Raw genomic sequence first — 115343 nt, forward strand, 5'->3', positions numbered from 1 at the left:
CTTGAAAACGCTACCAGTGCTACACAGATACCTAACGACAACAGGAAAAAAAACCATACCCAAAAGGTAGTGAATCGTTTGCTTTTAACTGGGGATTGTTCAGGTGGTGTTGCGGTGTTTTGAATGTTAAGACTTTGGGAGGGAGAATCTGTGTCAGGAACCGCCTCTGGTATAGGGGGAGGCGAAGATAGCATTATTTCCTCTCCCTCTTCTTCGCTGTACCAGATAACCGGCACCATTAATTTATAGCCGCGCTTTGGTACAGTAGCGATATAGACAGGACTATCTTCATCATTATCTTTTAATGACTTACGTAGTTCTGAGATACTCTGCGTCACAACGTGATTGGTGACAATACTTCTCTTCCAGACATTATCGATAAGTTCATCCCTGCTAAGTACTTCGCCACTGTGTTGAGCAAAGAAAACCAGAAGATCGATTAATCTCGGCTCAAGGGTAAGTTGACGCCCATTGCGGCTAATTTGGTTTATGGACGGAGTAACAAGCCATTCGCCAACGCGAACTACAGGTTGTTGCATAATAGAAACTCATTCGAAAAGGGAATGGTTCAATGATAATTGCCATGACCTATTTTTACCATCTATAGATGGGTTTATTTACATATTGTTGGTGAATGTAAGACGTTATTTTTACCCGCCATAAACTTCTTGATTACATAGTATTACGAAAGGAGTTTACTGAGAACCAGAAGTAATATTCCTTATCATCAAAATTCATCATCTTTGCCAAAGAAAAATGTTCAGAAAATAATCCATGGAAAATTTCTCAGAGCACTTACTATTTTCATGGATTATTAGTCTTTGCATGAGCAAACGAACTGAGACATTACTCTTTGTTCTCATTCAGAAAATCTCATCAGTCGGCGTTCTGCCCGAGGTTGTGCTTTATATATGTCATCGGCAACGATACCGTTAAGCTCTTGATGACATCATTTGATTTTCAACTGCATCACGCAGCCGCACGACATTTCGTGAGAGTCATTCATAGCTTAGGGATAAATTTCCCAGAGCTGGGGTATACCCGTAACATGCTGGCGATTAGGGAAAATTTGGTTGAGATTGTTAGAAATGATTTGAAGGCAGAACGCTTAAATCACATGGCGTCCTGAAACGAAAAACGGACCTCCGTGGAGGTCCGTTTATATGAATTTGGTGCCCGGACTCGGAATCGAACCAAGGACACGGGGATTTTCAATCCCCTGCTCTACCGACTGAGCTATCCGGGCAACGGGGCGCATTAAACCGTAATCTGCACATCTCGTCAACCTAATTTCAGTAAAAGCGATTCAACTGCTTAAGATTGCGGCAAATCGCTTCTTTTCTGTGTTTCTGTCAGGTCAGTGCGCCACCCTGGCGGCAGCGAGCGAAGCGCAGGATATCTTCTGCCAGCCGATGTGCGGTGTCGACATCCGCGTGGCTACGATTCACCAGCATTCGGCTTAAACAGCCTTCCAGCACCAGTTCCATCTGCTTTGCTACCATCGCCGGATCGTCAACTTCCAGCGTGGTTAACAGTTCGTGGGTGAAATCGTAGGCCGCGCTTTTTTGCTGATCGGCCAGTTGATGAATAGGGTGGCCAGGATCGGGATAAAACGTACAGGCAGCGATAAACAGACAGCCCGGATAGCGGTTGTTTTTAACGCACTCCGATAGCGCCTGATAACGCGCCAGCAGCTTTTGTTCGGCGGTTTGCGTTTCGTCCAGCATCAGCTGACGACGCCAGACATCTATCTGTTGGCTAAGATAGCGCAGCGCATCATAGAGGATTGCCTCTTTGTCTGGCCAGAAGCGGCGTAGCTCGTCCAGTGGATAATCCACACGTTCAGCAACCATCTCCAGCGTGGTGTTGGCAATCCCTTGTAATTCTAATAATTTCAGGGCTTCTCCCAGTACATCTTCACGTTGCACGCTATTTTCCTCCGTCTTTCCCACTGCAAGTGTCGTTCACGGTTGGCGATCGCGCAAATGTGCGCTGAAGGTTTCAGCATCCATAAAGCCCGTGACGCGTGCTTGTGGATGCTCCTGGCCTTGTCCGTCAAAAAAGAGAATTGTCGGTAGGCCAAGGACATTGAGATGTTTTAACAGCGCCACATCTTGGGCGTCGTTGGCAGTGACGTTGGCTTGAAGTAAGACCGTGTCTGCTAACGCTTTTTGCACCTGAGGGTCGCTGAAGGTGTATTTCTCGAACTCTTTACAGGCGACGCACCAGTCAGCATAGAGATCTAACATCACTGGTTTACCTTTGGCTTCGGCGAGTGCCTGATTTAATTCATCCACCGTTTTGATTTGCGTAAAGTTGAGATGCGCCTGAGTTTGCGCAATGTTAGTTGCACCAAATGCCCAATCCTGTAATGGGCGCACGCTAACCAGCGCCGCCGCCAGCAGTATAATTTGTACAATGCGCATCCAGCTACGTTTGGCCTGTAAGCTGGTGATAAAGGCCCAGCCAAAGAACGCGACGCCAAGCGCCGACCACAAGCGTAATCCCCATATATCACCAATCACTCGCTCCAGCAGGAAGACCGGCAGTGCGAGGATCACAAAACCAAACGCGGTTTTGACTTGTTCCATCCACGGGCCGCTTTTCGGCAGCAAGCGGTTACCAAAGACGGTAATTAGCATCAGCGGCAGGCCCATGCCCAACGCATAGAGATAAAGCGTGCCGCCGCCCAGCCACATGTTCCCGCTTTGGGCGATATACAGCAGAATCGCGCTAAGCGGTGCGGTGGTGCATGGTGAACAGATCAGTCCGGCAATCGCCCCCATAACAAACACACCGCCAGGTGAGCCGCCCTGTTGGCGATTGCTCATCAGCGTGAGGCGCGTTTGCAGCGAAGAGGGGAGTTGCAGGGTAAACAAGCCAAACATTGACATCGCCAGCAAGGTAAAGACGATAGCGAGGCCAATGAGCACGTATGGGTGCTGTAGCGCCGCCTGGAACTGTAACCCTGCGGCGGCAACCACCAGACCCAGTGCCGTATAGGTCAGTGCCATCCCCTGCACATAAATAAAGGTCAGCAACAATGCTCTGGCAGTGGAGAGCCGCTGTTTACCGCCCAGCACGATGCCAGAAATCAGTGGGTACATTGGCAGCACGCATGGCGTAAAGGCGATACCAATACCGATCAACAACGCCCAGAGCGCGGAAAAGGGCAATTGCGCGGTGGGCTGCTCTTGCTGCGGAACAGACACAAGCTGTGACGCTGCGTTGTTGGCGACCACTTCGCTTAACGGAACGGTTTTGGTTTCTGGCGGATAACAGAAACCAGCATCAGCACAGCCCTGGTAGGTGACAGTTAACGTCGCTCCCGCACTCGCCTGGTTGATGGTTACGGGAAGCGTCAGCCGATCGCGGTAAATCTCGCTTTTGCCGTAAAACTCATCTTCATGCCAGACGCCTTGCGGCAGCTGCACGTCGGCAATTTTCGCGTGTTCCGGCGTAATACGGACCTGTTTACGGTAGAGGTAGTAACCGTCTTTGATCTGCCAGGTCAGATTAAGATCATGTTGGTTTTGCTGAAAATCAAAAGCAAAGGCTTGATCCGCGGGGACAAATTGTGAACGTCCCGGCGCGTCGAATAATCCGGCAAAAACGGAAGTGCTGCAAAGTAGCAGGATCAGCGTAAAGATGCGTTGAGCCATGAGAGGTAATCTGTGTCTCCGTGTGTAACAGGTAAAACCAGAAGTTCCGGGGTTTGATATGGATGATGAGACTTCAGGCATTCCAGCAGTGCCTGCTGGTGAGATACGGTAGTTTTTAAAATCATCTGTACTTCGTATTCTTGCTCCAGCTTACCTTCCCAGTAATAGAGAGAGGTCGCGCCGGGGATCAAGGTCGCGCAGGCTGCCAGTTTTTCCGCCAGCACTTTGGCGGCTAAATCCTGGGCTGTCGCTTCATCCGGTGCGGTACATAGCACCACGACAGACACGGTATTCGAACTTTTTTCATCAAGCATAAACACCTCGCAAGAACAGATGGAACCGCAAGAGAGAGGTCACTATACAACGGACGGGGGAAGGATGTTAGTCGGCGGGAAAGAAAGCGGGGCCTGAAGCCCCGCGATTGGTCATTACAGCATGAAGCTACCCAGCAAGAAGCCGAAGCAAACAGCCAGGGCAACACCCAGAGTACCCGGGATGAAGAACGGATGGTTGAAGACGAATTTACCGATACGGGTAGTACCCGTGTCATCCATCTGTACCGCAGCAACCAGCGTCGGGTAGGTCGGCAGAATGAACAGACCAGACACCGCAGCGAAAGAAGCAACAGCGGTCAGCGGAGAAACGTTCAGTGCCAGAGCCATCGGCATCAGTGCTTTTGCGGTTGCAGCCTGAGAGTACAGCAGAGCAGAAGCAAAGAAGAAGATGACGGCCAGCAGCCACGGATGACCCTGAATCACTTCACCAGCGGTATCTTTGATCCAGTCGATGTTGTTGGAAACGAAAGTATCGCCCAGCCACGCAACACCCAGGATACAAATACAGGCGCTCATACCTGCTTTGAAGGTGCTGGAGTTGAGGATGTTGTCGGTATCGACTTTACAGATAACGGTGGTCAGAGTTGCAACGCTGAGCATGATGATCAGGATTGCGTTGGTGGTGTTCATCAGCGGTTTTTCAACCAGACCCATGCTTGGGCTGTTGATGATTGCATAGATAACAACGCCAACTACGCCCAGCAGGAACAGCCAGACGGACGTTTTTGCACCGGATTTGATTTCAATCTGCTTTTCACCGCGCAGTTCAACCAGGCCCTCTTCCAGACGCTTGCGATAAATCGGATCGTCAGAGAGTTTGGAGTTGAACAGCATAGTGACCAGGAAGGACATCACCAGAACCGCCAGCAGGGTGGACGGGATGACCACGGAGAGCAGATGGAGGTAGCTGATGCCATGACCTTCCATCACGGAAGACATGTAAACCACTGCTGCTGAGATTGGCGATGCGGTGATCGCAATCTGCGCGGATACCACTGCAGTAGACAGCGGACGGCAAGGTTTAACGCCTTGTTCCTTCGCAACTTCAGCGATAACTGGCAGTGTCGCCAGAGAGATGTTGCCAGTACCAGCAAAGATAGTCAGGAAATAGGTCACGATCGGTGCGAGGATCGTGATGTATTTCGGGTTACGGCGCAGCAGCTTTTCTGTCTGATGAACCAGATAGTCCAGACCGCCAGCAACCTGCATGGCAGAAATAGCGGCGATAACCGCCATGATAATGGAAATGACATCGAACGGGATGTTACCGGGTTTAACGCCAATAGCGGCAAGAACCAGCACCCCCAATCCGCCTGCAAAACCAATACCTATTCCCCCCAATCTGGCGCCCAAGAAGATCGCCAGCAAAACTATGATGAGTTCTACAACTAGCATATTAGCCTTCCTTGTTTTTTAACAAGTTGATATTAGATTGTTATTTTTAAGTTACTGCTCACAAGAAAAAAGGCACGTCATCTGACGTGCCTTCTTTATTTGTACTACCCTGTACGATTACTGTTCGCTTTCATCAGTATAGCGTTTTGCTTTGTAAGCCGGGTGCATCAGATTCTGTACGGAGAAAATATCGTCAAGTTCCGCTTCAGTCAACAGACCGCGTTCCAGAACGACTTCACGTACACTCTTACCGGTTTCGGCACAGATTTTACCCACGATGTCACCGTTGTGGTGACCGATGAACGGGTTCAAGTAAGTAACGATACCGATAGAGTTGTAAACGTAACCTTCGCACACTTCTTTGTTAGCAGTGATGCCGTTAATGCATTTTTCCAGCAGGTTGTAGCAAGCGTTGGTCAGAATGTGAACGGATTCGAACATAGCCTGGCCAATGACCGGCTCCATAACGTTCAATTGCAGCTGACCTGCTTCTGCTGCCATGGTAACAGTGGTGTCGTTACCGATGACTTTGAAGCATACCTGGTTAACCACTTCCGGAACAACCGGGTTTACTTTAGCTGGCATGATGGAAGAGCCCGCCTGCAGTTCCGGCAGGTTGATCTCGTTCAGGCCGGCACGTGGGCCAGAAGAGAGCAAGCGCAGGTCGTTACAGATTTTGGACATCTTCACAGCCAGGCGTTTCAGCGCGCCGTGAACCATAACATAAGCGCCGCAGTCAGAGGTCGCTTCGATCAGGTCTTCAGCCGGTACGCATGGGAAGCCAGTGACTTCAGCCAGTTTTTTCACTGCCAGCGGAGAGTACTCTTTCGGCGTGTTCAGACCAGTACCGATTGCTGTTGCGCCAAGGTTAACTTCCAGCAGCAGTTCAGCGGTACGTTGGATATTTTTCACTTCTTCTTTCAGCAGGATGCTGAAAGCGCGGAATTCCTGACCGAGGGTCATCGGTACTGCGTCCTGCAGCTGGGTACGACCCATTTTCAGGATGTCCTGGAATTCGACAGCTTTACGTTCAAAGCCTTCACGCAGTTGGTTAATCGCATCTACCAGCTTAATCAGGGAAGAGTAAACTGCGATACGGAAACCGGTCGGGTAGGCGTCGTTAGTGGACTGACATTTGTTAACATGGTCGTTCGGGTTCAGGTACTGATATTCACCTTTCTGGTGACCCATCAGTTCCAGACCGATATTGGCCAGCACTTCGTTGGTGTTCATGTTTACGGAAGTACCTGCGCCGCCCTGGTAGACGTCTACCGGGAACTGATCCATGCATTTTCCGTTGTTCAGGACTTCATCACATGCGGCAATGATGGCATTCGCTACACTTTTAGGAATGGTTTGCAGCTCTTTGTTTGCCATAGCTGCGGCTTTTTTAACCATTACCATACCGCGAACAAATTCAGGAATATCACTGATTTTGTTGTTGCTGATATAGAAGTTTTCAATCGCTCTCAGAGTGTGAACACCATAGTAGGCATCAGCTGGAACTTCCCTGGTACCCAACAGATCTTCTTCGATACGAATGTTGTTTGACATGTGAACCTTCTTTTTCAAGCTGCCAATGATTTGCTTTAAACACACAGAATATATGTGGTTTCGAATGTTTTTCGACCGACGATTATCCCCTGCATCGACCGAATACCCGAGATCATATGCTGCTTGAGGATTTCTACCGTAATCTGGATCACTTTAAGTGTCGGTTTTTACCCCTTAATTATTAATTTGTGAAATAGATCACCGCTTTGGGATTACTACCAAAAATAGTTGCGCAAACATCTTGAAATTTTGCTAATGACCACAATATAAGCTGAACGCGATTCGCAACCCATTCAGGTAGCCGGGTTTAACCGGCTGCTATTACAGGAGAAACCTTTGCGCTGGTTACCTTTTATTGCCATTTTCCTTTATGTCTATATTGAGATTTCAATCTTTATTCAGGTTGCCCATGTATTGGGGGTATTGCTGACCCTCGTACTGGTTATATTCACGTCAGTTATTGGTATGTCACTGGTACGTAACCAGGGCTTTAAGAATTTCGTGCTGATGCAGCAAAAAATGGCGGCAGGTGAAAACCCAGCGGCGGAGATGATTAAAAGTGTTTCGCTGATCATTGCCGGTTTGCTGCTTTTATTACCGGGCTTTTTCACCGACTTCCTCGGTCTTCTGCTTTTATTACCGCCGGTGCAAAAGCATCTGACAGTGAAGTTGATGCCGCATTTGCGCTTTTCTCGCATGCCAGGCGGCGGTTTTAGCGCAGGGACCGGTGGCGGTAATACTTTTGATGGTGAGTACCAGCGAAAGGATGATGAGCGCGACCGCCTTGATCATAAAGACGATCGCCAGGATTAATGCCGAAACGCCGGATTATGTGGTTATGCCATTTTCCGGCGTTTTTCGTTTTGGCAGAAACAGCCATAACCCCGCCAGCATGATCAGCGCATAGAGACTTTTCCAGCCGACCATTGCTAGTAACAGAACGCATAACAGCCCGCCAACCACCGCCAGTAGTCGATAACGTCCTTGCAATAATTTACAGCCTGCCAGCATGCATAACAGATAAATCATAATAAAGATGCCATTGGCATAGATGATAAGTGCGTCCAGATTGATCTCTAAAGCATGAATCACCAACGTGCTCACCACGCAGCAGCCGAGCACCGCATTGAGGGCATTATTCGGGATATGACGAGAAGAGAGGCGTGCCAGGTAGTGGTCAGGATTATGTTGCGCCTGCGACCAGACCAGGCGGGCGAAGCTCTGTATATAAATGTTGAGACTGGCAAAGCAGGCCAGATAGCCAATCACGCAGGCAATCCATAACGCTCCTACACCGAACAGTTGCACTACAATTTTTGGAAGCGATGCTGCTGCCGCCATTTGTTCACCATAGGCGTCGAAGTGTAAGACGACTACCGTACAGCCCCAGTAGACTAATCCTGCCAGCAGCAGACCAATCATCAAAGCACGAGGAAAATCACGCTCTGGATTTTTAAATTCCGAGGCAAGATGGGCAAATGCTTCCAGACCGACAAAGCACCAGAACATCACTGATAACGCAGCAAATAACCCGGTAAGTTCGATATTACCAGGTGCAGGGAAGGGGATATTCGCAGGTTTGATATCGCCCGCCCACCAGATAGCGACAATCAGCGCGACGATAAGTCCGGCAATAACTGTTTGTAGATTAGCACTGGAACTGGCACCGCGAGTACCGATATACCACACCAACGCCAGCGTACCGAGTTCTGCTAACAACAGTTGCCAGCTATGCCAGCCAAACATCGCCTGGCCGAACCCGGCAGCAATTTGTAGCGCGGCAGGCAAACCCACGGGAATGACCGATAAAAATAACCAGCCGGTGACTCGCTCAAGCCGCGAACCAAACGCCATACCGACGAAGTGTGCGACGCCGCCTGCACTGGGATAGTGGCGACCCAGAATCGCAAACACAATTGCAATCGGGAACACTAAGATAATCAAAACGGGCCACGCCCACAGGCTGGTATTGCCTGCTACCAGTGCAGCTAACGCAGGAACGGCAAACACGCCAGTGCCTAATAATGACGTCGATAGCAGGCCGATGCCCTGGGCCAGCCCCAGTTCTTGTTTGAGTCCACTCATGGGTTGATGTCCGATTGCGCCCAAATTTTGGGCAACTGCGTAGATTTTCGATGGTAGCACAATCAGATTCGCTTATGACGGCGATGAAGAAATTGCGATGAAATGTGAGGTGAATCAGTGTTTTCACCCGATTTTGTGCTGATCAGAATTTTTTTTCATTTTCCCCCTTGAAGGGGCGAAGCCTCACCCCCATTTCTCTGGTCACCAGCCGGGAAACCACGTAAGGTCCGGCGTCACCCATAACAGATACGGACTTTCTCAAAGGAGAGTTATCAATGAATATTCGTCCATTGCATGATCGCGTGATCGTCAAGCGTAAAGAAGTTGAAACTAAATCTGCTGGCGGCATCGTTCTGACCGGCTCTGCAGCGGCTAAATCTACCCGTGGCGAAGTGCTGGCTGTCGGCAATGGCCGTATCCTTGAAAATGGCGAAGTGAAGCCGCTGGATGTGAAAGTTGGCGACATCGTTATTTTCAACGATGGCTACGGTGTGAAATCTGAGAAGATCGACAATGAAGAAGTGTTGATCATGTCCGAAAGCGACATTCTGGCAATTGTTGAAGCGTAATCCGCGCACGACACTGAACATACGAATTTAAGGAATAAAGATAATGGCAGCTAAAGACGTAAAATTCGGTAACGACGCTCGTGTGAAAATGCTGCGCGGCGTAAACGTACTGGCAGATGCAGTGAAAGTTACCCTCGGTCCGAAAGGCCGTAACGTAGTTCTGGATAAATCTTTCGGTGCACCGACCATCACCAAAGATGGTGTTTCCGTTGCTCGTGAAATCGAACTGGAAGACAAGTTCGAAAACATGGGTGCGCAGATGGTGAAAGAAGTTGCCTCTAAAGCGAACGACGCTGCAGGCGACGGTACCACCACCGCAACCGTACTGGCTCAGGCTATCATCACTGAAGGCCTGAAAGCTGTTGCTGCGGGCATGAACCCGATGGACCTGAAACGTGGTATCGACAAAGCCGTTACCGCTGCAGTTGAAGAACTGAAAGCCCTGTCCGTACCGTGCTCTGACTCTAAAGCGATTGCTCAGGTTGGTACCATCTCCGCTAACTCCGACGAAACCGTAGGTAAACTGATCGCTGAAGCGATGGACAAAGTCGGTAAAGAAGGCGTTATCACCGTTGAAGACGGTACTGGTCTGCAGGACGAACTGGACGTGGTTGAAGGTATGCAGTTCGACCGTGGTTACCTGTCTCCTTACTTCATCAACAAGCCGGAAACTGGCGCAGTAGAACTGGAAAGCCCGTTCATCCTGCTGGCTGACAAGAAAATCTCCAACATCCGTGAAATGCTGCCGGTTCTGGAAGCCGTTGCAAAAGCAGGCAAACCGCTGCTGATCATCGCTGAAGATGTAGAAGGCGAAGCGCTGGCAACTCTGGTTGTTAACACCATGCGTGGCATCGTGAAAGTCGCTGCGGTTAAAGCACCGGGCTTCGGCGATCGTCGTAAAGCTATGCTGCAGGATATCGCAACCCTGACTGGCGGTACCGTGATCTCTGAAGAGATTGGTATGGAGCTGGAAAAAGCAACCCTGGAAGACTTGGGTCAGGCTAAACGTGTTGTGATCAACAAAGACACCACCACTATCATCGATGGCGTGGGTGAAGAAGCTGCAATCCAGGGCCGTGTTGCTCAGATCCGTCAGCAGATTGAAGAAGCAACTTCTGACTACGACCGTGAAAAACTGCAGGAGCGCGTAGCGAAACTGGCAGGCGGCGTTGCAGTTATCAAAGTTGGTGCTGCTACCGAAGTTGAAATGAAAGAGAAAAAAGCACGCGTTGAAGACGCCCTGCACGCGACCCGTGCTGCGGTAGAAGAAGGCGTGGTTGCTGGTGGTGGTGTTGCGCTGATCCGCGTAGCGTCTAAGCTGGCAGACCTGCGTGGTCAGAACGAAGACCAGAACGTAGGTATCAAAGTTGCACTGCGTGCAATGGAAGCTCCGCTGCGTCAGATCGTCCTGAACTGCGGCGAAGAACCGTCTGTTGTTGCTAACACCGTTAAAGGCGGCGACGGCAACTACGGTTACAACGCAGCAACCGAAGAATACGGCAACATGATCGACATGGGTATCCTGGACCCAACCAAAGTAACCCGCTCTGCTCTGCAGTACGCGGCTTCTGTGGCTGGCCTGATGATCACCACCGAGTGCATGGTTACCGACCTGCCGAAAAACGATGCAGCTGACTTAGGCGCTGCTGGCGGTATGGGCGGCATGGGTGGCATGGGCGGCATGATGTAATTGCCCTGCACCTCGCAGAAATAAACAAACCCCCGGGCAGAAATGTCTGGGGGTTTTTCTTTTGGTCATCTTTCTAGTATAAGATTCAGACACGGACGACGCGAGTGGCGTCCAGCTCATTGATTATGGGGAATAACATGCACGTAAAATACTTAGCAGGGATTGTCGGTGCCGCGCTACTGATGGCGGGTTGTAGCTCCAGCAACGAATTGAGTGCTGCCGGTCAGAGTGTACGCATTGTGGACGAGCAGCCAGGCGCAGAGTGCCAGCTGATTGGTACTGCGACAGGTAAGCAAAGCAACTGGCTTTCCGGGCAACACGGTGAAGAGGGCGGTTCTATGCGCGGCGCAGCAAACGATCTGCGCAACCAGGCGGCAGCAATGGGCGGTAACGTGATTTATGGTATCAGCAGCCCGTCGCAGGGGATGTTGTCCAGTTTTGTCCCGACGGATAGCCAGATTATCGGCCAGGTATATAAGTGCCCGAATTGATGTGATTCAGAGGCTGGATGACTCCAGCCTCGCATTAGCAAAGATGAGATTATTTCGCTTGTGGTGCACTTTTGCTGATGGACTGAACACGTAAGTGATGCAGCGCGCGTAAGCATTGATCCTGGGTTAGCGGTTGGGTGTTATTTGCCGCTACGGTGCGAACATAGACCTGACATGGCACACCCACGAGTTTTTTCAGTCTAGGGCTGAAATCAAGCATTCGGCGAGTGATCGCCTCCACTTCTTTACCCGGCGTTGCTTCACGCGTTTTCACCACCGCGCCGCTAAATTGCTCTTTGCCATTTTCATCTTTAAAGCGATAAAGCACTGCCAGATAATGGTTGAACAAGTTATGTTTCCATTCCGGTTGGGAATAGGTGTCATATTCCAGATTGCCATTGTCCTGGCAGTCAACGTCGTATAACGGCAGGAAATCTAAGAGTGATGTAATACGTAATGCCAGTTCGCGCATTTCCGCATTATTAATTGCATGAATGATTGCTCGCGCCAGCATTTCAATCTGCAACTCATTGACGACTAACTCACATTTGCTACCGTCATGTAACGTTAATACGAAGCTAAGATTTTCGCCCTGATTATCGGTAAGTTCCAGCGTGTTAACTCGACGATTAATATCGGCATTTTTAAGCTCATCAACCAGAATTTCTGGGATATTTTCTGCCATTTTCTTAATGACTTTATCGCGAGCTTGCTCATACTGAAGGCGTGCTGCAGCATCCAGTTTATGCTTTTGATGCAGACGGCTTTCCAGCGCAATCAGCAGGTCGCGCAGTTCCATGACAGACAGAAAGAACAACGATTCTTTATTGCGAGGCTCTTTAATTTTCAGCGCCAGTGCAATGAAATTATTACTCTTGCGAATAACACCGGTATTAACTCCCTTGATGCTTATGGCCATGTAGGTTCTCCCTAACCATTTCTCAATTAAATAATTAATTTTAATTTATAAGCCAGATAAATGGGCTTGGTAGTAATAGTTGTTAAAATAACATAAATAGCCGTACTCACTCTATATAAACAGAAAAGAAAGGTTAATTATTGGTGTTGGTTATATAAAAAGTAATAACAGCAATGTATATGAATAATTAAAGGTTATGCAACGTGCAAAGATTAAACTTCCCTGTTTAATCAGTTACTGCTGGGGTAGCTGGAGATCCAGTGGCGTTTTACTGGGTTCGCCGCCAATCTCGCGCGCCAGTTTCGGCACCATATATCCAGATACTAGCGTCAGCAACTCACGCATAATCTGCCGGGCTTCGTCATCACTCACCATAAAATGCGCCGCGCCCTGCACTTTATCGAGCACATGCAGGTAATACGGCATCACGCCCGCATCGAACAACGCATTACTCAGGTTTGCCAGCGTTTGTGCGTTATCGTTCACACCACGTAACAGAACGCTCTGGTTCAGCAAAGTAACGCCTACCCGGCGCAACTTAGCCATCGCCTGGCGGAATGTTTCATCTACCTCATTGGCATGGTTGATGTGATTCACCAGCAAGATTTGCAGCGTAGAATGTGAAAAGCGTTCAACCAGCGCATCTGTGATGCGTGCCGGGATCACAATCGGCAGACGGCTGTGAATCCGCAGACGTTTGATATGCGGGATGGCTTCCAGTTGTGTAAGCAACCAGTCCAGCTCGTGATCTTTCGCCATCAATGGATCGCCGCCGGAGAAAATCATCTCGTCCAGTTCCGGATGCGCAGCAACATACTCTAGTGCAGTCTGCCAGTTACGCTTGTTGCCCTGATTTTCGGCATACGGGAAATGGCGACGGAAGCAATAGCGGCAATTTACCGCACAGCCGCCTTTGACCAGCAATAGCGCCCGGTTGTGGTATTTATGCAACAAACCTGGCACTACGCTGTGCTGTTCTTCCAGCGGGTCGGTGGAGAATCCGGGCGCGACGACAAACTCATCTTGCGAGGTAAGTACCTGACGCAAAAGTGGATCGTCCGGATTGCCTTTCTCCATGCGATCGATAAATGAGCGGGGCACACGCAGGGCAAACAGCTTTTTGGCGCTGCGTCCGGCCAACAGTTTTTCGTCCGCGTCTATATTCAAAAGACGCAGAAGTTCATCAGGATCGGTCACAACATCGGCAAGTTGCGTTAACCAATCTTCTCTGGATGGGGTATTTAGGGTTACAATATGCGCCATTTTGTGGCTTAGCTACCAATTAACAAATTTCAGAGGGCCTTATGGCAACGTACTATAGCAACGATTTTCGTGCTGGTCTTAAAATCATGTTAGACGGCGAACCTTACGCGGTTGAAGCGAGTGAATTCGTAAAACCGGGTAAAGGCCAGGCATTTGCTCGCGTTAAACTGCGTCGTCTGCTGACCGGTACTCGCGTAGAAAAAACCTTCAAATCTACTGATTCCGCTGAAGGCGCTGATGTTGTCGATATGAACCTGACTTACCTGTACAACGACGGTGAGTTCTGGCACTTCATGAACAACGAAACTTTCGAGCAACTGTCTGCTGATGCAAAAGCAATTGGCGACAACGCTAAATGGTTGCTGGATCAGGCAGAGTGTATCGTAACTCTGTGGAATGGTCAGCCGATCTCCGTTACTCCGCCGAACTTTGTTGAACTGGAAATCGTTGATACCGATCCAGGCCTGAAAGGGGATACCGCAGGTACTGGCGGCAAACCGGCTACCCTGTCTACTGGCGCTGTGGTTAAAGTTCCGCTGTTCGTGCAGATCGGCGAAGTCATCAAAGTGGATACCCGCTCTGGTGAATACGTCTCTCGCGTGAAGTAATGCGGTTTTGGTGCGGCCTGTTGGCTGCACCATCACTTATTCTGGTCAGAGATGATGAAACGCCTTATCGTTCTTGTTTTGCTTGCCAGCACGCTGCTCACGGGCTGTAACACCGCTCGCGGTTTCGGCGAAGATATCAAACATCTCGGCAACTCCATCTCCCGCGCTGCCAGCTAATTTTTCTTCTCTTCCGAAAAATCATCAGATTTCCATCATTTTTGGCGATGTTGTCTATTATTAATTTGCTATAGGCAAACATAAATAACATTACCTAAAAGGAAGACGTTATGGTGAAGAAGACAATTGCAGCGATCTTTTCTGTTCTGGTGCTTTCAACAGTATTAACTGCCTGCAACACCACGCGTGGCGTTGGTGAAGATATCTCTGATGGCGGTAACGCGATTTCTGGTGCAGCAACAAAAGCACAGCAATAAGCAATAACGGTACGACAGCTGTGTCGTGCCGTTTGTTTTTTTGCGATAGTCACTAAGGTAATAGTTGAAATTCCCCTGCCACCTGGCAAAATACCCGTTCAACCATCAGCTTTGCAGGACGACCTGCAAACGCCTCTTTTCACCGGGGACGGCCCCAATTCTCCGGAGCCTGATATGTCCTGGATTATCTTAGTTATTGCTGGCCTGCTGGAAGTGGTATGGGCCGTTGGCCTGAAATATACCCACGGCTTTAGTCGTTTGACGCCAAGTGTTATTACCGTGACGGCGATGATTGTCAGTATGGCGCTACTTGCCTGGGCGATGAAATCGCTACCGGTAGGGACGGCTTATGCCGTGTGGACGGGTATTGGCGCAGTCGGCGCGGCCATCACCGGCATTGTGCTGCTCGGTGAGTCCGCTAATCCGATGCGCCTGGCGAGTCTGGCGTTAATCGTATTGGGGATTATTGGTCTGAAACTCAGCACTCATTAACTACCGGGCTGCTGTACCCAAATAAACTTACTGACATCAAACCCTTCCCGGGTCGCGACTGCCAGCATCTCCTGTTTCACTTCGTCAGAAATGGTTGGCGTGCGGGAGAGTATCCACAGGTAGTCGCGGTCCGGGCCGCAAACCAGCGCATGGCGGTATTCCCGATCGAGTGCAATAACGTTATAACCGCCATAGAAAGGGCCAAAGAATGACACTTTCAGCGCAGCGCGAGTTGGTGCGCCGGTAAAGTACGCTTTCCCTTCACTCTGCTGCCACATTTCTCTGTCAGGATTATAGCCTTTATTAATGACATTCAGGCCGCCATCATCCCGCAGACTGTATGTTGCGGTGACTTTTTCCAGTCCACGTTCAAAGCGGTGATCAAAACGGGCAATCTCATACCAGGTACCGAGATAACGTTTGGCGTCGAAATTATTCACTACTGTCACGCCACGCGGCGGCGTAGGAGAACTGCAGGCAACGACCAGAAATGCAGCTGTCGCTGCGGCAACGAGAGGGAGCAGGCGCATAAATGTTTCCTTACTGGTTTTTTTCTAAGTGTAGATGACAGCAAGGAAAAGCGGAGAAAAGGTCCGAAAATTCGGACCCGATGAAATTTTACTGTAGAGCGTTGAGAATCTGCCAGGCGGCGGTAACTCTCGCTGGATTGGGATAATTTTTGTTAGCCAGCATCACGATACCCAGCTCTTTTTCTGGAATAAACGCGACATAGCTACCAAATCCGCCGGTCGCCCCCGTTTTATGTACCCATGATGCGCGTACTGCAGGAGTTGGGGGCGTAATCGCTTTTACGGGGCGTGCTGCCAGTGCAATTTTATTGTCACTGCCGTTAATGATAATGTCAGGATTTACCGGCCAGTCCAGCATTTCCCAGCCCAGGCCCTGATACATATCGCCGGTTTGCCAGTAGCGAGATTGTGCCAGTTGTATCCCTTGTTGAAGTGTTTTCTCATTGATATCACGGGGGGTTAAATTGCTTTGCACCCAGCGGGCCATATCTTCAATGGTCGACTTCACACCATAAGCTTCAGCATCTAATGCTCCTGGCGAAACATGCACTGCCTTACCTTCGCGATATCCCCAGGCGTAATGCTTTTCTTCTGCGGGCGGCACATTAATCCACGTATGGTTGAGTTTGAGAGGCTGGAAGACACGAGTTTGCATCGCCTGCTCAAAACTTAAACCAGACGGCTTCACAGCCAGTGCGCCGAACAAACCGATACTGGCGTTGGCATACAAACGTTGTGTTCCTGGAGCCCATTCAGGCTGCCAGTTTTGATAGAAGCGCAGCAAGTCGCTTGAGGATTTAACATCATCCGGCACCTGTAACGGCAGGCCGCCAGCGGTGTAGGTCGCAAGATGTAATAGTGTGATCCCATTCCATTGTTTAGCGGTAAGTTCAGGCCAGTATTTTGTTGCGGGATCGCTTAGGTTGATTTCCCCTCGCGCAATAGCGTCGCCACCAAGCACGCCCGTAAATGTTTTGCTGACCGAGCCTAACTCAAACAGCGTTTGCTGCGTGACGGGCTGCTTTTTATCTACGTCCGCATAGCCCCAGGTAAAGTAATAAGGTTTGCCCTGATAAATCACCGCCACCGCCATACCGGGGATCTTTTGTTGCTCTATAAGCGGGGTAATTGTGCGATGCACAATCTCGTTGAGCTGTTGCGGGGCGGAAAGTGCGGAGCAAGAGGCGGTAATTAATAAGGCGCAGAGTGTCGTTTTGAACATAGCGTCTGGTTTCCATACAAAACGGCCCGCCATAGGCGGGCCGGATTTACATTGGCGATGCGTTAGATTGTAACGACACCAATCAGTGTGACAACTGTCAGGATAGCAGCCAGACCGTAGAAAACCCATTTGCCCGCAGGTACGTGGATTTTCAGATCGTGCATCGCGTGGTGCATACGGTGTAAACCACACCACAGTGGCAGAACGATCATCAGGAACAGGAATACGCGACCAATGAAGCTTTGCGCGAACGCCAGAACGCGCTCGTAGCTCAGCGCATCACCCGGAAACAGCCCCAGCGGCAGCAGAATACCCACCAGCAGGATCATCACCGGCGCAATGATGGCGCTCCACATACCACCGGCCCCGAAGAGGCCCCAGAATACCGGTTCGTCAGAACGCTTTGGATTTGGATTAATCATCTCAGGCTCCTTACCAGTACAGGGCAACAAACAGGATTACGATGGTGGCAACCACGGTTACCGCCCAGAGACTTTTGATAATTGGCTCTGGTCCCATTTTTTCGTCTTTTACAATGATATTGGCCGCTTTCGGTGCCAGCTCAAACCAGGTTTTGGTGTGCAGCAGAGCTGCTGCCAGAGTGATCAAGTTAATGATCATGATAACCGGGTTTTGTAAAAAGTCGACGAATCCTGCCCAGGCTTCCGGGCCATTTTTCAGGGCAAACAGCCCGAAAATCAGTTCAATGCTGAACCACACAGCCGGAACTGCCGTGCCTTCGCGCAGCATGTAAAAGCGATAAAACGGCAACTTTTTCCACCAGGTGGACGTCATTGGCCGTACATACGGTTTACGTTTAGTCGTCATGTTGCACTCCTTAGCGTGGTTTCAGGGTCGCGATAAGAAAGTCTTTCGAACTTTCTACTTTGCCCTGCTGAATGGCCGCAGCCGGATCGACGTGTTTCGGGCAGACTTCGGAGCAGTAGCCCACGAAAGTACAGCTCCATACGCCATTCTGGCTGTTCAACTGCGCCATACGCTCCTTCTTACCGTGGTCGCGGCTATCTTCGTTATAACGATGCGCCAGCGTAATGGCAGCCGGACCGATGAACTCTGGGTTCAGGCCAAACTGCGGGCACGCGGCGTAGCACAGACCACAGTTGATGCAACCGGAGAACTGGTGATACTTCGCCATCTGCGCCGGGGTCTGGATGTTAGTACCCTGATCCGCAGTGCGGGAGTTGCCGATGATGTACGGTTTGATCGCTTCCAGACTTTCGATAAAGTGAGTCATATCGACCACCAGATCGCGTTCAATCGGGAAGTTAGCTAACGCTTCAACCTTCATACCGTCGGTGTAGTCACGCAGGAAGGTTTTGCATGCCAGTTTTGGCACGTTGTTAACCATCATGCCGCAGGAACCACAAATCGCCATACGGCAGGACCAGCGGTAGCTCAGGTCCGGTGCCAGGTTGTCTTTGATATAGCCCAGCGCATCCAGTAATGAGGTAGTTGCGTCATAAGGCACTTCATAGAATGCGCTATGCGGTGCGGTATCGACTTCCGGGTTATAGCGCACCACCTCAATTTTCAGGTTTTTCATCTCAGCCATTCGCCTTCTCCTTCTTATTGGCTGCTTCCGCCTTATCGGCTGCATCCGCTTCGCCACCGTAAACGCGTTTAGCTGGCGGCAGCGTAGTAATCTTCACGTCGCTGTACTCCAGGCGAGTAGTGCCATCAGCATCGCGGAAGGCGAGGGTGTGTTTGAGGAAGTTGACGTCGTCACGCTCGGTGCAACCTTCGTCCAGACGCTGGTGCGCGCCGCGGGACTCTTTACGTGCCATTGCGGAGTGCGCCATACATTCAGCAACGTTCAGACCGTGACCCAGTTCAATGGTGTAGAGCAGGTCGGTGTTGAACACGCTGGAGGTGTCGGTGATGCGCACGCGCTTGAAGCGTTCCTGCAGCTCAGCCAGCTTGTCGATGGTTTTCTGCATCAGTTCCGGCGTACGGTAGATACCGCAACCTTCTTCCATTGCCAGGCCCATTTCGTCGCGGATCTTCGCCCAGTTTTCGCCGCCATCCTGGTTAACCAGATCTTTCAGACGTTGTTCAACGCCAGCAGCCTGCGCTTCAATTGCCGCTTCGTTGCCATTACCGGCAGTTGCTGCACGTTCTGTCGCTTGTTCACCGGCCAGACGACCGAAGACCACCAGTTCCGCCAGCGAGTTGGAGCCCAGACGGTTTGCACCGTGCAGACCAACAGAGGAACATTCACCCACGGCGAACAGACCTTTAATGCGGGTTTCACAGTTCTGATCGGTTTCGATACCGCCCATGGTGTAGTGTGCGGTCGGACGTACTGGAATCGGTTCTTTAACCGGATCGACGCCAACGTACGCTTTCGCCAGTTCGCAGATGAACGGCAGACGTTCATGCAGTTTTTTCTCGCCGAGGTGACGCAGGTCGAGATAAACCACATCGCCACGCGGCGTGGAGATGGTGTTGCCTTTACGCCATTCGTGCCAGAAGGCCTGAGAAACTTTGTCGCGTGGACCCAGTTCCATATATTTGTTTTTCGGCTCGCCCAGCGGAGTTTCCGGGCCCATGCCGTAATCTTGCAGATAACGGTAGCCATTTTTGTTGACCAGAATACCGCCTTCACCGCGGCAGCCTTCGGTCATCAAGATACCGGAACCTGGCAGACCGGTTGGGTGATACTGAACGAATTCCATGTCACGCAGCGGAACGCCGTGGCTTAGCGCCATACCCATACCGTCACCGGTAACGATACCGCCGTTGGTGTTGTAACGATAAACGCGACCCGCACCGCCGGTAGCCATAACGACCGCGTTAGCGCGGATCTGCACCAGCGTGCCTTCCATCATGTTCATTGCCACCAGGCCGCGAACATGACCATCATCAACCAGAATATCCAGTACGAAGTGCTCGTCAAAACGCTGGATCTGCGGGAATTGCAGAGAGGTCTGGAACAGCGTGTGCAGCATATGGAAGCCGGTCTTATCGGCGGCGAACCAGGTACGCTCGATTTTCATGCCGCCGAAGCGACGTACGTTGACGCTACCATCCGGGCGACGGCTCCATGGGCATCCCCACAGTTCCAGTTGGGTCATTTCGGTTGGGCAGTGGTGGACGAAATAATCCACGACATCCTGCTCACACAACCAGTCGCCACCCGCTACTGTATCGTGAAAGTGATATTCGAAGCTGTCATGATCCTGCGCGACAGCGGCGGAGCCCCCTTCTGCAGCAACGGTATGGCTACGCATAGGGTATACTTTTGAGATTAGTGCGATTTTTGCATTTGGATTTGCCTGCGCGGCAGCAATTGCAGCACGTAATCCCGCGCCACCGGCGCCTACAATGGCAAGATCGGCTTGAAAGGTTTGCACGACATTCCTCCAGATTGTTTTTATCCCACAGCCCCGTACTTCAGGGTAAGTGCCTGAAAGTTACGGTCTGCGAACGCTATTCCACTGCTCCTTTATAGGTACAACAGTATAGTCTGATGGATAAGTCTGAAATTTGACGAGATCGATTTTTTTAGTGCGCAAGAGGGCTAAATTATCACTGAAGATGATTAATTTAATTACTAAACCATCAGATCGTGCTTTTTTTAGTCACCGCCCACCGTTGATTGATACCTGCGTAAAATTTGTCTCGCCGCCGCGTTGCGAGTAGACTTCGTGCCCTTGTCAAAAAATGGAGATTTAACTATGAGCGAAACGGCATCCTGGCAGCCGAGCGCATCCATTCCTAACTTATTAAAACGCGCGGCGATTATGGCGGAGATCCGTCGTTTCTTTGCCGATCGTGGAGTGCTGGAGGTGGAGACGCCTTGTATGAGCCAGGCGACGGTAACCGATATTCATTTGGTCCCGTTTGAGACGCGTTTCGTTGGCCCCGGGCATTCGCAGGGGATGAATCTCTGGTTAATGACCAGCCCGGAATACCATATGAAACGCCTGCTGGTTGCCGGTTGTGGGCCGGTTTTCCAGCTGTGTCGCAGCTTCCGTAATGAAGAGATGGGGCGTTATCACAACCCTGAATTCACTATGCTGGAGTGGTATCGACCGCACTATGATATGTACCGGTTGATGAACGAGGTGGACGATCTCTTGCAACAGGTGCTGGACTGCCCGGCAGCAGAAAGTCTTTCTTATCAACAAGCTTTCTTGCGTTATCTGGAAATTGACCCGCTCTCTGCCGACAAAACGCAACTGCGGGAAGTGGCAGCGAAACTGGATTTGAGCAACGTTGCCGATACCGAAGAAGACCGCGACACGCTGCTACAACTGCTGTTTACCTTTGGCGTAGAGCCAAATATTGGCAAAGAAAAACCGACCTTTGTGTACCACTTTCCGGCCAGCCAGGCATCACTGGCGCAAATCAGTACCGAAGATCATCGGGTCGCTGAACGCTTTGAGGTTTATTATAAAGGTATTGAGCTGGCGAATGGTTTCCATGAATTGACGGATGCCCGTGAGCAGCAACAACGTTTTGAACAAGATAACCGTAAGCGCGCGGCGCGCGGTTTGCCGCAGCACCCCATTGACCAGAATCTTATTGAAGCCTTGAAAGTCGGTATGCCTGACTGTTCCGGCGTGGCATTAGGCGTTGATCGTCTGGTGATGTTGGCGCTGGGCGCGGAGACACTGGCTGAAGTCATCGCCTTTAGCGTTGACCGGGCATAATTCTGAAAAATTACTGAATTAACAGCGAAGAATGGCGTGATGAGCGCCATTCTGTAGCATATGTTTTCATTTTTCCGCTAAAGGCCACAATTTAAGACTGGATATTTGATATCATCCAGGTATCAATTCTGTATTGGTTTTTACGCTGCCCGCTCAATGTTGGGCGGTGCAGTTCAGTGGGCGCGTTTTATACACGCGCTGAAATGAAGGATGGTTTCATGCCTCACACGATAAAAAAGATGAGTCTGATAGGACTCATATTGATGATCTTTACTTCCGTATTTGGATTTGCCAATAGCCCATCGGCTTATTACTTAATGGGTTATAGTGCGATTCCCTTTTATATATTTTCTGCATTGTTATTCTTTATTCCATTCGCCTTAATGATGGCTGAAATGGGCGCTGCGTATCGCAAAGAAGAAGGCGGTATCTATTCCTGGATGAATAATAGTGTCGGACCCCGTTTTGCCTTCATTGGTACGTTTATGTGGTTTTCCTCTTATATCATCTGGATGGTGAGCACCTCCGCGAAAGTTTGGGTACCGTTCTCAACATTTCTCTACGGTAGCGACATGACCCAGCACTGGCGTATTGCCGGACTGGAACCTACGCAGGTGGTTGGTCTGCTGGCAGTGGCATGGATGATTCTGGTCACCGTCGTTGCTTCAAAAGGGATTAATAAAATTGCCCGCATTACTGCGGTGGGCGGTATTGCAGTAATGTGCCTGAATTTAGTATTACTGTTAGTAAGCATTACTATTTTGTTATTAAATGGTGGGCATTTCGCGCAGGATATTAATTTCCTGACATCACCGAACCCTGGATATCAATCCGGTCTGGCGATGCTATCGTTTGTGGTATTTGCCATTTTTGCCTATGGCGGAATTGAAGCGGTGGGTGGTCTGGTCGATAAAACGGAAAATCCAGAAAAGAACTTTGCCAAAGGTATTGTTTTTGCCGCTATTGTTATTTCAATCGGTTATTCGCTGGCAATATTTTTATGGGGCGTCAGCACAAACTGGCAGCAGGTATTAAGTAATGGTTCCGTTAACCTTGGCAATATTACCTATGTGCTGATGAAGAGCCTCGGGATGACGCTGGGTAACGCACTGCATTTGTCACCTGAAGCGTCATTGTCGCTGGGCGTATGGTTTGCGCGTATTACCGGACTTTCGATGTTCCTCGCTTATACCGGTGCGTTCTTTACGCTTTGCTATTCACCGCTGAAAGCCATCATCCAGGGGACGCCGAAAGCGTTGTGGCCAGAACCGATGACGCGCCTGAATGCGATGGGGATGCCGTCTATCGCCATGTGGATGCAGTGTGGGCTGGTTACTATCTTCATCCTGCTGGTTTCGTTTGGTGGCGGTACCGCATCGGCGTTCTTTAACAAGCTGACGCTGATGGCGAACGTGTCTATGACGCTTCCTTACTTGTTCCTCGCGCTGGCTTTCCCATTCTTTAAAGCACGTCAGGATCTCGACAGACCGTTTGTGATTTTCAAAACGCGTATGTCGGCAATGATTGCGACGGTGGTTGTCGTACTGGTGGTGACATTTGCGAACGTCTTCACCATCATTCAACCTGTGGTTGAAGCCGGAGACTGGGACAGCACATTGTGGATGATTGGCGGCCCTGTCTTCTTCTCGCTGTTAGCGATGGCGATTTACCAGAACTATTGCAGCAGAGTGGCAAAAAATCCGCAGTGGGCGGTGGAATAACCCGATGCCCTATCGTCTGCCTGACGATAGGGCGCAATGACAGGGAATTAGCGGGATTTCGTATGCGCTATAGCGAAATTAAGCGACCGATTATCTCATGAGTGCGCGCATGTTTGTCTTGTGCTGCATCTGGTTCATTGTGGCGTTCCTCTGGATAACCATTACCTCCGCGCTGGACAAAGAGTGGATGATTGATGGACGCGGGATTAACAACGTCTGTGATGTTTTGATGTATCTCGAAGATGACGATACTCGCGATGTCGGTGTGATAATGACGTTACCGCTCTTTTTCCCTTTTCTCTGGTTCGCTTTGTGGCGAAAAAAACGCGGCTGGTTTATGTACGCCACCGCGCTGGCTATTTTCGGCTACTGGTTGTGGCAGTTTTTTCTGCGCTATCAGTTTTGCTTGTGAGCCGGATGGGTTCATCCGGCCACAAAGACCTTACAAACTTCCCGCCTGACGACCTTTGCCCGCAGAAGTTAATGTTCTCCCCGTTTGTTTACCGTTGAGGCTTTCCAGACGCATCTGGAAGGGCGGGAATGGCATATCAATACCGTGGGCATGGAATCCTGCCAGAATCAGCTGGTGAATCTCATGGCGTAGTGGCATGCGGTGACCCATCTCAGCGGCGTAAATACGCAGCTCGAAAATCTGAATCCCCTGTTGTAGATCCACCAGGAAGACTTCCGGTGCTGGGTTATCGATCACCAGCGAGCAGCGACGCGCTGCGGTTAGCAGGATTTCCGTCACTTCTTCACTGTTGGCATCGGCTGGGGCCGGAATCGTCAACACCACGCGCGTGACCGAGTCAGAGAGCGACCAGTTGATAAACTGCTCGGTAATAAACGCCTTGTTTGGCACGATTATCTCTTTACGGTCCCAGTCGCTGATGGTGGTGGCGCGGGTGTTAATTTTCGTCACGCTACCGGTGAGATCGCGGATCGTCACCGTATCGCCAATACGAATCGGTTTTTCGAACAGGATGATCAGGCCAGAGATAAAGTTGGCGAAAATTTCCTGCAAACCAAAGCCCAGACCAACACCGAGCGCGGCGACCAGCCACTGCAATTTCGACCACTCAATACCAATCATTGAGAAGCCGACCAGCCCGCCAATCAGCATCAGCAGATATTTGGTGATGGTGGTGATGGCGTAACCAGTGCCCGGCGTTAAATCGAGGTGCTGCAAAATCGCCAGTTCCAGCAGCGCGGGCAGGTTGCGCACCAGCTGCGTGGTGATGATAAACACCAGAATGGCAATTAGCACCGCACCGAGGGTAATCGGCTCCAGGCTTTCCACGCCCTGTACCGTGGAAGTGACATCCCACAGCGAAATATTTTCGAGGAAGCCGAAAGCGGAATGGATTTCTGACCACAGCACAATGACTGAAAGTAGGGCGATCAACATCAGGATTGAGCGCACCAGCCGCAAGGATTGTGCACTGATAGCATCGAGATCGACTTCACTTTCATCGACTTCAATTGCCCCTTCCGGGCTACTGTGATGATGCGCTTCCTCTTCGCCACGCGCACGCTGCGCTAACATCTCTGCCCGGCGATGCTTCGCCCGGTCAAACGCCAGCCTGCGGCGTTGGATCAGCATCCAGCGGCGGATAACGTGATAAACCACTAATAGTAGGAACCAGATGGCAACTGAGGTTTCAAGCCTTGCTAACAGTGCCTGCGCCGTTGCCAGATAACCCACCGCCGACGCCAGAATGGCTACCAACGGCGCGCCAATCATCATGTTCCACAGCATATGGTTGGTAATGTTGTCGCCGCTGCCTTCTTTGTTGAGATACAACGGAATCCCGGCCTTTTTCAGGCTGAGGGTGACCACCGCCAGTGCACCGCAAATGAGGATAAAACAAAGCCGTCCCAGCGAACCGGAGAATTCACGGTCGTCGAGGTTATCGAACATCATCAGCGCCATAATCAGCGGCACAATAAGCCCGATGCTCATCAGGTAGTAACGCATCCCACGGGAAACCCGTTCGCGTGGCCAGCCGAAATGAGCGATAAACAAGCCGTTCGGACGGGCAAAGGTGGCGCAAATCATCACTACCCACAGCAGCGGTACGGTGGCCGTTACGCCATCACCAATTGCGACCGCCAGCGGATAAGGCCACGCCTCGCGCAAGCCGTAACCCAGCGTCATCCACAGCACCGGTAGCGGCGAGGCGACGAGAATCGACCAGAAAAGGGTGCGCAACGTCAGCCAGAAGTGATCCTGAGTCACTTTGCCGACTTTCGCCGCCGAACGTTCAAGAAAACGGGTGAAATAGCGGCGTGAGTAAATACTGCAACCGACCAGAATCAACGCGCCAAACAGCGGCAAAATCGTCTCTTTGCTGGTCAGCATCATTACGCTGGCTTTGCCCAACTGACTGAAGGTGTCCAGCGAAATGAGACGACGCAGATCCTGAGCGATCTCCAGCGGCCAGGCGATGGTCATCGGGCGCACGTCAGAAGTCCAGAACAGGTAGCGGTGCGTCGCTTCATTCACTTCTTTCAGCGCATCTTCCAGTTGCCCGTTGGAGACTTTCAGCTTGGTCAGCTCCAGCAGTAACGTGTCGCCACCCTGCAACAATGAGTTCAGCAACTCACGCTGAGTGCGCAGCTGTGCTTCCAGAATACGGTTTTGCTCGGCGGTCAGCGGCTGACCGTCTGCCTGATGGATTTGCCGTAGCAGCGGCTGTTTATTGAGCAGATCCTCATAACGTAACCGTTGCACACGCAACTGCGCCATTTCGGTATCAAGCTGTTGTGGTTTTGGCATTTCCGGCAGCCGTGCCACCTGCGCCCGCAACGCTTCACCGAGTAGGTTGGACGATCCCAGCCATTGTGATTGTTCACGCAGCGTATTCAACGCCTGCCGGACCTGTAACGTCTGGCTGGCAGCCTGACGCTGTTGCGAGGCAACGAGATCCATCCGCTGCGCCTGTTGATTCAACGCCGCCGACAGCTCGCGGTTAATTTTGAATTGCGCGACGATATCTTTCGGCAAATCGGCACTGTTTTCCGCCAGAAGTTCGGTGCTTTCCAGCGCCCGCTCCGCCTCAAGCTGACGTTGGCTGTTCAACTGATTACGCAAGGCCTGCAAATATGCATCCAGCTGCTGGCTCTCTTTTTCCGCCAGCTCTGAGCGTAAACGCGCTAATTCTTGCCTGTTATTGGCAGACAGCTGTGCCAGTTCCAGTTCATCAACGAGCGCCTTCAGTCGCGCAGAGTCAGACTGCAAAGCAAAATTTTGCGCCTGATTAAGCGGGGTATTGCCGGTAAGCGTTCCAAGGCGGCGCTCGATTTCATTCAACTGGCGGCGGGCGTCAGTTTGCTGTTGCGGCAGTTGATTCAGCGAATCGGCAATCTCGCGGGCGCGCTCCTGCTCTTGCTGGGCCTGACGGCTCTTATCCAGTAACTGACTGCTGACCTGGAGAATTTCCTGATTCAGCGCGTCGGTAGACATTCCCGGCGATACGCTGCGCGGCTCGTCACGCATGTTGTTTAATTGCGCGCGCAGAGTAGCGGAAAGTTTCGGGTAATTATCAATGACTTCTTGATATTGCTTGATGCGCTCAAGGGAACCTTTTCGTTCCTCAAGCGCATTTAAGGCGGACTGGAGTGCCTCTACGACTTCCGGCTGCGCGGGTTTCGCCGCTTTTGCCTGCTCCAGTTCCTGGGTGATTTGTTTACTATCGGGGGCCGTCGCGGCGTACGCCCCCCAACTGAGGCACCAGGCCATCAGAAAAGTGATAATCAGGCGCACGTCAGCGTTTCCTTTGATGGATTAGACCTGGTCTTTTTTGTCGTCAACCAATGGGCTGGCGTCGTGTTCTGCCTCGATCTCTTCGGCAGGAAGCGGGGCAGGTTCTGCGTCTGGCGCAACAAAGGTTTCGGTAGATACTGCCAGCGGCTGACCAATTTTCGTGACAGACAGGCTTTCCAGTTGCTCAACCAGATTAACTTTACCCGGTGCAAACAGGTTGATAACGGTAGAGCCGAGTTTAAAGCGACCCATTTCCTGGCCTTTCAGCAGCGCCACAGAACCGTCGTTTTCTCCGGCAGGCCAGGTCCAGCGCTTGATGATGCCTTCGCGCGGCGGCGTAATGGTGCCCGCCCAGACAGTTTCAATGCTGCCAACAATCGTCGCCCCGACCAGAATCTGTGCCATCGGGCCAAATTCGGTATCGAACAGGCAGATCACGCGTTCGTTACGGGCAAACAGATTCGGCACGTTCTGAGCGGTGAGATGGTTAACGGAGAAGAGATCGCCCGGCACATAGATCATCTCACGCAGAATACCGTTGCACGGCATGTGTACGCGGTGGTAGTCACGCGGGGAGAGGTAAGTGGTCACAAACGTACCGTTACGGAAAAGATCCGCCATCAGATAGTTACCTGCCAGCAGAGCTTCGAGGCTGTAGTTGTGGCCTTTAGCTTGCAGGATTTTATCTTCTTCGATTTTACCTAACTGGCTGATAACGCCATCGGCAGGCATGACCAGTACATTCGGATCGGTATCGATTGGGCGTACTTCGTCACGCAGCGGACGGACAAAGAATTCGTTAAAGGTGCGGTAGCTGGCGGTGTCCGGCTTTTGCGCCTCTTTCATGTCGACCTTGTAGTATTTAACGAACAGATCGATAACCAGTTTTGTCAGCCATCCTGCCCGCTTGCTTGCGCCCCAACCCGCCAGGCGAGTAAGCCATAATTTCGGCAGAATGTACTGTAGCGAAAGTTTAAATGAATTTAACAAGGTAGCCTCCAGGCCATTGTTTTGTCGTTCCTGATCCGGCCTACATGCCGGATCCTGAAAAAAAGGGGACGATTCTAACGACGGTTAGCTTAATTGTCAGTCATCCGTATCAGAAAAGTTTTTACGCGTTTTTACCTGCGCCATGCTTTCCAGAATACGGTGATAGTTTTCGAAACGGGTTTCCGCGATTTTCCCTTCCTCAACTGCTTCCCGGATAGCGCAGCCCGGATCGGTATCGTGTTTGCAATCGCGATATTTACACAGACCTAAGTAGTCATGGAATTCGACAAAACCCCGAGTAATTTGTTCCGGATCCAGATGCCAGAGACCAAACTCACGCACACCTGGGGAATCAATCACATCACCGCCGTGCGGGAAGTGATACAGCCGCGCGGCAGTCGTGGTGTGCTGACCAAGCCCCGAGTTATCCGAGACGTCGTTGGTCAGGATCTCTTTTTGCAGCCCCAGCAACGCGTTCAGCAGGCTGGATTTGCCGACGCCAGACTGCCCGGCAAAAATACTGATGCGCCCGGTCAACGCCTCTTCCAGCGGTTTCAGTCCATCCTGAGTATGACTGGAAACCATCAATACGCGATAACCGATATTGCGGTAGATATCCATCTGCTCGTTGACGAATTCCATGCCTTCGTCGTCCAGCAGGTCTATCTTGTTGAGCACAATAATCGGCTCAATCTGCAAGGTTTCGCAGGCCACCAGGTAACGGTCGATAATATTGAGCGACAGCTCCGGCAAAATGGCGGAGACAATAACAATCTGGTCGATGTTGGCAGCAATGGGTTTCACACCGTCGTAGAAATCCGGGCGCGTCAACACTGAGGTGCGCTCATGCACCGCTTCCACGATCCCTTTGACATTTACGCCTTCCGCCGCCGGTTTACCCGGACGCCAGACTACGCGATCGCCGGTCACCAGCGAACGGATGGTACGGCGAATATTGCAGCGGTGAACGTCGCCATCGGCGGATTCCACATCAGCGTGCATACCAAAGCGGCTGATGACGATACCTTCATCAGGCTCGCCAAACAGATTGTCGTCGTAGTCGGGCTTCTCCTTAGACGTTTTAAGACGACGCTGGTGATTGGCGTTCACGCGGCGCTGCTGGCCTTTGGAGAGTTTATTTTTACTCAATCGTACTGACTCCTGGTCGCCCCTGATGGGCAAAACATCTATGATACACGCAATTGTGGATCAATATAGTCACTGTGAATGGGTGGAAAATAGCATGAGTGCCAATGAAAACAACCTGATTTGGATCGATCTTGAGATGACCGGTCTGGATCCCGAGCGCGATCGCATTATTGAGATTGCCACGCTGGTGACCGATGCCAACCTGAATATTCTGGCAGAAGGGCCGACCATTGCAGTACACCAGTCTGATGAACAGCTGGCGCTGATGGATGACTGGAACGTGCGCACCCATACCGCCAGCGGGCTGGTGGAGCGCGTGAAAGCGAGCACAATGGGCGATCGTGAAGCTGAACTGGCAACGCTCGAATTCTTAAAACAGTGGGTGCCTGCGGGAAAATCGCCGATTTGCGGTAACAGCATCGGCCAGGATCGTCGCTTCCTGTTTAAATACATGCCGGAGCTGGAAGCCTACTTCCACTACCGTTATCTGGATGTCAGCACACTGAAAGAGCTGGCGCGCCGCTGGAAGCCGGAAATTCTTGATGGTTTTACCAAGCAGGGGACGCATCAGGCGATGGATGATATCCGTGAGTCGGTGGCAGAACTGGCTTACTACCGCGAGCATTTTATCAAGCTGTAAAATTTTTCCTGGTCACGTAAGCGCCGGAATCCACTTGCGGCGGCGTGATTTTGACGCTAAATTGAACGTCTTGCTGATAATTTCAGCACTTGAGATAAAAACTCAAAAAAAAATTTTTAGGGGGGTTGCAGAGGAAAAGATTTCTCGTATAATGCGCCTCCCGTAACGACGCAGAAATGCGAAAATTACGAAAGCAAAATTAAGTAGTACGCGGGAATAGCTCAGTTGGTAGAGCACGACCTTGCCAAGGTCGGGGTCGCGAGTTCGAGTCTCGTTTCCCGCTCCAAAATTTGAAAAGTGCTGCAAAGCACAGACCACCCAATCGCAGTATTTCGAATTGTGACAAGGCGGCAACTGAACGAATCCTTGGGAGCTTACAAAAGTAAGTGACTAAGGTGAGTGAAGGCAGCCAAGGCAGTAGCGGTTCGAAAGACGAAGATTAAGCGGGAATAGCTCAGTTGGTAGAGCACGACCTTGCCAAGGTCGGGGTCGCGAGTTCGAGTCTCGTTTCCCGCTCCAAAATTTGAAAGTGCTGCAAAGCACAGACCACCCAAGCGGGAATAGCTCAGTTGGTAGAGCACGACCTTGCCAAGGTCGGGGTCGCGAGTTCGAGTCTCGTTTCCCGCTCCAAATTCTTCTCTCAATAAAATATCCACAGCGACGCGATGCGTTATTGCTGGTTTTTGTTGTCTCTGACAAACTCTTGTAAACAGAGTTATCCACAGCCTCATGTCGTAATCTTAATTTCAAAGAAACTTCGCACGGTGAATAGTATTTTTTTAACTTATTGATATATAGGTTGAAAATTAAGATCTCGTTTTGTCGAGTCGATCACTTGACGATTTTATTCGCCTTGAATTGCAATGCGTTTTTATTTTTATTCACAAGCTGTGGATGAATCAGGCGTCACGCGGTAACCCTTTTTCAATCACCCGAACCAGACGCTGTTTTTTCGGTAGTTGTACCTCTACGACGCACGCATTTCGCCTCTCGATTTGCTGCGCAATCGCCCACGCTATGTGCTCATCAAGAAGTGGGTGCTCACCTTTACGACTTTCCAGCGCTGTCAAAATCGTTTTATCCCAGGGGGCATTGCCTAATGCCACGGCGATATTACGCAGCCAACGCAGGTGACCTATACGGCGAATCGCCGAACCTTCCGTGACTTTTAAAAACTTCTCTTCACTCCAGGCGAATAACTCAATGAGTTCCGGTGCGTGTAGTGGTTTGCGCGGGCTGAAATCGTCTTCTGTAGTGAGTTGCGAATAGCGATTCCATGGGCAGATAAGCTGGCAGTCATCGCAACCGTAAATACGGTTTCCCATCAATGGACGCAGCTCTTCCGGGATCGCCCCTTCCAGTTCAATGGTGAGATAAGAGATACAGCGGCGAGCATCGACGGTATATGGCTCGACGATGGCGCCGGTCGGGCAAATCGTCATACAGGCCACGCATTTACCACATCCTTCCTCGACCGGTTGATCCACGGGCAGCGGAATATCGACCAGTAATTCACCTAAAAAGAAGAACGAACCGGCCTCGCGATTGAGGATAAGTGAGTGCTTACCTGTCCAGCCAAGACCTGCTTTTTCAGCTAACGGGCGCTCGAGAATAGGCGCAGAATCGACAAACGGTCTAAAATTCAGCGAAACACAATGTTGCTGAATCATCTCGCCAAGCTTTTTGAGTCGGTTGCGCAGAAGTTTGTGATAGTCACGGCCCAACGCATAACGACTTACATAGCCGAGTTTGGGGTTTTTCAGCGTGCTGGCAAATGCAGCGTTAGCAGGAAGGTAATTCATCCGCACGCTGATGACGCGCAGCGTACCGGGCAATAACTCATGGGGGCGGGCGCGCAGCATACCGTGACGCGCCATCCAGTCCATTTCGCCGTGGTATTGTTTGTCCAGCCATGCTTGCAGTTTGGGCTCGGACGCGCTGAGATCGGTATCGGTAATACCTACCTGCTGAAAGCCCAGTTCCAGCCCCCACTGTTTAATTTTTTGCGCTAACTGATTGAGATCGAGGGGCTCTGACATGACGGACCATACAATGAAGAAAAACCCCGTAAGTATACCACACACCGTCTGGCACGCCGACGATATCCGCCGCGGCGAACGCGAGGCGGCAGATTCGTTGGGGCTTACACTCTATGAACTGATGCTTCGCGCTGGTGAAGCCGCATTTCAGGTGTGTCGTTCGGCTTATCCTGATGCCTTCCACTGGCTGGTGCTGTGCGGTCATGGCAATAACGGCGGCGATGGTTATGTGATTGCGCGGCTGGCAAAAGCGGTCGGCATTGAGGTCACGCTGCTGGCCCAGGAAAGTGACAAATCGTTACCGGAAGAGGCCGCGCAGGCACGCGATGCATGGTTAAACGCGGGAGGCGAGATCCATGCTTCGAATATTGTCTGGCCTGAGTCGGTAGATCTGATTGTTGATGCGCTGCTCGGTACCGGATTGCAGCACGCGCCCCGCGTATCCATTAGCCAGTTAATCGACCACGCTAATACTCACCCTGCGCCGATTGTGGCGGTTGATATCCCTTCCGGCCTGCTGGCTGAAACCGGCGCTACGCCAGGCGCGGTAATCAACGCCGATCACACCATCACTTTTATTGCGCTGAAACCTGGCTTGCTCACCGGGAAAGCACGGGATGTTACCGGAAAACTGCATTTTGACTCGCTGGGGCTGGACAATTGGTTGGCAGGTCAGGAGACGAAAATTCAGCGGTTTTCGGCAGAACAACTTTCTCACTGGCTGAAACCGCGTCGCCCGACTTCGCATAAAGGCGATCACGGGCGGCTGGTGATTGTTGGTGGCGATCACGGCACGGCGGGGGCTATTCGTATGACGGGGGAAGCGGCACTGCGTGCTGGTGCTGGTTTAGTCCGAGTACTGACCCGCAGTGAGAACATTGCGCCGCTGCTGACTGCACGACCGGAATTGATGGTGCATGAACTGACTATGGACTCTCTTACCGAAAGCCTGGAATGGGCCGATGTGGTGGTGATTGGTCCCGGTCTGGGCCAGCAAGAGTGGGGGAAAAAAGCCCTGCAAAAAGTTGAGAATTTTCGCAAACCGATGTTATGGGATGCCGATGCATTGAACCTGCTGGCAATCAATCCTGATAAGCGTCACAATCGCGTGATCACGCCGCATCCTGGCGAGGCCGCACGGTTGTTAGGCTGTTCCGTCGCTGAAATTGAAAGTGACCGCTTACATTGCGCCCAACGTCTGGTACAACGTTATGGCGGCGTAGCGGTGCTGAAAGGTGCCGGAACCGTGGTCGCCGCCCATCCTGACGCTTTAGGCATTATTGATGCCGGAAATGCAGGCATGGCGAGCGGCGGCATGGGCGATGTGCTCTCTGGTATTATTGGCGCATTGCTTGGGCAAAAACTGTCGCCGTATGATGCAGCGTGCGCGGGCTGTGTCGCCCACGGTACGGCAGCTGACGTACTGGCGGCGCGTTTTGGAACGCGCGGAATGCTGGCGACCGATCTCTTTTCCACGCTACAGCGTATTGTTAACCCGGAAGTGACTGATAAAAACCATGATGAATCGAGTAATTCCGCTCCCTGATGAGCAGGCAACATTAGACCTGGGCGAGCGGGTAGCGAAAGCCTGCGATGGTGCAACCGTAATCTATCTGTATGGCGATTTAGGCGCAGGTAAAACCACCTTTAGCCGGGGCTTTTTACAGGCTCTGGGTCATCAGGGTAATGTCAAAAGCCCCACTTATACGCTGGTCGAACCCTATACGCTCGACAATTTAATGGTGTATCACTTTGATTTATACCGCCTTGCCGATCCCGAGGAGCTGGAGTTTATGGGGATCCGCGATTATTTTGCCAACGATGCCATCTGCCTGGTGGAGTGGCCACAACAAGGTACAGGTGTTCTTCCTGACCCGGATGTCGAAATACACATTGATTATCAGGCACAAGGCCGTGAGGCGCGCGTGAGTGCGGTTTCCTCTGCGGGTGAATTGTTGCTGGCGCGTTTAGCCGGTTAACCTTTGAAAGGTGGCGGGATGATGTATCGCATCAGAAATTGGTTGGTAGCGACGTTGCTGCTGCTGTGCGCGCAGGCTGGCGCCGCTACGCTCTCTGATATTCAGGTTTCTAACGGTAATCAACAGGCGCGAATAACATTGAGTTTTACTGGCGATCCTGATTACGCGTTTAGCCATCAAAACAAACGCACCGTGGCGCTCGATATCAAACAAACGGGCGTGATTCAGGGGCTACCGTTGTTGTTCAGCGGTAATAATCTGGTGAAGGCGATTCGCTCTGGAACGCCTAAAGATGCACAAACGCTACGGCTAGTGGTCGATCTCACCGAAAACGGTAAAACCGAAGCGGTGAAGCGGCAGAATGGTAGCAATTACACTGTCGTCTTTACGATTAACGCCGATGTGCCGCCCCCGCCTCCTCCGCCGCCTGTGGTTGCGAAGCGCGTTGAAACGCCTACGGTTGTAGCACCGCGCGTCAGCGAACCGGCGCGCAATCCGTTTAAAACGGAAAGTAACCGCACTACGGGTGTTATCAGCAGTAATACGGTAACGCGTCCGGCAGCGCGCGCGACGGCTAACACAGGCGATAAAATTATCATCGCTATTGATGCCGGACACGGCGGTCAGGATCCTGGCGCTATCGGCCCTGGTGGCACGCGGGAGAAAAATGTCACCATCGCCATCGCGCGTAAATTGCGTACTTTACTCAATGACGATCCAATGTTTAAAGGCGTTTTAACCCGTGACGGGGATTACTTTATCTCGGTAATGGGGCGCAGCGATGTGGCACGTAAGCAAAACGCCAATTTCCTCGTGTCGATTCACGCTGATGCCGCACCGAACCGCAGTGCGACTGGCGCTTCCGTATGGGTGCTCTCTAACCGTCGCGCCAACAGCGAAATGGCCAGCTGGCTGGAGCAGCATGAGAAACAGTCGGAGCTGCTGGGTGGGGCGGGCGATGTGCTGGCGAACAGTCAGTCTGACCCGTATTTAAGCCAGGCGGTGCTGGATTTACAGTTCGGTCATTCCCAGCGGGTAGGGTATGATGTAGCGACCAGTATGATCAGTCAGTTGCAACGCATTGGCGAAATACATAAACGTCGACCAGAACATGCCAGCCTTGGCGTTCTGCGTTCGCCGGATATCCCATCAGTACTGGTCGAAACCGGTTTTATCAGCAACAACAGCGAAGAACGTTTGCTGGCGAGCGACGATTACCAACAACAGCTGGCAGAAGCCATTTACAAAGGCCTGCGCAATTATTTCCTTGCGCATCCGATGCAATCTGCGCCGCAGGGGGCAACGGCACAAACGGCCAGCACGGTGACGACGCCAGATCGCACGCTGCCAAACTAAGGATGATTGATGCCAATTCAGGTCTTACCGCCACAACTGGCGAACCAGATTGCCGCAGGTGAGGTGGTCGAGCGACCTGCGTCGGTAGTCAAAGAACTGGTGGAAAACAGCCTCGATGCGGGTGCGACGCGTATTGATATTGATATCGAACGCGGTGGGGCGAAACTTATCCGCATTCGTGATAACGGCTGCGGTATCAAAAAAGATGAACTGGCGCTGGCGCTGGCGCGTCATGCTACCAGTAAAATCGCCTCTCTGGACGATCTCGAAGCTATTATCAGCCTGGGGTTCCGCGGTGAGGCGCTGGCGAGTATCAGTTCAGTTTCCCGTCTAACGCTCACTTCGCGCACCGTAGATCAGCAGGAAGCCTGGCAGGCGTATGCCGAAGGGCGCGATATGGACGTGACGGTTAAACCGGCGGCGCATCCGGTGGGAACGACGCTGGAAGTGCTGGATCTGTTCTACAACACCCCGGCGCGGCGGAAATTCCTGCGTACCGAGAAAACCGAATTTAACCATATTGATGAAATCATCCGCCGCATTGCGCTGGCGCGTTTCGACGTCACTATCAATCTGTCGCATAACGGCAAAATAGTTCGCCAGTACCGCGCAGTGCCGGAAGGCGGGCAAAAAGAACGGCGTTTAGGCGCGATTTGCGGCACCGCTTTTCTCGAACATGCGCTGGCGATTGAATGGCAGCACGGCGATCTCACGCTGCGCGGTTGGGTGGCAGATCCAAACCACACCACGCCCACACTGGCAGAAATTCAGTATTGCTACGTGAATGGTCGCATGATGCGCGATCGCTTGATCAATCATGCGATCCGTCAGGCCTGTGAAGACAAACTGGGGGCCGATCAGCAACCGGCATTTGTGTTGTATCTGGAGATCGACCCACATCAAGTGGACGTCAACGTGCACCCCGCCAAACACGAAGTGCGTTTCCATCAGTCGCGTCTGGTGCACGACTTTATCTATCAGGGCGTGCTGAGTGTGCTACAACAACAGCTGGAAACGCCGCTGCCACTGGACGATGAACCTCAACCTGCACCGCGCACCATTCCGGAGAACCGCGTGGCCGCCGGGCGTAATCATTTTGCTGAACCGGCAGTTCGTGAACCGGTAGCCCCCCGCTACTCTCCTGCGCCCGCCTCTGGTGGTCGTCCAGCAGCTTCCTGGCCGAATGCGCAGCCAGGCTACCAGAAACAGCAAGGTGAAGTGTATCGCCAGCTTTTGCAAACGCCTGCGCCGATGCAAAAACCAAAAGCACCTGAACCGCAGGAGCCAGCGCTTGCGGCGAACAGTCAGAGTTTTGGTCGGGTACTGACTATCGTCCATTCCGACTGTGCGTTGCTGGAGCGCGACGGCAACATTTCACTTTTAGCCCTGCCAGTGGCAGAACGTTGGCTGCGTCAGGCGCAGTTGACGCCGGGTGAAACGCCAGTTTGCGCTCAGCCGTTGCTTATTCCGTTGCGGCTAAAAGTTTCTGGCGAAGAAAAATCGGCATTAGAAAAAGCGCAGTCTGCCCTGGCGGAATTGGGTATTGATTTCCAGTCCGATGCACAGTATGTGACCATCAGGGCCGTGCCTTTACCCTTACGCCAACAAAATTTACAAATCTTGATTCCTGAACTGATAGGCTACCTGGCGAAGCAGTCCGTATTCGAACCTGGCAATATTGCGCAGTGGATTGCACGAAATCTGATGAGCGAACATGCGCAGTGGTCAATGGCACAGGCCATCACCCTGCTGGCGGACGTGGAACGGTTATGTCCGCAACTTGTGAAAACGCCGCCGGGTGGTCTGTTACAATCTGTTGATTTACATCCGGCGATAAAAGCCCTGAAAGATGAGTGATATCAGTAAGGCGAGCCTGCCTAAGGCGATTTTTTTGATGGGGCCGACGGCCTCCGGTAAAACGGCGTTAGCCATTGAGCTGCGTAAAATTTTACCAGTAGAGTTGATAAGCGTTGATTCTGCCCTTATTTACAAAGGGATGGATATCGGGACGGCGAAGCCGAACGCTGAAGAGTTACTCGCCGCGCCGCACCGATTGCTGGATATTCGCGATCCGTCGCAGGCTTATTCGGCCGCTGATTTTCGCCGCGATGCGCTGGCGGAAATAGCCGATATCACCGCGGCGGGGCGGATCCCACTATTAGTGGGCGGTACGATGTTGTATTTCAAGGCATTGCTGGAAGGGTTGTCTCCGCTACCGTCGGCGGACTCCGAAGTGCGGGCCAGAATTGAGCAACAGGCGGCAGAGCAAGGTTGGGAGTCATTGCATCGTCAACTTCAGGAGATCGATCCGGTTGCGGCAGCAAGGATTCATCCAAATGATCCACAAAGGCTTTCCCGGGCACTGGAAGTTTTTTTCATTTCGGGTAAAACTTTAACGGAACTGACGCAAACGTCAGGAGACGCTCTACCGTATCAGGTGCATCAGTTCGCCATCGCCCCGGCGAGCCGTGAACTGCTCCATCAACGAATTGAGCAGCGTTTTCATCAGATGTTGGCTTCAGGTTTTGAAGCAGAAGTCCGGGCGCTTTTTGCCCGAGGAGATTTGCATACGGACTTGCCTTCCATTCGTTGCGTGGGTTATCGCCAGATGTGGTCTTACCTTGAAGGCGAAATCTCATACGATGAAATGGTTTATCGAGGTGTTTGCGCCACGAGACAGTTGGCGAAGCGGCAGATAACCTGGCTGCGTGGTTGGGAAGGGGTTCACTGGCTTGACAGTGAAAAACCAGAACAGGCGCGTGACGAAGTATTACAGGTTGTTGGTGCTATCGCAGGCTGAATGTGTACAATTGAGACGTATCGTGCGCAATTTTTTCAGAATCGAAAGGTTCAAAGTACAAATAAGCATATAAGGAAAAGAGAGAATGGCTAAGGGGCAATCTTTACAAGATCCGTTCCTGAACGCACTGCGTCGGGAACGTGTTCCAGTTTCTATTTATTTGGTGAATGGTATTAAGCTGCAAGGACAAATCGAGTCTTTTGATCAGTTCGTGATCCTGTTGAAAAACACGGTCAGCCAGATGGTTTACAAGCACGCGATTTCTACTGTTGTCCCGTCTCGCCCGGTTTCTCATCACAGTAACAACGCCGGTGGCGGTACCAGCAGTAACTATCATCATGGTAGCAGCGCGCAGAATACTTCCGCGCAACAGGACAGCGAAGAAACCGAATAAGGTTTCATGCTGTTTTTTTTACACGGGGAGCCAGCGATCCTGCGTTCCCCGCTGATCTATTTAGAGGGTTATACGCTTGTTTGACCGTTATGATGCTGGTGAGCAGGCGGTACTGGTACACATCTATTTTACGCAAGACAAAGATATGGAAGACCTCCAGGAGTTTGAATCTCTGGTTTCTTCCGCCGGTGTCGAAGCATTGCAGGTGATTACCGGTAGCCGTAAAGCGCCGCACCCAAAGTATTTTGTAGGTGAAGGTAAAGCAGTTGAAATTGCGGAAGCTGTCAAAGCGACGGGTGCTTCGGTCGTTCTTTTTGACCATGCCCTGAGCCCGGCGCAAGAGCGTAACCTGGAGCGTTTGTGCGAGTGTCGTGTTATCGACCGCACCGGCCTTATTTTAGATATTTTCGCCCAACGTGCGCGTACCCATGAGGGTAAGTTGCAGGTTGAGCTGGCGCAGTTGCGCCATCTGGCTACGCGCCTGGTGCGTGGCTGGACCCACCTTGAAAGACAGAAAGGCGGGATCGGTTTGCGTGGTCCGGGTGAAACCCAGCTCGAAACCGACCGTCGTTTGTTGCGTAATCGCATCGTGCAGATACAGTCGCGCCTGGAAAGAGTTGAAAAACAGCGTGAGCAGGGGCGGCAATCGCGTATCAAAGCCGACGTTCCTACTGTTTCGCTGGTGGGATATACCAACGCCGGTAAATCTACCCTTTTCAATCGCATCACCGAAGCGCGGGTCTATGCGGCAGACCAGTTGTTTGCCACCCTCGACCCGACGTTGCGGCGTATTGACGTCGCGGATGTCGGTGAAACCGTGCTGGCAGATACCGTAGGGTTTATTCGCCACCTGCCGCACGATCTGGTGGCGGCATTTAAAGCCACGTTACAAGAGACGCGGCAAGCCACATTGCTGCTGCACGTCATTGACGCGGCAGATGTGCGAGTACAAGAAAACATCGAAGCGGTGAATACGGTTCTTGAAGAGATCGATGCTCACGAGATCCCAACCCTGCTGGTGATGAACAAGATCGATATGCTGGAAGATTTTGAACCGCGTATTGATCGGGACGAAGAGAACAAACCGATCCGTGTCTGGCTTTCTGCGCAGACCGGAGCGGGGATACCACAGCTTTTTCAGGCTTTGACGGAGCGGCTTTCCGGCGAGGTGGCGCAGCATACATTGCGTCTGCCGCCGCAGGAAGGGCGTCTGAGAAGTCGTTTTTATCAGCTTCAGGCAATAGAAAAAGAGTGGATGGAGGAGGACGGCAGCGTAAGTCTGCAAGTTCGTATGCCGATCGTTGACTGGCGTCGCCTCTGCAAACAAGAACCGGCGTTGATCGATTACTTGATCTAACGGCGTAGCGTCTGAAGCGTGGAGTCATATCCTCTGGCGTCGAAAGACAACAGGGATCACCGCATAACAAATATGGAGCACAAACATGGCGTGGAATCAGCCCGGTAATAACGGACAAGACCGCGACCCGTGGGGAAGCAGCAAACCTGGCGGCAACTCTGAGGGAAATGGAAACAAAGGCGGTCGCGATCAAGGGCCACCTGATTTAGATGATATCTTCCGCAAACTGAGCAAAAAGCTCGGTGGTCTGGGCGGCGGTAAAGGCACCGGATCTGGCGGTGGTAATTCATCGCAAGGCCCGCGCCCGCAGCTTGGCGGTCGTGTCGTTACCATCGCAGCGGCAGCGATTGTCATTATTTGGGCGGCCAGTGGTTTCTACACCATTAAAGAAGCCGAACGCGGCGTGGTAACACGCTTTGGTAAATTCAGCCATCTGGTTGAGCCGGGTCTGAACTGGAAACCGACGTTTATCGACGAAGTCAAACCGGTGAACGTGGAAGCCGTGCGTGAACTGGCTGCTTCCGGTGTGATGCTGACGTCGGACGAAAACGTGGTGCGCGTTGAGATGAACGTACAGTACCGCGTCACCAATCCGGAAAAATATCTGTATAGCGTGACCAGCCCGGATGACAGCCTGCGTCAGGCTACCGACAGCGCCCTGCGTGGGGTTATCGGTAAATACACCATGGACCGCATTCTGACGGAAGGTCGTACCGTGATTCGTAGCGATACTCAGCGCGAACTGGAAGAGACGATTCGTCCGTATGACATGGGTATCACTCTGCTGGACGTCAACTTCCAGGCAGCTCGTCCGCCGGAAGAAGTAAAAGCGGCGTTTGACGATGCGATTGCCGCGCGTGAAAACGAACAGCAATACATTCGTGAAGCAGAAGCGTATACCAACGAAGTTCAGCCGCGTGCGAACGGTCAGGCGCAACGTATCCTCGAAGAGGCGCGTGCGTACAAGGCTCAGACTATCCTGGAAGCCCAGGGTGAAGTGGCACGCTTTGCTAAACTTCTGCCGGAATATAAAGCTGCGCCGGAAATTACCCGCGAGCGTCTGTATATCGAGACGATGGAAAAAGTGTTGGGCAACACCCGCAAAGTGCTGGTTAACGATAAAGGTGGCAACCTGATGGTTCTGCCGTTAGACCAGATGCTGAAAGGTGGTAACGCCCCTGCGGCGAAGAGCGATAACGGTGCCAGCAATCTGCTGCGTCTGCCGCCAGCCTCTTCCTCCACAACCAGTGGAGCAAGCAACACGTCGTCCACCAGTCAGGGCGATATTATGGACCAACGCCGCGCTAACGCGCAGCGTAACGACTACCAGCGTCAGGGGGAATAACGATGCGTAAGTCAGTTATCGCGATTATCATCATCGTGCTGGTAGTGCTTTACATGTCTGTCTTTGTCGTCAAAGAAGGTGAGCGCGGTATTACGCTGCGTTTTGGTAAGGTACTGCGTGACGATGACAACAAACCTCTGGTTTATGAGCCGGGTCTGCATTTCAAGATACCGTTCATTGAAACGGTGAAAATGCTCGACGCACGTATTCAGACCATGGACAACCAGGCCGACCGCTTTGTGACCAAAGAGAAGAAAGACCTGATCGTCGACTCTTACATCAAATGGCGCATCAGCGATTTCAGCCGTTACTACCTGGCAACGGGTGGTGGCGACATTTCGCAAGCGGAAGTGCTATTGAAACGTAAGTTCTCTGACCGTCTGCGTTCTGAAATTGGTCGTCTGGATGTTAAAGATATCGTCACCGATTCCCGTGGTCGTCTGACCCTGGAAGTGCGTGACGCGCTAAACTCCGGTTCTGCGGGTACAGAAGATGAAGTTACTACCCCGGCAGCGGATAACGCCATTGCCGAAGCGGCAGAGCGCGTAACGGCTGAGACGAAGGGCAAAGTTCCGGTCATCAACCCGAACAGTATGGCGGCGCTGGGTATTGAAGTTGTCGATGTGCGTATCAAGCAGATTAACCTGCCGACCGAAGTGTCTGAAGCGATCTACAACCGTATGCGCGCCGAGCGTGAAGCGGTAGCACGTCGTCACCGTTCACAAGGTCAGGAAGAAGCGGAAAAACTGCGCGCGACTGCCGACTATGAAGTGACCAGAACGCTGGCAGAAGCTGAGCGTCAGGGCCGCATCATGCGTGGTGAAGGCGATGCAGAAGCAGCCAAACTGTTTGCTGATGCATTCAGTAAAGATCCGGACTTCTACGCATTCATCCGTAGCCTGCGTGCTTATGAGAACAGCTTCTCTGGCAATCAGGACGTGATGGTCATGAGCCCGGACAGCGATTTCTTCCGCTACATGAAGACGCCGACTTCCGCAACGCGTTAATATAACGACTGCGGTACAGGTCAATAAAGCCACCGCATCCTCAGGGATGTCGGTGGTTTTCTTTTTCTATAAGGATAATGAATGAATTCGACAATCTGGCTGGCGCTTGCCCTGGTTTTGGTGCTGGAAGGTTTAGGGCCGATGCTTTACCCGAAGGCATGGAAGAAGATGATCGCTGCGATGACCAATTTGCCCGATAATATTTTACGTCGTTTTGGCGGTGGACTTGTGGTTGCGGGCGTTGTGGTCTACTACATGTTGAGGAAAACGATTGGCTGAACAAAAAACAGACTGATCGAGGTCATTTTTGAGTGCAAAAAGTGCTGTAACTCTGAAAAAGCGATGGTAGAATCCATTTTTAAGCAAACGGTGATTTTGAAAAATGGGTAACAACGTCGTCGTACTGGGCACCCAATGGGGTGACGAAGGTAAAGGTAAGATCGTCGATCTTCTGACTGAACGGGCTAAATATGTTGTACGCTACCAGGGCGGTCACAACGCAGGCCATACTCTCGTAATCAACGGTGAAAAAACCGTTCTCCATCTTATTCCATCAGGTATTCTCCGCGAGAATGTAACCAGCATCATCGGTAACGGTGTTGTGCTGTCTCCGGCCGCGCTGATGAAAGAGATGAAAGAACTGGAAGACCGTGGCATCCCCGTTCGTGAGCGTCTGCTGCTGTCTGAAGCATGTCCGCTGATCCTTGATTATCACGTTGCGCTGGATAACGCGCGTGAGAAAGCGCGCGGCGCGAAAGCGATCGGCACCACGGGTCGTGGTATCGGGCCTGCTTATGAAGATAAAGTGGCACGTCGTGGTCTGCGTGTTGGCGACCTTTTCGACAAAGAAACCTTCGCTGAAAAACTGAAAGAAGTGATGGAATATCACAACTTCCAGTTGGTTAACTACTACAAAGCTGAAGCGGTTGATTACCAGAAAGTTCTGGATGATACGATGGCTGTTGCCGACATCCTGACTTCTATGGTGGTTGACGTTTCTGACCTGCTCGACCAGGCGCGTCAGCGTGGCGATTTCGTCATGTTCGAAGGTGCGCAGGGTACGCTGCTGGATATCGACCACGGTACTTATCCGTACGTAACTTCTTCCAACACCACTGCAGGTGGCGTGGCGACCGGTTCCGGCCTGGGCCCGCGTTATGTTGATTACGTTCTGGGTATCCTCAAAGCTTACTCCACTCGTGTAGGTGCAGGTCCGTTCCCGACCGAACTGTTTGATGAAACTGGTGAGTTCCTCTGCAAGCAGGGTAACGAATTCGGCGCAACTACGGGTCGTCGTCGTCGTACCGGCTGGCTGGACACCGTTGCCGTTCGTCGTGCGGTACAGCTGAACTCCCTGTCTGGCTTCTGCCTGACCAAACTGGACGTTCTGGATGGCCTGAAAGAGGTGAAACTCTGCGTGGCTTACCGTATGCCGGATGGTCGCGAAGTGACTACCACTCCGCTGGCAGCAGACGATTGGAAAGGTGTAGAGCCGATTTACGAAACCATGCCGGGCTGGTCTGAATCCACCTTCGGCGTGAAAGATCGTAGCGGTCTGCCGCAGGCGGCACTGAACTACATCAAGCGTATTGAAGAACTGACCGGTGTGCCGATCGATATCATCTCTACCGGCCCGGATCGTACTGAAACCATGATTCTGCGCGACCCGTTCGACGCGTAATTCTGGTACGCCTGGCAGATATTTTGCCTGCCGGGCTAACAGTGTGATACATTGCTGTGTCGGGTAAGCCATTACGCTATCCGACACAGTGTTAAATCCTCGCTTTTTTCCTTCCCCGAACTGAAATAAATTAGCGACACAGCTTGTGGCTGGTTTATCATCAATATAAATGTATTTTTTCCCGCTTTCCCTTTTGAGGTTGATGTGCAGTTAACGAGTTTCACTGATTACGGATTACGTGCGCTGATCTACATGGCGTCATTGCCAGAAGGGCGGATGACCAGTATTTCTGAAGTGACTGACGTCTACGGCGTCTCCCGTAATCATATGGTCAAAATAATCAATCAACTTAGTCGTGCCGGCTACGTGACTGCTGTTCGTGGAAAAAATGGCGGCATTCGCCTGGGTAAACCGGCGAGTGCGATACGTATTGGTGATGTGGTGCGCGAGCTGGAGCCCTTATCGCTGGTGAATTGCAGCAGTGAGTTTTGCCACATTACACCTGCCTGTCGGTTGAAACAGGCGCTTTCTAAGGCCGTGCAAAGTTTTCTTATGGAACTGGATAACTACACGCTTGCCGATTTGGTTGAAGAGAATCAACCGCTTTATAAATTATTGCTGGTGGAGTGACGAAAATCTTCATCAGAGATGACAACGGAGGAACCGAGATGTCACAAGATCCTTTCCAGGAACGCGAAGCTGAAAAATACGCGAATCCCATCCCTAGTCGGGAATTTATCCTCGAACATTTAACCAAACGTGAAAAACCGGCCAGCCGTGATGAGCTGGCGGTAGAACTGCACATTGAAGGCGAAGAGCAGCTTGAAGGCCTGCGTCGCCGCCTGCGCGCGATGGAGCGCGATGGTCAACTGGTCTTCACTCGCCGTCAGTGCTATGCGCTGCCGGAACGCCTCGACCTGGTGAAAGGTACCGTTATTGGCCACCGTGATGGCTACGGCTTTCTGCGGGTTGAAGGACGTAAAGATGATTTGTATCTCTCCAGCGAGCAGATGAAAACATGCATTCATGGCGATCAGGTGCTGGCACAGCCGCTGGGCGCTGACCGTAAAGGCCGCCGTGAAGCGCGTATTGTCCGCGTACTGGTACCAAAAACCAGCCAGATTGTTGGTCGCTACTTTACCGAAGCGGGTGTCGGCTTTGTGGTTCCTGACGACAGTCGTTTGAGCTTCGATATCTTAATCCCGCCCGATCAGATCATGGGCGCGCGGATGGGCTTTGTGGTGGTGGTTGAACTGACCCAACGCCCGACTCGCCGTACCAAAGCGGTGGGTAAAATCGTCGAAGTGCTGGGCGATAATATGGGGACTGGCATGGCGGTTGATATCGCTCTGCGCACCCATGAAATTCCGTACATCTGGCCGCAGGCTGTTGAGCAACAGGTTGCCGGGCTGAAAGAAGAAGTACCGGAAGAGGCGAAAGCTGGCCGTGTCGATCTGCGCGATTTACCGCTGGTCACCATTGATGGCGAAGACGCCCGTGACTTTGACGATGCAGTTTACTGCGAGAAAAAACGCGGCGGCGGCTGGCGTTTGTGGGTCGCAATTGCCGATGTCAGCTACTATGTGCGTCCGCCAACACCGCTGGACAGAGAAGCGCGTAACCGTGGTACGTCGGTGTACTTCCCTTCGCAGGTTATCCCGATGCTGCCGGAAGTGCTCTCTAACGGCCTGTGCTCGCTCAACCCGCAGGTAGACCGCTTGTGTATGGTTTGCGAGATGACCATTTCGTCGAAAGGCCGCCTGACGGGCTACAAATTCTACGAAGCGGTGATGAGCTCTCACGCGCGTCTGACCTACACCAAAGTCTGGCATATTCTGCAGGGCGATCAGGATCTGCGCGAGCAGTACTCCCCGCTGGTTAAGCATCTCGAAGAGCTGCATAACCTCTATAAAGTGCTGGATAAAGCCCGTGAAGAACGCGGCGGGATCTCGTTTGAGAGCGAAGAAGCGAAGTTCATTTTCAACGCTGAACGCCGTATTGAGCGTATCGAACAGACCCAGCGTAACGACGCACACAAGTTAATTGAAGAGTGCATGATTCTGGCGAATATCTCGGCGGCGCGTTTCGTTGAGAAGGCCAAAGAACCGGCACTGTTCCGTATTCACGACAAGCCGAGCACTGAAGCAATAACCTCTTTCCGTTCAGTGCTGGCGGAGCTGGGGCTGGAATTGCCTGGCGGTAACAAGCCGGAACCGCGTGACTACGCGGAACTGTTGGAATCGGTTGCTGACCGTCCTGACGCAGAAATGCTGCAAACCATGCTGTTGCGCTCGATGAAACAAGCGATTTACGATCCGGAAAACCGCGGTCACTTCGGTCTGGCATTGCAGTCCTATGCGCACTTTACTTCGCCGATTCGTCGTTATCCTGATCTGACGCTCCACCGCGCCATTAAGTATCTGCTGGCGAAAGAGCAAGGGCATCAGGGCAACACCACTGAAACCGGCGGCTACCATTATTCGATGGAAGAAATGCTGCAACTGGGTCAGCACTGTTCGATGGCGGAACGTCGTGCCGACGAAGCAACGCGCGATGTGGCTGACTGGCTGAAGTGTGACTTCATGCTCGACCAGGTAGGTAACGTCTTTAAAGGCGTGATTTCCAGTGTCACTGGCTTTGGCTTCTTTGTTCGCCTGGATGACTTGTTCATCGATGGTCTGGTCCACGTCTCTTCGCTGGACAATGACTACTATCGCTTTGACCAGGTGGGACAACGCCTGATGGGTGAATCCAGCGGCCAGACTTATCGCCTGGGCGATCGCGTGGAAGTTCGCGTCGAAGCGGTTAATATGGACGAGCGCAAAATCGACTTTAGCCTGATCTCCAGCGAACGCGCACCGCGCAACGTCGGTAAAACCGCGCGCGAGAAAGCGAAAAAAGGCGATGCAGGCAAAAAAGGCGGCAAGCGTCGTCAGGTTGGTAAAAAGGTAAACTTTGAGCCAGACAGCGCTTTCCGCGGCGAGAAAAAAACGAAGCCGAAAGCGGCGAAGAAAGACGCGAGAAAAGCGAAAAAGCCATCGGCGAAAACGCAGAAAATAGCCGCAGCGACCAAAGCGAAGCGTGCGGCGAAGAAAAAAGTGGCAGAGTGATCATTACCCTCTTCAAACAGAAGAGGGTCAGATTGCTGACAAAATGCGCTTTGTTCATGCCGGATGCGGCGTGAACGCCTTATCCGGCCTACATAATCAGGCAAATTCAATACATTGCAGGGATCATGTAGGCCTGATAAGCGTAGCGCATCAGGCAAAACGTAAACAACGAGTACATTAATGAGCGAAATGATTTACGGCATCCACGCAGTGCAGGCCCTGCTGGAGCGCGCCCCTGAACGTTTTCAGGAAGTCTTTATTTTAAAAGGCCGTGAAGATAAACGTCTGTTGCCGCTGATTCACGCCCTTGAGTCCCAGGGCGTGGTTATCCAGCTGGCAAACCGCCAATATCTCGACGAGAAAAGCGACGGTGCCGTGCATCAGGGCATTATCGCCCGTGTGAAGCCTGGACGTCAGTATCAGGAAAATGATCTGCCGGATCTGCTCGCTTCGCTCGATCAGCCGTTCCTGCTGATCCTCGACGGTGTAACCGATCCGCATAACCTGGGTGCATGTATGCGTAGCGCGGACGCCGCAGGTGTTCATGCGGTGATTGTGCCGAAAGATCGCTCCGCACAGCTCAACGCCACGGCGAAAAAAGTAGCCTGCGGCGCGGCAGAAAGCGTTCCGCTGATTCGGGTGACTAACCTTGCGCGCACCATGCGTATGTTGCAGGAAGAGAATATCTGGATCGTCGGTACGGCAGGTGAGGCGGATCATACGCTCTATCAGAGCAAAATGACCGGACGGCTGGCACTGGTGATGGGCGCAGAAGGTGAAGGCATGCGTCGCCTGACCCGTGAACATTGCGATGAGTTGATCAGCATCCCAATGGCAGGAAGTGTTTCTTCGCTGAACGTTTCTGTGGCGACAGGCATTTGCTTATTTGAAGCGGTACGCCAGCGTAGCTAATTTCTCGGAATTATGAAAAGCCATCCAGATTTGGATGGTTTTTTTTTGTCTATAGCTGGTAAGATAATTACGTACTACAAATATTCATTTTATTAATATTTAAACTTAATTTATATGGAATAATATATGACATGGAATCCGTTGGCGCTGGCGACGGCGCTGCAAACTGTACCTGAACAAAATATTGATGTAACAAATAATGAAAACGCATTAATTATTAAAATGAATGATTATGGCGATTTGCAAATCAATATTCTTTTTACTTCCCGCCAAATGATCATCGAAACCTTTATTTGCCCGGTAAGTAGTATCAGCAATCCAGATGAATTTCATACCTTCTTATTAAGAAATCAGAAGATGATGCCGTTGTCATCGGTAGGGATCTCCAGCGTGCAACAGGAAGAGTATTACATTGTTTTCGGGGCGTTATCGCTTAAATCTTCTCTTGAAGATATCCTGCTGGAAATAACCACGCTGGTAGATAACGCTTTGGATCTTGCTGAAATTACAGAAGAATATTCACATTAATTACAAGGACAGGTATTTATGGGAATTTTAAAAACTTTATTTACGCTGGGTAAATCGGTGATCTCGCAAGCGGAAGAATCCATTGAAGAAGCACAGGGCGTTAGAATGCTTGAACAGCATATACGCGATGCCAAAGCAGAACTGGATAAGGCCGGTAAATCACGTGTCGATCTACTGGCAAGAGTGAAATTGAGCAACGATAAACTGAAAGATTTGCGTGAGCGTAAAGCCAGTCTGGAAGCTCGCGCGCTGGAAGCGTTAAGCAAGAATGTTAATCCGTCGTTGATTAACGAAGTTGCTGAAGAAATCGCCCGTCTTGAGAATGTCATTACCGCTGAAGAGCAAGTGTTGTCGAATCTGGAAGTCTCTCGCGATGGTGTGGAAAAAGCGGTTACAGCGACAGCACAGCGTATCGCTCAATTTGAGCAACAAATGGAAGTCGTTAAAGCTACTGAAGCCATGCAGCGTGCACAACAGGCCGTAACGACCTCTACTGTTGGCGCATCTTCCAGCGTTTCGACAGCGGCAGAATCCTTAAAGCGTCTGCAAACGCGTCAGGCCGAACGTCAAGCTCGCCTGGATGCTGCCGCACAGCTGGAAAAAGTGGCAGATGGTCGCGATCTTGATGAAAAACTGGCGGAAGCCGGAATTGGCGGTAGCAACAAAAGTAGCGCCCAGGATGTATTAGCAAGACTGCAACGCCAACAGGGCGAGTAATGTTCTTCTCATGGATCATTAAAACCTGCCGACGTCACCTTTCCAGGCTTACCTGGCCGGCATTGACTGGATTATTTACAGGACAGTATCTGTTTTGTTATCTGGTGTTAACTGCGTTGCATGAAGAGGCGTTGGTAGGTCAACTGAGTAATTTTATTTATTACTGCTCGGTTGTGGGATCAACGCTGGGGTTTGGTGATATCACACCCCAAACGGTGGGGGGACGTCTGTTCACAGCGCTCTGGCAGATTCCTGTGAGTGTTGGTTTATTTGGCGCTTTAATGGGAAAAGTCATTGCATTATATGAAACTTCATCATGATGCCACCGTCCTGGGAATAAGCAGTTGTAAAAATGGTAGGGGAATGGAACTGAATCCAGTCATTGCAACGGAAGTTAAAGGCGGTATGTGGCTGCATCTTATTGGCAATAACCGTATTTTGGCTGAAGAAGTGGCATGGCAGGACATTGAGGGAAGCATATGACAAGTTTTTTCAAGCGTCTGTTTGGTAAGGATGATAAACCTGCAATCGCACGTGGCCCACTGGGACTTCATCTCAATAGCGGCTTTACGCTCGACACGTTAGCGTTTCGTTTGCTGGAAGATGAATTGCTGATTGCGCTGCCGGGTGAAGAATTTACGGTAGCCGCTGTCAGCCACATCGATCTGGGCGGCGGTAGTCAGATTTTCCGCTACTACACTTCGGGCGATGAATTTCTGCAAATCAATACCACCGGCGGCGAAGATATTGATGACATTGATGATATCAAGCTCTTTGTCTATGAAGAGAGCTACGGTATCAGTAAAGAGAGCCACTGGCGCGAGGCGATCAATGCCAAAGCGATGGGGGCAATGACTTTAAACTGGCAGGAAAAACGCTGGCAGCGATTTTTTAACAGCGAAGAACCGGGGAATATCGAACCCGTCTATATGCTGGAAAAAGTTGAAAATCAAAACCACGCCAAATGGGAAGTGCATAATTTTACCATGGGCTATGAACGGCAGGTGACCGAAGATACCTGTGAATATTTGCTGTTAAATGGTGAGGAATCTTTTAACGATCTCGGCGAGCCGGAGTGGTTATTTTCGCGCGCACTGGGTGTTGATATCCCACTGACATCACTTCATATTATTGGTTAATTACAAGGACGTTTACGATGCATATACTGGATTCACTTCTTGCCTTTAGCGCCTATTTTTTTATTGGCGTGGCTATGGTGATTATTTTTCTGTTTATCTACTCCAAAATTACACCGCACAACGAATGGCAGTTAATTAAAAACAATAATACCGCGGCGGCACTGGCGTTCAGTGGTACATTGTTGGGTTACGTGATCCCATTATCTAGTGCGGCAATCAATGCGGTGAGTATTCCGGATTATTTTGCCTGGGGCGGGATCGCACTGGTGATTCAGTTACTCGTTTTTGCTGGCGTCAGACTTTATATGCCAGCATTAAGCGAAAAAATTATTAATCACAATACCGCAGCAGGAATGTTTATGGGAACCGCCGCGCTGGCTGGCGGTATTTTTAACGCAGCTTGTATGACATGGTAATGGACGATCATGGCCAGAAAACGCAAATCAAGAAATAACAGTAAAATTGGTCACGGAGCGATCAGTCGCATTGGAAGACCTAATAATCCTTTTGAGCCGCGACGCAATCGCTACGCACAAAAATACTTAACGTTGGCGCTAATGGGCGGTGCAGCTTTTTTTGTATTGAAAGGTTGTGGCGATAGTGGTGATGTCGATAACGACGGTGACGGAACGTTTTACTCGACAGTGCAGGATTGTATTGATGACGGTAATAATTCAGATATCTGTGCTCATGGCTGGAACAATGCCAAAGCGGCATTTTATGCCGATGTTCCGAAGAATATGACTCAGCAGAATTGTCAGTCTAAGTACGAAAATTGCTACTACGACAATGTTGAACAGAGTTGGATCCCGGTCATTTCTGGATTTTTATTAAGCCGGGTTATTCGTAAAGATCGCGATGAGCCGTTCGTTTATAACAGCGGTGGATCCTCATTTGCTTCCCGCCCCGTCTGGCGCAATACTTCCGGTGATTACTCCTGGCGCTCCGGTTCTGGCAAAAAAGAGTCTTACTCCTCGGGCGGCTTTACCACCAGAAAAGCGTCAACTGTTTCTCGCGGCGGCTATGGTCGTTCTTCCAGCGCCCGTGGGCACTGGGGAGGCTAATCATGCTGAGACACAACGTTCCTGTACGACGGGATCTGGACCAGATCGCCGCCGACAACGGTTTCGACTTTCATATCATCGATAATGAAATTTATTGGGATGAGAGTCGGGCTTACCGCTTTACTCTGCGGCAGATAGAAGAGCAGATCGAAAAACCAACTGCGGAACTGCATCAGATGTGCCTTGAGGTGGTGGATCGTGCGGTTCAAGACGAAGAGATCCTGACGCAACTGGCGATCCCCCCGCTGTACTGGGATGTGATCGCTGAAAGCTGGCGCGCACGCGATCCTTCGCTGTATGGTCGGATGGATTTTGCCTGGTGTGGTAATGCGCCGGTGAAGCTGCTGGAGTACAACGCCGATACGCCGACCTCATTGTATGAGTCGGCTTATTTCCAGTGGCTGTGGCTGGAAGATGCGCGGCGTAGCGGCAGTATTCCGCGTGATGCCGATCAGTACAATGCCATTCAGGAACGCCTGATTTCGCGTTTTAGCGAGCTTTACAGTCGGGAACCGTTTTATTTCTGCTGTTGTCAGGATACCGACGAAGACAGGAGTACTGTGCTGTACTTGCAGGACTGCGCTCAGCAGGCTGGGCAGGAGTCACGGTTTATCTACATTGAAGATCTCGGTTTAGGCGTCGGCGGTGTACTGACCGATCTTGATGATAATGTCATCCAGCGTGCATTTAAGCTGTATCCGCTGGAATGGATGATGCGTGACGATAACGGTCCGCTGCTGCGCAAGCGCCGCGAGCAATGGGTGGAGCCGTTATGGAAAAGTATCTTGAGCAACAAAGGGTTAATGCCGCTGCTTTGGCGCTTCTTTCCTGGTCATCCTAACCTACTTGCATCCTGGTTTGATGGCGAAAAACCGCAGATTGCCGCTGGCGAAAGCTATGTGCGTAAACCGATCTACTCACGCGAGGGCGGTAACGTCACCATTTTCGATGGTCAGAATAACGTCGTTGACCACGCTGAGGGTGATTATGCCGATGAACCGATGATCTACCAGGCATTTCAACCTCTGCCACGATTTGGCGATAGCTACACACTCATTGGTAGCTGGATTGTTGATGATGAAGCGTGCGGAATGGGGATCCGTGAAGATAACACGCTGATCACCAAAGACACCTCACGTTTCGTTCCGCATTATATTGCTGGCTAAGAATGTTTTAGCAATCTCTTTCTGTCAGGAATCCGTGGCAGTGACCATACTAATGGTAACTGCCATTGATGGAGGGAGACACAGTGCACTGGCAAACTCACACCGTTTTTAATCAACCTATACCATTAAATAACAGCAACTTATACCTGTCTGATGGCGCGCTCTGCGAAGCGGTAACGCGTGAAGGTGCTGGCTGGGATAGCGATTTTCTCGCCAGTATTGGTCAGCAGTTAGGAACGGCTGAATCCCTTGAACTGGGGCGACTGGCGAATGTGAATCCGCCCGAATTATTGCGCTACGATGCGCAAGGACGCCGTCTGGACGATGTGCGTTTTCACCCCGCCTGGCACCTGCTGATGCAGGCGTTATGTACCAATCGGGTACACAATCTGGCCTGGGAAGAAGACGCTCGCTCCGGCGCATTTGTGGCGCGAGCGGCGCGTTTTATGTTGCACGCACAGGTTGAGGCTGGGTCGTTATGCCCGATAACGATGACCTTTGCCGCCACGCCATTGTTATTACAGATGTTACCCGCACTGTTTCAGGACTGGACCACGCCGCTGTTGAGCGATCGCTACGATTCCCACTTATTGCCAGGTGGGCAAAAACGCGGTTTGTTGATTGGCATGGGCATGACGGAAAAGCAGGGCGGTTCCGATGTGATGAGCAACACTACCCGCGCAGAGCGTCTGGACGATGGCTCTTATCGGCTGGTGGGGCATAAATGGTTTTTCTCGGTGCCGCAAAGCGATGCGCATCTGGTACTGGCGCAGACCACTGGCGGTTTGTCCTGCTTTTTTGTGCCGCGCTTTTTGCCTGACGGGCAACGCAACGCGATTCGCCTGGAGCGGCTGAAAGATAAGCTGGGCAATCGCTCCAACGCCAGCGGCGAGGTGGAGTTTCAGGATGCCATAGGCTGGTTATTGGGGCAGGAAGGGGAAGGAATTCACCTGATCCTGAAAATGGGCGGGATGACACGTTTTGATTGTGCTCTGGGCAGCCATGCCATGATGCGCCGTGCATTCTCACTGGCGATTTATCATGCACATCAACGCCATGTTTTTGGTAATCCATTGATCCAACAGCCTCTGATGCGTCATGTCTTAAGCCGCATGGCTCTCCAGCTTGAAGGGCAAACGGCGTTGCTGTTTCGTCTTGCGCGAGCGTGGGATCGGCGTGCCGATGCCAAAGAAGCCTTGTGGGCGCGTTTATTTACGCCTGCGGCGAAATTTGTTATCTGCAAACGTGGTATGCCGTTTGTGGCCGAAGCGATGGAGGTGCTGGGCGGTATTGGTTATTGCGAGGAGAGCGAGCTGCCGCGGCTTTACAGGGAAATGCCGGTGAACAGCATCTGGGAAGGTTCTGGCAATATTATGTGCCTGGATGTATTGCGCGTTCTTAATAAGCAGGCGGGTGTATACGACTTACTGTCGGAAGCGTTTATGGAAGTGAAAGGGCAGGATCGCTATTTTGATCGCGCGGTTCGTCGTTTGCAGCAGCAACTGCGTAAGCCAGCTGAAGAAATGGGGCGAGAGATTACTCGTCAGCTATTCCTGCTGGGTTGCGGCGCGCAAATGTTGAAATATGCCTCTCCGCCAATGGCGCAGGCGTGGTGTCAGATGATGTTTGATACGCGCGGCGGCGTGCGGTTGTCAGAGCAGATCCAGAATGATTTATTGCTGCGGGCGACGGGGGGAGTATGTTTATAAACGAGTCAGCCAGATGTGATGCTAGCGCGTCTTATAATGGCAACAGCAGCATTACGTGTTATCAACTAACACAATGAAATTTCAGGAACTGTTGGCCGGATAAGGCACAGGTGCCGCATCCGGCATTGTTCATTTGCTGTAGATGACACTCACGCATACAGGATCGCCTGTACGCGCCAGTTATCAGGCTGCTGGTCTTCGTACATGGTAATAATGCGGTACCATGATGCACCTTGTTCATCGGCCTTTAACGCCACGATACGTTCCACGTCCTGCGGATCCCCTGAAATATTGCTAACCGAGATCTGACCTATTTCATTCAGGCCCGTCACGCAGTCAGCACTGGCGAATTCTGCAGACTGTGCCGTGGTGCTCGCAGGATAAGTCACTAATTGCAGCGAGGGTGAGGCAAGTAATTGTTTCATCGTCAGCTCCATTTTTCGTTTCCCCACATGTTGCAGGGCATTCCATCGCGGTAATAAACGCCCGAGCTTCCAGCTGGTAATTTATTGTGCACAGGTAAACGCATAGGGACGCAAAGCAATGTAAAGCTGGCTGTATAAGTTGTCTGATTTATTTACGGTATAAAATAGCTTGTGAATACCACTGTCCTGTCACAATGGTTTCGTCCACCATGACGACAACGTAATAATCAGCTTTTGCAGCGACAGCTTTCGCTCTGATTTCTGCTAATGCGTCATCCGGAGAACCCCGAACCATCGTGCTTACGCTACCTATTCGCTGTAACCCTTGCGTCTGGTCGCGGCGAATCTCTTGCGGATGGTCCGTTACTGGCGGTGCTGGCTGTGGCGTACCTTGCAGTGCGCTACAGGCACTTAACATCAACACCAATAATAAACTGGCAAACCGGTAAATAACGCTATTACGTTTCCTGCTAACCATAGTGTAGTGCCTTATTAATTTAACTTTGGGGGAATGTTCCCGAATTGTTACCTGGTACGCGATTTTCGAATGAAAACGTGATGAAAGCGTAACCCACATCTCAACATTATGAACTAATACCGCCAGCAGAAACTTGTGCTAAGGATTTCTTCATGTCATACCAGACAAAAAGGAGAGACAGATGATTGAAATAGACTCGCGCGTGCTGGCAGATATTCCCGTTCTTCATGCTTATCCTGTCGGGCAAAAAGATACCCCGTTACCGTGCGTGATTTTTTATCACGGCTTTACTTCGTCCAGTCTGGTGTATAGCTATTTTGCCGTTGCGCTGGCGCAGGCTGGTTTGCGGGTGATCATGCCGGATGCGCCCGATCACGGTAGCCGTTTTAGGGGCGACGCAGCGCGGCGGTTAAATCAATTTTGGCAAATTTTGCTACAAAGTATGCAGGAATTCACTACCTTACGTGCGGCAATAGCCGAAGAAAACTGGCTGCTTGCTGACCGTCTGGCAGTCGGTGGCGCGTCGATGGGCGCGATGACGGCACTGGGAATTACCGCTCGCCACCCCACGGTGAAATGTACCGCCAGCATGATGGGATCGGGCTATTTTACATCGCTCGCCCGTTCACTGTTTCCACCGCTGATACCTGAAACGGCAGCACAGCAGAATGAATTCAATAACATTGTCGCGCCGCTGGCAGAGTGGGAAGCGACAAACCACCTGGAACAACTTGGTGACAGACCTCTACTGCTGTGGCATGGCCTTGACGATGACGTCGTGCCTGCCGACGAATCACTACGTTTGCAGCAGGCCTTAAGCGAGACGGGACGGGATAAACTGCTAACCTGTTCATGGCAGCCAGGCGTGCGTCACCGCATTACGCCTGAGGCATTAGATGCTGCCGTGACATTTTTCCAGCAGCATCTTTAAACACGCAGAATGCTGACCCCTTGCGCTTCCAGTTGTTGCAGGATTTCCGGGTTAGCATTTTTGCCGGTGATCAGCATATCGATTTGATCTGCACGACTAAAGAGCATCCCCGCACGTTCGCCGATCTTACTGCTATCAACCAGTACCACCAGTTTCCCTACCACGCTCAACATCTTCTGCTCTGCCATTGCCGTCAGCATATCGGTTTTATACAACCCTTCTGCGGTCAGTCCTTTGCCACTGGTAAACATCCAGTGCCCGGCATAGAGACTGTTTTCGCTGCCCTGTGGACTTAAGGTGATGGACTGGCTTTTGTTGTATTGGCCGCCCATGATAATCACGCTGTCATGCTCCTGATCGATCAGGTAATTCGCCAGCGGTAGATAATTAGTAATGATTTGCACTGGCTTGCCACACATTTCCCGCCCAAGCAGAAACGCGGTGGAACCGCAGTTGATGACGACGCTTTCGCCGGGATTCACCAGCTGCGAGGCTGCTTTAGCGATACGTACTTTTTCATCATGGTTCTGCGCCTGATGCAGATTCATCGGCGTCCAGCGTGGGCGCTGCTGGGTGATGGCTTCTGCGCCATTGCGCACTTTTTTCAGTTTGCCGCTTTCGTCAAGTTTATTGATATCGCGTCGAGCGGTAGCAGGCGAAATTCCCAGACGCTCAACGACTTTCTCAACGGTCACAAAGCCCAATTGTGCGAGCATTTCCAGGAGAATTTGATGTCTTTGTGCTTCAGTCATGAGCTATTCCGATAAAATTTGATTTTTTTAGATGATATTTGAAATAGCCAGGAAATACTACGCCGGATAGCGCGAACTTCTCCACGCCATCCGGTATAAACGACAGATTACAGGAACGACTTGAACGGCAGATCCGGTTCAATGGTGAAGCAATCGTCAAAACCACGTGGATAGTGGTACTCGAAGTTGTCTTTATCCAGCGGCCAGGTAAATTTGCCACCGACCTGCCAGATAAACGGCTTGAAGCCATACTTCAGGCGATCTTTTTTCATCTCCCACAGTACGCGGATCTCTTGCGGATCGGCCTGGAAGTTTGACCAGATATCATGGTGGAACGGGATAACCACTTTTGTATTCAGCGCTTCTGCCATACGCAAGATATCAGCACTGGTCATTTTGTCGGTGATACCACGAGGGTTTTCACCGTATGAACCTAATGCCACGTCGATCTGATGCTCGTTACCGTGCTTCGCATAGTAGTTAGAGTAGTGGGAATCGCCACTGTGATACAGGGTACCGCCCGGCGTTTTGAACAGGTAGTTTACCGCGCGATCGTCCATGCCGTCTGGCAGTACGCCAGCCGCTTTTTGATCGGCAGGCAAAGTGATCAGTGCAGTACGGTCAAACGCGTCAAGGGCATGAATTTCAATGTCTTTCACTTTAACGACATCGCCCGGTTTGACCACGATGCAACGTTCTTTCGGCACACCCCAGCCAATCCACAAATCCACGCAGGTTTTCGGCCCGATAAATGGCACGTCATCAGCGCAGTTCTGCATCACGGCAGCAGCGACGTTGACGTCGATATGATCGTTGTGATCGTGAGTTGCCAGTACCGCGTCGATCTGGCGAATCGCAAACGGATCAAGAACAAATGGGGTGGTACGCAGGTTCGGTTGCAGTTTTTTCACGCCAGCCATGCGCTGCATCTGGTGACCCTGTTTCATTAGTGGGTTACCGTGACTTTGTTTGCCAGTACCACACCAGAAATCGACGCAAACGTTGGTGCCTCCTTCAGATTTCAGCCAGATCCCGGTGCAGCCTAGCCACCACATCGCGAATGTGCCAGGAGCTACCTGTTCTTGTTCAATTTCTTCATTCAACCAGCTACCCCACTCCGGGAAAGTGCTCAGGATCCAGGATTCACGGGTGATACTTTTCACTTTACTCATCGCCATTTACCTTCATGATAGTTCAATTTGAATCAATATTTGATTGGTTTTGATTAATCCTGACACTATTTTTTCAGGAAGGCAATGACCATTTTTTGACTTTTTGCCTGATGAGTAGTTGTTGATTTTAAGGCATTAAAGATGAAAAGGATTGCGATATTTAATTAACTACATGAATTTTAATTAATAAATTTTGCATTGTGTGAATTCCACGCTTTCTATGTGGAATTATTTGCGTGTCGCGTCACATTTAATCATAAATAATCTTGTTGTGATTACTTTTGAAAATTAGAGTGAGTGCACAACATTCCGGGTGTGCGGAATACCCGGTTACCTCTTCTTCAGGAGATCGTTATGGAGATCCTCTACAACATCTTTACCGTGTTTTTTAACCAGGTCATGACTAATGCCCCGTTACTGCTGGGTATTGTGACCTGTCTGGGCTACATCCTGCTGCGCAAAAGTGTCAGCGTGATTATCAAAGGTACGATTAAAACCATTATTGGTTTCATGTTGTTGCAGGCCGGGTCCGGCATCCTGACCAGCACCTTCAAACCGGTGGTGGCGAAAATGTCGGAGGTTTATGGCATTAATGGTGCGATTTCCGATACTTACGCTTCCATGATGGCTACCATCGAACGTATGGGCGATGCCTATAGCTGGGTGGGCTACGCGGTGTTGCTGGCACTGGCGCTGAACATCTGTTACGTGCTGCTACGTCGCATTACCGGTATTCGCACCATCATGCTGACGGGTCACATCATGTTCCAGCAGGCCGGGTTGATTGCCGTTACGCTGTTTATCTTCGGTTACTCCATGTGGACCACCATTATCTGCACCGCGATTCTGGTTTCGCTCTACTGGGGTATTACCTCCAACATGATGTATAAGCCGACTCAGGAAGTCACCGACGGCTGTGGTTTCTCCATCGGTCACCAGCAGCAGTTTGCATCATGGATTGCTTATAAAGTTGCGCCGTTCCTCGGCAAAAAAGAGGAAAGCGTTGAAGACCTCAAACTGCCAGGCTGGCTGAACATTTTCCACGACAACATCGTCTCCACGGCGATTGTCATGACCATCTTCTTTGGTGCCATTCTGCTCTCCTTCGGTATCGACACCGTGCAGGCGATGGCGGGCAAAGTGCACTGGACGGTGTACATCCTGCAAACCGGTTTCTCCTTTGCGGTGGCGATCTTCATCATCACTCAGGGCGTGCGCATGTTTGTGGCGGAACTCTCTGAAGCGTTTAACGGTATCTCCCAGCGCCTGATCCCCGGTGCGGTTCTGGCGATTGACTGTGCGGCCATCTATAGCTTCGCGCCGAACGCTGTGGTCTGGGGCTTTATGTGGGGCACCATCGGTCAACTGATTGCAGTTGGCATCCTGGTCGCCTGCGGCTCTTCCATTCTGATTATCCCTGGCTTTATCCCGATGTTCTTCTCTAACGCCACTATTGGCGTGTTTGCTAACCACTTCGGTGGCTGGCGCGCGGCGCTGAAGATTTGTCTGGTGATGGGGATGATTGAAATCTTTGGTTGCGTCTGGGCGGTGAAACTCACCGGTATGAGCGCCTGGATGGGCATGGCGGACTGGTCGATTCTGGCACCACCGATGATGCAGGGCTTCTTCTCCATCGGCATCGCCTTTATGGCCGTCATCATTGTCATTGCACTGGCTTATATGTTCTTCGCTGGCCGCGCGCTGCGCGCAGAAGAAGATGCAGAAAAACAACTGGCAGAACAGTCTGCTTAATAAGGAGTTTTGATTATGACCGTACGTATTCTGGCTGTGTGTGGTAACGGACAAGGCAGTTCCATGATCATGAAGATGAAAGTGGACCAGTTTTTAACCCAGTCGAACATCGACCACACGGTAAACAGCTGCGCGGTTGGTGAATACAAAAGCGAGTTGAGCGGCGCGGATATCATCATCGCTTCTACGCACATCGCGGGCGAGATCACCGTGACCGGCAACAAATATGTCGTTGGCGTGCGCAACATGCTCTCTCCTGCTGACTTTGGCCCGAAACTGCTGGAAGTGATCAAAGAACATTTCCCGCAGGACGTGAAGTAAGGGCGCGCTATGAAATTACGTGATTCGCTGGCGGAGAATAAATCTATCCGTCTGCAGGCTGAAGCTGAGACATGGCAGGACGCAGTGAAAATCGGCGTTGACCTGCTGGTGGCGGCGGATGTTGTCGAGCCGCGTTACTACCAGGCGATTCTGGATGCGGTTGAACAACACGGCCCGTACTTTGTGCTCGCACCGGGCCTGGCAATGCCGCATGGTCGCCCGGAAGAGGGCGTCAAGAAAACCGGTTTTGCACTGGTGACGCTGAAAAAGCCGCTGGAGTTCAACCACGAAGATAACGACCCGGTGGATATCCTCATCACGATGGCGGCAGTCGATGCCAACACGCATCAGGAAGTGGGCATCATGCAGATCGTCAACCTGTTTGAAGATGAAGAGAATTTCGACCGTTTACGCGCCTGCCGTACCGAGCAGGAAGTCCTGGATCTCATTGACCGCACCAACGCGGCTGCTTAAGAAGGAATTGAAAATGTCATTACCGATGTTGCAAGTCGCGCTGGACAACCAGACTATGGCTAGCGCCTACGAAACTACTCGCCTGATTGCCGAAGAAGTCGACATTATCGAAGTGGGCACCATTCTGTGCGTGGGCGAAGGCGTGCGTGCGGTTCGCGATCTGAAAGCGCTTTATTCGCACAAAATCGTGCTGGCAGACGCCAAAATCGCCGATGCCGGAAAAATCCTTTCTCGTATGTGCTTTGAAGCCAACGCTGACTGGGTGACCGTAATTTGCTGTGCAGATATCAACACAGCCAAAGGCGCGCTGGACGTGGCAAAAGAGTTTAATGGCGACGTGCAGATCGAACTGACCGGTTACTGGACCTGGGAACAGGCGCAGCAGTGGCGCGACGCAGGCATTCAACAGGTTGTTTATCACCGCAGCCGTGACGCGCAGGCCGCAGGCGTGGCGTGGGGCGAAGCGGATATCACCGCGATCAAACGTCTTTCCGATATGGGCTTCAAAGTCACCGTCACCGGTGGCCTGGCGCTGGAAGACCTGCCGCTGTTCAAAGGCATTCCGATTCATGTGTTTATCGCTGGGCGTAGTATCCGTGATGCCGCCTCTCCGGTTGAAGCCGCGCGTCAGTTCAAACGTTCCATCGCCGAACTGTGGGGCTAAGGAGCGGATATGTTGTCCAAACAAATCCCGCTTGGCATCTACGAAAAAGCGCTCCCCGCCGGGGAGTGCTGGCTGGAACGGCTGCAACTGGCAAAAACGTTAGGCTTCGATTTTGTCGAGATGTCGGTAGATGAAACGGACGATCGCCTCTCGCGCCTTGACTGGAGCCGCGAGCAGCGTCTGGCGCTGGTGAACGCGATTGTTGAAACCGGCGTGCGCGTACCATCCATGTGCCTTTCTGCTCATCGTCGTTTCCCGCTGGGCAGCGAAGATGACGCAGTGCGGGCGCAGGGGCTGGAGATTATGCGCAAAGCTATCCAGTTCGCCCAGGATGTCGGTATTCGCGTGATCCAACTGGCGGGCTACGACGTTTACTATCAGGAAGCCAATAACGAAACGCGTCGTCGTTTCCGTGACGGCCTGAAAGAGAGCGTTGAGATGGCGAGCCGCGCGCAGGTGACGCTGGCAATGGAGATCATGGATTACCCGTTGATGAACTCCATCAGCAAGGCGCTGGGTTACGCGCACTATCTCAACAACCCGTGGTTCCAGCTCTACCCGGATATCGGCAACTTATCGGCGTGGGATAACGACGTGCAGATGGAGTTGCAGGCCGGGATCGGGCATATCGTCGCGGTGCATGTGAAAGACACCAAACCAGGCGTCTTCAAAAACGTGCCGTTTGGCGAAGGCGTAGTGGATTTCGAACGTTGCTTTGAAACGCTCAAACAGAGTGGCTATTGCGGGCCGTACCTGATTGAGATGTGGAGCGAAACGGCGGAAGACCCGGCGGCAGAAGTGGCGAAAGCGCGTGATTGGGTGAAAGCGCGCATGGCTAAAGCCGGCATGGTGGAGGCGGCATAATGCAAAAGCTAAAACAGCAGGTGTTTGAAGCCAATATGGATCTGCCGCATTACGGGCTGGTGACCTTTACCTGGGGCAACGTCAGCGCCATTGACCGCGAACGCGGGCTGGTGGTGATCAAGCCCAGCGGCGTCGCCTACGAAAGCATGAAAGCGAACGATATGGTGGTGGTTGATATGAGCGGCAAGGTGGTGGAAGGGGAGTATCGTCCGTCTTCCGACACTGCGACGCATCTTGAACTCTACCGTCGTTATCCGTCGCTTGGCGGCATTGTCCATACCCATTCCACGCATGCCACCGCATGGGCGCAAGCGGGGCTGGCGATCCCGGCATTAGGCACCACGCATGCTGACTACTTCTTTGGCGATATCCCCTGTACGCGCGGGTTAAGCGAAGAAGAAGTGCAGGGGGAATACGAGCTAAACACTGGCAAAGTGATTATCGAAACGCTGGGTGACGCCGAGCCGCTGCATACGCCGGGAATTGTGGTGTATCAGCACGGGCCATTCGCCTGGGGGAAAGATGCTCACGATGCGGTGCATAACGCGGTGGTGATGGAAGAAGTGGCGAAAATGGCGTGGATTGCCCGCGGCATTAACCCACAACTGAATCACATCGACAGCTATCTCATGAATAAACACTTCATGCGTAAGCACGGTCCTAACGCCTATTACGGGCAGAAGTAAGCAGTGCGCCCCGGAATTATTACCTCCTGCGGGATGTAATTGGTCTGATTCCGGGGCCGTTTCAGTTAAAAAATCGTATAAACAACAGGTGTTTTTATGGCTATCAACGGATTGTTTGTCAGAACGGATCCGCAGCGTCGCCGTTATGGCGTTGCGTTACTTGTGGGTGTACTTTCAGGAATTATTTCAGCATTTGTTAAATGGGGAGCGGAAGTTCCCTTGCCACCGCGCACATTTTCCGGTGGTCGCGATGAGTTTAATCCGCCGTATATCTTTCTACGGGATTATTTAGGGATCGACCCAACCCAAACTGTGTATACATTCTCGGAACATATTATCAACCCGGTGATGGTGACGCATATCATCTTCTCACTGGTTTTTGCGATAGGGTATTGTGTGGTCGCGGAAATTTTCCCGAAAGTGAAATTATGGCAGGGGATATTAGCAGGGCTTATTGTGACAGTGGCAGTCCACGGTATATTTTGCCCGGCGCTGAATTTAACGCCGCCGCTCACTCAATTGCCTTTTGACGAATATGCATCTGAAATCCTTGGGCACATTTTCTGGTTCTGGATAATAGAAATTATGCGCCGCGACTTACGTAATCGCATTACTCATGAGCCGGATCCGGAAGTCGTTATTCGTTGAATGGCGCATAAAAAAGCCCCCTGAGAAGGGGGCAAAGCAAACTATGGCAATGTTTCGTTGGTTATACCTGGTGCTAGCGATAAATATCCGCGCTGGCGTGCATATTGCCGTTACTCCCCGGTTCCCGCATCAGAATCACGTGGTAGTACGTTGCGCCCTGCGCATTTGTCTCTTCATTTAATGCCTGACGCGCTTCGCTTTCAGTGGCGAAATTATGATTGATATAAATCACGCCTAAGCTTTGCACATCGTCCATATTTCTGGCCTGGTGGTTATTAATTTCAATGGCTGCCCATGTATTTGCACTTAGCAAAAGCACAGCCAGAAGGGCTAAAACACGGCTGAACATAGATACCTCCTCGACGGCTGACTTTGTGTGCTCTCCTCTTGTGGTGATCTTCTGATTTAATTTTAATCAATGATAAAGAAGTGGATGGTGACCATTTCTGATGCAGTTGTTCAAAAAAACACCATGATGAAGTGTGATGAACTTCAAATCAGCGTGTTAGTACGATTTGGTGAAAGATGAGATTTATTTGTCGGCTGGCCTTGAGTTTAGCGGGGTATGTCAGTACTATAACGCGTCATTTTTCAGCCGACCTTTAACACGTTCCTTGCCTCCCCGGGATTCGGCTGACCCAGACAGGAGGCTGAATAATCCGTAAGGAGCAATTCGATGCGTCATTACGAAATCGTTTTTATGGTCCATCCTGACCAGAGCGAACAGGTTCCGGGCATGATCGAGCGCTACACTGCTGCCATCACTGGTGCAGAAGGCAAGATCCACCGTCTGGAAGACTGGGGCCGCCGTCAGCTGGCTTACCCGATCAACAAACTGCACAAAGCACACTACGTTCTGATGAACGTTGAAGCTCCGCAGGAAGTGATCGATGAGCTGGAAACTACCTTCCGCTTCAACGATGCCGTTATCCGCAGCATGGTTATGCGTACCAAGCACGCTGTTACCGAAGCATCTCCGATGGTTAAAGCGAAAGACGAGCGCCGTGAGCGTCGCGATGATTTCGCAAACGAAACCGCTGATGATGCTGAAGCTGGGGATTCTGAAGAGTAATTTCTGATGACCAACCGTCTGGTGTTGTCCGGCACCGTGTGCAGGACTCCCCTTCGAAAGGTCAGTCCATCAGGAATTCCTCACTGCCAGTTCGTGCTTGAGCATCGTTCTGTGCAGGAGGAAGCCGGCTTTCACCGGCAGGCGTGGTGTCAAATGCCCGTTATTGTTAGCGGACACGAAAACCAGGCCATTACTCACAGTATAACGGTCGGCAGTCGCATAACCGTTCAGGGGTTCATTTCATGCCACAAGGCAAAGAACGGTCTGAGCAAAATGGTTTTGCATGCCGAGCAGATTGAATTGATAGATTCTGGAGACTAGCCATATGGCACGTTATTTCCGTCGTCGCAAGTTCTGCCGTTTCACCGCGGAAGGCGTTCAAGAGATCGACTATAAAGATATCGCTACGCTGAAAAACTACATCACCGAAAGCGGTAAGATTGTCCCAAGCCGTATCACCGGTACCCGTGCAAAATACCAGCGTCAGCTGGCTCGCGCTATCAAACGCGCTCGCTACCTGTCCCTGCTGCCGTACACTGATCGCCATCAGTAATCGGTCACGGTCCATTAATACGACTTTGAGAGGATAAGGTAATGCAAGTTATTCTGCTTGATAAAGTAGCAAACCTGGGTAGCCTGGGTGATCAGGTAAACGTTAAAGCGGGCTATGCTCGTAACTTCCTGGTACCGCAGGGTAAAGCTGTTCCAGCTACCAAGAAAAACATTGAATTCTTCGAAGCACGTCGCGCTGAACTGGAAGCTAAACTGGCTGAAGTTCTGGCAGCTGCTAATGCTCGCGCTGAGAAAATCAATGCACTGGAAACTGTTACCATCGCGTCTAAAGCTGGCGACGAAGGTAAACTGTTCGGTTCCATCGGTACTCGCGACATCGCTGACGCTGTAACTGCAGCTGGCGTTGAAGTGGCTAAGAGCGAAGTTCGTCTGCCGAACGGCGTTCTGCGTACCACTGGCGAACACGAAGTGAGCTTCCAGGTTCACAGCGAAGTATTCGCGAAAGTGATCGTAAACGTAGTAGCTGAATAATTCGTTATTCAACGAGACGTAAAAACGCCGACCATTGGTCGGCGTTTTGCTTTCTATTTTTCGTCAGGCATTAATTTCGCAAGTAGATCCATTCACCATTCTCTTGTGTCCATAAGTCAGGATGGTTTGCTGGCGTTAGATGCATACGATCACTCCTTATGTCTCGGTCCTGCGGCACTCGCTCGAAACCTAAACCCGAGTAGATTGCGGCTGAATTTGATAAGGAACGTAGACCAATTTTCAAATCATGGGGTAAATCAGAATACGCGTTTAGCAATGCAGCAATGATGAATCCGAGGGCATTAGAAACGCCTGTAACAGTGCGAAGTTGGTCGATATAAAGATCGATTGTTGGTAGTTCAGATGACCAGCAATTAGGCATTTGGGCAGGAAGGGTTACAACGTATCCTATCGTTTGGCCGGTATAGTCTGGAGTACCATAACCAGGTCCCAAAACCACTTCGTGTATTGTGTATTTACTGTTGGGTTCGAAGGATTCGACATCTTGCAATAAATATTTCAGTTCTGCGGTTAACCGCGCACCCGCGTAAGCTTTATTGTATTTCTGGGCGTGAATATTATCTAATGTAGCTTCATGGTTCCATCCAAAAGAATTATCACCATTCATTGTTATTCCATCGTAAGTATTACACCTCGTCGCTAGCTTATTGAATGCTTGCCAGTCTGAGAGATCTAGTTTGTGGATCTCAACAGTACGTCTGCCATCGCAATTATGATCTCTTCCATGATTTGACAGTAATGTAGCGCGTGCGTATTGATGAAATTTTAGTTTTGCTGGTTTGTCGGTGGACGAAAAACGAGGTAAATATGCGGGGAATGAATAAATAGTTGTTGGTAATGTCATTTTATTGTTGCCTGTTTAATATTTTTACAAATATCGCAGTTGAATGTTCAAAGAAAAAGAATTGATATTAATAAAAATAAGTTTGTTTTCTGAAGTGGTGAAAATAGCGGATGGTGAAAGATATTAATATCAAAAATCGCTCATCACGGATATAACGATGCACCAGGGAGGGGGGAGATGACTGACAACGCGTTGGTAAGCTAGGTTCGATAACTCAAGCTTCTTTAAAAACGCCATAACCTCAATTATAGCGTTTTTATTTAAAATAATTAGTGGGTAGCTAACTGTACTTGTGGTTCTTCATCTTTAACTTTGATAAGCGTCCACAACGCAATAGCACCAATAATGTCAAAGAAAGCCAGGGCAATAAAGAACGGCGCGAAGCCAATAATGTGAACGAATGCCCCGATAAACAGGTTGAAAATCAACTGACCGCTCCATGCACAGGCTCCTGCCATACCCACAGCGGTAGCTACTTCGTCTTTTTTGAATAGGTCACCGCCCAGAGTTGCTGCAACAGTAGAAAGACATTGATGCGAGAATGCGCCAATGCTAATCAGTAATACGGCGATGTAGGGATTTTCGACAATACTCACCAGACCAATCGTCATCATAATGACGGCTGCAATAGTGAAGGTAATTCTTCGTGAGTTAATTAAACTCACGCCGCGATCGTGGAAGAACTTCGCGACAAAACCACTGGCTAAACAGCCGAGATCGCCCAGCAGGAAAGGCAGCCAGACGAACATGGCAATTTCTTTCAGGCTAAAATGCAGCGTTTCGACGAAGAAAATCGGTACCCAGAAGTTAATGGTTCCCCATGCCGGGTCAGCGAGAAAACGCGCGATGCCAATCCCCCAGAAATTACGTTGGCTGAGGATATGCTTGATTGACGTTTTTTCTTTCTTATCTGTTTTAAGATGCTGTTCTTGCCCAGACTCAATATAGTGGCGCTCTTCATCAGAAAGGCGTTTAGCATCTTTTGGATCTTTATAACAAAAGAACCAAAATAAAGCCGCGAGTAAAGCAAGGCTACCTGAGACAATAAACGCAAATTGCCAGCTATGAAACATAATGCACCAGGCAATCAACGGTGGAGCAAGCATCGCGCCGAGTGAGGTGCCCATATTGAAAACACCTGTCGCCACGCCACGCTCTTTTGCCGGGAACCATGTTGATGCGGTTTTTACACCCGCAGGAATTGCCGATGCTTCGCTGAAACCCATCAGGGCGCGCATAAATGCCAGACCTGACCATGTTCCTGTCAAGGCATGCCCCATTGTCGCCAGGCCCCAGATTGCGGCACATATCGCAAAACTTAACTTCAGACCCACGGTATCAATAAAGAAGCCCATTACCGGTTGCCCCAATGTATAGGCCAACTGGAATGCACTGACAATCCATGAATATTGTTCTTTGGTTATTCCGGTTGTCTCCATAATCGTTGGAGCCGCAATACCTAACGCCGTTCTGTCCAGATAATTGATTACAGTGATAAAGCATACGAGGGCAATCATATGCCATCGATAATTCTTTATTTTATTCATTTTTAAACCTTTTAATTATATTAATAAACCCTGGTTGTTGGTATTTCCATGTAATAGGCAATAAAAATCAGGTACAGAGTAAATATTGAAAATTACTGTGTGTAAATGTCTCCCTTTAAAAAGTCTGGCCAGTTTTTTTCAAAGTAAATACCGTTAATACACGGTTGCATACGTAAAGACTTTACTTCGGTAATAAAAGAACCTTGCGAATATTGAATTGTTAATTTGTGATTTTTGTCTTCAGCGAGTTCAGAGCGAAAACGCCATTCTTCTTTTGCGCCGCGACGAGTTTGTGGTAGGCATTTGCCTTGTGGATCAATAACCATACGCGCCCCACGGCTACCACCACCAGCATCAATATAATGCGTTAATTGTGTTAATACCGCGGCAGAAGTCAGCGCCATATGCCGCCACATAAACAGCTCGGCAACTTCACCCACATGTTTGATTGCCAATCCATGCCGTTGCACAAATTCGTTCAATAGCAGGGCATCACGAGTGGCGCGTCGGACTTTATCGGCATGACAAATAAATCCCGCATGGTCAGACATTCGTGCCTGAATTTTTTCCCTCACAACCGACAACGGCATCCCGGTCCCGTTATCGTGCGCCTGAGTAATGATCTCTCTTATAGAAGCCAGTGCCGGAGCTACCAGCTGTGCTATATCTCCATCAATATTACGTTTTTGCGTGCAACCAATAAAACGTGCCAGACGAACAGCAAAAACCTGCCCGGCATTCAATGCCGCACCACCAGGGCGAGTGACGCCGTGTGTGCCAGCAACTTCCCCCACGGCGAAACAGCCGGACAGGGAGGTTTGCCCCCAGATATCCACTTCAATGCCGCCATTCATATGCTGATTATTCATGGCAAACTGCAATGGCTGCGTGGTGAGATCGTAACCGTGCATCTTATACAGCGAGATAGACAGCGGATTCATTCGTTGCAGTCGTTCGATGGGCGATGGTGCCAGAGCGTCGTTATTTTCCAGATACGCGCGAACGTCGTCGTCCAGTCGATCTAATGAGAACGGCAGGTCACCCGGCACAGGTTCAGGATTGCGATTGAAATCCATAAATACCTGACGTCCTGATTGCTGCTCTTGCGCTACTGCCATATCTAACAAGCTGGAGCCAAAATCCATCACTCGTGTGGCGTGAAACGGCCACTGATAGCCTTTACGGAAGATGTTTGAAGCCAGCTCCTGGGTGGTGCGATAGTAATCTGCGAGGAAGTTATACTCGTTGCCCCCGGCATCCACCGAATAGATGTATGGGATCACCTGTACATAAGTCCCGGATAAATTCCACGGAAAGGTGCTGCGCGGCGTGCCTATACCAAACTGGCTTTCGGTCAGATTCGTTAACGTCAGACCTTCTTCCAGCGCCAGCCCCAGCGAGCCGAAACATTTGTGTGGGTACACACTGTCACGATAAAGCTCGCCAGGCCCTCCTGTTGCCAGTACCACATTGGGCGCAGTCACAATTGCCAGCCCCCATGGGTTATGGGCACGATGACCGGTCGCGAGGATTGCCCCCGCCACGCGGTCTTCACCGTTTTCGTCACGCTGATGCAGCAGTTTAATTACTGTTGCACTGGTCAACACTGGAATGGCGAGACGCTGTACTTCTTCCAGCAGTACTTTCACCATTAACCTTGAGGTCCGCGGCCCACACGAGGTTGCTCGCCCGGCTTCGTCATGGTCGGTTTGATAACGAAGAATTGCGCCATAGCGATCTTCCGGTAATTCCAGACCAAGATATTGCAACCCGCCAAGAGTGTGCAGGGAACCAACCGCTTCAACATAAGCGGTATCGTGATCCATTGCGCCGCCGCTCGCCAGTGCCTCTGCCAGTTTGGCGAAGTTATCGCCGTTGCCCGCGGTAGCGGCGGTAAACAGCGTCTGTTTATCGGAACCAGAACATGCCGATGTCCCCATATATAACCCGGCGGTGGCGATCAGCACATTTTGCTGGCGGCGCTTAAGTTCCACAGCTGCACGCAGCCCGGCTGCACCACTGCCGACTACCAGGGCATCTGTTTGCCAGAGTGGGTAATCAACACCGTCTACCGTGACAACCCATGCGGGTTCTGCCTGTGCAAAACCCTTCGGGAAAGTGACGTGCGTCAGCGCATCAAGGAGGGTGTCATCAAGCTGACTCATGCATCCTCCATCGGCGTAAACAGGCTACTTTCCATCAGGCGTGGCTGATTGATAATTGGACGGAAGGCCATATGCGGCAGAATGTCGCGCTCAATCTCCACACCTGGTGCGATTTCAATTAATTCAACGCCTTCTGCTGTTAACTGGAATACTGCACGTTCAGTGATATACAACACTTCCTGACCGCTTTGCTGTGCGTAGGCGGCGCTAAAAGTGATTTTTTCCACCTGGGTAACCAGTTTAGGGATTTGACCTGACTGGGCGATATGCAAGCCATCTGGTGTTACATCAATCGTGCTACCTTTGGCGTCGAACGTGCCGCAGAACACCACTTTACGGGCGTTTTGCGCAATTTCGAGAAATCCGCCGGGGCCAATGAGATTGCCATTGAGATGGGAGACGTTGACGTTACCGTACTGATCCATCTCTCCCATGCCGAGGAAGGTGATATCGATCCCTCCGCCACTGTAGAATTCGAATTGATCGAGTGATGGAATAATGGCATCGGCGTTGCGGGCGCAGCCGAACAGAGCATCATCCAGCATCATGCCGTTATGTACACCCTGTTCTACGCTCAGCCATAAACTTTGATAAGGCACGCCTTCGCGCAGTGCAACCCCAGGAATGCCGCCGGGAATGCCAAAGCCAAAGTTGGTTGAAGCGCCAGCCACCAGTTCGCGTGCTGCCCGACGGGCAATCAGGCGGCGCACCGGATGACTAACCAGTTCAATTGCGTCGTTAGAACTTAGACGGCGATGCTGACCGCTGATGGTCAGGTCGTAACCGCCAAGATAGGTTTGCGGTTGTTCGCGGTGTTCAACGATGCCATCAACCAGAATGCCCGGTAATTTGACCCGGCGTGGTTCAATGGCACCAGCTTCCAGCACATCGCGCACCTGTACGAACACTTTGCCGCCGCTGTTGTGTGCTGCCAGCGCCATGGAATAGCTATCCATATCAATCGCCTCTTCTTCGAGGCTGACGTTGCCACGCGGATCGGCATAAGTGCCACGCAAAATCGCGTAGTCCACTTTGAAGGGGCGATAACGAAGTTTGGTTTCACCGTCGATTTCAATCAGTTCTACCAGATCCTCAGTGCTGCTAGCGTTCGACTTACCGCCGCCGTTGCGCGGATCAACAAACGATCCCAGCCCAACGTGGGTAAAAAGCCCTGGACGTCCGGCACCGATCTCCCGCAGCAGTGCCTGAATTACGCCACCAGGGAAGCAGTAGGCTTCAATAGCATTGTTTTTCACCAGATCCTGCATCTTGGGCGACCAGGTAAAATGTCCGGCAATGATGCGTTTGAGCATCTCTGCATGAGCGAAGCGGTTAGTGCCTTTGCAGTCGCGATCGCCAATGCCCAGTGAGTGGATTAATGTCAGATCGCGCGGGTGTCCGGTTTGCAGGAAACGCGCTTCAATAGCAGCCAGAATATGGTCCGCTTCCACCATGCCGCCGCCATTACCGCTAATGGCAATGGTTGCGCCGTCCTGAATTTGCGCCGCCAGTGTCTCGGCGGTTGTTATCTTACGCATACAATTTCCTTATTGATTTTGGAAGCTCACGCTACTTTTTTCGGCAAATGCGCGCGTCGCCTGCTGGCAATCCTGAGTGGCGGACATTAATCCAGCCAGTAACTGGTGCGGGTAATCAGCATGTTTATTTTCTAGAGCCAGAATCAGTTGCTTGATATGTGCGAGCGCCACCGGACCGCATTTTTCCAGCTGCGCTAACTGATTCGCCATCCAGCTTTCCACCTGTTCTTTTTCTACCACTTCATCAATTAAATTCGCCGCCTGAGCTTCCTGCGCCGTCAGGCGTTTACCCAGCATCAGCATCTGGCGACCGACCACCGGACCGACCTGATTAAGCACGCGTTCAATGCCCATCCAGCCAGGCACCATGCCGAGCATTACTTCCGGATTAGAGAATTTCGCACTGGGGCGGGCAATACGAATATCGCAGCACAAGGCAAGTTCAATACCGCCGCCGATGGTATGACCGTTGAGATTCGCAACCGTTAATTGGGGTAAGTTGCGCAGGCGATTAAAAACGTCATTGCCGCGTTTAATCCATTTTCTGCCCATATCTAATGGCGAATAGGCCGACCACGATTTAATATCGCCGCCCGCACAAAAGAATTTATCGCCGGTTGCCGTTAATTCGACTAATCGTAATGTGGTGTCGTTTTCAATTTCATTTAAATAATGGTCGAGAGATTCGATCATTTCTTCATTAATAGCATGACATTTATCTTCACGGTTCAATGTCAGGCGGCAGGAAGCCGCCGCTCTGCTGAACAGAACGGGTTGGTCACTCATGATCATTCCTTAGCAATAATGCGCGATGCGATCGACGCTAATATCCAACGTGCTGTTAATATCTTGCTGCCACCAGTACGGTGAGAAAATTTCCAGTTCCACAGCACCGTTAAATCCGGCATTTTCTACCTGGCGACGAATAGACGGAATATTGATTACGCCATCTCCCGGCATTCCCCGGTCATTGACTAAATCGGTGGTTGGCACCAGCCAGTCGGAAACATGAAACGCGAGGATGCGTTTTCCGGCACGCAGGATCTGACTGGCGAGATCCGGATCCCACCAAACGTGGTAGACATCTACCGCCACGCCGAGGCCAAACTCCCCATCGGGATCGAGTTCATCACACCAGTCCAGCGCCTGACGTAACGTGCACAGGCAAGAGCGATCGGCAGCTGTCATCGGGTGCAGCGGCTCCAGCGCAATTGGCACGCCGACATCTTTCGAATGTGGCAGCAACTGGCGAATCCCTTGTTTCACTTGTTCCCGCGCTTCGTACAGATCTTTTGTTCCCATTGGCAGACCGCCAACCACCTGCATATAACAGGCGGCGTTTAGTACAGCGGCGTCGTCCAGCGCCCGGCGGTTATCATCAATCGCCAGTTTGCGTTCCGTCAGCGTCGGCGCGGTGTAATAGGTGCTACGGCACAAACCGGAAACGCTCATGTTACTGGCAGCAAGCTGGCGGGCGATTTGTTGGAGATCTTCACCCTGTAACTCCCTGCGCCAGGGGGCAATCGCGCCAATACCGCGTGCGGCGCAGGCATCAATAATGGCAGGTAGCGGTGTTTTATAGCCCAGTGTCGCAGTATTGATACTGAATAAATCCGGGCGTTGTAACAGATCTCTCATGATTCAGCCTCAGAAGCGCGGCATACTTAAGCCGCCGTCGATGGCGACCGCCTGACCACAGGTGTAAATCAGTTTGCCTTCCGCCATCGCGCGGACCGTTGAGGCAATATCAGCCGGATAACCCCAACGTCCCCACGGCACTAACCCCTTAGCAATCAGTTCGTCGTAATAAGCCGTTGCCGGAATGGTCATATCGGTTTTGATTAGGCCAGGGCGCACTTCATAAACGCCAATTTGTTCATTGCAAAGGCGAGCGGCAAACAGGCGAGCTGCGGCGGAGACGGCAGTTTTGGCAATGGTATATTCGCCGCGATTCATCGCCAGCATGATGGCGTTTATGGAACTGACAAAAATAATCGAGCGGTGCGGCAGTTCTGCTTCCGGTTTCGGCTGTGCCAGTAATCGCTTACTGAATGCCTGAGCAAGGAAGAACGGCGCACGGGTGTTAATGGCAATGTTTTGGTCGAAGCTGTCTGGTTCGAGGTCGAGGAGGTCACCGCGTTTTTTCACTGAAATGCCTGCGTTGTTGAGTAGACAGTCCAGACGTCCCCACTGGTTTTGCGCCGCGTCGAGCATCTCTTCATGAAGGGAGAGATCGCCAACATCAGCAGGGAAGCAAATCACTTCCACGCCTTCCGCCAGACATTCTTGTTGTGTGGCATGTAATTTTTCTACGCTGTCGGCATCCGGACGATCATTAATCAGCAGATTAAATCCGCCACGCGCAAGTTCCAGTGCACAGCCCTTTCCAATACCACGTGCGGCTCCAGTGATGACAGCAACAGGACGTGTTGACTTCATACAATAACCCTCTTTTTGAATATTATTTCCTTAAGTGACGATTAGCTTGCAATGTGTGGCAAGAAAGATCAACCATCTAGTTGGTTGATATGCGATAATGATCACAGAGCATTTGATAACCCGATGAAATTGCGAGTTTTTAGCCATTTTAGTGGAGCTTCTAACAAATCGGGTTAAGATAGTCATCACGAAGAAGACGTGGGGAAGCGGAATGTATCTTGATACCAGCAACGTACAAAGCCTGAAGGAAAAGCTGTTGTTATGTGCGGTTAATGAATTTGCCGAATATGGTTACGAAGGGGCCAGAGTCGATAATATCGTCAAGGCCGCGGAGTGCAGTAAACAGACGGTTTATCATCACTTTGGTAATAAAGAAAATTTATTTATCGAAGTGCTGGAATATACCTGGAATGATATTCGGCAAAAAGAAAAATCCCTTGATTTCTCAGGTCTTCCGCCACAAAAAGCCATTGAGAAAATTATCGATTTCACCTGGGATTATTACATTGCTAACCCCTGGTTTTTAAAAATTGTGCATAGTGAAAACCAGAGTAAAGGGGTGCATTATGCAAAATCACAGCGCCTTTTAGAAATTAACCACGCACACTTACAGTTAATGGAGTCATTATTAGCTGAAGGCAAACGGCGCAATATTTTTAAGCCAGATATCGACCCGTTGCAGGTGAATATTAATATTGCTGCTCTTGGAGGATATTATTTGATCAACCAACATACGCTTGGCCTGGTTTATCACATCAGTATGGTTTCACCGCAGGCACTGGAAGCCAGGCGTAAGGTCATCAAAGAGACGATCCTTAGCTGGCTTCTGGTTGACCCTTCATCTACCGCGCGCGAATAAAACTGCCATCCGGCTGGCGGGTAAACAGGACCTGTTGATTATTTCCCGTATCAATGGTTAAGCCCGTCACCACGCCGCTGGCGTTCTGGCGGATTTTCACCATCTGCCCATTTTGCAAATTACTCAGTGGCTTATCTGCGCCTTCTACCTGCGCCATTGCATAGACATCGGTAGCGGGCAGTCCGTGGTCGCGGAACAGCTGCGCCATTGTTTTACCGGGTTCGACACGATAAGAGCGCCATTGATTGTCAATTCCGCTATCTGGCTGGAAAGGTTGCACTTGCGAGGTTTGCGGCTGCTCTTCCGGTTGGCCTTCCTGTATCGGTTCTGGAGCGACCGGAGCCACCTGATCAGGATCATTTTGTGGTGTGACTAATTGCGCCCGCAGCTGTTCTTCTGTCGGCGGTTGTGATTGCGACTGAATATCTAACTGTGCTTCACGCGTCACCACCGGCGCGTTTGGCGTATCATCAGACGGGAGTAGAAATCCGACCACCAATACAATAGCGGCAATAATGATCCCCCGACGATGCATCGGCGGTAGCGGGTCCATGAAGCGAAAATTGTCCGGCGCGTGCCAGACTTTCTCCAGGGTTGGTTTTAGTTCAAAGCGCCCGGGCATGGTTTCCTCCTGCTCCGCGTCTTGTTCCTCAATCATAGCCTATGAATAAGCTAACGCTATGATGTCCGTGGTAAACCCGCCTTTATTATATTCATACGGGATATTGCTATTGTTTCTTTTTCCCCGGGATTTGTCATCATTCCCGCGACAAAGTTTTACCCAAAGAAGTGTGGCTGATATGCTGCCCGCTACTTTATACCCTAAGAAAGGAAATACGATGACCACCCCAACTTTTGACACCATCGAAGCGCAAGCAAGCTACGGCATTGGTTTGCAGGTAGGGCAACAACTGAGTGAATCAGGCCTGGAAGGGCTGCTGCCAGAAGCACTGGTTGCAGGCATTGCCGATGCGCTGGAAGGCAAACATCCGGCTGTTCCGGTTGATGTGGTGCACCGCGCGCTGCGTGAAATCCACGAACGCGCCGATGCCGTTCGTCGTCAGCGTTTCCAGGCGATGGCTGCTGAAGGTGTGAAATACCTGGAAGAAAACGCCAAAAAAGAAGGTGTGAATAGCACCGAATCTGGCCTGCAATTCCGCGTGATCAACCAGGGTGCAGGCGCAATTCCGGCACGTACCGACCGCGTTCGTGTTCATTACACCGGAAAACTGATCGACGGCACCGTGTTTGACAGCTCCGTCGCTCGCGGCGAGCCAGCTGAATTCCCGGTTAACGGCGTGATCCCTGGCTGGATTGAAGCACTGACTCTGATGCCGGTAGGTTCTAAATGGGAACTGACTATCCCGCAGGAACTGGCATATGGCGAGCGTGGCGCAGGCGCGTCCATCCCTCCGTTCAGCACCCTGGTGTTTGAAGTCGAACTGCTGGAAATCCTCTAAGCAGCGCATTCTGTTCCCCTCGAGCCAGAGGGGAGCAGGCATTCAGCAATAAACCCTTCAGTTTGCCAAATGGCGCTATTTTGTGTTGCAAAGACCACGTAAGCGTGTATTTTTGTGAGCTGTTTCGCGTTATCACCGTGATATGACACTCACTTTAAACATAAAATTAACATTAGATCTAAATCTTAGTATTCATCCCGCGTATTGTTACCTAATATCGATGAGTCCCGATACAGATTCGTCGTATCATAGACTGACTAAAGGCCGCAGAGCCTGAACAACACAGACAGGTACAGGAAGAAAAAAACATGGTAGATCAGGTAAAAGTCGTTGCCGAAGAACAGGCTCCGGCTGAACAGTCGCTACGGCGCAATCTCACAAACCGACATATCCAGCTTATTGCCATTGGTGGGGCCATTGGTACAGGGCTGTTTATGGGTTCCGGTAAAACAATCAGTCTTGCCGGACCGTCGATCATCTTCGTTTATATGATCATCGGTTTTATGCTCTTTTTCGTGATGCGGGCAATGGGGGAATTGCTGCTTTCGAATCTGGAATACAAATCTTTTAGTGACTTCGCTTCCGATCTACTGGGGCCGTGGGCAGGGTATTTTACTGGCTGGACCTACTGGTTCTGTTGGGTGGTTACCGGTATGGCGGACGTGGTGGCCATCACGGCCTATGCTCAGTTCTGGTTCCCCGATCTCTCCGACTGGGTCGCCTCGCTGGCGGTGATAGTGCTGCTGCTGACGCTCAACCTCGCTACCGTGAAAATGTTCGGTGAGATGGAGTTCTGGTTTGCGATGATCAAAATTGTCGCCATCGTGTCACTGATTGTTGTCGGTTTGATCATGGTCATGATGCACTTCCAGTCACCGACCGGTGTGGAAGCGTCGTTTGCGCATTTGTGGAATGACGGCGGCTGGTTCCCGAAAGGTTTAAGTGGCTTCTTTGCCGGATTCCAGATAGCGGTATTCGCTTTCGTGGGGATTGAGCTGGTCGGTACAACCGCTGCGGAAACCAAAGATCCGGAGAAATCACTGCCACGCGCGATTAACTCCATTCCGATCCGTATCATTATGTTCTACGTCTTCGCGCTGATTGTGATTATGTCCGTGACGCCGTGGAGTTCAGTAGTCCCGGAGAAAAGCCCGTTCGTTGAACTTTTTGTATTGGTGGGTTTGCCTGCGGCTGCCAGCGTAATCAACTTTGTGGTGCTGACCTCTGCGGCGTCTTCCGCTAACAGCGGCGTCTTCTCTACCAGCCGTATGCTGTTTGGTCTGGCCCAGGAAGGTGTTGCGCCGAAAGCGTTCGCTAAACTTTCTAAGCGCGCCGTGCCCGCGAAAGGGCTGACCTTCTCTTGTATCTGTCTGCTCGGCGGCGTGGTGATGTTGTATGTGAATCCAAGTGTAATTGGCGCGTTCACGATGATCACGACTGTTTCCGCGATTCTGTTTATGTTCGTCTGGACGATTATCCTTTGCTCATACCTGGTGTATCGCAAACAGCGACCTCATCTGCATGAGAAGTCGATCTACAAGATGCCGCTCGGCAAGCTGATGTGCTGGGTATGTATGGCGTTCTTTGTGTTCGTGGTCGTGTTGCTGACACTGGAAGATGACACTCGCCAGGCGCTGCTGGTTACCCCGCTGTGGTTTATCGCGCTGGGGTTGGGCTGGTTGTTTATTGGTAAGAAGCGGACTGCTGAACTGCGGAAGTAACGGCTTTATCATGCTGGATGGCGCAATGCCATCCAGCTTTTAGATCACTCACCCGCCAGCGCGCGTGGGAACAGTACATTGTTTTCCAGGCTGATGTGATCCATCAGGTCATCAATCAATTCATTAATACCGTTATACATCGCTTTCCAGGTGGTGCAGGCTTCCGGCGGCGGTGTGACGTTATTGGTGGTGTGTTTAATCACTTCCAGCAGTTCGCCCGCTTCATCGTGCTCGCTTTCCATTACGCTAATTGGCCCCATCGCCTGGCTACCCATGCCTTGTTTGATCATCGGGAAGAGGATCTGCTCTTCTTTCATCATGTGGCTGGAAAGCTCTTCATGCAGCATGGTCAGGTATTTTGTCAGCCCTTTTGGCACGCTCGGTTTGTCGGCGTGAACGCGCTCGACTTTGGTAGCTTGCAGGATCAGCTCCGGCAACTGCTCGCGGTGACGATCGTGGTAGCGCACGATGATATGGTCGATGATTTCCGCCAGTGGGGCGCTACGCCAGTCTTTCTCAATCGGTTGTTCAGCAAGCTTTGCCAGTTCGGCTTCAATGACGTCAACATCCAGTTCTTTACGTGCCGCCGCACGCGCCAGCGTTTGCTTACCGCCGCAGCAGTAATCCATATCATATTTACGAAACAGAGCCGAAGCGCGAGGAATAGAGAGCGCCAGTTCACCTAAAGGTTGGTCGCGATAAGCCATAGCTGATACCTCATTCTTAATAATATAAGATGTATTTTAAATGCATCTTTAAGGCAAATGCTATAACCCTTACGTAGCAGAGGCTTATTTAACTCACTGCCAGCGTGTCAACTTTCTGAGACAGGTTCAGTTAAAGGCTTTTCCGGTTTGGCTCTGACCGCAATGACCACGCCAATCACTAACAGCGCGATACCGCTCAGCGTCATTAGCGGCGGCATTTGCTGGCGGAGTAAAAAGGTGTACAGCAAACCTGCCAGCGTTTCGAAAACAATCAACGGTCCGAGGATAACCGTCGGTAATCGCTGGCTGGCGACGTTCCAGCAGAGTGCGCCAACCCATGAGCAAAGCACGGCTATCGCAATCATCAGACTAATAAACACCAGCGGACGGGGGCCAAAAGGTAGGGAGAAGCCCGGCGTTTGCGTATTCAGCCAGTAACAGGCGACGAGATAGCCGATGAGAGAAACCGGCAGCGTGACCAGCGCCTGCGCCGTTGCCCACATCATCGGATGTTTGTCTGGGTTTTCCCGCAGCCAACGGGCGTTGCGCAAGGCATACCACGCCCAGCAGACCACGGAAACTAACGCCAACACGATGCCAGAGGTATAACGTGCCCAGTCAAAATCGGGGAGTCCGTGGTCTAACTCAGCAATATTTACACATGCAAGGCCGATGCCAATACAAACCAGCGCCGGGGCGAGTTTCCCCCACGCGAGTTTACCGTCACGCTGGCTATAAAGCAGATTGGCAAAAACGGGAATCACCACCGGCAGGGTGCCAATAATCATCGTGGAAACAGGCGCGCCAGTACGTTGAATGGCACTGGCAAGACAGAAGTAATAGATAAGGTTGCCCATCATAGTGAGCATCAAGGCGGTAAGCCAGTCGCGACGCGCCAACTGACGCAGACGCACGCGTCCCAGCCAGGCAATGGGCAGCGCAATTAACCCTAACGCCAGATAACGCCCCATCGACTGCAACATCGCCGGGTATTCCGGCACGATCAACGGCCCGACAAATATAAGCCCCCACATCAACCCTGCTAACAGGGCGTACAGCACGCCGCTAATCATTACTGGCATCCATTGATCTGTCAGAAGAAATATTCAGGGAACAACCGTAGTCGTTCCCCGCATCCCGTCATTATCAGAGAGGATACGGGAGGATGCCACTTTAATTAACTAGTTATTAACATTAAAAAGATGGCTTACGCTCTCGGCTAATGTTGTCGTTGGGCGGCCAATCAATTTGCTAAGCGTTTTGCTGTCATCAAACAGGCCGCCTTTCGATGCGCCAACGTCAGAATCCGCCAGCATATCCGCCAGCCCGTCAGGCAGACCGACGCTTTTCAGCGCCGCGGCGAAATCAGCTTCGCTCAGGTTTTGATAGGTAACCTGTTTGCCGCTCTGTTTGGTGAGTTCCGCCGCTAACTGTGTCAGTGTCCAGGCGCTATCACCTGCCAGTTCATAAACCTTGCCTTCGTGACCTGCTTCGCTAATTACGCGCGCCGCAGCTACCGCATAATCAGCTCGCGTAGCTGAGGCAATTTTGCCATCGCCCGCGGCACCGATAAATACGCCGTGCTCCAGTGCTGCCGGGGCGCTGGCGAGATAGTTTTCGGTGTACCAGCCGTTGCGCAGCAAGGTGTAAGCGATGCCAGAAACAGCCAGCATTTTCTCCGTCTCGATGTGCTCATCGGCGAGGCCGAGCGGGGAGGTATCAGCATGTAGCAGGCTGGTATAAGCGATAAATTTCACGCCCGCCGCCTTAGCGGCATTAATAACATTTCGATGCTGCGGGGCACGTTGCCCCACTTCGCTGGAAGAGATCAGCAGCAGTTTTTCCACTCCCTGAAGCGCAGATGTCAGTGCGGCCTCATCGCCGTATTCAGCCTGACGTACAGTAATGCCTTGCGCGCTCAATGCCTGCGCTTTTGCCGGGTTACGTGCGATAGCCACTATTTGGCTGGCAGGAACGGTTTTCAGTAAGGAGTTAATAACATGGTGACCAAGTTGGCCGGTTGCGCCGGTAATTGCGATCATGGGAAGCCTCCATCGGTTTGTCTTGTGTTTAAATACGCTACCACCTAAACTTACTTTTAGTAAGTACGTACAAAAAGGTAAGTATGAATGAGCCAGGCTAGCCTGTCGCAACAACTGAAAGAGGGTAACCTCTTCGCCGAACAGTGCCCGTCGCGCGAGGTGTTGAAACACGTCACCAGCCGTTGGGGGGTATTGATTCTGGTCGCGCTTCGCGAAGGTACGCACCGTTTTAGCGACCTGCGCCGCAAGATGGGTGGGGTGAGTGAAAAGATGCTTGCGCAGTCGTTACAGGCGTTAGAGCAGGATGGGTTTCTTAACCGTATCTCTTATCCGGTGGTGCCGCCGCATGTGGAATACAGCCTCACGCCGCTGGGCGAGCAGGTGAGCGAAAAGGTTGCTGCACTGGCGGACTGGATTGAGTTGAATTTGCCTGAGGTGTTGGCAGTGCGGGATGAACGTGCGGCATAACAGCCAGATGCGCTGCGCTTATTCGGCCTACGGTTCATGACCTGTAGGGCGGATAAGATGCAGCAGCACCGCATCCGCCAATAAATGCCGGATGCGGTTCATATTTATAGACGGGAAAAGTGTTTTACTTACTCAAATCCACCTGATAAATCGCAAAGCCGATATCATCGGTCGCGACTTTATTCATCGGATATTGTCCTTTCTCTTTAATAAACGCCGCGGCTTTGTCTGACGGAGAGGTTTCGAAACGGATATCCAGTTTCTTATCGCCAGGAATCGGTGCTAAACGCCAGTTGTTATCTGCCGCCGGGTGAATTTCCCCCGCACGCTTCGACTCATCTGCAATCCACGCTGCCAGCACCGAGCGGTTCTCATCCGGTGAAGCAAAAGCGATATGGCTATCGCCCGTACCTGCAAATTTGCCGCCGTAAGCGCGATAGTTATTGGTGGCAACGAGGAACATCGCGTTCGGATCAATCTGCTTGCCGTTAAAGGTCAGGTTCTTAATCCTTTCCGCATTGGCATTAACCACCTGGCACTCGCCGTCATAGCGGGCGGGCTGAGTAACATCAATCTGATAATTCACACCATCAATGACGTCAAAGTTATAGGTGCGGAAACCATCCCAGTTGATGAGTGACTGTGGTTTCGTGCTGTTGGGATCAATCTGGTTAAACTGTCCGGCGGAGCATTCCAGCCACTCTTTCACCTCTTTACCGCTGGCTTTCACCACAATCAGCGTATTGGGATAGAGGTAAAGATCGGCGGCGTTACGGAAGGTTAATTGGCCTTTTTCCACTTCCACATAGCTTGCCGGATCATTTTTGCGACCACCGACTTTAAACGGTGCGGCAGCTGAAAGCACCGGCAGTTTTGCCAGATCCGGATCGCCCTGAATGTAATGTTCGACATACGCTTTTTGTGCGTTGTTTACCACCTGCACGGTCGGATCGTCCTGCACCAGCGCCAGATAGCTATACATATTGTCGGCAGATTTACCGATTGGTTTGCTGACAAACTGGCGTGTGGCCTCGTGATCGGCTTTAAGCGTATCGACCAGATTACTGTCTTCCGCCGCGAGAGATTTTTTATTGGCGATATCGTAAATCGGGCGTGCTTCCGCTTTCGCCTGCGTCACCTGCCATTTTCCGCTGTCATTATTGAGTTGCAGATCGACCACGCCGAGATGATCGCCCCACATGCCCGGCATTACCGCCGGAACGCCGTTCAGCGTGCCTTTGGCGATATCAGCCCCTTCAATATCAGCAAAATCTTTACTTGGGAAAACGGCGTGAGCATGGCCAAACATAATGGCGTTAACGCCCGGAATTTCACTGAGGTAATAAACTGAGTTTTCCGCCATCACTTTATACGGATCGGCAGACAGACCAGAATGCGCCAAAACGACAACGAGATCGGCACCTTTCTCGCGCATTTCAGGCACGTACTTGCGCACGGTTTCGGTAATATCATTCACCGTCACTTTCCCGGATAAATTAGCTTTATCCCATCCCATAATCTGCGGCGGTACGACGCCAATATAGCCAATCTTCAGCGTCTGTTTTTTTCCGTCTTTATCGATCACTTCGGTGTCTTTAATCAAATACGGTGTAAACATGGGCTGTTTGGTTTTAGCGTCAATGACGTTGGCGTTTACATAAGGGAATTTTGCTCCTGCCAGTGCATTTTTCAGGTAATCCAGACCGTAGTTAAACTCGTGGTTACCGAGTGTGCCGACGGTATAGTCCAGCGTATTCAATGCCTTATAGACAGGGTGAATATCTCCGGCTTTTAATCCTTTCGCCGACATGTAATCCGCTAGCGGACTCCCCTGAATCAAATCGCCATTATCGACCAGTACGCTGTTTTTCACTTCATTGCGGGCATCGTTAATCAGGCTTGCCGTACGTACCAGTCCGAATTTTTCCGTGGCGGTGTCTTTGTAATAATCGAAATCCATCATGTTGCTATGCAAATCAGTGGTTTCCATGATACGCAGATCGACCGTCGCTGCATTCACACTCGCGGCAATCAGCGTGGCCAGGAGCGTTGCGCTAAACTTAATCATCAGGGACATCCTTTTATCATCGGGAATTCGAAAGAAAAGGGAGAATAAACCTCTTACTTTTAGAACAGTGAAGAATGCCACAATTTAACGCTTTGAAAATGATGACACTATCACAGTTGGCGCATTCTTTAACGATAGGGTATAAGTAAAACAACAAGTTAACACCGCTCACAGAGACGAGGTGGAGAAATGTTAGATCAAGTATGCCAGCTTGCACGGAATGCAGGCGATGCCATTATGCAGGTCTACGACGGGACGAAACCGATGGACGTCGTCAGCAAAGCGGACAATTCTCCGGTAACGGCAGCGGATATTGCCGCACACACCGTTATCATGGACGGTTTACGTACGCTGACACCGGATATTCCGGTCCTTTCTGAAGAAGATCCTCCCGGTTGGGAAGTCCGTCAACACTGGCAGCGTTACTGGCTGGTAGACCCGCTGGATGGTACTAAAGAGTTTATTAAACGTAATGGTGAATTCACCGTTAATATTGCGCTCATCGACCACGGCAAACCGATTTTAGGTGTGGTGTATGCGCCGGTAATGAACGTAATGTACAGCGCGGCAGACGGCAAAGCCTGGAAAGAAGAGTGCGGTGTACGCAAGCAGATTCAGGTCCGCGATGCGCGCCCGCCGCTGGTGGTGATCAGCCGTTCCCATGCGGATGCGGAGCTGAAAGAGTATCTGCAACAGCTTGGCGAACATCAAACCACGTCTATCGGCTCTTCGCTGAAATTCTGCCTGGTGGCGGAAGGGCAGGCTCAACTCTATCCGCGTTTCGGGCCAACTAATATTTGGGATACCGCTGCCGGTCACGCAGTTGCGGCAGCGGCCGGAGCGCACGTTCACGACTGGCAGGGTAAACCGCTGGATTATACCCCGCGCGAGTCGTTCCTGAATCCTGGGTTCAGAGTCTCTATTTATTAAATACAGATGGCAGAAACAGTGTATTTCCTGATTCTGCCATCCTGATTTGTTTCCAACCTAAAAAGTTATAGATATAAAGGGATTGTATTTAAAGTGTAAATATTCTAACGCTAATAAGTTATATTTTAATAATGAGCGTTTTTTGATAGTTTACTTCTTTAACAAGATATTTAATGGCGACATAGAATAACCAAATATAATAAGGTTGTCATATGTTACCCAAGATCAGACACAATAATTTTTTTGGTGCAGTGGAGTTATTTGTAAAGTCATCGCATACAAAAATACATTCAAATAATTTCTTTAATAATATTCAGCATGCATTTAAGAAAAGGGATTGGATTTCGAATTATGATAGTCTGTTAATTTTAAGGGAGTTCTTTCTTAGAGCAACACAGATCGATAAAAATAGTTATCAGGTGCTTTCATCAAAAGATGAAACCGTTCACGCCATGGATAATTTTCTTATCAGCTTCCGCCTTAAAGATAACGGTGCCGAATATACAATGACATTGCGAGGCAATGGATTTGAATACGAAGAAATCTCTATAACAATAAATGAGTATAACTCATTTATAGACTTTAAGAACCGTGAATTTCCACTAGCACAAAATAGAAGATTGTATGCCTATGATATTTTGCAGAAAAAACAGTCTGACATACCTGAAAGGATTAACGGTTATTTTCGGACGGCGGCGGGTGGCTTGTCTTACGGTTCTGCTTATTTTGAGAATGTAGTAAGCAAATTAAAACGGGGTAAATTTGAACTTGAAGGGCCAGGAGGTAGCATTAAAGAATGTGAAGGATGGTATTTTTGCGAGAAAATAAATAATGGAAATTATGCCATGGTCATAGAATCTTTGGGCTTTGCTCTTAAAATCTATGGAGGGGATGAGGAATTTCGAACTGGCTCTTATATTTTTTTGCAGGGTGAAGATTACTCTCTTATTTATAATTTTCTGGTTAATGCAGGTTACCAACAAGTGGAAATAACCGAGCAAGTGGAAGCGATTATAAGTGCAAATCTGGCCGCAAACGGTAATTATACCGAAGAAAAGATTTCCGAGAAATATAAATCTACCATTGAAGCGTTTAAAAAAGAGGTAAAACCGTTAAACGCGAATAAGGGTTATTGATACTAGTATGAGTTCGGCGTAAAAACTCAGAGACTTAATTCCCCTATCCCATATATATCGATAGGGGAAATTTATTTTTCCAGAATTTATGTTATTAACATTATTTGAGCAACTTTTGCAGCAGGTTCATCACTTGCTGCACCTCTTCCTGAGTGAGCGCACCGTCTTTGGCCCATTGCACTCGACCGTCTTTGTCCAGCACCGCTACAGCGGAACTTTCTTCATCTAGCTGCCAGGCACCGCGCGCGATGCCATTGCTATCGACAATAAACTGCGACCAGGGATAAAGCTTTTTATTACTCTCCAGACTGCTGCGCACAAACATGCCAGAACCCGGAATCGCGTCGTCGGTGTTCACAATGGTGGTGGTCTGGTAACGATCGTGCGGTAACTTTGCTGATTTAATCGCTTCAATCAGCGTCGCGTTTTTCTCTTTTGCAGAGGTGCGACCAGCAATATGTTGCAGTACTCGCACTTTTCCCACTAACTGCGCGCTGTTCCAGGTTTTGTAGCTAAACTGATCTTTATCAAGCACTAACTCGCCCCGATCGGTAATGCCTATCGGTGGCACTCGTTGACCGGTTTCAAACTGATGTGCGGAAGCCATCATCGGCAACAGCAGGCAGGTGAGTGCCAGAATCTTACGTAGGGTCATGGTGTATCCTTCTTATGATATGCAGGTGATCCGACCACTTGGGGTCTGACTTTTAATCATATGTGCTATTTATCGAATTTCCCGCAAGTGTGATGCCAGTTTGCGGTCAAGCGCACAAATCATATGAAAAATGAATGCTTATACTGAAGACCGCGCTTCGGTAAAAAGATAATTCTGAATAATTGTAACCTTTAGGTAAAAAAAGTTATACGCGGTGGAAACATTACCCGGATAGTCTATAGTCACTAAGCATTAAAATTTGCGCCTCATAATAGTTGGGCCGATTGTGGCACCGCAAAGGCGTAATACTCAGCAGGAGATAACAATGAAAATTTTCCAACGGTACAACCCACTGCAGGTGGCGAAGTACGTAAAGATCCTGTTCCGTGGACGGTTATACATCAAGGACGTTGGCGCTTTTGAATTTGATAAGGGTAAGATTCTTATCCCAAAAGTGAAGGATAAGCTGCATTTGTCAGTGATGTCCGAAGTTAACCGTCAGGTTATGCGTCTGCAAACAGAGATGGCTTAACCAAAGTGCTATGCAGTAAATAAGACGGCTCCTGATTCAGGAGCCGTTGATGTTTCTTGGGGTTACGCGACGTTTTCTTCTTTATCTTTAACGTCAGGCAGTTTGGGCGAAAGGGCGGTGGCCTTGCTGTCGATCCGCGTTACCAGCAACTGGTCGATGCGGTAGTTATCGATATCCACCACTTCAAATTTGTAGCCGGCGAATTTCACCGAGTCGGTGCGTTTCGGGATTTTACGCAGCATAAACATCATAAAGCCGCCGATGGTTTCGTAGTTGCCTGACTGCGGGAACTCATCAATATCCAGCACACGCATTACGTCGTCAATCGGGGTGCCGCCATCAATCAACCATGAGTTCTCATCACGGGCGACAATCTGCTCTTCCAGTCCCTGACCGACCAGATCGCCCATTAGTGTGGTCATTACGTCGTTGAGGGTGATGATCCCCACGACCAGCGCGTACTCGTTCATGATCACCGCGAAGTCTTCACCCGCAGTTTTAAAACTTTCCAATGCCTCTGAAAGGGTTAATGTATCCGGCACAATCAGTGTGTTGCGAATTTGTACGCCGCTGTTCAGTGCCAGGCTTTGGTTAGCCAGCACGCGGTTCAGCAGGTCTTTAGAATCGACATAGCCGATGATGTGGTCAATATCTTCATTACAGACGAGAAATTTCGAGTGCGGATGTTCCGCCACCTTATTCTTCAGACTTTGCTCATCTTCGTGGAGATCAAACCAAATCACGTTTTCACGCGGTGTCATTGACGACGGAACGGTACGGGATTCCAGCTCAAAGACGTTTTCTATCAGCTCGTGTTCCTGTTTACGTAACACGCCCGCCAGTGCACCTGCTTCCACAACTGCATAGATGTCATCAGAAGTGATGTCATCTTTACGTACCATTGGCAGTTTAAAGATACGGAAGATCATATTCGCCAGGCCGTTGAAGAACCACACCAACGGGGTGCAAACGTACAGGCAGAAGCGCATCGGGTTGATGATACGCAAAGCCACCGCTTCTGGCGCAATCATACCGATGCGTTTCGGAGTTAAATCCGCAAACAGGATAAACATGCCAGTTACTAACGAGAAAGAGAGAATAAAGCTCAGTTGCTCAGAGAGTTCCGCCGACATATAGCGGGAAAACAGGCTGTGAAAAGCTGGAGAAAACGCCGCATCACCGACAATACCGCCGAGAATCGCCACTGCGTTAAGACCGATTTGTACCACGGTAAAGAACATGCCAGGATTTTCTTGCATATTCAGAACGCGTTGGGCATTTATATTGCCTTCATCAGCCAGCAGTTTTAGTTTGATTTTGCGTGAAGCGGCAAGTGAGATCTCGGACATCGAGAAGAACGCACTTACAGCGATCAAGCAGAGTATGACAAAAATACTGTTTAACATATCTTATCCGACCTTTCAGGCCAGATCCTCGGAAGGGGAAGTTGATTAATTTGTGTGAAATACACATTGAAAGCCGATTCGAAGAAAGTGAACCGGCATTTTCAGTGGCTAGTATAGCGTAAGGTACTGTAAAGTCGCCAGAGGGTTAAAATTCAGACGACTGATAAATGCAAAACTGCCTGATGCGCTATGCTGTTCAGGCCTACGAAGTCTCTGCAATACATTGAATTTTGAGGGTTTTGTAGGCCTGGCAAGGCGTTTACGCCGCATCCGGCATATACAAAGCTCACTTTATCAACAATCTGAATTTGTAACCGTAACGCTATGCTTCCGGCGGCAGACAGACGCCAATTCCGCCAATTCCACAGTAACCATATGGGTTTTTATGCAGATATTGCTGGTGGTCATCTTCGGCATAATAAAATGGTGAGGCGTTAGCGATTTCCGTGGTGATGTGACGATCGTCATCGGCGGCAAGCATCGCCGCCTGAAAACGCTCCAGACTGGCACGAGCGGCGGCATCCTGTTCTGGGGTCAGCGGATAAATCGCTGAACGATACTGCGTGCCGTGGTCATTGCCCTGACGCATTCCCTGGGCGGGATCGTGATTCTCCCAAAATACTTGTAGCAACTGCTCATAGCTGATGACGGAAGGATCGTAAACAATGCGCACCGCTTCGGCATGACCAGTATCACCGGAGCACACTTCCCGATAAGTGGGGTTTGGCGTATATCCGCCGGTGTAACCTGCGGCGGTGCTGTAAACGCCGGGTAACTGCCAGAACAGACGCTCCACACCCCAGAAACAACCCATCGCAAAAATGGCAATCTCCATTCCGTCAGGTACATTGGTCATTGAGTGACCATTGACCGCATGCAGCGTGGCTACGGGCATCGGGGTGTTACGTCCAGGCAGGGCATCGGCGGGGGAAACCAGATGCTTTTTATCAAATAAACTCATGGTGTCGCTCTCCCGAAAATCGGTCATTGGGGTTAAGGTTGTAACAAGAGACGTATTTGCACACAATAACCACCGTGAATAGGTCTAAAGTAAAACATAAGAAATATTTGGGGTTTAGTCTGCTTTTTAATCCATATTACTGGATTTTTGTTAAGCCGTTTAACGGCGTTCCAGGGGCAGGAATAGAGGATATTCAGGAGAAAATGTGCGCTATATCCGACAGTTATGCTGTGTAAGCTTACTCTGCTTAAGCGGATCTGCCGTCGCCGCGAACGTCCGTCTACAGGTCGAGGGGTTATCGGGACAGCTGGAAAAGAACGTTCGCGCGCAGCTTTCTACGATTGAAAGTGATGAAGTGACGCCAGACCGTCGCTTTCGCGCACGCGTCGATGATGCCATCCGCGAAGGTCTGAAAGCGCTGGGTTATTACCAGCCGACCATTGAATTTGATCTCCGTCCACCGCCAAAGAAAGGGCGGCAGGTATTGATCGCCAAAGTCACGCCAGGCGTGCCGGTGTTAATTGGCGGCACCGATGTGGTATTGCGCGGCGGCGCGCGGACCGATAAAGACTATTTGAAATTGCTCGATACTCGCCCGGCGATTGGTACGGTACTGAACCAGGGCGATTATGAAAATTTCAAAAAGTCCTTAACCAGCATTGCGTTGCGTAAAGGTTATTTCGATAGCGAATTTACCAAAGCGCAGCTGGGCATTGCGCTCGGCCTGCATAAAGCCTTCTGGGATATTGATTATAACAGTGGCGAACGCTACCGCTTTGGGCATGTGACCTTTGAAGGATCACAAATCCGCGATGAATACCTGCAAAATCTGGTGCCGTTTAAAGAGGGCGATGAGTACGAATCGAAAGATCTGGCGGAACTAAACCGCCGACTCTCTGCCACCGGCTGGTTTAATTCGGTGGTGGTGGCACCACAATTTGATAAAGCGCGCGAAACGAAAGTATTACCGTTGACGGGCGTGGTTTCGCCGCGCACAGAAAACACCATCGAAACCGGGGTCGGTTACTCTACAGACGTGGGACCGCGCGTGAAAGCGACGTGGAAAAAACCATGGATGAACTCTTACGGTCACAGTCTGACTACCAGTACCAGTATTTCCGCGCCGGAACAGATCCTCGACTTCAGCTATAAAATGCCGCTGCTGAAGAACCCGCTGGAACAATATTATTTGGTGCAGGGCGGTTTTAAGCGCACTGACCTGAACGATACCGAGTCTGACTCCACGACGCTGGTGGCTTCTCGCTACTGGGATCTCTCCAGTGGCTGGCAGCGTGCCATTAACCTGCGCTGGAGTCTCGACCACTTTACCCAGGGTGAAATTACCAACACCACGATGCTGTTTTATCCGGGGGTGATGATTAGCCGCACGCGTTCTCGCGGTGGCCTGATGCCAACCTGGGGCGACTCGCAACGTTACTCTATCGACTACTCCAACACGGCCTGGGGCTCGGATGTCGATTTCTCCGTTTTCCAGGCGCAGAACGTCTGGATCCGCACACTGTACGATCGCCATCGTTTTGTGACACGCGGCACGCTGGGCTGGATTGAAACGGGTGATTTCGACAAAGTACCGCCGGATCTGCGTTTCTTCGCCGGGGGCGACCGCAGTATTCGTGGCTACAAATACAAATCTATCGCCCCGAAATACGCCAACGGTGACCTGAAAGGGGCATCGAAGTTGATAACCGGATCGCTGGAGTACCAGTACAACGTGACCGGAAAATGGTGGGGCGCGGTGTTTGTCGATAGTGGCGAAGCGGTAAGCGATATTCGCCGTAGCGACTTTAAAACCGGTACTGGGGTTGGCGTGCGCTGGGAATCGCCGGTCGGGCCAATCAAACTCGATTTTGCCGTACCGGTCGCAGATAAAGACGAGCACGGGTTACAGTTTTACATCGGTCTGGGGCCAGAATTATGAGTTTATGGAAAAAAATCAGCCTCGGCGTGGTTATCGTTATCTTACTGTTGCTGGGAGCGGTGGCGTTTCTGGTGGGCACCACCAGCGGCCTGCATCTGGTATTTAAAGCGGCGGATCGCTGGGTGCCGGGGCTGGATATTGGCAAGGTCACCGGCGGCTGGCGCGATCTCACCTTGTCTGACGTTCGTTATGAGCAGCCAGGCGTGGCGGTAAAAGCGGGCAATCTCCATCTGGCGGTCGGGCTGGATTGTCTGTGGAACAGTAGCGTTTGTATTAATGACCTGGCGCTGAAAGACATTCAGGTCAACATCGACAGTAAAAAAATGCCCCCTTCTGAACAGGTTGAAGAAGAGGAAGATAGCGGGCCGCTGGATCTCTCCACGCCGTATCCCATCACCCTGACGCGGGTGGCGCTGGATAACGTCAACATCAAGATTGATGACACCACGGTATCGGTGATGGACTTCACCTCCGGCCTGAACTGGCAGGAGAAAACCCTGACCCTGAAACCGACGTCGCTGAAAGGCCTGTTGATTGCTTTGCCGAAAGTGGCGGAAGTGGCGCAGGAAGAGGTGGTCGAACCGAAGATTGAAAATCCGCAGCCGGATGAAAAACCGCTCGGCGAAACGCTGAAAGATCTCTTTTCTCGCCCGGTATTGCCGGAAATGACCGACGTGCATTTGCCGCTCAACCTGAATATTGAAGAGTTTAAGGGCGAGCAGTTGCGCGTGACAGGCGACACGGACATCACCGTGAGCACCATGCTGCTGAAAGTGAGCAGCATCGACGGTAATACCAAACTGGACGCCCTGGATATCGATTCCAATCAAGGGATCGTCAACGCCAGCGGCACGGCGCAGCTATCAGACAACTGGCCGGTGGATATCACCCTCAACAGCACACTGAACGTGGAGCCGCTGAAAGGCGAAAAGGTGAAGCTGAAAGTGGGTGGTGCGCTGCGCGAACAGCTGGAGATAGGCGTTAACCTTTCTGGCCCGGTGGATATGGATCTGCGCGCCCAGACGCGGCTGGCAGAAGCTGGATTGCCGCTCAACGTGGAAGTGAACAGCAAACAGCTTTACTGGCCGTTCACTGGTGAGAAGCAATATCAGGCGGATGATCTGAAACTGAAACTCACCGGTAAAATGACCGATTACACGCTCTCTATGCGCACGGCAGTGAAGGGACAGGAGATCCCGCCAGCCACCATTACCCTTGATGCCAAAGGTAATGAACAGCAGGTCAATCTCGACAAACTTACCGTCGCGGCGCTGGAAGGGAAAACTGAACTCAAGGTGTTGCTCGACTGGCAGCAGGCAATTAGCTGGCGCGGTGAGTTAACGCTTAATGGCATTAACACCGCGAAAGAGTTCCCGGAGTGGCCGTCGAAACTCAATGGTTTGATTAAAACGCGCGGTAGTCTGTATGGCGGCACCTGGCAGATGGACGTGCCGGAGTTGAAGCTGACCGGTAACGTCAAACAGAACAAAGTGAATGTTGACGGTACACTAAAAGGCAACAGTTACATGCAGTGGACCATCCCTGGGTTGCATCTGGAACTGGGGCCAAACAGTGCCGAAGTGAAAGGTGAACTGGGGGTAAAAGATCTCAATCTTGATGCCACCATCAACGCGCCGGGGCTGGATAATGCGCTACCAGGACTGGGTGGTACAGCGAAAGGGTTGGTGAAAGTACGCGGCACGGTGGAAGCACCGCAGCTGCTGGCCGATATCACCGCGCGCGGTCTGCGCTGGCAGGAACTTTCCGTGGCGCAGGTTCGCGTAGAAGGTGATATCAAATCCACCGACCAGATTGCGGGTAAACTCGACGTGCGCGTTGAGCAAATCTCGCAGCCGGATGTGAATATCAACCTCGTCACCCTGAATGCCAAAGGCAGCGAAAAGCAGCACGAGTTACAGTTGCGGATTCAGGGCGAACCGGTTTCCGGGCAGCTTAATCTGGCAGGCAGTTTTGATCGCAAAGAAGAACGCTGGAAGGGAACACTTAGCAATACCCGCTTCCAGACGCCAGTCGGCCCGTGGTCGCTGACCCGCGATATTGCGCTGGATTATCGCAACAAGGAGCAAAAAATCAGCATCGGGCCACACTGCTGGCTTAACCCGAATGCGGAACTGTGCGTGCCGCAAACCATTGATGCCGGGGCTGAAGGGCGTGCGGTGGTAAATCTCAATCGCTTCGACCTCGCCATGCTGAAACCGTTTATGCCAGAAACCACACAGGCCAGCGGTATCTTCACGGGTAAAGCGGATGTCGCATGGGACACCACTAAAGAAGGGCTGCCACAGGGGAGTATCACCCTTTCGGGGCGTAACGTGCAGGTAACGCAAACCGTCAACGATGCGGCGCTGCCCGTGGCGTTTCAGACGCTGAATCTGACGGCGGAACTGCGTAACAACCGTGCTGAACTGGGCTGGACCATCCGCCTGACCAATAACGGCCAGTTTGATGGGCAGGTGCAGGTGACCGATCCACAAGGCCGCCGTAATCTTGGTGGTAACGTCAATATCCGTAACTTCAACCTTGCGATGATAAACCCCATCTTTACCCGTGGGGAAAAAGCAGCGGGGATGGTGAGTGCCAACTTGCGTCTGGGGGGTGATGTACAAAGCCCGCAGTTGTTTGGTCAGCTCCAGGTTACGGGTGTGGATATCGACGGCAACTTTATGCCGTTTGATATGCAGCCGAGCCAGCTTGCGGTTAATTTTAACGGTATGCGCTCGACGCTTGCCGGTACTGTGCGGACCCAACAGGGAGAAATCTACCTGAGTGGTGACGCCGACTGGAGCCAGATTGAAAACTGGCGGGCGAGGGTAACCGCGAAAGGCAGTAAGGTACGGATCACCGTGCCGCCGATGGTACGAATGGATGTATCCCCAGATGTTGTATTCGAGGCTACACCAAACCTGTTTACCCTCGATGGTCGCGTGGATGTCCCTTGGGCGCGCATTGTGGTGCATGAGCTGCCGGAAAGCGCGGTGGGCGTTTCCAGCGATGTGGTGATGCTTAACGATAACCTGCAACCGGAAGAGCCGAAAACGGCGTCGATTCCGATTAACAGCAACCTGATTGTCCACGTTGGCAACAATGTGCGCATTGACGCCTTCGGCCTGAAAGCGCGGCTGACGGGCGATCTCAACGTCGTACAGGACAAACAAGGACTGGGCCTGAACGGGCAGATCAACATCCCTGAAGGTCGCTTCCATGCCTATGGTCAGGATCTGATTGTGCGTAAGGGTGAGCTACTGTTCTCTGGTCCGCCGGATCAACCGTATCTTAATATCGAAGCTATTCGTAACCCGGATGCTACAGAAGACGACGTAATCGCCGGAGTTCGCGTCACTGGTCTGGCGGACGAACCGAAAGCGGAGATCTTCTCTGACCCGGCGATGTCGCAACAGGCCGCGCTTTCCTACCTGTTACGTGGACAAGGGTTGGAGAGCGATCAGAGTGACAGTGCGGCGATGACCTCAATGCTGATTGGTCTGGGGGTTGCACAAAGTGGTCAGATTGTGGGTAAAATCGGCGAGACGTTTGGCGTAAGCAATTTAGCGCTCGACACAGAGGGAGTAGGCGACTCCTCCCAGGTGGTGGTCAGCGGCTATGTATTGCCAGGTCTGCAAGTGAAATACGGCGTGGGTATATTTGACTCAATAGCAACACTCACGTTACGTTATCGCCTGATGCCTAAGCTATATCTGGAAGCCGTGTCTGGTGTAGACCAGGCACTGGATTTGCTCTATCAGTTCGAGTTTTAGCAATGCGAATATTTGTCTACGGCAGTTTACGCCACAAACAAGGCAACAGTCACTGGATGACCAATGCCCAGTTACTGGGCGATTTCAGTATCGATAACTACCAGTTGTATAGCCTGGGCCACTATCCAGGCGCAGTTCCGGGGAACGGAACAGTACACGGTGAAGTTTATCGTATTGACAACGCCACGCTGGCCGAACTTGATGCCTTGCGCACCAGGGGCGGTGAATACGCGCGCCAGTTGATTCAGACGCCGTACGGGAGTGCATGGATGTACGTTTATCAACGACCCGTCGATGGATTAAAGCTAATTGAAAGCGGCGACTGGTTAGACAGGGATAAGTAATAATAAAAGCACGCCACCTTCGGGTGGCGTTGTTTTATGCGATGTATCTCGCGATTTTTTTTGTAACTTCCCCATCTTTAGCTTTTCTCTCCGAGCCGCTTTCCATATCCGTAAACGCATAAAAAACTCTGCTGGCGTTCACAATTACGTAGGGGTAAAACGGGGGCATGCTTTGAACGGTGAGAATGAGTGAGGTCGGCTAATTTCCAGCAAGCGGCTATGAACAGCAAAATGGTGGTCGTGTTTGCTTGTTCTTACCGTTCAAGCCTTGCAAGCGCTGAGAATAATGATAGGGGAATAGAGAGTTTATTTATCGCGGGCATAAAAAACCCTTACTAACCGAAGCCCGGCGTTCAGGGTTATGGCACTAGAAGAACTTATTTATTCTTTGCGCGCTCGAAGGAGGCAACGATTTCAGCTTTAGCGGCTTCTGCGTTTTCCCAGCCTTCAACTTTCACCCACTTGCCTTTTTCGAGGTCTTTGTAGTGCTCGAAGAAGTGAGCGATCTGTGCTTTCAGCAGTTCAGGCAGATCGTTAACGTCTTTGATGTGATCGTATTCTTTGCTCAGCTTGGTGTGCGGAACAGCAATCAGTTTCGCATCTTCACCGGCTTCGTCGGTCATTTTCAGAACGCCAACCGGACGGCAGCGAATCACGGAACCTGGCTGCAGCGGGTACGGAGTCGGGACCAGTACGTCAACCGGGTCACCGTCCAGAGACAGGGTGTGGTTGATGTAACCGTAGTTGCACGGATAGAACATCGCAGTGGACATGAAGCGGTCAACGAACAGTGCGCCGCTCTCTTTGTCGATTTCGTATTTGATCGGATCTGCGTTAGCCGGGATCTCAATAACAACGTAGATGTCTTCCGGCAGATCTTTACCCGCAGGGACGTTGAGTAAGCTCATGTCTGTTTCCTTTAAAAATATGTGGCAAACAAGTGCCGAGTATTATAGCCAACTCGCGCCGAATGTCTTCGCTTGTTTTCGTCTTCATTTTCCTTTTTCGCCAGTTTTAAGAAGGTTTACAGAGCAGGAAAATCCATAACCGTAGCCGCATTTTTCATAGTGAGATGAAAGCGATTACAAACTTGTGATTAACGTTTTATTTACTTTTTTGAAGTGTGATGTAACGCAATCCGTTACATAACGAATTGTCTATAGTTTTTTCGCGAACATCTTTTCACCAATAATAATTACCCCGACGAGGACAACCCTATGTGGAAACGCTTACTTGTAGTCTCTGCAGTCTCGGCAGCCATGTCGTCTATGGCGTTGGCCGCTCCATTAACCGTAGGATTTTCGCAGGTCGGATCGGAATCCGGCTGGCGCGCCGCAGAAACCAATGTGGCGAAAAGTGAAGCCGAAAAGCGCGGAATTACGTTGAAAATTGCCGATGGTCAGCAAAAGCAGGAAAACCAGATTAAAGCGGTACGTTCCTTCGTCGCGCAAGGGGTGGATGCGATCTTTATCGCTCCGGTGGTAGCGACCGGTTGGGAGCCGGTATTAAAAGAGGCGAAAGATGCCGAAATCCCGGTCTTCTTGCTTGACCGTTCCATCGATGTGAAAGACAAATCTCTCTATATGACCACCGTCACTGCCGACAACATCCTCGAAGGCAAATTGATCGGTGACTGGCTGGTAAAAGAAGTGAATGGCAAACCATGCAACGTGGTGGAGCTGCAGGGCACCGTTGGGGCCAGCGTCGCCATTGACCGTAAGAAAGGCTTTGCCGAAGCCATTAAGAATGCGCCAAATATCAAAATTATCCGCTCGCAGTCAGGTGACTTCACCCGCAGCAAAGGCAAAGAAGTGATGGAGAGCTTTATCAAAGCGGAAAACAACGGCAAAAACATCTGCATGGTTTACGCCCATAACGATGACATGGTGATTGGTGCAATTCAGGCAATTAAAGAAGCGGGCCTGAAACCGGGCAAAGATATCCTGACAGGCTCTATCGACGGCGTGCCGGACATCTACAAAGCGATGATTGATGGCGAAGCGAACGCCAGCGTTGAACTGACGCCGAACATGGCAGGCCCCGCTTTTGATGCGCTGGAGAAATATAAAAAAGACGGCACCATGCCTGAAAAGCTGACCCTGACCAAGTCCACCCTTTACCTGCCTGATACTGCAAAAGAAGAGTTAGAGAAGAAGAAAAACATGGGGTATTGAGGGGCATCAATGCCTGATGCCGACTTGTGGGCCGCCGGATAAGGCATTCACGCCGCATCCGGCGGTTGTGCGAGATGCCTGATGCGACGCTGTTGTGTCTTATCTGGCGCACGCTTTACAACGGGGGAAACTATGAATACTAACCAACACCAGGAAATCCTCCGCACCGAAGGATTAAGTAAATTTTTCCCCGGCGTCAAAGCGTTAGACAACGTTGATTTCAGCCTGCGCCGTGGTGAAATCATGGCGCTGCTCGGTGAAAACGGGGCGGGAAAATCAACGCTAATCAAAGCATTAACCGGTGTCTACCACGCCGATCGTGGCACCATCTGGCTGGAAGGCCAGACTATCTCACCGAAAAATACCGCCCACGCACAACAACTCGGCATCGGCACCGTCTATCAGGAAGTCAACCTGCTACCCAATATGTCGGTCGCTGATAATCTATTCATAGGTCGCGAACCCAAACGTTTCGGCCTTCTACGCCGTAAAGAGATGGAAAAGCGCGCCACCGAACTGATGGCATCTTACGGTTTCTCCCTCGACGTGCGGGAACCGCTCAACCGCTTTTCGGTGGCGATGCAGCAAATAGTCGCCATTTGTCGGGCCATTGATCTCTCCGCCAAAGTGCTGATCCTCGATGAACCCACCGCCAGCCTCGACACTCAGGAAGTAGAGTTACTGTTTGGCCTGATGCATCAGTTGCGCGATCGCGGCGTCAGCCTGATCTTTGTCACTCACTTTCTCGATCAGGTCTATCAGGTCAGCGATCGGATCACTGTCTTACGCAACGGCAGTTTTGTTGGCTGTCGGGAAACCCGCGAGCTACCGCAGATCGAACTGGTAAAAATGATGCTGGGGCGCGAACTGGACACCCACGCGCTGCAGCGTGCCGGGCGAACATTGTTAAGCGACAAACCCGTTGCCGCGTTCAAAAATTACGGCAAAAAAGGAACAATCGCACCGTTCGATCTCGAAGTGCGCCCCGGCGAGATCGTCGGACTGGCAGGTCTGCTGGGATCAGGACGTACCGAAACCGCCGAAGTGATCTTCGGTATCAAACCTGCTGACAGCGGCACGGCGTTGATCAAAGGCAAACAGCAAACCCTGCGATCCCCACATCAGGCGTCGGTACTGGGTATCGGCTTCTGCCCGGAAGACAGGAAAACCGATGGCATCATCGCCGCCGCCTCGGTGCGGGAAAATATCATCCTCGCTCTCCAGGCCCAGCGCGGCTGGTTACGGCCGATTTCGCGCAAAGAACAGCAAGAGATTGCCGAACGCTTTATCCGCCAGCTTGGCATTCGCACACCTTCCACCGAACAGCCGATTGAGTTTCTCTCCGGTGGCAATCAGCAAAAAGTGCTGCTCTCTCGCTGGCTGCTGACTCGTCCACAATTTCTGATCCTCGACGAGCCAACGCGCGGCATTGATGTTGGTGCCCACGCTGAGATCATCCTCCTGATTGAAACGCTATGCGCCGATGGTCTGGCGCTGCTGGTGATCTCCTCCGAACTGGAAGAGCTGGTGGGCTATGCCGACCGGGTGATTATCATGCGCGATCGCAAACAGGTTGCGGAGATCCCGCTGGCAGAGCTTTCCGTTCCGGCGATCATGAACGCCATTGCGGCGTAAGGAGAACTGTGTGATGCCTCAATCTCTCCCGGACACTACGCCGTCGAAAAGGCGCTTTCGCTGGCCAACGGGAATGCCGCAGCTGGCGGCGCTATTGCTGGTGCTGCTGGTCGATAGCCTGGTGGCCCCGCATTTCTGGCAGGTCGTGCTTCAGGATGGGCGTTTGTTCGGTAGCCCCATCGACATTCTTAATCGCGCCGCCCCGGTTGCGCTACTGGCGATTGGCATGACGCTGGTTATCGCCACCGGTGGTATCGATCTCTCCGTAGGGGCGGTGATGGCTATCGCCGGAGCCACAACGGCTGCGATGACGGTCGCGGGATTCAGCCTGCCGATTGTTTTGTTAAGCGCCCTGGGCACCGGCATCCTGGCGGGGTTGTGGAACGGCATACTGGTAGCGATCCTCAAAATTCAGCCGTTTGTCGCCACCCTGATCCTGATGGTCGCCGGGCGCGGCGTGGCGCAACTGATCACCTCCGGACAGATCGTCACGTTTAACTCGCCGGATCTCTCATGGTTTGGCAGCGGATCGCTGGTGTTCCTGCCAACACCAGTCATTATTGCGGTACTGACGCTTCTCCTCTTCTGGCTGTTGACCCGCAAAACGGCACTGGGGATGTTTATCGAAGCCGTTGGTATCAACATTCGGGCGGCAAAAAATGCCGGAGTCAACACACGAATCATCGTCATGCTCACTTATGTGTTGAGCGGGCTGTGTGCGGCGATTGCGGGCATTATCGTGGCGGCGGATATTCGCGGTGCCGATGCCAACAACGCCGGATTATGGCTGGAGCTGGACGCCATTCTTGCGGTGGTGATTGGCGGCGGATCGCTGATGGGCGGGCGTTTTAACCTGCTGCTCTCAGTGGTAGGGGCGCTGATTATTCAGGGGATGAACACCGGAATTTTACTTTCTGGCTTTCCGCCAGAGATGAACCAGGTGGTGAAAGCGGTAGTGGTGCTTTGCGTGCTGATTGTTCAGTCGCAACGCTTTATCAGTCTGATTAAAGGAGTGCGTAGCCGTGATAAAACGTAACCTGCCGCTTATGATCACCATCGGCGTCTTTGTGCTGGGTTATCTCTACTGTCTGACGCAGTTTCCCGGTTTTGCTTCCACAAGAGTGATCTGCAATATCCTGACCGATAACGCTTTTCTGGGGATCATCGCCGTTGGCATGACCTTTGTGATCCTCTCCGGTGGGATCGATCTCTCCGTCGGTTCGGTGATCGCCTTTACCGGCGTGTTTCTGGCAAAAGTGATTGGCGATTTCGGCCTCTCGCCGCTGCTGGCGTTTCCACTGGTGCTGGTGATGGGCTGTGCCTTTGGCGCATTTATGGGGCTTTTGATCGACGCCCTGAAGATCCCGGCGTTTATCATTACTCTGGCAGGAATGTTCTTTTTGCGTGGCGTCAGCTATCTCGTTTCGGAAGAGTCGATCCCGATAAATCATCCTGTTTATGACACGCTCTCAAGCCTTGCATGGAAAATCCCTGGCGGCGGTCGCTTAAGTGCGATGGGGCTGCTGATGCTTGCGGTGGTGGTTATCGGCATATTCCTCGCGCATCGTACCCGTTTTGGTAATCAGGTATACGCCATTGGTGGCAACGCGACGTCGGCGAACCTGATGGGCATTTCCACTCGCAGCACCACTATTCGCATTTATATGCTCTCCACCGGGCTGGCAACACTGGCGGGGATTGTTTTCTCGATTTATACCCAAGCCGGATATGCGCTGGCGGGCGTAGGTGTGGAACTGGACGCTATCGCCTCAGTGGTGATTGGCGGTACACTTTTGAGCGGTGGCGTTGGAACAGTACTTGGGACGCTTTTTGGCGTGGCGATTCAGGGACTGATTCAGACATATATCAACTTTGACGGTACGCTGAGTTCCTGGTGGACGAAAATCGCCATCGGCATTTTGCTGTTCATTTTTATTGCCTTACAGCGTGGATTAACGGTGCTGTGGGAGAATCGCCAGAGTTCGCCAGTGACAAGAGTCAATATTGCGCAGCGATAAAAACGCCTCTCCGTATGGAGAGGCGCAGGAGATTACGCGTCCGGGAACTCACGGATAAAGCGTTCGACATCTTCAACCATATGGTCATTGCCGACAAAGAACGAACGACGCTGGTGCAGGGTTTCCGGGATGATATCCAGAATACGCTCTTTGCCATCGCTCGCTTTACCGCCCGCTTGTTCCGCGAGGAACGCCATCGGGTTGCACTCATACAGCAAACGCAGTTTGCCGTCCGGGTGGCTGGCGGTGCTTGGGTAGAGATAAATCCCACCTTTCAGCAGGTTACGGTGGAAATCCGCGACCAGTGAACCGATATAACGTGAGGTATACGGGCGGTTGGTAGACTTATCTTCTTCCTGGCAGAATTTAATGTACTTCTTCACCCCGTTCGGAAACTTAATGTAGTTTCCTTCGTTGATGGAGTAGGTTTTGCCTTTCTCCGGGAAGCGCATCCGTTCCTGGCACAGGCAGAAAACGCCAAGCGAAGGATCGTAAGTAAAGGCATGAACACCGCATCCGGTGGTGTAAACCAGCATGGTAGAGGAGCCGTATACCACGTAACCTGCCGCAACCTGTTTGTTACCAGGCTGGAGGAAATCTTCTTCCGTTACCGGCGTGCCAACAGGCGTAACGCGGCGGTAGATGGAGAAAATGGTACCGACAGAGACGTTAACATCGATGTTGGACGAGCCATCCAGTGGGTCCATCAGCACCACGTATTTTGCGTGTTCACAGCCTTCAAAGACGACAATCTCATCTTCTTCTTCAGAGGCAATGCCCGCAACGATATCGCGTGCTTTCAGTGCGGCTTTCAGTTTTTCATTAGCGAACAAGTCGAGTTTCTGCTGAACCTCGCCCTGCACGTTCTCAGCACCGCTGGCACCCAGGATATCAACCAGTCCTGCTTTGTTGATATCGCGATGGATAATCTTGGCGCCCAGTTTTATTGCCGACAGCAAAGCAGTGAGCTCACCGGTAGCATGAGAAAACTCGTGCTGCTTTTCGACAATAAATTCACCTAACGTTTTCATAAAACTTTCCCTGCAATGTTTATGGAGTAAAGCGACCGCAACAATCTTAACAAATAATCTCAATGTTGCGCTCAGGTGAATCGCGCCAGCAAATTACGGATTATCCTGAAATGCGTTTCTCACTTGCCCGACATATGCGTAAAATGAGCGCCAGATTAAAAAAGGATAGTGACGTATGCGCATTCATATTTTAGGAATTTGTGGCACGTTTATGGGCGGTCTGGCGATGCTGGCGCGCCAGTTAGGCCATGAAGTAACGGGTTCGGACGCCAATGTGTATCCGCCGATGAGCACCTTACTTGAGAAGCAAGGCATTGAACTGATTCAGGGTTACGATGCCAGCCAGCTCGACCCGCAGCCGGATCTGGTGATCATTGGCAACGCCATGACCCGTGGAAATCCGTGTGTGGAAGCGGTACTGGAAAAAAACATCCCTTATATGTCTGGCCCGCAGTGGCTGCACGATTTTGTGCTGCGTGACCGCTGGGTGTTGGCCGTTGCCGGTACACACGGCAAAACCACCACGGCGGGAATGGCGACCTGGATTCTGGAACAGTGTGGCTATAAACCGGGTTTTGTGATCGGCGGTGTTCCGGGGAACTTTGACGTTTCGGCACGTTTAGGCGAAAGCGACTTCTTTGTTATCGAAGCGGATGAGTATGACTGCGCCTTCTTCGACAAACGCTCTAAATTTGTCCATTACTGCCCGCGTACGCTGATCCTCAACAACCTTGAGTTCGATCATGCCGATATCTTTGACGACCTGAAAGCGATCCAGAAACAGTTCCACCATCTGGTGCGTATCGTTCCGGGGCAGGGGCGTATTATCTGGCCGGAAAACGACATCAACCTGAAACAAACCATGGCGATGGGCTGCTGGAGCGAGCAGGAGCTGGTGGGCGAGCAGGGGCACTGGCAGGCGAAAAAGCTGACCACTGACGCTTCCGAATGGGAAGTCTTGCTGGATGGCGAAAAAGTGGGCGAAGTGAAATGGTCGCTGGTGGGCGAACATAATATGCACAACGGCCTGATGGCGATTGCGGCGGCCCGTCATGTTGGCGTAGCGCCGGCAGATGCTGCTAACGCGCTGGGTTCGTTTATTAACGCTCGTCGTCGTCTGGAGTTGCGCGGAGAAGCAAATGGCGTGACGGTGTATGACGATTTTGCCCATCACCCGACGGCGATTCTGGCAACGCTGGCTGCGCTGCGCGGCAAAGTTGGCGGTACGGCGCGCATTATTGCCGTGCTGGAACCGCGCTCAAACACCATGAAAATGGGGATCTGCAAAGACGATTTGGCACCTTCATTAGGTCGTGCCGATGAAGTCTTCCTGCTGCAACCGGCGCATATTCCGTGGCAGGTCGCAGAAGTGGCAGAAGCCTGCGTTCAGCCTGCACACTGGAGTGGCGATGTTGATACGCTGGCAGATATGGTGGTGAAAACCGCTCAGCCTGGCGACCATATTCTGGTGATGAGCAACGGCGGTTTTGGTGGAATTCATCAGAAACTGCTGGATGGGCTAGCGAAGAAAGCGGAAGCCGCGCAGTAATTCTGCCTCAGCCTGATATAGTGTGTGTAGGCCGGATAAGGCGTTCACGCCGCATCCGGCATTTGAGCATAGTGCCTGATGCGACGCTTGATGCGTCTTATCAGGCCTACAGGTGCACCGCATCCGGCAAACCATACTCACATCAACAACGAAAATTACCCTTCGTTTTCCGCTAACTCACGCAGATACTGGAAAATCTGGCGCGCGGATTTCGGCGGCTTATTCCCTTCTTTCTCTTTCTTCGCGTTGCGGATCAGAGTTCGCAGTTGCTGACGATCGGCATCGGGCCACAGATTCAATACTTCAGCGATGGCGTCATCACCTTGCTCGATCAGACGATCGCGCAGGTTTTCCAGTTTATGGAACAACACCACTTGCTGGTTGTGGCGGTTTTTCAGCTTATCCAGCGCCTGACGGATCGGTTCTACGTCGCGCTGGCGCAGCATCTTACCGATGAGCTGCAACTGGCGGCGGCGACCTTCCATCTTAATACGCTGGGCTAACTCGATAGCCGCACGCAGATCCGCGTCTAACGGGATCTTATCCAGCGCGTTTTTCCCCAGATCAACAATTTCTGCGCCAAGGCGTTTTAGCTCCTCGGCATCGCGTTTAATTTCACTTTTACTGACCCAGATAATTTCATCGTCTTCGTCTTCGATGTCATCACCGGGAACGTCGTCGAGCCAGTCTTCGGGCTGCTTAGTCATCTCAGGCTCCTTAAAAAAAGAGGCTAATGTTACCAGTTAAGATGCGCACTGAAAAACGGTTCTCTGTTAGACTTCAGAGAAACTCTCTACATTATGGCACTTGCAATGAAAGTAATCTCTCAAGTTGAAGCGCAGCGCAAGATTCTGGAAGAAGCAGTTTCCACTGCGCTGGAGTTGGCCTCAGGCAAATCGGACGGTGCGGAAGTTGCCGTCAGCAAGACCACCGGCATTAGCGTAAGCACGCGTTATGGTGAAGTGGAGAATGTTGAATTCAATAGCGATGGCGCGCTGGGGATCACTGTTTATCACCAGAACCGTAAAGGTAGCGCATCGTCTACCGATTTAAGCCCGCAGGCCATTGCCCGCACCGTACAGGCAGCGCTGGATATTGCCCGTTATACCTCGCCAGATCCCTGTGCCGGCGTGGCAGACAAAGAGCTGCTGGCCTTTGACGCGCCGGATCTCGACTTGTTTCACCCTGCGGAAGTTTCCCCGGATGAAGCTATTGAACTGGCGGCTCGCGCAGAACAGGCAGCATTACAGGCGGATAAACGCATCACCAATACCGAAGGCGGCAGTTTTAACAGCCACTACGGCGTAAAAGTTTTTGGCAACAGCCACGGCATGTTGCAGGGTTATTGCTCAACGCGTCATTCACTCTCAAGCTGCGTAATTGCCGAAGAAAATGGCGATATGGAGCGTGATTACGCCTACACCATTGGTCGCGCGATGAGCGATCTGCAGACGCCAGAGTGGGTCGGGGCCGACTGTGCTCGCCGTACTTTATCGCGCCTGTCACCGCGTAAACTTTCCACCATGAAAGCGCCGGTAATTTTTGCCAATGAAGTGGCAACAGGGTTGTTTGGTCATTTGGTGGGGGCGATAGCGGGTGGATCGGTTTACCGTAAATCCACCTTCCTGCTGGATTCGCTGGGTAAACAAATTCTGCCGGATTGGCTGACCATTGAAGAGCATCCGCATCTGCTGAAAGGACTGGCATCTACACCATTCGACAGCGAAGGTGTGCGCACCGAGCGCCGCGATATCGTCAAAGATGGTATCCTGACTCAGTGGCTGCTGACCAGCTATTCGGCGCGGAAACTGGGGCTGAAAAGCACCGGACATGCGGGCGGTATTCACAACTGGCGGATTGCCGGACAAGGGCTAAGCTTCGAACAAATGCTCAAAGAGATGGGCACCGGGCTGGTGGTGACGGAACTGATGGGCCAGGGCGTGAGTGCCATTACCGGTGATTATTCCCGTGGTGCTGCGGGCTTCTGGGTAGAGAATGGCGAAATTCAGTATCCGGTTAGCGAAATCACCATCGCAGGTAATTTAAAAGATATGTGGCGCAATATTGTCACCGTCGGTAACGATATTGAAACACGCAGCAATATACAGTGTGGTTCTGTGCTGTTGCCGGAGATGAAAATCGCCGGGCAGTAAAAAAAGGCGCGACCTGCCGCGCCAAATCTTAATAAGAAAAAGGAAGTGAGCAATGCGTAAAAGCCTGTTAGCTATTCTTGCAGTCTCCTCGTTGGTATTCAGTTCGGCGTCGTTTGCCGCTGATCTTGAAGACAATATGGAAACCCTCAACGACAATTTAAAAGTGGTCGAAAAAGCCGATAACGCGGCGCAAGTCAAAGACGCGTTAACCAAAATGCGCGCAGCGGCGCTGGATGCGCAAAAAGCAACGCCGCCCAAGCTCGAAGGCAAATCGCCAGACAGCCCGGAGATGAAAGACTTCCGCCACGGTTTCGACATTCTGGTCGGTCAGATTGATGACGCGCTGAAGCTGGCTAATGAAGGTAAAGTAAAAGAAGCGCAGGCTGCCGCAGAGCAACTGAAAACGACCCGCAACGCCTATCACCAGAAGTATCGTTAATTCCTTATTGGGCGGTGAAACGTTACCGCCCAACGCTTTCTTCCCCTTCGTAAAATCACCGCAATATCTATCTTCACTACGGCATATTCCTGCGTGTCGTCCTCATTTTTGCGAGGCGTTTTCCAGAAATGAATGTAATGCATATGTAATGCTATAATGCATTACACTTTTCATAATTACCGGAGGCATAATGGCCACACTTAACGTCCGCCTGGATGACAAACTGAAAAATGAGGCTTATGCGGTGCTGGAAAAATTAAACATCACGCCTACTGAAGCAGTGCGGCTGCTGTTTCAGTACGTTGCGGAAAATGGACGAATGCCGGTAAAAACGCTCACTGTCAGTGATAGTGAAGAAGCCTTGTTACGCACTGTCAGGGAACGACTGGCCAACCCACAGGAGGCCATTAAGGTCCGACTGGATGAGTGACTAACGCAAATGATGCACCACCTGATTGCTGCTGCCGCGCCAGATCAGGGAAGGGTCTTTTAGATCCTGCATAAATTTGCCGTCGACCAGCACGTTAATCAAATCAACAACCTGCATTTGCGCAGCGTTGAGTTCGTCGAGTTTATAGCCTGTCCACACCCAGATGTCTTTACCCGGACATTCGGCGCGGATGCGTTGTACCAGTTTCAGAATATCCGGCACGTTTTGCGGATGCAGCGGATCGCCGCCGGAGAGGGAAATACCCTGGCGTTTGATGCGGGTGTCATTCAGATCGTTAATGATCTGGTCTTCCATTGCTTTGGTAAATGGCTGACCGGAATTTACCCGCCAGGTGCTTTTGTTATAGCAACCGGGGCATTCATGAACACACCCGGAGACAAACAGGGTGCAGCGAGTGCCGGGGCCGTTGACGATGTCGACAGGATAGTACTGATGATAATTCATTATTTCGCCTGGCTTATCAGTCCGCGTGTAGGCGGTATCAGGCAATCAACGCCTGATGCGACGCCGTTGCGTCTTATCAGGCCTACAGCCGTTGCCAAATGTAGGCCGGATAAGGCGTTTACGCCGCATCCGGCATTTGCTTAGCGCAGAGTGAAGATTAACCGATCTGCCCATTTCCCAAATGTTTAACGCGGCGCTTAACTTCTTCCTGCTTACCAGCGTTAAACGGACGCGCATCCGGGCTACCTAAATATCCGCACACGCGGCGAGTCACCGACACACGGGAGGCGTCATGGTTACCACATTTCGGGCAGGTGAAGCCTTTACTGGTGCACTCAAACTCACCGGTAAAACCACACTCGTAACACTCATCAATCGGCGTATTGGTGCCGTAATACGGTACATGCTGATAGCTGTAATCCCAGACATCTTCCAGCGCCTTCAGGTTGTGCTGAATGTTTGGATATTCGCCGTAGCAAATGAAGCCACCGTTCGCCAGCGGCGGGTAAGGCGCTTCAAAGTCGATCTTGTCGTACGGGTTCACCTTCTTCTCCACATCGAGGTGGAAACTGTTGGTGTAGTAACCTTTATCAGTCACGCCCGGCACCACGCCAAACTCCGCGGTATCGAGACGGCAGAAGCGGTCGCACAGGTTTTCACTTGGCGTGCTGTAAAGGCTAAAACCGTAACCCGTTTCTTCTTTCCACTGATCCACCGCCTGACGCAGACGTTCAACAATGGCGATACCTTTCGCGCGCAGCTGCTCGTTATCATACACATGCTCGCCGCCAAACAGCGCGTTAATGGTTTCGTGGATGCCGATGTAACCCAGCGAAATAGACGCACGACCGTTTTTGAAGATTTCAGAAACGTCGTCGTCAGCATTCAGACGAACGCCACAAGCACCTTCCATATAGAGGATCGGGGCCACGCGCGCTTTAACGCCTTCGAGACGAGCGATACGGGTCATCAGCGCCTTACGTGCCAGCACCAGACGTTCATCCAGCAGCTTCCAGAAGGTGGCCTCATCGCCTTTCGCTTCCAGCGCAATGCGCGGTAGGTTCAGGCTGATCACGCCGAGGTTGTTACGACCATCGTGGATCTGTTCGCCGTTTTCATTTTCCCACACGCCGAGGAAGCTACGGCAGCCCATCGGGGTTTTAAACGAACCGGTGACTTTCACTACCTGATCGTAGTTCAGGATATCCGGATACATGCGCTTGCTTGCGCACTCCAGCGCCAGCTGTTTGATGTCGTAGTTCGGATCGCCTTTTTTATGGTTCAGGCCATCGCGAATCGCAAACACCAGTTTCGGGAACACCGCAGTTTTGCGGTTTTTACCCAGGCCAGCGATACGGTTACGCAGGATAGACTCCTGAATCAGGCGAGACTCCCAGCTGGTGCCCAGACCAAAACCAAAGGTCACAAACGGTGTTTGACCGTTGGCGGTGTGCAGGGTGTTTACTTCGTACTCCAGCGACTGGAAGGCATCGTAGCACTCTTTGATGGTACGAGAGTTAGCGTAACCTTCGGCGTCCGGGATGTTCCACTCTTCTGCGGTCTTGCGGTGTTTGTTGTAGCTGGCGGTGACAAACGGTGCCAGCACTTCATCGATACGGTTAATGGTGGTGCCGCCATAAATATGACTGGCGACCTGAGCAATAATCTGCGCTGTTACCGCGGTTGCCGTAGAGATCGACTTCGGTGGTTCAATCTCGGCGTTACCCATCTTAAAGCCCTGGGTCAGCATACCTTTCAGGTCGATCAACATGCAGTTGAACATCGGGAAGAACGGCGAGTAATCGAGATCGTGATAGTGAATATCGCCACGCTCATGCGCCTGCACCACGTCACGCGGCAGCAGGTGCTGACGTGCATAGTGTTTAGCCACAATCCCGGCCAGCAGGTCGCGCTGGGTTGGAATCACCTTGCTGTCTTTGTTGGCGTTTTCGTTGAGCAACGAGGCGTTGGTCTGCTCGACCAGACCACGGATCTCCTGATTCAGGCGACCGCGTTTTTCACGTTCAATGTCGCGATCGTGACGGTACTCGATGTAAGCACGAGCCAGTTGTTTGTATGGACCCGACATCAGCTGGTTTTCAACGGCGGTCTGGATCTCGTTGATATCCACCTGGCTGCGGCCCTGCATCTGCTCGCTGACAACCGCGGCAACAGTGGCGCAATAATCTGCATCATCGACTTCCGCTGCTTTAGCTGCACGCAGAATCGCTTCTTTGATGCGCTCTGATTTAAACGGCACTTTGCAGCCGTCTCGTTTCATCACATGCGGTGTCATGATCGCTCCATATTTTTAAGAACAGGTTATCCACAGAAATTGGGAAAGGCGTTTTCCGGTTTTTTCGTTTCGTTTTCCGGTGCTTTCCGCAATCGCCATCCGCTTATCCACAACGCCGCACCTTTTTCGTGGGGAGCTGTAGTAGCAATTATAGTCGATTAATACAACATATTGGGTCGGGACGCATTTTAAAGTCTATATATAGTGCTTTGCATCAAGGATGTTTGAACTTTTTTTGATGTAGCTCAAAGTAAAAAGCAGAGCGTACGGATGACGGGCGCTACAGCGTTATGTAAATTTTTTAATGAATTTTTTGATTATAAAATCAACAAAAACAACATACTGAAAGGCAAAACCCCGGAATGACCAGTATTACCGGGGCTTAGCGGATACTTACTTCTGTAACCACCAGACGGCCTCAAAAGGCCGTAAAGTCATGGCACAGGGTTGTGCTGAGACTTCTTCGTAGTTATGCATCACAAGCTGCCAGTTTCCGCGCATTTGCCCTGGCTGCCAGGGTTGGATCTCACGGCTAAGGTTGGCAATGACCAGCAAGGTTTGCCCCTTCCATTCACGGCGATAGCACCACAATACAGGGCTGTCTGGCAGCAGATCCTGGTAATTGCCCCATGTCAGGACGGCTTCTTGCTTACGCAGTGCGATTAACTTTTGGTAGGTGTAAAACACCGAGGACTCATCGGCCAGCGCGGCTTCTACGTTGATTTCTTGATAGTTATCGCCCAGGCCAATCCACGGTTCACCCGTTGTAAACCCGGCATTATCGCCGTTGCTCCATTGCATTGGCGTGCGACTATTGTCACGGGATTTACTGGCGAGGATTGCCAATAACTCCTCGGCGTCACGCCCATCGTTGCGCAGTTCGGCAAACATATTGAGGCTCTCCACGTCGCGATAGTCAGTAATGCGCGTGAAATGTGGGTTAGTCATGCCAATCTCTTCGCCCTGATAGATATATGGCGTTCCCTGCATGCCATGCAGCACCATCGCCAGCATTTTTGCCGCAGGTTCGCGGTAGTCCCCTTCATCACCAAAACGAGAAACAATGCGCGGCTGATCGTGGTTACACCAGAACAAGGCATTCCATGCCACGTTGTGCATTCCTTGTTGCCAGTGGCGGAACAATGCTTTCAACGCCACAAAGTCAGGTTTAGCCAGCGTCCATTTTTCACCACCGGGATAATCGACCTTCAGGTGATGAAAATTAAAGGTCATCGACAATTCACTGCCTGTTAGTGCCGCGTATCGCTGGCAATGCTCAAGGCTGGTGGAGGACATTTCACCCACGGTCATTAAACCGCGAGGCGTAAACACATCGCGGTTCATCTCGTGCAAAAACTCGTGTGCTCGTGGCCCGTCGGTGTAGAAGCGACGCCCGTCGCCATCCAGGTCATTAGGAAAACGCGGATCTTTAGAGATCAAATTCACTACATCCAGGCGTAACCCATCGACCCCGCGATCGGCCCAGAACTCACAGACTTTTTTCAGTTCTGCGCGTACCGTCGGATTCTCCCAGTTGAGATCCGCCTGTTCTGGTGCAAAGAGATGCAAATAGTACTGTTCGCTTTCCGCATGCCAGCGCCACGCACTACCGCCAAATTTTGAACGCCAGTTATTCGGTGGCGTTTCTGGTTCACCATCGCGCCAGATATAAAACTGACGGTAAGGGCTTTCTTTGCTCAGCGCCTCGCGAAACCAGGTATGTTGGGTAGAAGTATGATTAAACACCATATCGAGAATGATACGAATGCCGCGCGATTTCGCCTGCGTCACCAGTTCGTCAAAATCGTCCAGCGTACCGTAAGTGGGATCTATCGCCGTATAGTTCGCTACGTCGTATCCGTTATCGACCTGGGGAGAGACATAAAAGGGGGTCAACCAGATAGCATCGACGCCCAGTTTTTGCAGATAGTCCAGGCGTTGGATAACGCCACGTAAATCGCCGGTACCGCTGCCCGTGGTGTCCTGAAAACTCTTGGGATAAATCTGGTAGATAACGCCGTTTTGCCACCAGTGGGGAAGATTCGTCATTACGTTATTCCTGCAAATGCGAGGGGGCGCAATTGCGCCCCGAAGAAAATTAAACAATGTCCAGCGTACCCAGGCGGTATTTCCGCTGGTAGATAAACGAAGTGAGTACAATCGGGATGATGATGGCGATAGCCATTGCCAGCACAAACACTTGCCAGTAGCTCGGTTGAATAGAGAGAATTCCCGGCAGGCCGCCTACGCCGATGCCATTCGCCATAACGCCGTTCAGACCACATAGCAATCCTGCCAGACCAGAACCAATCATCGCGCACAGCATCGGGAAGCGATATTTCAGGTTGATGCCGTACATTGCAGGCTCAGTGACCCCAAGCCAGGCGGAGATAGCGGCAGGTACGGAGATCTCGCGTTCATTGCTCTTGCGGCTGGAAATGATAATGCCTATCACGGCGGAGCCCTGAGCGATATTCGACAGCGCAATAAGCGGCCACACTGGCGTGCCACCCATGCTTTGAATCATCTGCAAATCTATAGCAAGCGTGGTCTGGTGTACGCCGGTGATCACCAGCGGTGCGTAAAGGAAGCCAAACAATGCCGCACCAATGGGGGCAAAGCTGCCGGTCATCAGGTGACGCACCGCAAAGGCAACGCCATCGCCAATCATGCGACCAAACGGACCAATCAGCGCATGGGCGAGGAACACCGCGAGGATCAGCGAACAGACCGGCACCACCACCAGATAGAGATAATCCGGCACGATACGCTTAAGGCGAGTTTCTATCACGCCCAGCGCCAGCCCGGCTAACAGTGCCGGAATAACCTGTGCCTGATAGCCCACTTTGGCGATGCTGAACATGCCAAAGTTCCATACTTCCGGTAGCTGCTGCCCGAGCAGATAAGCGTTCATCAACTGTGGGGAAACCAGCGTCACGCCAAGCACGATACCGAGGATCGGCGTGCCGCCCATTTTTTTCACCGCTGACCAGCAAATTCCGACCGGCAGGTAGAAGAAGATCGCTTCACCGATCAACCATAGAAAATCGTAGATCGTTTGCAGGGAAGGGTACATTTGCGCCAGCGTTTGACCGTTGCTCATGGGCAAATCACCGATCACATTGCGAAAACCGAGGATCAAACCACCACTAATCAACGCGGGCAGCAGCGGGAAGAAGATCTCCGCGAAATGAGAGATCAACTGCTCATGCCATTTCATATTCTGCCGGGCAGCTTTTTTCACCTGCTCTTTATCAACCTGCGCCTGTCCGGTCGTCGCTATCAGCGCTTGATAGTAATCACCCACGTTGGTGCCAATTACCACCTGAAATTGCCCGGCATTGGTGAAACAGCCTTTCACCATGGGGAGTTGCTCAATCTCTTTCGGTCTGGCATTGGCCGGTTGGTTGAGGACAAAGCGCAGGCGAGTAATACAGTGGCTCACCGTCGCAATGTTGCCGCGCCCGCCGACCAGTTCAATCAACCGATCGAGATCCGTTTGGTTTATTTTGCTCATCATAAAGCCCCATGGCAGATGACATTTTTGGTTGGCTGCAGAATATAGTGCGCGGAAAAATTTAAAAACGGGAACGTTCCCGAAACGCAGCGAAGATCACAATTTATCGTTCAGGAAACGATCAGGATAGGGTGGCAGGGATGATGATTTGTTGCGGTTCGCTGCGCCCGGTTACCTGCGCAATTAACTGGCTGGCCGCCTGGCGTCCAGCTTCGGCGTAACCTGGGTCAACGGTGACGATCTCCGGATGGAGGAATTTCATTAACGGCGTATTACCGACGCTCGCCAGTTGCAAGGTGTCGATGCGTTGCTCTTGCAGGTATTTACTTGCGCCAAGTGCCAGCGTGTCGGTTGCGCACAGTAACGCGGTAGTTTCAGGCGTAATCACTTTTGCTACGTTCTCATAGCCTTGCTTCATCGCAAGGCCTGGCAGAGCGGCAACGGGATGCAGTTTATGCGCTTTGCAGAACGCCAGGTAGGCTTCGTGACGTCGCTTACCGGTCGTCACGTCACTGTGCGGTACGCCGAGATAACTGATATTACGATGCCCCTGGTCATACAGCCGTTGCATCAGGATTTTGATTGCCCCTTCGTCGTCATAACAGACCGAAGCAAAGCCTTTTGCGTCACGCGCCAGCAGAACCAGCGATGACTGCCAGTGGGCTAACATGTCTTCGGTTATGCCGGTAAAACCGAACAGCACTACGCCGTCGATATTACGCCGTTTCAGCACCCCCAAATGTTCGGCAACTAATTGCGGAGAAAACTGACTTTCCATCATGATCGGGTCGTAACCTTGTTCATAGAACGCTGGCAGCATGGTTTGGACGGCGAGATTTTCTGACAACGAATCCAGACGGGTAACAATGATGGCGACCACTTTATCGCTTTGCCCACGCATAGCGCGCGCGGAGCGGGAAGGGGAAAATCCATGCTGATTCATCACTGCTTCCACGCGCTCGCGCGTGCGCTGACTCACGCCGCTTTCGTTATTCAGCACTCGGGAAACCGTAGATTTCCCCACGCCGCTTAAGCGCGCGATGTCTTTGATGGTCAGCCGATTTTGCATCCTGTTGTCCCGTAATTGCGTTTCATTATTTGAGCCTAACTTTACCCGTGCATTCAGCAATGGGTAAAGTCTGGTTTATCGTTGGTTTAGTTGCCAGTAGGTATTATATCGCCATAAATGCCACGAATATTATTGGATTCTCCTTATTATTTGCGGCGCTTTTTTCACTTACCGGAGGTTATATGGAACCTGATCCCACGCCTCTCCCTCGACGGAGATTAAAACTTTTCCGGTAAGCCCGTCTTTTCACGGCGTTACCGGATGCGTAAGGCCGTGACGTTTTAACGTCCCAGCTCAGCTTTATTACCTTCAGGTAAGGCTTCGCCACGCCTGAAGACATTTCTGCACTGTTTCAGTCAGTGCGGAGGGACTCCTTATGTTTAAAGAAATTTTTACCCGGCTCATTCGCCATTTACCTTCCCGTCTGGTTCATCGCGATCCATTGCCTGGCGCGCAGCAGACAGTGAATACGGCGGTCCCGCCGTCCTTAAGTGCGCATTGCCTGAAAATGGCGGTGATGCCAGAACAGGAATTATGGAAAACGTTCAATACCCATCCGGAAGGGTTAAATCAGGCGGAAGTGGAATCTGCCCGCGAACAACATGGTGAAAATAAATTACCCGCGCAACAACCGTCGCCGTGGTGGGTGCATTTATGGGTCTGCTATCGCAACCCCTTTAATATTTTGCTCACCATTCTCGGTGCTATTTCTTACGCCACGGAAGATTTATTTGCCGCAGGTGTTATCGCGCTAATGGTCGCTATTTCTACGTTGCTGAACTTTATTCAGGAAGCACGTTCCACTAAAGCGGCAGATGCCCTGAAAGCGATGGTCAGCAATACCGCGACGGTGCTGCGCGTAATTAACGACAAAGGCGAAAATGGCTGGCTGGAGATCCCGATCGACCAGCTGGTGCCCGGCGATATTATAAAACTGGCGGCGGGGGATATGATCCCGGCAGATTTACGTATCTTGCAGGCGCGGGATCTGTTTGTCGCTCAGGCGTCGTTAACCGGTGAGTCTCTGCCCGTAGAAAAAGCCGCAACCACTCGCCAGCCGGAGCACAGCAATCCGCTGGAGTGCGACACCCTGTGTTTTATGGGCACCACCGTGGTGAGCGGCACGGCACAAGCAATGGTGATTGCTACAGGAGCCAACACCTGGTTTGGTCAACTGGCGGGGCGTGTTAGTGAGCAGGAAAGCGAGCCGAATGCCTTTCAGCAGGGGATTA

The 115343-nt window shown here is 51.3% G+C and carries 113 protein-coding genes, 4 tRNA genes and 1 pseudogene (2 of these 118 only partly in view); 70 read left to right on the top strand and 48 right to left on the bottom strand.

From position 1 onward, the window contains the following. The 7 genes from cadC to aspA all read right to left on the bottom strand — a co-directional run. A protein-coding gene (gene cadC / locus QUE34_RS25030) for a lysine decarboxylation/transport transcriptional activator CadC (protein ID WP_001187201.1) crosses the window boundary here: on the bottom strand, nt 1-539 show its 5' portion. The gene continues 1000 nt to the left of window position 1, outside the view; 539 of the gene's 1539 nt are visible here — the first part of the coding sequence; its start codon is at nt 537-539; the stop codon falls past the left edge of the window. A gap of 631 nt (nt 540-1170) precedes the next feature. Beyond that, nucleotides 1171-1246, bottom strand: a tRNA-Phe gene (locus QUE34_RS25035). Between the two features lie 106 nt (nt 1247-1352). Then, nucleotides 1353-1928, bottom strand: a complete 576-nt coding sequence (locus QUE34_RS25040; RefSeq protein WP_001317578.1) for a transcriptional regulator — start codon at nt 1926-1928, stop codon at nt 1353-1355. A gap of 36 nt (nt 1929-1964) precedes the next feature. Then, the gene (gene dsbD, locus QUE34_RS25045) at nt 1965-3662 is read right to left on the bottom strand and encodes a protein-disulfide reductase DsbD (protein WP_032304345.1); all 1698 of its coding nucleotides are present in this window, start codon (nt 3660-3662) and stop codon (nt 1965-1967) included. Next, nucleotides 3638-3976 (bottom strand): divalent cation tolerance protein CutA, encoded by a 339-nt coding sequence (cutA, locus tag QUE34_RS25050; RefSeq protein ID WP_032304347.1) that lies wholly within the window; start codon nt 3974-3976, stop codon nt 3638-3640. The genes dsbD and cutA overlap by 25 nt, the downstream gene beginning before the upstream one ends. Before the next feature lie 114 nt (nt 3977-4090). Further along, the gene (dcuA, locus tag QUE34_RS25055; protein WP_000961957.1) at nt 4091-5392 is read right to left on the bottom strand and encodes an anaerobic C4-dicarboxylate transporter DcuA; all 1302 of its coding nucleotides are present in this window, start codon (nt 5390-5392) and stop codon (nt 4091-4093) included. Nucleotides 5393-5509: 117 nt separating this feature from the next. Then, nucleotides 5510-6946 carry an aspartate ammonia-lyase gene (gene aspA, locus QUE34_RS25060; RefSeq protein WP_000069437.1) on the bottom strand — a complete coding sequence of 479 codons (1437 nt, stop codon included), beginning with the start codon at nt 6944-6946 and terminating at the stop codon, nt 5510-5512. 336 nt (nt 6947-7282) lie between these two features. On the opposite strand from aspA, the gene QUE34_RS25065 reads away from it, so the two are divergent. Beyond that, the gene (locus QUE34_RS25065) at nt 7283-7759 is read left to right on the top strand and encodes an FxsA family protein (protein ID WP_001267448.1); all 477 of its coding nucleotides are present in this window, start codon (nt 7283-7285) and stop codon (nt 7757-7759) included. 15 nt (nt 7760-7774) lie between these two features. Here QUE34_RS25065 and yjeH read toward each other — a convergent pair whose 3' ends face one another. Continuing rightward, nucleotides 7775-9031 carry an L-methionine/branched-chain amino acid transporter gene (gene yjeH / locus QUE34_RS25070; protein ID WP_032185731.1) on the bottom strand — a complete coding sequence of 419 codons (1257 nt, stop codon included), beginning with the start codon at nt 9029-9031 and terminating at the stop codon, nt 7775-7777. Nucleotides 9032-9306: 275 nt separating this feature from the next. On the opposite strand from yjeH, the gene QUE34_RS25075 reads away from it, so the two are divergent. The 3 genes from QUE34_RS25075 (at nt 9307) to QUE34_RS25085 (ending at nt 11781) form a co-directional block, all read left to right on the top strand. Continuing rightward, a complete protein-coding gene (locus tag QUE34_RS25075; protein WP_001026276.1) occupies nt 9307-9600 on the top strand; it encodes a co-chaperone GroES in 294 nt (97 codons plus the stop codon). A gap of 43 nt (nt 9601-9643) precedes the next feature. Next, nucleotides 9644-11290, top strand: coding sequence for a chaperonin GroEL (gene groL / locus QUE34_RS25080; protein WP_000729117.1), 1647 nt, complete (start codon nt 9644-9646; stop codon nt 11288-11290). A 137-nt stretch (nt 11291-11427) separates the two neighbouring features. After that, on the top strand, nt 11428-11781 hold the full coding sequence (locus tag QUE34_RS25085; RefSeq protein WP_000558209.1) for a DUF4156 domain-containing protein: 354 nt from the start codon (nt 11428-11430) through the stop codon (nt 11779-11781). 49 nt (nt 11782-11830) lie between these two features. Here QUE34_RS25085 and QUE34_RS25090 read toward each other — a convergent pair whose 3' ends face one another. Further along, nucleotides 11831-12700, bottom strand: a complete 870-nt coding sequence (locus QUE34_RS25090) for a YjeJ family protein (protein WP_032304350.1) — start codon at nt 12698-12700, stop codon at nt 11831-11833. Between the two features lie 234 nt (nt 12701-12934). Beyond that, complete coding sequence (gene epmB, locus QUE34_RS25095; RefSeq protein WP_000940517.1) at nt 12935-13963, bottom strand: EF-P beta-lysylation protein EpmB; 1029 nt, start codon at nt 13961-13963, stop codon at nt 12935-12937. A gap of 41 nt (nt 13964-14004) precedes the next feature. On the opposite strand from epmB, the gene efp reads away from it, so the two are divergent. The 4 genes from efp (at nt 14005) to sugE (ending at nt 15497) form a co-directional block, all read left to right on the top strand. Continuing rightward, on the top strand, nt 14005-14571 hold the full coding sequence (efp, locus tag QUE34_RS25100) for an elongation factor P (RefSeq protein WP_000257278.1): 567 nt from the start codon (nt 14005-14007) through the stop codon (nt 14569-14571). Nucleotides 14572-14622: 51 nt separating this feature from the next. Next, the gene (ecnA, locus tag QUE34_RS25105) at nt 14623-14748 is read left to right on the top strand and encodes a lipoprotein antitoxin entericidin A (protein WP_000977757.1); all 126 of its coding nucleotides are present in this window, start codon (nt 14623-14625) and stop codon (nt 14746-14748) included. Between the two features lie 110 nt (nt 14749-14858). Beyond that, nucleotides 14859-15005, top strand: coding sequence for a lipoprotein toxin entericidin B (gene ecnB, locus QUE34_RS25110; protein WP_000239596.1), 147 nt, complete (start codon nt 14859-14861; stop codon nt 15003-15005). A gap of 174 nt (nt 15006-15179) precedes the next feature. Further along, the gene (gene sugE, locus QUE34_RS25115; protein ID WP_000118482.1) at nt 15180-15497 is read left to right on the top strand and encodes a quaternary ammonium compound efflux SMR transporter SugE; all 318 of its coding nucleotides are present in this window, start codon (nt 15180-15182) and stop codon (nt 15495-15497) included. Here sugE and blc read toward each other — a convergent pair. The 6 genes from blc to frdA form a co-directional block, all read right to left on the bottom strand. Beyond that, nucleotides 15494-16027: a lipocalin Blc gene (blc, locus tag QUE34_RS25120; RefSeq protein WP_001238369.1), complete on the bottom strand. Its 534-nt coding sequence runs from the start codon at nt 16025-16027 to the stop codon at nt 15494-15496. The genes sugE and blc overlap by 4 nt on opposite strands. An 88-nt stretch (nt 16028-16115) precedes the next feature. Further along, a complete protein-coding gene (locus tag QUE34_RS25125) occupies nt 16116-17249 on the bottom strand; it encodes a BlaEC family class C beta-lactamase (RefSeq protein WP_103253416.1) in 1134 nt (377 codons plus the stop codon). 62 nt (nt 17250-17311) lie between these two features. Beyond that, nucleotides 17312-17671, bottom strand: coding sequence for a fumarate reductase subunit FrdD (gene frdD / locus QUE34_RS25130; protein WP_000609663.1), 360 nt, complete (start codon nt 17669-17671; stop codon nt 17312-17314). Nucleotides 17672-17681: 10 nt separating this feature from the next. Continuing rightward, on the bottom strand, nt 17682-18077 hold the full coding sequence (frdC, locus tag QUE34_RS25135; protein ID WP_000208754.1) for a fumarate reductase subunit FrdC: 396 nt from the start codon (nt 18075-18077) through the stop codon (nt 17682-17684). A gap of 10 nt (nt 18078-18087) precedes the next feature. Continuing rightward, entirely contained in the window at nt 18088-18822 is a 735-nt protein-coding gene (frdB, locus tag QUE34_RS25140; protein WP_000829498.1) for a fumarate reductase iron-sulfur protein, read from the bottom strand. Next, nucleotides 18815-20623: a fumarate reductase (quinol) flavoprotein subunit gene (gene frdA / locus QUE34_RS25145; RefSeq protein WP_001192973.1), complete on the bottom strand. Its 1809-nt coding sequence runs from the start codon at nt 20621-20623 to the stop codon at nt 18815-18817. Before frdA ends, frdB begins: the two co-directional genes overlap by 8 nt. A 324-nt stretch (nt 20624-20947) precedes the next feature. On the opposite strand from frdA, the gene epmA reads away from it, so the two are divergent. The 3 genes from epmA (at nt 20948) to QUE34_RS25160 (ending at nt 24058) form a co-directional block, all read left to right on the top strand. Continuing rightward, a complete protein-coding gene (gene epmA, locus QUE34_RS25150; protein ID WP_000004771.1) occupies nt 20948-21925 on the top strand; it encodes an elongation factor P--(R)-beta-lysine ligase in 978 nt (325 codons plus the stop codon). Nucleotides 21926-22143: 218 nt separating this feature from the next. Continuing rightward, nucleotides 22144-23646: a glutamate/gamma-aminobutyrate family transporter YjeM gene (gene yjeM / locus QUE34_RS25155; protein ID WP_032304352.1), complete on the top strand. Its 1503-nt coding sequence runs from the start codon at nt 22144-22146 to the stop codon at nt 23644-23646. 97 nt (nt 23647-23743) lie between these two features. Next, nucleotides 23744-24058 carry a YjeO family protein gene (locus QUE34_RS25160; protein WP_001276175.1) on the top strand — a complete coding sequence of 105 codons (315 nt, stop codon included), beginning with the start codon at nt 23744-23746 and terminating at the stop codon, nt 24056-24058. Between the two features lie 30 nt (nt 24059-24088). Here QUE34_RS25160 and mscM read toward each other — a convergent pair whose 3' ends face one another. From mscM to rsgA, 3 genes are all read right to left on the bottom strand, one after another. Further along, a complete protein-coding gene (mscM, locus tag QUE34_RS25165; RefSeq protein ID WP_001236835.1) occupies nt 24089-27412 on the bottom strand; it encodes a miniconductance mechanosensitive channel MscM in 3324 nt (1107 codons plus the stop codon). Nucleotides 27413-27433: 21 nt separating this feature from the next. After that, nucleotides 27434-28402 carry an archaetidylserine decarboxylase gene (gene asd, locus QUE34_RS25170; protein WP_032185738.1) on the bottom strand — a complete coding sequence of 323 codons (969 nt, stop codon included), beginning with the start codon at nt 28400-28402 and terminating at the stop codon, nt 27434-27436. Between the two features lie 96 nt (nt 28403-28498). Continuing rightward, complete coding sequence (rsgA, locus tag QUE34_RS25175; RefSeq protein WP_000041975.1) at nt 28499-29551, bottom strand: small ribosomal subunit biogenesis GTPase RsgA; 1053 nt, start codon at nt 29549-29551, stop codon at nt 28499-28501. Nucleotides 29552-29645: 94 nt separating this feature from the next. On the opposite strand from rsgA, the gene orn reads away from it, so the two are divergent. From orn to QUE34_RS25200, 5 genes are all read left to right on the top strand, one after another. Further along, nucleotides 29646-30191 (top strand): oligoribonuclease, encoded by a 546-nt coding sequence (orn, locus tag QUE34_RS25180; RefSeq protein WP_001295188.1) that lies wholly within the window; start codon nt 29646-29648, stop codon nt 30189-30191. Nucleotides 30192-30401: 210 nt separating this feature from the next. Then, nucleotides 30402-30477, top strand: a tRNA-Gly gene (locus tag QUE34_RS25185). A gap of 157 nt (nt 30478-30634) precedes the next feature. Then, nucleotides 30635-30710: transfer RNA gene (locus tag QUE34_RS25190), tRNA-Gly, on the top strand. A gap of 35 nt (nt 30711-30745) precedes the next feature. After that, nucleotides 30746-30821: transfer RNA gene (locus tag QUE34_RS25195), tRNA-Gly, on the top strand. A 233-nt stretch (nt 30822-31054) separates the two neighbouring features. Next, nucleotides 31055-31108 carry a hypothetical protein gene (locus tag QUE34_RS25200; protein WP_010723271.1) on the top strand — a complete coding sequence of 18 codons (54 nt, stop codon included), beginning with the start codon at nt 31055-31057 and terminating at the stop codon, nt 31106-31108. Here QUE34_RS25200 and queG read toward each other — a convergent pair. After that, nucleotides 31091-32230: a tRNA epoxyqueuosine(34) reductase QueG gene (gene queG / locus QUE34_RS25205; protein ID WP_032185740.1), complete on the bottom strand. Its 1140-nt coding sequence runs from the start codon at nt 32228-32230 to the stop codon at nt 31091-31093. The genes QUE34_RS25200 and queG overlap by 18 nt on opposite strands. Here queG and nnr point away from each other — a divergent pair. The 22 genes and pseudogenes from nnr (at nt 32229) to QUE34_RS25320 (ending at nt 54494) form a co-directional block, all read left to right on the top strand. Beyond that, the gene (nnr, locus tag QUE34_RS25210) at nt 32229-33776 is read left to right on the top strand and encodes a bifunctional ADP-dependent NAD(P)H-hydrate dehydratase/NAD(P)H-hydrate epimerase (RefSeq protein ID WP_077630126.1); all 1548 of its coding nucleotides are present in this window, start codon (nt 32229-32231) and stop codon (nt 33774-33776) included. The genes queG and nnr overlap by 2 nt on opposite strands. Then, complete coding sequence (tsaE, locus tag QUE34_RS25215; RefSeq protein WP_000981977.1) at nt 33748-34209, top strand: tRNA (adenosine(37)-N6)-threonylcarbamoyltransferase complex ATPase subunit type 1 TsaE; 462 nt, start codon at nt 33748-33750, stop codon at nt 34207-34209. The genes nnr and tsaE overlap by 29 nt, the downstream gene beginning before the upstream one ends. Nucleotides 34210-34227: 18 nt before the next feature. Beyond that, nucleotides 34228-35565, top strand: coding sequence for an N-acetylmuramoyl-L-alanine amidase AmiB (gene amiB / locus QUE34_RS25220; RefSeq protein WP_032304356.1), 1338 nt, complete (start codon nt 34228-34230; stop codon nt 35563-35565). Nucleotides 35566-35574: 9 nt separating this feature from the next. After that, nucleotides 35575-37422: a DNA mismatch repair endonuclease MutL gene (gene mutL, locus QUE34_RS25225; RefSeq protein ID WP_032304357.1), complete on the top strand. Its 1848-nt coding sequence runs from the start codon at nt 35575-35577 to the stop codon at nt 37420-37422. Further along, nucleotides 37415-38365 carry a tRNA (adenosine(37)-N6)-dimethylallyltransferase MiaA gene (gene miaA, locus QUE34_RS25230; RefSeq protein WP_105268499.1) on the top strand — a complete coding sequence of 317 codons (951 nt, stop codon included), beginning with the start codon at nt 37415-37417 and terminating at the stop codon, nt 38363-38365. The genes mutL and miaA overlap by 8 nt, the downstream gene beginning before the upstream one ends. Nucleotides 38366-38450: 85 nt before the next feature. Then, nucleotides 38451-38759: an RNA chaperone Hfq gene (hfq, locus tag QUE34_RS25235; protein ID WP_001051883.1), complete on the top strand. Its 309-nt coding sequence runs from the start codon at nt 38451-38453 to the stop codon at nt 38757-38759. 76 nt (nt 38760-38835) lie between these two features. Then, the gene (gene hflX, locus QUE34_RS25240; RefSeq protein ID WP_000460360.1) at nt 38836-40116 is read left to right on the top strand and encodes a ribosome rescue GTPase HflX; all 1281 of its coding nucleotides are present in this window, start codon (nt 38836-38838) and stop codon (nt 40114-40116) included. Between the two features lie 85 nt (nt 40117-40201). After that, nucleotides 40202-41461, top strand: a complete 1260-nt coding sequence (gene hflK / locus QUE34_RS25245) for an FtsH protease activity modulator HflK (RefSeq protein ID WP_000312477.1) — start codon at nt 40202-40204, stop codon at nt 41459-41461. A gap of 2 nt (nt 41462-41463) precedes the next feature. Continuing rightward, the gene (hflC, locus tag QUE34_RS25250) at nt 41464-42468 is read left to right on the top strand and encodes a protease modulator HflC (protein WP_001232412.1); all 1005 of its coding nucleotides are present in this window, start codon (nt 41464-41466) and stop codon (nt 42466-42468) included. A gap of 81 nt (nt 42469-42549) precedes the next feature. Next, a complete protein-coding gene (locus tag QUE34_RS25255; RefSeq protein ID WP_001089292.1) occupies nt 42550-42747 on the top strand; it encodes a DUF2065 domain-containing protein in 198 nt (65 codons plus the stop codon). 103 nt (nt 42748-42850) lie between these two features. Then, nucleotides 42851-44149, top strand: coding sequence for an adenylosuccinate synthase (gene purA / locus QUE34_RS25260; protein WP_000527955.1), 1299 nt, complete (start codon nt 42851-42853; stop codon nt 44147-44149). A gap of 204 nt (nt 44150-44353) precedes the next feature. After that, nucleotides 44354-44779, top strand: a complete 426-nt coding sequence (gene nsrR, locus QUE34_RS25265) for a nitric oxide-sensing transcriptional repressor NsrR (RefSeq protein ID WP_001177637.1) — start codon at nt 44354-44356, stop codon at nt 44777-44779. Nucleotides 44780-44817: 38 nt separating this feature from the next. Continuing rightward, a complete protein-coding gene (gene rnr / locus QUE34_RS25270) occupies nt 44818-47259 on the top strand; it encodes a ribonuclease R (protein ID WP_000076292.1) in 2442 nt (813 codons plus the stop codon). A 180-nt stretch (nt 47260-47439) separates the two neighbouring features. After that, nucleotides 47440-48171 (top strand): 23S rRNA (guanosine(2251)-2'-O)-methyltransferase RlmB, encoded by a 732-nt coding sequence (gene rlmB, locus QUE34_RS25280; RefSeq protein ID WP_032304360.1) that lies wholly within the window; start codon nt 47440-47442, stop codon nt 48169-48171. A gap of 126 nt (nt 48172-48297) precedes the next feature. Continuing rightward, complete coding sequence (locus tag QUE34_RS25285) at nt 48298-48699, top strand: YjfI family protein (RefSeq protein WP_032304361.1); 402 nt, start codon at nt 48298-48300, stop codon at nt 48697-48699. 18 nt (nt 48700-48717) lie between these two features. Further along, a complete protein-coding gene (locus QUE34_RS25290) occupies nt 48718-49416 on the top strand; it encodes a PspA/IM30 family protein (RefSeq protein ID WP_103253419.1) in 699 nt (232 codons plus the stop codon). Then, nucleotides 49416-49899, top strand: a pseudogene (locus QUE34_RS25295) (potassium channel family protein). The gene QUE34_RS25290 and the pseudogene QUE34_RS25295 overlap by 1 nt, the downstream one beginning before the upstream one ends. After that, complete coding sequence (locus tag QUE34_RS25300; protein WP_000200291.1) at nt 49896-50555, top strand: YjfK family protein; 660 nt, start codon at nt 49896-49898, stop codon at nt 50553-50555. Before QUE34_RS25295 ends, QUE34_RS25300 begins: the two are co-directional and overlap by 4 nt. Nucleotides 50556-50572: 17 nt before the next feature. Further along, entirely contained in the window at nt 50573-50971 is a 399-nt protein-coding gene (locus QUE34_RS25305; protein ID WP_000547753.1) for a DUF350 domain-containing protein, read from the top strand. A 9-nt stretch (nt 50972-50980) separates the two neighbouring features. Then, a complete protein-coding gene (locus QUE34_RS25310; RefSeq protein WP_000101673.1) occupies nt 50981-51619 on the top strand; it encodes a DUF1190 domain-containing protein in 639 nt (212 codons plus the stop codon). A 2-nt stretch (nt 51620-51621) separates the two neighbouring features. Beyond that, a complete protein-coding gene (locus QUE34_RS25315) occupies nt 51622-52785 on the top strand; it encodes a glutathionylspermidine synthase family protein (protein WP_032185750.1) in 1164 nt (387 codons plus the stop codon). 83 nt (nt 52786-52868) lie between these two features. Continuing rightward, nucleotides 52869-54494, top strand: coding sequence for an isovaleryl-CoA dehydrogenase (locus QUE34_RS25320; protein WP_105268500.1), 1626 nt, complete (start codon nt 52869-52871; stop codon nt 54492-54494). Between the two features lie 149 nt (nt 54495-54643). Here QUE34_RS25320 and yjfN read toward each other — a convergent pair whose 3' ends face one another. Together yjfN and bsmA are read right to left on the bottom strand one after the other, a co-directional pair. After that, the gene (gene yjfN / locus QUE34_RS25325; protein ID WP_024166233.1) at nt 54644-54919 is read right to left on the bottom strand and encodes a DUF1471 family protease activator YjfN; all 276 of its coding nucleotides are present in this window, start codon (nt 54917-54919) and stop codon (nt 54644-54646) included. Between the two features lie 148 nt (nt 54920-55067). Further along, nucleotides 55068-55397 (bottom strand): biofilm peroxide resistance protein BsmA, encoded by a 330-nt coding sequence (gene bsmA / locus QUE34_RS25330; protein ID WP_000254636.1) that lies wholly within the window; start codon nt 55395-55397, stop codon nt 55068-55070. A 181-nt stretch (nt 55398-55578) separates the two neighbouring features. Here bsmA and yjfP point away from each other — a divergent pair, with 181 nt between their 5' ends. After that, the gene (gene yjfP, locus QUE34_RS25335; RefSeq protein WP_032185754.1) at nt 55579-56328 is read left to right on the top strand and encodes an esterase; all 750 of its coding nucleotides are present in this window, start codon (nt 55579-55581) and stop codon (nt 56326-56328) included. On the opposite strand, the gene ulaR is transcribed toward yjfP, so the two are convergent. Both ulaR and ulaG read right to left on the bottom strand, forming a co-directional pair. Continuing rightward, nucleotides 56325-57080 (bottom strand): HTH-type transcriptional regulator UlaR, encoded by a 756-nt coding sequence (ulaR, locus tag QUE34_RS25340; protein WP_000133631.1) that lies wholly within the window; start codon nt 57078-57080, stop codon nt 56325-56327. The genes yjfP and ulaR overlap by 4 nt on opposite strands. A 107-nt stretch (nt 57081-57187) precedes the next feature. After that, nucleotides 57188-58252 (bottom strand): L-ascorbate 6-phosphate lactonase, encoded by a 1065-nt coding sequence (ulaG, locus tag QUE34_RS25345; protein ID WP_001353507.1) that lies wholly within the window; start codon nt 58250-58252, stop codon nt 57188-57190. A 354-nt stretch (nt 58253-58606) separates the two neighbouring features. On the opposite strand from ulaG, the gene ulaA reads away from it, so the two are divergent. From ulaA to QUE34_RS25380, 7 genes are all read left to right on the top strand, one after another. Beyond that, nucleotides 58607-60004, top strand: a complete 1398-nt coding sequence (gene ulaA, locus QUE34_RS25350; protein WP_001355100.1) for a PTS ascorbate transporter subunit IIC — start codon at nt 58607-58609, stop codon at nt 60002-60004. A 15-nt stretch (nt 60005-60019) separates the two neighbouring features. Beyond that, the gene (ulaB, locus tag QUE34_RS25355; RefSeq protein WP_000218362.1) at nt 60020-60325 is read left to right on the top strand and encodes a PTS ascorbate transporter subunit IIB; all 306 of its coding nucleotides are present in this window, start codon (nt 60020-60022) and stop codon (nt 60323-60325) included. Nucleotides 60326-60334: 9 nt separating this feature from the next. Next, a complete protein-coding gene (gene ulaC, locus QUE34_RS25360) occupies nt 60335-60799 on the top strand; it encodes a PTS ascorbate transporter subunit IIA (protein WP_000776505.1) in 465 nt (154 codons plus the stop codon). A 13-nt stretch (nt 60800-60812) separates the two neighbouring features. After that, nucleotides 60813-61463, top strand: a complete 651-nt coding sequence (ulaD, locus tag QUE34_RS25365) for a 3-keto-L-gulonate-6-phosphate decarboxylase UlaD (RefSeq protein WP_032304366.1) — start codon at nt 60813-60815, stop codon at nt 61461-61463. A gap of 9 nt (nt 61464-61472) precedes the next feature. Next, on the top strand, nt 61473-62327 hold the full coding sequence (gene ulaE, locus QUE34_RS25370) for an L-ribulose-5-phosphate 3-epimerase UlaE (protein WP_000949498.1): 855 nt from the start codon (nt 61473-61475) through the stop codon (nt 62325-62327). Continuing rightward, nucleotides 62327-63013: an L-ribulose-5-phosphate 4-epimerase UlaF gene (gene ulaF / locus QUE34_RS25375; protein WP_032304367.1), complete on the top strand. Its 687-nt coding sequence runs from the start codon at nt 62327-62329 to the stop codon at nt 63011-63013. Before ulaE ends, ulaF begins: the two co-directional genes overlap by 1 nt. A 96-nt stretch (nt 63014-63109) precedes the next feature. Then, nucleotides 63110-63661: a YagU family protein gene (locus tag QUE34_RS25380; protein WP_032304369.1), complete on the top strand. Its 552-nt coding sequence runs from the start codon at nt 63110-63112 to the stop codon at nt 63659-63661. Nucleotides 63662-63734: 73 nt separating this feature from the next. On the opposite strand, the gene yjfY is transcribed toward QUE34_RS25380, so the two are convergent. Continuing rightward, nucleotides 63735-64010 (bottom strand): DUF1471 family protein YjfY, encoded by a 276-nt coding sequence (gene yjfY, locus QUE34_RS25385; protein WP_000492917.1) that lies wholly within the window; start codon nt 64008-64010, stop codon nt 63735-63737. Between the two features lie 327 nt (nt 64011-64337). Between yjfY and rpsF the strand changes: the two genes are divergently transcribed. Genes rpsF through rplI form a run of 4 tightly spaced genes read left to right on the top strand, consistent with a single transcriptional unit; the run spans nt 64338 to nt 65777 of the window. Continuing rightward, nucleotides 64338-64733: a 30S ribosomal protein S6 gene (rpsF, locus tag QUE34_RS25390; RefSeq protein WP_001216676.1), complete on the top strand. Its 396-nt coding sequence runs from the start codon at nt 64338-64340 to the stop codon at nt 64731-64733. 6 nt (nt 64734-64739) lie between these two features. Beyond that, entirely contained in the window at nt 64740-65054 is a 315-nt protein-coding gene (priB, locus tag QUE34_RS25395) for a primosomal replication protein N (protein WP_001296681.1), read from the top strand. A 4-nt stretch (nt 65055-65058) separates the two neighbouring features. Further along, nucleotides 65059-65286: a 30S ribosomal protein S18 gene (rpsR, locus tag QUE34_RS25400; RefSeq protein ID WP_000135199.1), complete on the top strand. Its 228-nt coding sequence runs from the start codon at nt 65059-65061 to the stop codon at nt 65284-65286. A 41-nt stretch (nt 65287-65327) separates the two neighbouring features. Beyond that, nucleotides 65328-65777, top strand: coding sequence for a 50S ribosomal protein L9 (gene rplI / locus QUE34_RS25405; RefSeq protein ID WP_001196062.1), 450 nt, complete (start codon nt 65328-65330; stop codon nt 65775-65777). A gap of 70 nt (nt 65778-65847) precedes the next feature. Here rplI and QUE34_RS25410 read toward each other — a convergent pair whose 3' ends face one another. The 7 genes from QUE34_RS25410 to QUE34_RS25440 form a co-directional block, all read right to left on the bottom strand. Then, the gene (locus QUE34_RS25410) at nt 65848-66642 is read right to left on the bottom strand and encodes a DUF2686 family protein (protein WP_105268501.1); all 795 of its coding nucleotides are present in this window, start codon (nt 66640-66642) and stop codon (nt 65848-65850) included. 269 nt (nt 66643-66911) lie between these two features. After that, nucleotides 66912-68189, bottom strand: coding sequence for an MFS transporter (locus QUE34_RS25415; protein WP_001033614.1), 1278 nt, complete (start codon nt 68187-68189; stop codon nt 66912-66914). A gap of 92 nt (nt 68190-68281) precedes the next feature. Next, nucleotides 68282-70354, bottom strand: coding sequence for an FAD-dependent oxidoreductase (locus QUE34_RS25420; protein WP_103253420.1), 2073 nt, complete (start codon nt 70352-70354; stop codon nt 68282-68284). Beyond that, the gene (locus QUE34_RS25425) at nt 70351-71892 is read right to left on the bottom strand and encodes an acyl CoA:acetate/3-ketoacid CoA transferase (protein WP_103253421.1); all 1542 of its coding nucleotides are present in this window, start codon (nt 71890-71892) and stop codon (nt 70351-70353) included. The genes QUE34_RS25420 and QUE34_RS25425 overlap by 4 nt, the downstream gene beginning before the upstream one ends. Before the next feature lie 9 nt (nt 71893-71901). Next, a complete protein-coding gene (locus tag QUE34_RS25430) occupies nt 71902-72678 on the bottom strand; it encodes an enoyl-CoA hydratase/isomerase family protein (RefSeq protein ID WP_001283556.1) in 777 nt (258 codons plus the stop codon). 9 nt (nt 72679-72687) lie between these two features. Further along, the gene (locus QUE34_RS25435) at nt 72688-73530 is read right to left on the bottom strand and encodes a sugar phosphate isomerase/epimerase family protein (RefSeq protein ID WP_001205238.1); all 843 of its coding nucleotides are present in this window, start codon (nt 73528-73530) and stop codon (nt 72688-72690) included. A gap of 9 nt (nt 73531-73539) precedes the next feature. Then, on the bottom strand, nt 73540-74331 hold the full coding sequence (locus tag QUE34_RS25440) for a 3-ketoacyl-ACP reductase (RefSeq protein ID WP_000843394.1): 792 nt from the start codon (nt 74329-74331) through the stop codon (nt 73540-73542). A gap of 211 nt (nt 74332-74542) precedes the next feature. On the opposite strand from QUE34_RS25440, the gene QUE34_RS25445 reads away from it, so the two are divergent. Next, nucleotides 74543-75190 (top strand): TetR/AcrR family transcriptional regulator, encoded by a 648-nt coding sequence (locus tag QUE34_RS25445; RefSeq protein ID WP_001355101.1) that lies wholly within the window; start codon nt 74543-74545, stop codon nt 75188-75190. Here the strand turns inward: QUE34_RS25445 and ytfB are convergent. Then, nucleotides 75174-75812, bottom strand: coding sequence for a cell division protein YtfB (gene ytfB / locus QUE34_RS25450; RefSeq protein ID WP_001119472.1), 639 nt, complete (start codon nt 75810-75812; stop codon nt 75174-75176). The two genes, QUE34_RS25445 and ytfB, sit on opposite strands and share 17 nt — an antisense overlap. Before the next feature lie 217 nt (nt 75813-76029). On the opposite strand from ytfB, the gene bamJ reads away from it, so the two are divergent. Further along, nucleotides 76030-76650 carry a BamJ family beta-barrel-assembly machinery protein gene (bamJ, locus tag QUE34_RS25455; protein WP_088541516.1) on the top strand — a complete coding sequence of 207 codons (621 nt, stop codon included), beginning with the start codon at nt 76030-76032 and terminating at the stop codon, nt 76648-76650. Nucleotides 76651-76958: 308 nt separating this feature from the next. Continuing rightward, nucleotides 76959-78371, top strand: coding sequence for a D-serine/D-alanine/glycine transporter (gene cycA, locus QUE34_RS25460; RefSeq protein ID WP_103253422.1), 1413 nt, complete (start codon nt 76959-76961; stop codon nt 78369-78371). A 44-nt stretch (nt 78372-78415) separates the two neighbouring features. Here cycA and ytfE read toward each other — a convergent pair whose 3' ends face one another. The 3 genes from ytfE to qorB form a co-directional block, all read right to left on the bottom strand. Continuing rightward, a complete protein-coding gene (gene ytfE, locus QUE34_RS25465; RefSeq protein ID WP_000331449.1) occupies nt 78416-79078 on the bottom strand; it encodes an iron-sulfur cluster repair protein YtfE in 663 nt (220 codons plus the stop codon). 107 nt (nt 79079-79185) lie between these two features. Continuing rightward, nucleotides 79186-80151: a DMT family transporter gene (locus QUE34_RS25470; protein ID WP_103253423.1), complete on the bottom strand. Its 966-nt coding sequence runs from the start codon at nt 80149-80151 to the stop codon at nt 79186-79188. 108 nt (nt 80152-80259) lie between these two features. Further along, nucleotides 80260-81120 carry an NAD(P)H:quinone oxidoreductase gene (gene qorB, locus QUE34_RS25475; protein WP_103253424.1) on the bottom strand — a complete coding sequence of 287 codons (861 nt, stop codon included), beginning with the start codon at nt 81118-81120 and terminating at the stop codon, nt 80260-80262. Nucleotides 81121-81207: 87 nt separating this feature from the next. On the opposite strand from qorB, the gene QUE34_RS25480 reads away from it, so the two are divergent. Then, nucleotides 81208-81588, top strand: coding sequence for a winged helix-turn-helix transcriptional regulator (locus QUE34_RS25480; protein ID WP_000075980.1), 381 nt, complete (start codon nt 81208-81210; stop codon nt 81586-81588). Between the two features lie 124 nt (nt 81589-81712). On the opposite strand, the gene cpdB is transcribed toward QUE34_RS25480, so the two are convergent. Next, nucleotides 81713-83656, bottom strand: a complete 1944-nt coding sequence (cpdB, locus tag QUE34_RS25485; protein WP_286338893.1) for a 2',3'-cyclic-nucleotide 2'-phosphodiesterase — start codon at nt 83654-83656, stop codon at nt 81713-81715. 189 nt (nt 83657-83845) lie between these two features. On the opposite strand from cpdB, the gene cysQ reads away from it, so the two are divergent. Continuing rightward, the gene (gene cysQ / locus QUE34_RS25490) at nt 83846-84586 is read left to right on the top strand and encodes a 3'(2'),5'-bisphosphate nucleotidase CysQ (protein WP_000886904.1); all 741 of its coding nucleotides are present in this window, start codon (nt 83846-83848) and stop codon (nt 84584-84586) included. 212 nt (nt 84587-84798) lie between these two features. After that, nucleotides 84799-85722, top strand: a complete 924-nt coding sequence (locus QUE34_RS25495; RefSeq protein ID WP_103253426.1) for a hypothetical protein — start codon at nt 84799-84801, stop codon at nt 85720-85722. Nucleotides 85723-85822: 100 nt separating this feature from the next. Here the strand turns inward: QUE34_RS25495 and QUE34_RS25500 are convergent, their stop codons facing one another. Continuing rightward, complete coding sequence (locus QUE34_RS25500; protein WP_000175278.1) at nt 85823-86377, bottom strand: YtfJ family protein; 555 nt, start codon at nt 86375-86377, stop codon at nt 85823-85825. Nucleotides 86378-86702: 325 nt separating this feature from the next. Between QUE34_RS25500 and QUE34_RS25505 the strand changes: the two genes are divergently transcribed. Continuing rightward, complete coding sequence (locus QUE34_RS25505) at nt 86703-86909, top strand: DUF1107 domain-containing protein (protein ID WP_000689228.1); 207 nt, start codon at nt 86703-86705, stop codon at nt 86907-86909. Nucleotides 86910-86971: 62 nt separating this feature from the next. On the opposite strand, the gene paeA is transcribed toward QUE34_RS25505, so the two are convergent. Further along, nucleotides 86972-88315 carry a polyamine export protein PaeA gene (gene paeA / locus QUE34_RS25510; RefSeq protein WP_000934983.1) on the bottom strand — a complete coding sequence of 448 codons (1344 nt, stop codon included), beginning with the start codon at nt 88313-88315 and terminating at the stop codon, nt 86972-86974. Nucleotides 88316-88637: 322 nt separating this feature from the next. After that, a complete protein-coding gene (gene msrA, locus QUE34_RS25515; RefSeq protein ID WP_001355104.1) occupies nt 88638-89276 on the bottom strand; it encodes a peptide-methionine (S)-S-oxide reductase MsrA in 639 nt (212 codons plus the stop codon). 205 nt (nt 89277-89481) lie between these two features. On the opposite strand from msrA, the gene tamA reads away from it, so the two are divergent. The 3 genes from tamA to QUE34_RS25530 are packed head-to-tail and all read left to right on the top strand — an operon-like array spanning nt 89482 to nt 95335. Further along, complete coding sequence (tamA, locus tag QUE34_RS25520; protein WP_001269316.1) at nt 89482-91215, top strand: autotransporter assembly complex protein TamA; 1734 nt, start codon at nt 89482-89484, stop codon at nt 91213-91215. Beyond that, nucleotides 91212-94991: an autotransporter assembly complex protein TamB gene (tamB, locus tag QUE34_RS25525; protein WP_103253428.1), complete on the top strand. Its 3780-nt coding sequence runs from the start codon at nt 91212-91214 to the stop codon at nt 94989-94991. The genes tamA and tamB overlap by 4 nt, the downstream gene beginning before the upstream one ends. A 2-nt stretch (nt 94992-94993) precedes the next feature. Beyond that, entirely contained in the window at nt 94994-95335 is a 342-nt protein-coding gene (locus QUE34_RS25530; RefSeq protein ID WP_001219160.1) for a gamma-glutamylcyclotransferase family protein, read from the top strand. 377 nt (nt 95336-95712) lie between these two features. On the opposite strand, the gene ppa is transcribed toward QUE34_RS25530, so the two are convergent. Next, nucleotides 95713-96243: an inorganic diphosphatase gene (ppa, locus tag QUE34_RS25535; RefSeq protein WP_000055072.1), complete on the bottom strand. Its 531-nt coding sequence runs from the start codon at nt 96241-96243 to the stop codon at nt 95713-95715. Between the two features lie 309 nt (nt 96244-96552). On the opposite strand from ppa, the gene ytfQ reads away from it, so the two are divergent. The 4 genes from ytfQ to yjfF all read left to right on the top strand — a co-directional run bounded on the left by ytfQ (nt 96553) and on the right by yjfF (nt 101162). Further along, nucleotides 96553-97509 (top strand): galactofuranose ABC transporter substrate-binding protein YtfQ, encoded by a 957-nt coding sequence (ytfQ, locus tag QUE34_RS25540; RefSeq protein ID WP_000265933.1) that lies wholly within the window; start codon nt 96553-96555, stop codon nt 97507-97509. A gap of 132 nt (nt 97510-97641) precedes the next feature. After that, entirely contained in the window at nt 97642-99144 is a 1503-nt protein-coding gene (gene ytfR / locus QUE34_RS25545; protein ID WP_103253429.1) for a galactofuranose ABC transporter, ATP-binding protein YtfR, read from the top strand. A 13-nt stretch (nt 99145-99157) separates the two neighbouring features. Beyond that, nucleotides 99158-100180 carry a galactofuranose ABC transporter, ATP-binding protein YtfT gene (ytfT, locus tag QUE34_RS25550; protein ID WP_001586590.1) on the top strand — a complete coding sequence of 341 codons (1023 nt, stop codon included), beginning with the start codon at nt 99158-99160 and terminating at the stop codon, nt 100178-100180. Then, on the top strand, nt 100167-101162 hold the full coding sequence (gene yjfF, locus QUE34_RS25555) for a galactofuranose ABC transporter, permease protein YjfF (RefSeq protein WP_000596021.1): 996 nt from the start codon (nt 100167-100169) through the stop codon (nt 101160-101162). The genes ytfT and yjfF overlap by 14 nt, the downstream gene beginning before the upstream one ends. A 32-nt stretch (nt 101163-101194) precedes the next feature. On the opposite strand, the gene fbp is transcribed toward yjfF, so the two are convergent. Then, a complete protein-coding gene (gene fbp / locus QUE34_RS25560) occupies nt 101195-102193 on the bottom strand; it encodes a class 1 fructose-bisphosphatase (protein WP_000853753.1) in 999 nt (332 codons plus the stop codon). 175 nt (nt 102194-102368) lie between these two features. Between fbp and mpl the strand changes: the two genes are divergently transcribed. Beyond that, complete coding sequence (mpl, locus tag QUE34_RS25565) at nt 102369-103742, top strand: UDP-N-acetylmuramate:L-alanyl-gamma-D-glutamyl-meso-diaminopimelate ligase (RefSeq protein ID WP_001219783.1); 1374 nt, start codon at nt 102369-102371, stop codon at nt 103740-103742. Between the two features lie 155 nt (nt 103743-103897). Here the strand turns inward: mpl and yjgA are convergent, their stop codons facing one another. Next, nucleotides 103898-104449, bottom strand: a complete 552-nt coding sequence (gene yjgA / locus QUE34_RS25570) for a ribosome biogenesis factor YjgA (RefSeq protein WP_000166277.1) — start codon at nt 104447-104449, stop codon at nt 103898-103900. A gap of 93 nt (nt 104450-104542) precedes the next feature. On the opposite strand from yjgA, the gene pmbA reads away from it, so the two are divergent. The 3 genes from pmbA to QUE34_RS25585 all read left to right on the top strand — a co-directional run bounded on the left by pmbA (nt 104543) and on the right by QUE34_RS25585 (nt 106764). After that, complete coding sequence (gene pmbA / locus QUE34_RS25575; protein WP_001162173.1) at nt 104543-105895, top strand: metalloprotease PmbA; 1353 nt, start codon at nt 104543-104545, stop codon at nt 105893-105895. Between the two features lie 52 nt (nt 105896-105947). Beyond that, entirely contained in the window at nt 105948-106334 is a 387-nt protein-coding gene (gene cybC, locus QUE34_RS25580; RefSeq protein WP_001232246.1) for a cytochrome b562, read from the top strand. Between the two features lie 190 nt (nt 106335-106524). After that, nucleotides 106525-106764: a type II toxin-antitoxin system RelB/DinJ family antitoxin gene (locus QUE34_RS25585; RefSeq protein WP_000212714.1), complete on the top strand. Its 240-nt coding sequence runs from the start codon at nt 106525-106527 to the stop codon at nt 106762-106764. Here QUE34_RS25585 and nrdG read toward each other — a convergent pair whose 3' ends face one another. From nrdG to treR, 5 genes are all read right to left on the bottom strand, one after another. Next, nucleotides 106765-107229 carry an anaerobic ribonucleoside-triphosphate reductase-activating protein gene (gene nrdG, locus QUE34_RS25590; RefSeq protein WP_001106232.1) on the bottom strand — a complete coding sequence of 155 codons (465 nt, stop codon included), beginning with the start codon at nt 107227-107229 and terminating at the stop codon, nt 106765-106767. A gap of 157 nt (nt 107230-107386) precedes the next feature. Beyond that, nucleotides 107387-109525, bottom strand: a complete 2139-nt coding sequence (gene nrdD, locus QUE34_RS25595; RefSeq protein ID WP_000187805.1) for an anaerobic ribonucleoside-triphosphate reductase — start codon at nt 109523-109525, stop codon at nt 107387-107389. Nucleotides 109526-109918: 393 nt separating this feature from the next. Then, nucleotides 109919-111574, bottom strand: coding sequence for an alpha,alpha-phosphotrehalase (gene treC, locus QUE34_RS25600; RefSeq protein WP_032304392.1), 1656 nt, complete (start codon nt 111572-111574; stop codon nt 109919-109921). Nucleotides 111575-111623: 49 nt separating this feature from the next. Further along, on the bottom strand, nt 111624-113045 hold the full coding sequence (treB, locus tag QUE34_RS25605) for a PTS trehalose transporter subunit IIBC (protein ID WP_077757041.1): 1422 nt from the start codon (nt 113043-113045) through the stop codon (nt 111624-111626). Nucleotides 113046-113163: 118 nt separating this feature from the next. Next, complete coding sequence (treR, locus tag QUE34_RS25610; RefSeq protein ID WP_257187417.1) at nt 113164-114168, bottom strand: trehalose operon repressor TreR; 1005 nt, start codon at nt 114166-114168, stop codon at nt 113164-113166. Nucleotides 114169-114293: 125 nt separating this feature from the next. On the opposite strand from treR, the gene mgtL reads away from it, so the two are divergent. Together mgtL and mgtA are read left to right on the top strand one after the other, a co-directional pair. Continuing rightward, complete coding sequence (gene mgtL, locus QUE34_RS25615; protein WP_001387276.1) at nt 114294-114347, top strand: mgtA regulatory leader peptide MgtL; 54 nt, start codon at nt 114294-114296, stop codon at nt 114345-114347. A 140-nt stretch (nt 114348-114487) separates the two neighbouring features. Then, a protein-coding gene (gene mgtA, locus QUE34_RS25620; RefSeq protein ID WP_000471876.1) for a magnesium-translocating P-type ATPase crosses the window boundary here: on the top strand, nt 114488-115343 show its start. The gene runs 1841 nt beyond the window's last position; the window shows 856 of its 2697 coding nt (coding positions 1-856); the start codon lies at nt 114488-114490; its stop codon lies beyond the right edge, outside the window.

It is taken from the genome of Escherichia sp. KS167_9B (assembly GCF_030295215.1).
Lineage (GTDB): Bacteria > Pseudomonadota > Gammaproteobacteria > Enterobacterales > Enterobacteriaceae > Escherichia > Escherichia coli_F.

What these genes read in the sequence shown, in the direction of transcription:
- QUE34_RS25160 (WP_001276175.1), top strand. Translation starts at nt 23,744, where the DNA reads ATGAGTGCGCGCATGTTTGTCTTGTGCTGCATCTGGTTCATTGTGGCG.
- treB (WP_077757041.1), bottom strand. Translation starts at nt 113,045, where the DNA reads ATGATGAGCAAAATAAACCAAACGGATCTCGATCGGTTGATTGAACTG.
- QUE34_RS25310 (WP_000101673.1), top strand. Translation starts at nt 50,981, where the DNA reads ATGGCCAGAAAACGCAAATCAAGAAATAACAGTAAAATTGGTCACGGA.
- hflK (WP_000312477.1), top strand. Translation starts at nt 40,202, where the DNA reads ATGGCGTGGAATCAGCCCGGTAATAACGGACAAGACCGCGACCCGTGG.
- QUE34_RS25410 (WP_105268501.1), bottom strand. Translation starts at nt 66,642, where the DNA reads ATGACATTACCAACAACTATTTATTCATTCCCCGCATATTTACCTCGT.
- hflC (WP_001232412.1), top strand. Translation starts at nt 41,464, where the DNA reads ATGCGTAAGTCAGTTATCGCGATTATCATCATCGTGCTGGTAGTGCTT.
- QUE34_RS25530 (WP_001219160.1), top strand. Translation starts at nt 94,994, where the DNA reads ATGCGAATATTTGTCTACGGCAGTTTACGCCACAAACAAGGCAACAGT.
- QUE34_RS25420 (WP_103253420.1), bottom strand. Translation starts at nt 70,354, where the DNA reads ATGAGTCAGCTTGATGACACCCTCCTTGATGCGCTGACGCACGTCACT.
- ytfT (WP_001586590.1), top strand. Translation starts at nt 99,158, where the DNA reads ATGCCTCAATCTCTCCCGGACACTACGCCGTCGAAAAGGCGCTTTCGC.
- ulaB (WP_000218362.1), top strand. Translation starts at nt 60,020, where the DNA reads ATGACCGTACGTATTCTGGCTGTGTGTGGTAACGGACAAGGCAGTTCC.
- QUE34_RS25430 (WP_001283556.1), bottom strand. Translation starts at nt 72,678, where the DNA reads ATGAGTGACCAACCCGTTCTGTTCAGCAGAGCGGCGGCTTCCTGCCGC.
- QUE34_RS25470 (WP_103253423.1), bottom strand. Translation starts at nt 80,151, where the DNA reads ATGATTAGCGGCGTGCTGTACGCCCTGTTAGCAGGGTTGATGTGGGGG.
- nnr (WP_077630126.1), top strand. Translation starts at nt 32,229, where the DNA reads ATGACGGACCATACAATGAAGAAAAACCCCGTAAGTATACCACACACC.
- frdC (WP_000208754.1), bottom strand. Translation starts at nt 18,077, where the DNA reads ATGACGACTAAACGTAAACCGTATGTACGGCCAATGACGTCCACCTGG.
- QUE34_RS25495 (WP_103253426.1), top strand. Translation starts at nt 84,799, where the DNA reads ATGTTACCCAAGATCAGACACAATAATTTTTTTGGTGCAGTGGAGTTA.
- ppa (WP_000055072.1), bottom strand. Translation starts at nt 96,243, where the DNA reads ATGAGCTTACTCAACGTCCCTGCGGGTAAAGATCTGCCGGAAGACATC.
- fbp (WP_000853753.1), bottom strand. Translation starts at nt 102,193, where the DNA reads ATGAAAACGTTAGGTGAATTTATTGTCGAAAAGCAGCACGAGTTTTCT.
- blc (WP_001238369.1), bottom strand. Translation starts at nt 16,027, where the DNA reads ATGCGCCTGCTCCCTCTCGTTGCCGCAGCGACAGCTGCATTTCTGGTC.
- ulaD (WP_032304366.1), top strand. Translation starts at nt 60,813, where the DNA reads ATGTCATTACCGATGTTGCAAGTCGCGCTGGACAACCAGACTATGGCT.
- hfq (WP_001051883.1), top strand. Translation starts at nt 38,451, where the DNA reads ATGGCTAAGGGGCAATCTTTACAAGATCCGTTCCTGAACGCACTGCGT.
- QUE34_RS25300 (WP_000200291.1), top strand. Translation starts at nt 49,896, where the DNA reads ATGACAAGTTTTTTCAAGCGTCTGTTTGGTAAGGATGATAAACCTGCA.
- ytfE (WP_000331449.1), bottom strand. Translation starts at nt 79,078, where the DNA reads ATGGCTTATCGCGACCAACCTTTAGGTGAACTGGCGCTCTCTATTCCT.
- mpl (WP_001219783.1), top strand. Translation starts at nt 102,369, where the DNA reads ATGCGCATTCATATTTTAGGAATTTGTGGCACGTTTATGGGCGGTCTG.
- cutA (WP_032304347.1), bottom strand. Translation starts at nt 3,976, where the DNA reads ATGCTTGATGAAAAAAGTTCGAATACCGTGTCTGTCGTGGTGCTATGT.
- epmA (WP_000004771.1), top strand. Translation starts at nt 20,948, where the DNA reads ATGAGCGAAACGGCATCCTGGCAGCCGAGCGCATCCATTCCTAACTTA.
- groL (WP_000729117.1), top strand. Translation starts at nt 9,644, where the DNA reads ATGGCAGCTAAAGACGTAAAATTCGGTAACGACGCTCGTGTGAAAATG.
- frdD (WP_000609663.1), bottom strand. Translation starts at nt 17,671, where the DNA reads ATGATTAATCCAAATCCAAAGCGTTCTGACGAACCGGTATTCTGGGGC.
- ulaR (WP_000133631.1), bottom strand. Translation starts at nt 57,080, where the DNA reads ATGACTGAAGCACAAAGACATCAAATTCTCCTGGAAATGCTCGCACAA.
- QUE34_RS25090 (WP_032304350.1), bottom strand. Translation starts at nt 12,700, where the DNA reads ATGGCCATAAGCATCAAGGGAGTTAATACCGGTGTTATTCGCAAGAGT.
- QUE34_RS25305 (WP_000547753.1), top strand. Translation starts at nt 50,573, where the DNA reads ATGCATATACTGGATTCACTTCTTGCCTTTAGCGCCTATTTTTTTATT.
- epmB (WP_000940517.1), bottom strand. Translation starts at nt 13,963, where the DNA reads ATGGCGCATATTGTAACCCTAAATACCCCATCCAGAGAAGATTGGTTA.
- qorB (WP_103253424.1), bottom strand. Translation starts at nt 81,120, where the DNA reads ATGATCGCAATTACCGGCGCAACCGGCCAACTTGGTCACCATGTTATT.
- ytfR (WP_103253429.1), top strand. Translation starts at nt 97,642, where the DNA reads ATGAATACTAACCAACACCAGGAAATCCTCCGCACCGAAGGATTAAGT.
- yjgA (WP_000166277.1), bottom strand. Translation starts at nt 104,449, where the DNA reads ATGACTAAGCAGCCCGAAGACTGGCTCGACGACGTTCCCGGTGATGAC.
- QUE34_RS25480 (WP_000075980.1), top strand. Translation starts at nt 81,208, where the DNA reads ATGAGCCAGGCTAGCCTGTCGCAACAACTGAAAGAGGGTAACCTCTTC.
- yjfP (WP_032185754.1), top strand. Translation starts at nt 55,579, where the DNA reads ATGATTGAAATAGACTCGCGCGTGCTGGCAGATATTCCCGTTCTTCAT.
- nrdG (WP_001106232.1), bottom strand. Translation starts at nt 107,229, where the DNA reads ATGAATTATCATCAGTACTATCCTGTCGACATCGTCAACGGCCCCGGC.
- ecnA (WP_000977757.1), top strand. Translation starts at nt 14,623, where the DNA reads ATGATGAAACGCCTTATCGTTCTTGTTTTGCTTGCCAGCACGCTGCTC.
- paeA (WP_000934983.1), bottom strand. Translation starts at nt 88,315, where the DNA reads ATGTTAAACAGTATTTTTGTCATACTCTGCTTGATCGCTGTAAGTGCG.
- ytfQ (WP_000265933.1), top strand. Translation starts at nt 96,553, where the DNA reads ATGTGGAAACGCTTACTTGTAGTCTCTGCAGTCTCGGCAGCCATGTCG.
- msrA (WP_001355104.1), bottom strand. Translation starts at nt 89,276, where the DNA reads ATGAGTTTATTTGATAAAAAGCATCTGGTTTCCCCCGCCGATGCCCTG.
- yjeH (WP_032185731.1), bottom strand. Translation starts at nt 9,031, where the DNA reads ATGAGTGGACTCAAACAAGAACTGGGGCTGGCCCAGGGCATCGGCCTG.
- ecnB (WP_000239596.1), top strand. Translation starts at nt 14,859, where the DNA reads ATGGTGAAGAAGACAATTGCAGCGATCTTTTCTGTTCTGGTGCTTTCA.
- QUE34_RS25505 (WP_000689228.1), top strand. Translation starts at nt 86,703, where the DNA reads ATGAAAATTTTCCAACGGTACAACCCACTGCAGGTGGCGAAGTACGTA.
- amiB (WP_032304356.1), top strand. Translation starts at nt 34,228, where the DNA reads ATGATGTATCGCATCAGAAATTGGTTGGTAGCGACGTTGCTGCTGCTG.
- QUE34_RS25440 (WP_000843394.1), bottom strand. Translation starts at nt 74,331, where the DNA reads ATGAAGTCAACACGTCCTGTTGCTGTCATCACTGGAGCCGCACGTGGT.
- cybC (WP_001232246.1), top strand. Translation starts at nt 105,948, where the DNA reads ATGCGTAAAAGCCTGTTAGCTATTCTTGCAGTCTCCTCGTTGGTATTC.
- rnr (WP_000076292.1), top strand. Translation starts at nt 44,818, where the DNA reads ATGTCACAAGATCCTTTCCAGGAACGCGAAGCTGAAAAATACGCGAAT.
- tsaE (WP_000981977.1), top strand. Translation starts at nt 33,748, where the DNA reads ATGATGAATCGAGTAATTCCGCTCCCTGATGAGCAGGCAACATTAGAC.
- QUE34_RS25125 (WP_103253416.1), bottom strand. Translation starts at nt 17,249, where the DNA reads ATGTTCAAAACGACACTCTGCGCCTTATTAATTACCGCCTCTTGCTCC.
- ulaC (WP_000776505.1), top strand. Translation starts at nt 60,335, where the DNA reads ATGAAATTACGTGATTCGCTGGCGGAGAATAAATCTATCCGTCTGCAG.
- rplI (WP_001196062.1), top strand. Translation starts at nt 65,328, where the DNA reads ATGCAAGTTATTCTGCTTGATAAAGTAGCAAACCTGGGTAGCCTGGGT.
- dcuA (WP_000961957.1), bottom strand. Translation starts at nt 5,392, where the DNA reads ATGCTAGTTGTAGAACTCATCATAGTTTTGCTGGCGATCTTCTTGGGC.
- rlmB (WP_032304360.1), top strand. Translation starts at nt 47,440, where the DNA reads ATGAGCGAAATGATTTACGGCATCCACGCAGTGCAGGCCCTGCTGGAG.
- efp (WP_000257278.1), top strand. Translation starts at nt 14,005, where the DNA reads ATGGCAACGTACTATAGCAACGATTTTCGTGCTGGTCTTAAAATCATG.
- cpdB (WP_286338893.1), bottom strand. Translation starts at nt 83,656, where the DNA reads ATGATTAAGTTTAGCGCAACGCTCCTGGCCACGCTGATTGCCGCGAGT.
- QUE34_RS25585 (WP_000212714.1), top strand. Translation starts at nt 106,525, where the DNA reads ATGGCCACACTTAACGTCCGCCTGGATGACAAACTGAAAAATGAGGCT.
- ulaA (WP_001355100.1), top strand. Translation starts at nt 58,607, where the DNA reads ATGGAGATCCTCTACAACATCTTTACCGTGTTTTTTAACCAGGTCATG.
- ulaG (WP_001353507.1), bottom strand. Translation starts at nt 58,252, where the DNA reads ATGAGTAAAGTGAAAAGTATCACCCGTGAATCCTGGATCCTGAGCACT.
- QUE34_RS25415 (WP_001033614.1), bottom strand. Translation starts at nt 68,189, where the DNA reads ATGAATAAAATAAAGAATTATCGATGGCATATGATTGCCCTCGTATGC.
- QUE34_RS25425 (WP_103253421.1), bottom strand. Translation starts at nt 71,892, where the DNA reads ATGCGTAAGATAACAACCGCCGAGACACTGGCGGCGCAAATTCAGGAC.
- frdB (WP_000829498.1), bottom strand. Translation starts at nt 18,822, where the DNA reads ATGGCTGAGATGAAAAACCTGAAAATTGAGGTGGTGCGCTATAACCCG.
- ytfB (WP_001119472.1), bottom strand. Translation starts at nt 75,812, where the DNA reads ATGCCCGGGCGCTTTGAACTAAAACCAACCCTGGAGAAAGTCTGGCAC.
- QUE34_RS25075 (WP_001026276.1), top strand. Translation starts at nt 9,307, where the DNA reads ATGAATATTCGTCCATTGCATGATCGCGTGATCGTCAAGCGTAAAGAA.
- orn (WP_001295188.1), top strand. Translation starts at nt 29,646, where the DNA reads ATGAGTGCCAATGAAAACAACCTGATTTGGATCGATCTTGAGATGACC.
- pmbA (WP_001162173.1), top strand. Translation starts at nt 104,543, where the DNA reads ATGGCACTTGCAATGAAAGTAATCTCTCAAGTTGAAGCGCAGCGCAAG.
- cysQ (WP_000886904.1), top strand. Translation starts at nt 83,846, where the DNA reads ATGTTAGATCAAGTATGCCAGCTTGCACGGAATGCAGGCGATGCCATT.
- purA (WP_000527955.1), top strand. Translation starts at nt 42,851, where the DNA reads ATGGGTAACAACGTCGTCGTACTGGGCACCCAATGGGGTGACGAAGGT.
- QUE34_RS25435 (WP_001205238.1), bottom strand. Translation starts at nt 73,530, where the DNA reads ATGAGAGATCTGTTACAACGCCCGGATTTATTCAGTATCAATACTGCG.
- QUE34_RS25290 (WP_103253419.1), top strand. Translation starts at nt 48,718, where the DNA reads ATGGGAATTTTAAAAACTTTATTTACGCTGGGTAAATCGGTGATCTCG.
- QUE34_RS25315 (WP_032185750.1), top strand. Translation starts at nt 51,622, where the DNA reads ATGCTGAGACACAACGTTCCTGTACGACGGGATCTGGACCAGATCGCC.
- dsbD (WP_032304345.1), bottom strand. Translation starts at nt 3,662, where the DNA reads ATGGCTCAACGCATCTTTACGCTGATCCTGCTACTTTGCAGCACTTCC.
- QUE34_RS25500 (WP_000175278.1), bottom strand. Translation starts at nt 86,377, where the DNA reads ATGACCCTACGTAAGATTCTGGCACTCACCTGCCTGCTGTTGCCGATG.
- rpsR (WP_000135199.1), top strand. Translation starts at nt 65,059, where the DNA reads ATGGCACGTTATTTCCGTCGTCGCAAGTTCTGCCGTTTCACCGCGGAA.
- treC (WP_032304392.1), bottom strand. Translation starts at nt 111,574, where the DNA reads ATGACGAATCTTCCCCACTGGTGGCAAAACGGCGTTATCTACCAGATT.
- yjfY (WP_000492917.1), bottom strand. Translation starts at nt 64,010, where the DNA reads ATGTTCAGCCGTGTTTTAGCCCTTCTGGCTGTGCTTTTGCTAAGTGCA.
- miaA (WP_105268499.1), top strand. Translation starts at nt 37,415, where the DNA reads ATGAGTGATATCAGTAAGGCGAGCCTGCCTAAGGCGATTTTTTTGATG.
- bamJ (WP_088541516.1), top strand. Translation starts at nt 76,030, where the DNA reads ATGACCACCCCAACTTTTGACACCATCGAAGCGCAAGCAAGCTACGGC.
- QUE34_RS25380 (WP_032304369.1), top strand. Translation starts at nt 63,110, where the DNA reads ATGGCTATCAACGGATTGTTTGTCAGAACGGATCCGCAGCGTCGCCGT.
- ulaE (WP_000949498.1), top strand. Translation starts at nt 61,473, where the DNA reads ATGTTGTCCAAACAAATCCCGCTTGGCATCTACGAAAAAGCGCTCCCC.
- queG (WP_032185740.1), bottom strand. Translation starts at nt 32,230, where the DNA reads ATGTCAGAGCCCCTCGATCTCAATCAGTTAGCGCAAAAAATTAAACAG.
- yjeM (WP_032304352.1), top strand. Translation starts at nt 22,144, where the DNA reads ATGCCTCACACGATAAAAAAGATGAGTCTGATAGGACTCATATTGATG.
- bsmA (WP_000254636.1), bottom strand. Translation starts at nt 55,397, where the DNA reads ATGGTTAGCAGGAAACGTAATAGCGTTATTTACCGGTTTGCCAGTTTA.
- yjfN (WP_024166233.1), bottom strand. Translation starts at nt 54,919, where the DNA reads ATGAAACAATTACTTGCCTCACCCTCGCTGCAATTAGTGACTTATCCT.
- tamB (WP_103253428.1), top strand. Translation starts at nt 91,212, where the DNA reads ATGAGTTTATGGAAAAAAATCAGCCTCGGCGTGGTTATCGTTATCTTA.
- cycA (WP_103253422.1), top strand. Translation starts at nt 76,959, where the DNA reads ATGGTAGATCAGGTAAAAGTCGTTGCCGAAGAACAGGCTCCGGCTGAA.
- nrdD (WP_000187805.1), bottom strand. Translation starts at nt 109,525, where the DNA reads ATGACACCGCATGTGATGAAACGAGACGGCTGCAAAGTGCCGTTTAAA.
- rpsF (WP_001216676.1), top strand. Translation starts at nt 64,338, where the DNA reads ATGCGTCATTACGAAATCGTTTTTATGGTCCATCCTGACCAGAGCGAA.
- sugE (WP_000118482.1), top strand. Translation starts at nt 15,180, where the DNA reads ATGTCCTGGATTATCTTAGTTATTGCTGGCCTGCTGGAAGTGGTATGG.
- mutL (WP_032304357.1), top strand. Translation starts at nt 35,575, where the DNA reads ATGCCAATTCAGGTCTTACCGCCACAACTGGCGAACCAGATTGCCGCA.
- ulaF (WP_032304367.1), top strand. Translation starts at nt 62,327, where the DNA reads ATGCAAAAGCTAAAACAGCAGGTGTTTGAAGCCAATATGGATCTGCCG.
- aspA (WP_000069437.1), bottom strand. Translation starts at nt 6,946, where the DNA reads ATGTCAAACAACATTCGTATCGAAGAAGATCTGTTGGGTACCAGGGAA.
- QUE34_RS25255 (WP_001089292.1), top strand. Translation starts at nt 42,550, where the DNA reads ATGAATTCGACAATCTGGCTGGCGCTTGCCCTGGTTTTGGTGCTGGAA.
- priB (WP_001296681.1), top strand. Translation starts at nt 64,740, where the DNA reads ATGACCAACCGTCTGGTGTTGTCCGGCACCGTGTGCAGGACTCCCCTT.
- QUE34_RS25445 (WP_001355101.1), top strand. Translation starts at nt 74,543, where the DNA reads ATGTATCTTGATACCAGCAACGTACAAAGCCTGAAGGAAAAGCTGTTG.
- QUE34_RS25285 (WP_032304361.1), top strand. Translation starts at nt 48,298, where the DNA reads ATGACATGGAATCCGTTGGCGCTGGCGACGGCGCTGCAAACTGTACCT.
- QUE34_RS25085 (WP_000558209.1), top strand. Translation starts at nt 11,428, where the DNA reads ATGCACGTAAAATACTTAGCAGGGATTGTCGGTGCCGCGCTACTGATG.